Source organism: Streptomyces orinoci (genome assembly GCF_003121295.1).
Taxonomy (GTDB): Bacteria; Actinomycetota; Actinomycetes; order Streptomycetales; family Streptomycetaceae; genus Streptomyces; species Streptomyces orinoci.
In genome coordinates, this window is sequence record NZ_PHNC01000008.1 from 57,672 (window position 1) to 173,014 (window position 115,343).

The 115,343-nt window shown below is 70.1% G+C and carries 97 protein-coding genes and 3 pseudogenes (2 of these 100 cut by a window edge); 44 read left to right on the plus strand and 56 right to left on the minus strand.

Translation table 11 applies throughout. The annotated features are described in order from the left end of the window. The 6 genes and pseudogenes from CV755_RS05725 to CV755_RS05745 all read right to left on the minus strand — a co-directional run. On the minus strand, positions 1-4,588 hold the 5' portion of the coding sequence (locus tag CV755_RS05725; RefSeq protein WP_109279064.1) for a type I polyketide synthase. Its footprint begins 467 nt before the window's first position; 4,588 of the gene's 5,055 nt are visible here — the first part of the coding sequence; its start codon is at positions 4,586-4,588; the stop codon falls past the left edge of the window. Next, the gene (locus tag CV755_RS37335) at positions 4,585-7,374 is read right to left on the minus strand and encodes a type I polyketide synthase (protein ID WP_479681632.1); all 2,790 of its coding nucleotides are present in this window, start codon (positions 7,372-7,374) and stop codon (positions 4,585-4,587) included. The genes CV755_RS05725 and CV755_RS37335 overlap by 4 nt, the downstream gene beginning before the upstream one ends. Next, positions 7,375-10,029 (minus strand): annotated as a pseudogene (locus tag CV755_RS37340) (type I polyketide synthase); the annotation flags it as partial. After that, positions 9,972-11,141, minus strand: a complete 1,170-nt coding sequence (locus tag CV755_RS05735; protein WP_109279066.1) for a cytochrome P450 — start codon at positions 11,139-11,141, stop codon at positions 9,972-9,974. The gene CV755_RS05735 and the pseudogene CV755_RS37340, both read right to left, overlap by 58 nt. A gap of 13 nt (positions 11,142-11,154) precedes the next feature. Beyond that, a complete protein-coding gene (locus tag CV755_RS05740) occupies positions 11,155-12,222 on the minus strand; it encodes a pyridoxal phosphate-dependent aminotransferase (protein ID WP_241560994.1) in 1,068 nt (355 codons plus the stop codon). A gap of 88 nt (positions 12,223-12,310) precedes the next feature. Then, positions 12,311-13,009: an FMN-binding negative transcriptional regulator gene (locus CV755_RS05745; protein WP_109279068.1), complete on the minus strand. Its 699-nt coding sequence runs from the start codon at positions 13,007-13,009 to the stop codon at positions 12,311-12,313. A gap of 349 nt (positions 13,010-13,358) precedes the next feature. Between CV755_RS05745 and CV755_RS05750 the strand changes: the two genes are divergently transcribed. From CV755_RS05750 to CV755_RS05770, 7 genes and pseudogenes are all read left to right on the plus strand, one after another. Then, positions 13,359-14,693, plus strand: coding sequence for a lysine N(6)-hydroxylase/L-ornithine N(5)-oxygenase family protein (locus tag CV755_RS05750; protein ID WP_109279069.1), 1,335 nt, complete (start codon positions 13,359-13,361; stop codon positions 14,691-14,693). A gap of 13 nt (positions 14,694-14,706) precedes the next feature. Next, positions 14,707-15,000 (plus strand): annotated as a pseudogene (locus tag CV755_RS35835) (Gfo/Idh/MocA family oxidoreductase); the annotation flags it as partial. 58 nt (positions 15,001-15,058) lie between these two features. After that, positions 15,059-15,274, plus strand: coding sequence for a Gfo/Idh/MocA family protein (locus CV755_RS35840; RefSeq protein ID WP_241561020.1), 216 nt, complete (start codon positions 15,059-15,061; stop codon positions 15,272-15,274). A gap of 33 nt (positions 15,275-15,307) precedes the next feature. Then, positions 15,308-15,550 carry a hypothetical protein gene (locus CV755_RS35845; protein WP_241561021.1) on the plus strand — a complete coding sequence of 81 codons (243 nt, stop codon included), beginning with the start codon at positions 15,308-15,310 and terminating at the stop codon, positions 15,548-15,550. 99 nt (positions 15,551-15,649) lie between these two features. Further along, the gene (locus CV755_RS05760) at positions 15,650-16,657 is read left to right on the plus strand and encodes an NAD-dependent epimerase/dehydratase family protein (RefSeq protein ID WP_161968599.1); all 1,008 of its coding nucleotides are present in this window, start codon (positions 15,650-15,652) and stop codon (positions 16,655-16,657) included. Further along, a complete protein-coding gene (gene rfbH, locus CV755_RS05765; protein WP_109279071.1) occupies positions 16,657-17,970 on the plus strand; it encodes a lipopolysaccharide biosynthesis protein RfbH in 1,314 nt (437 codons plus the stop codon). Before CV755_RS05760 ends, rfbH begins: the two co-directional genes overlap by 1 nt. Before the next feature lie 58 nt (positions 17,971-18,028). Continuing rightward, entirely contained in the window at positions 18,029-19,264 is a 1,236-nt protein-coding gene (locus CV755_RS05770) for a class I SAM-dependent methyltransferase (RefSeq protein ID WP_109279072.1), read from the plus strand. Between the two features lie 424 nt (positions 19,265-19,688). Here CV755_RS05770 and CV755_RS05780 read toward each other — a convergent pair whose 3' ends face one another. Next, positions 19,689-21,218 (minus strand): helix-turn-helix domain-containing protein, encoded by a 1,530-nt coding sequence (locus CV755_RS05780; RefSeq protein ID WP_109279073.1) that lies wholly within the window; start codon positions 21,216-21,218, stop codon positions 19,689-19,691. A 94-nt stretch (positions 21,219-21,312) separates the two neighbouring features. Between CV755_RS05780 and CV755_RS05785 the strand changes: the two genes are divergently transcribed. Genes CV755_RS05785 through CV755_RS05795 form a run of 3 tightly spaced genes read left to right on the plus strand, consistent with a single transcriptional unit; the run spans position 21,313 to position 23,182 of the window. Next, complete coding sequence (locus tag CV755_RS05785; RefSeq protein WP_109279074.1) at positions 21,313-22,314, plus strand: SdpI family protein; 1,002 nt, start codon at positions 21,313-21,315, stop codon at positions 22,312-22,314. 1 nt (position 22,315) lies between these two features. After that, on the plus strand, positions 22,316-22,678 hold the full coding sequence (locus tag CV755_RS05790) for a GntR family transcriptional regulator (RefSeq protein WP_109279075.1): 363 nt from the start codon (positions 22,316-22,318) through the stop codon (positions 22,676-22,678). Positions 22,679-22,735: 57 nt separating this feature from the next. Next, entirely contained in the window at positions 22,736-23,182 is a 447-nt protein-coding gene (locus CV755_RS05795) for a DnaJ family domain-containing protein (protein ID WP_109279076.1), read from the plus strand. Here the strand turns inward: CV755_RS05795 and CV755_RS05800 are convergent. After that, the gene (locus tag CV755_RS05800) at positions 23,149-23,805 is read right to left on the minus strand and encodes a response regulator (protein ID WP_109279077.1); all 657 of its coding nucleotides are present in this window, start codon (positions 23,803-23,805) and stop codon (positions 23,149-23,151) included. The two genes, CV755_RS05795 and CV755_RS05800, sit on opposite strands and share 34 nt — an antisense overlap. Then, entirely contained in the window at positions 23,802-25,004 is a 1,203-nt protein-coding gene (locus CV755_RS05805; protein WP_109279078.1) for a sensor histidine kinase, read from the minus strand. Before CV755_RS05805 ends, CV755_RS05800 begins: the two co-directional genes overlap by 4 nt. A gap of 135 nt (positions 25,005-25,139) precedes the next feature. Here CV755_RS05805 and CV755_RS05810 point away from each other — a divergent pair, with 135 nt between their 5' ends. From CV755_RS05810 to CV755_RS05830, 5 genes are all read left to right on the plus strand, one after another. Beyond that, positions 25,140-26,051, plus strand: coding sequence for an ATP-binding cassette domain-containing protein (locus CV755_RS05810; RefSeq protein ID WP_193553358.1), 912 nt, complete (start codon positions 25,140-25,142; stop codon positions 26,049-26,051). Continuing rightward, positions 26,048-26,884, plus strand: a complete 837-nt coding sequence (locus tag CV755_RS05815; protein ID WP_109279080.1) for an ABC transporter permease — start codon at positions 26,048-26,050, stop codon at positions 26,882-26,884. The genes CV755_RS05810 and CV755_RS05815 overlap by 4 nt, the downstream gene beginning before the upstream one ends. Before the next feature lie 304 nt (positions 26,885-27,188). Continuing rightward, positions 27,189-28,037, plus strand: a complete 849-nt coding sequence (locus CV755_RS05820) for a hypothetical protein (RefSeq protein ID WP_241560996.1) — start codon at positions 27,189-27,191, stop codon at positions 28,035-28,037. Positions 28,038-28,174: 137 nt separating this feature from the next. Then, positions 28,175-30,130, plus strand: a complete 1,956-nt coding sequence (locus CV755_RS05825; protein WP_241560997.1) for a trypsin-like serine peptidase — start codon at positions 28,175-28,177, stop codon at positions 30,128-30,130. A 383-nt stretch (positions 30,131-30,513) separates the two neighbouring features. Then, positions 30,514-33,318: an aconitate hydratase gene (locus tag CV755_RS05830; protein WP_109279081.1), complete on the plus strand. Its 2,805-nt coding sequence runs from the start codon at positions 30,514-30,516 to the stop codon at positions 33,316-33,318. Between the two features lie 209 nt (positions 33,319-33,527). Here CV755_RS05830 and CV755_RS05835 read toward each other — a convergent pair whose 3' ends face one another. From CV755_RS05835 to CV755_RS05855, 5 genes are all read right to left on the minus strand, one after another. Continuing rightward, positions 33,528-34,325, minus strand: a complete 798-nt coding sequence (locus tag CV755_RS05835) for an alpha/beta fold hydrolase (protein WP_109279082.1) — start codon at positions 34,323-34,325, stop codon at positions 33,528-33,530. 83 nt (positions 34,326-34,408) lie between these two features. After that, complete coding sequence (locus CV755_RS36635; RefSeq protein WP_277751783.1) at positions 34,409-34,540, minus strand: hypothetical protein; 132 nt, start codon at positions 34,538-34,540, stop codon at positions 34,409-34,411. After that, positions 34,537-35,403, minus strand: coding sequence for a helix-turn-helix domain-containing protein (locus CV755_RS05845; protein WP_109279248.1), 867 nt, complete (start codon positions 35,401-35,403; stop codon positions 34,537-34,539). Before CV755_RS05845 ends, CV755_RS36635 begins: the two co-directional genes overlap by 4 nt. Before the next feature lie 179 nt (positions 35,404-35,582). Next, the gene (locus tag CV755_RS05850) at positions 35,583-36,566 is read right to left on the minus strand and encodes a serine hydrolase (RefSeq protein ID WP_109279083.1); all 984 of its coding nucleotides are present in this window, start codon (positions 36,564-36,566) and stop codon (positions 35,583-35,585) included. A 50-nt stretch (positions 36,567-36,616) separates the two neighbouring features. Next, on the minus strand, positions 36,617-37,225 hold the full coding sequence (locus CV755_RS05855; protein ID WP_193553359.1) for a helix-turn-helix domain-containing protein: 609 nt from the start codon (positions 37,223-37,225) through the stop codon (positions 36,617-36,619). A gap of 115 nt (positions 37,226-37,340) precedes the next feature. Between CV755_RS05855 and CV755_RS05860 the strand changes: the two genes are divergently transcribed. Next, the gene (locus CV755_RS05860; RefSeq protein ID WP_109279085.1) at positions 37,341-38,159 is read left to right on the plus strand and encodes an MBL fold metallo-hydrolase; all 819 of its coding nucleotides are present in this window, start codon (positions 37,341-37,343) and stop codon (positions 38,157-38,159) included. Between the two features lie 80 nt (positions 38,160-38,239). Here the strand turns inward: CV755_RS05860 and CV755_RS34520 are convergent, their stop codons facing one another. Next, on the minus strand, positions 38,240-38,398 hold the full coding sequence (locus tag CV755_RS34520; RefSeq protein WP_161968601.1) for a hypothetical protein: 159 nt from the start codon (positions 38,396-38,398) through the stop codon (positions 38,240-38,242). Between the two features lie 57 nt (positions 38,399-38,455). On the opposite strand from CV755_RS34520, the gene CV755_RS36640 reads away from it, so the two are divergent. Beyond that, positions 38,456-38,584: a hypothetical protein gene (locus CV755_RS36640; protein WP_277751785.1), complete on the plus strand. Its 129-nt coding sequence runs from the start codon at positions 38,456-38,458 to the stop codon at positions 38,582-38,584. A 556-nt stretch (positions 38,585-39,140) separates the two neighbouring features. Here CV755_RS36640 and CV755_RS05870 read toward each other — a convergent pair. Further along, a complete protein-coding gene (locus tag CV755_RS05870) occupies positions 39,141-39,560 on the minus strand; it encodes a hypothetical protein (RefSeq protein WP_109279087.1) in 420 nt (139 codons plus the stop codon). 154 nt (positions 39,561-39,714) lie between these two features. Between CV755_RS05870 and CV755_RS05875 the strand changes: the two genes are divergently transcribed. After that, on the plus strand, positions 39,715-40,179 hold the full coding sequence (locus CV755_RS05875) for a hypothetical protein (RefSeq protein ID WP_241560998.1): 465 nt from the start codon (positions 39,715-39,717) through the stop codon (positions 40,177-40,179). 601 nt (positions 40,180-40,780) lie between these two features. Here the strand turns inward: CV755_RS05875 and CV755_RS05880 are convergent. The 7 genes from CV755_RS05880 to CV755_RS05910 form a co-directional block, all read right to left on the minus strand. After that, positions 40,781-41,407 carry a S1 RNA-binding domain-containing protein gene (locus CV755_RS05880; protein WP_241560999.1) on the minus strand — a complete coding sequence of 209 codons (627 nt, stop codon included), beginning with the start codon at positions 41,405-41,407 and terminating at the stop codon, positions 40,781-40,783. A 103-nt stretch (positions 41,408-41,510) separates the two neighbouring features. Continuing rightward, the gene (locus CV755_RS05885) at positions 41,511-42,431 is read right to left on the minus strand and encodes an FG-GAP repeat domain-containing protein (protein WP_241561000.1); all 921 of its coding nucleotides are present in this window, start codon (positions 42,429-42,431) and stop codon (positions 41,511-41,513) included. A gap of 133 nt (positions 42,432-42,564) precedes the next feature. Beyond that, on the minus strand, positions 42,565-42,771 hold the full coding sequence (locus CV755_RS05890; protein ID WP_109279090.1) for a hypothetical protein: 207 nt from the start codon (positions 42,769-42,771) through the stop codon (positions 42,565-42,567). A gap of 141 nt (positions 42,772-42,912) precedes the next feature. Beyond that, positions 42,913-43,446, minus strand: a complete 534-nt coding sequence (locus CV755_RS05895) for a hypothetical protein (protein WP_109279091.1) — start codon at positions 43,444-43,446, stop codon at positions 42,913-42,915. 640 nt (positions 43,447-44,086) lie between these two features. Beyond that, positions 44,087-44,743, minus strand: a complete 657-nt coding sequence (locus tag CV755_RS05900) for a hypothetical protein (protein ID WP_109279092.1) — start codon at positions 44,741-44,743, stop codon at positions 44,087-44,089. Positions 44,744-44,966: 223 nt separating this feature from the next. Next, entirely contained in the window at positions 44,967-46,646 is a 1,680-nt protein-coding gene (locus CV755_RS05905; RefSeq protein WP_109279093.1) for a trypsin-like serine peptidase, read from the minus strand. Positions 46,647-47,092: 446 nt separating this feature from the next. Further along, on the minus strand, positions 47,093-47,929 hold the full coding sequence (locus CV755_RS05910) for a hypothetical protein (protein ID WP_153068585.1): 837 nt from the start codon (positions 47,927-47,929) through the stop codon (positions 47,093-47,095). A 149-nt stretch (positions 47,930-48,078) separates the two neighbouring features. On the opposite strand from CV755_RS05910, the gene CV755_RS05915 reads away from it, so the two are divergent. From CV755_RS05915 to CV755_RS05925, 3 genes are all read left to right on the plus strand, one after another. Further along, positions 48,079-49,203 carry a transcriptional regulator gene (locus tag CV755_RS05915; protein WP_241561001.1) on the plus strand — a complete coding sequence of 375 codons (1,125 nt, stop codon included), beginning with the start codon at positions 48,079-48,081 and terminating at the stop codon, positions 49,201-49,203. Between the two features lie 69 nt (positions 49,204-49,272). Continuing rightward, positions 49,273-49,470: a hypothetical protein gene (locus CV755_RS05920; protein WP_109279251.1), complete on the plus strand. Its 198-nt coding sequence runs from the start codon at positions 49,273-49,275 to the stop codon at positions 49,468-49,470. After that, positions 49,467-49,688, plus strand: a complete 222-nt coding sequence (locus CV755_RS05925) for a DUF7848 domain-containing protein (protein WP_109279095.1) — start codon at positions 49,467-49,469, stop codon at positions 49,686-49,688. The genes CV755_RS05920 and CV755_RS05925 overlap by 4 nt, the downstream gene beginning before the upstream one ends. 317 nt (positions 49,689-50,005) lie before the next feature. On the opposite strand, the gene CV755_RS05930 is transcribed toward CV755_RS05925, so the two are convergent. From CV755_RS05930 to CV755_RS05950, 5 genes are all read right to left on the minus strand, one after another. Further along, complete coding sequence (locus CV755_RS05930) at positions 50,006-50,560, minus strand: hypothetical protein (protein ID WP_422070510.1); 555 nt, start codon at positions 50,558-50,560, stop codon at positions 50,006-50,008. A gap of 241 nt (positions 50,561-50,801) precedes the next feature. Continuing rightward, on the minus strand, positions 50,802-51,197 hold the full coding sequence (locus CV755_RS05935) for a nuclear transport factor 2 family protein (protein ID WP_109279097.1): 396 nt from the start codon (positions 51,195-51,197) through the stop codon (positions 50,802-50,804). 92 nt (positions 51,198-51,289) lie between these two features. Beyond that, positions 51,290-51,508 carry a DUF397 domain-containing protein gene (locus tag CV755_RS05940; protein ID WP_109279098.1) on the minus strand — a complete coding sequence of 73 codons (219 nt, stop codon included), beginning with the start codon at positions 51,506-51,508 and terminating at the stop codon, positions 51,290-51,292. Then, a complete protein-coding gene (locus CV755_RS05945; RefSeq protein WP_241561002.1) occupies positions 51,492-52,241 on the minus strand; it encodes a DUF5753 domain-containing protein in 750 nt (249 codons plus the stop codon). Before CV755_RS05945 ends, CV755_RS05940 begins: the two co-directional genes overlap by 17 nt. A gap of 324 nt (positions 52,242-52,565) precedes the next feature. After that, entirely contained in the window at positions 52,566-53,975 is a 1,410-nt protein-coding gene (locus CV755_RS05950; protein WP_153068586.1) for a serine/threonine-protein kinase, read from the minus strand. Between the two features lie 446 nt (positions 53,976-54,421). Between CV755_RS05950 and CV755_RS05955 the strand changes: the two genes are divergently transcribed. After that, positions 54,422-54,655, plus strand: a complete 234-nt coding sequence (locus CV755_RS05955) for a hypothetical protein (RefSeq protein WP_153068587.1) — start codon at positions 54,422-54,424, stop codon at positions 54,653-54,655. Between the two features lie 32 nt (positions 54,656-54,687). On the opposite strand, the gene CV755_RS05960 is transcribed toward CV755_RS05955, so the two are convergent. The 3 genes from CV755_RS05960 to CV755_RS05970 all read right to left on the minus strand — a co-directional run bounded on the left by CV755_RS05960 (position 54,688) and on the right by CV755_RS05970 (position 60,224). Then, positions 54,688-55,029 carry a hypothetical protein gene (locus tag CV755_RS05960; protein WP_153068588.1) on the minus strand — a complete coding sequence of 114 codons (342 nt, stop codon included), beginning with the start codon at positions 55,027-55,029 and terminating at the stop codon, positions 54,688-54,690. A 571-nt stretch (positions 55,030-55,600) separates the two neighbouring features. Further along, a complete protein-coding gene (locus CV755_RS36645) occupies positions 55,601-59,701 on the minus strand; it encodes a tetratricopeptide repeat protein (RefSeq protein ID WP_109279103.1) in 4,101 nt (1,366 codons plus the stop codon). Positions 59,702-59,804: 103 nt separating this feature from the next. Further along, a complete protein-coding gene (locus CV755_RS05970; protein ID WP_109279104.1) occupies positions 59,805-60,224 on the minus strand; it encodes a nuclear transport factor 2 family protein in 420 nt (139 codons plus the stop codon). A 75-nt stretch (positions 60,225-60,299) separates the two neighbouring features. Between CV755_RS05970 and CV755_RS35855 the strand changes: the two genes are divergently transcribed. Beyond that, positions 60,300-61,349, plus strand: a complete 1,050-nt coding sequence (locus CV755_RS35855; RefSeq protein WP_109279105.1) for a helix-turn-helix transcriptional regulator — start codon at positions 60,300-60,302, stop codon at positions 61,347-61,349. Between the two features lie 52 nt (positions 61,350-61,401). Here CV755_RS35855 and CV755_RS05980 read toward each other — a convergent pair whose 3' ends face one another. Next, positions 61,402-62,553 (minus strand): alpha/beta hydrolase family protein, encoded by a 1,152-nt coding sequence (locus tag CV755_RS05980; RefSeq protein ID WP_164503273.1) that lies wholly within the window; start codon positions 62,551-62,553, stop codon positions 61,402-61,404. A gap of 513 nt (positions 62,554-63,066) precedes the next feature. Between CV755_RS05980 and CV755_RS05985 the strand changes: the two genes are divergently transcribed. Beyond that, positions 63,067-63,624, plus strand: coding sequence for a hypothetical protein (locus CV755_RS05985; protein WP_109279107.1), 558 nt, complete (start codon positions 63,067-63,069; stop codon positions 63,622-63,624). Positions 63,625-63,629: 5 nt separating this feature from the next. Here CV755_RS05985 and CV755_RS05990 read toward each other — a convergent pair whose 3' ends face one another. Beyond that, positions 63,630-67,559, minus strand: coding sequence for a GH92 family glycosyl hydrolase (locus CV755_RS05990; protein ID WP_109279108.1), 3,930 nt, complete (start codon positions 67,557-67,559; stop codon positions 63,630-63,632). A 420-nt stretch (positions 67,560-67,979) separates the two neighbouring features. Here CV755_RS05990 and ngcE point away from each other — a divergent pair, with 420 nt between their 5' ends. The 7 genes from ngcE to CV755_RS06025 all read left to right on the plus strand — a co-directional run bounded on the left by ngcE (position 67,980) and on the right by CV755_RS06025 (position 75,962). Next, positions 67,980-69,416 (plus strand): N-acetylglucosamine/diacetylchitobiose ABC transporter substrate-binding protein, encoded by a 1,437-nt coding sequence (gene ngcE, locus CV755_RS05995; RefSeq protein WP_109279109.1) that lies wholly within the window; start codon positions 67,980-67,982, stop codon positions 69,414-69,416. A 7-nt stretch (positions 69,417-69,423) separates the two neighbouring features. After that, positions 69,424-70,341, plus strand: a complete 918-nt coding sequence (locus CV755_RS06000) for a carbohydrate ABC transporter permease (protein WP_109279110.1) — start codon at positions 69,424-69,426, stop codon at positions 70,339-70,341. Positions 70,342-70,360: 19 nt separating this feature from the next. Further along, positions 70,361-71,266 carry a carbohydrate ABC transporter permease gene (locus tag CV755_RS06005; protein ID WP_109279111.1) on the plus strand — a complete coding sequence of 302 codons (906 nt, stop codon included), beginning with the start codon at positions 70,361-70,363 and terminating at the stop codon, positions 71,264-71,266. 188 nt (positions 71,267-71,454) lie between these two features. Further along, positions 71,455-72,636 (plus strand): ROK family transcriptional regulator, encoded by a 1,182-nt coding sequence (locus tag CV755_RS06010; RefSeq protein ID WP_338323623.1) that lies wholly within the window; start codon positions 71,455-71,457, stop codon positions 72,634-72,636. A 164-nt stretch (positions 72,637-72,800) separates the two neighbouring features. After that, positions 72,801-73,907, plus strand: coding sequence for a substrate-binding domain-containing protein (locus CV755_RS06015; RefSeq protein ID WP_193553360.1), 1,107 nt, complete (start codon positions 72,801-72,803; stop codon positions 73,905-73,907). A 22-nt stretch (positions 73,908-73,929) separates the two neighbouring features. After that, positions 73,930-74,709 carry an ATP-binding cassette domain-containing protein gene (locus CV755_RS06020; RefSeq protein ID WP_109279113.1) on the plus strand — a complete coding sequence of 260 codons (780 nt, stop codon included), beginning with the start codon at positions 73,930-73,932 and terminating at the stop codon, positions 74,707-74,709. Beyond that, positions 74,706-75,962 (plus strand): sugar ABC transporter permease, encoded by a 1,257-nt coding sequence (locus CV755_RS06025; RefSeq protein WP_109279114.1) that lies wholly within the window; start codon positions 74,706-74,708, stop codon positions 75,960-75,962. Before CV755_RS06020 ends, CV755_RS06025 begins: the two co-directional genes overlap by 4 nt. Positions 75,963-76,231: 269 nt before the next feature. On the opposite strand, the gene CV755_RS06030 is transcribed toward CV755_RS06025, so the two are convergent. Then, entirely contained in the window at positions 76,232-78,031 is a 1,800-nt protein-coding gene (locus CV755_RS06030) for a putative Ig domain-containing protein (protein ID WP_435881530.1), read from the minus strand. A 462-nt stretch (positions 78,032-78,493) separates the two neighbouring features. Here CV755_RS06030 and dxs point away from each other — a divergent pair, with 462 nt between their 5' ends. The 3 genes from dxs (at position 78,494) to CV755_RS06045 (ending at position 83,366) form a co-directional block, all read left to right on the plus strand. Continuing rightward, the gene (dxs, locus tag CV755_RS06035; protein WP_109279116.1) at positions 78,494-80,419 is read left to right on the plus strand and encodes a 1-deoxy-D-xylulose-5-phosphate synthase; all 1,926 of its coding nucleotides are present in this window, start codon (positions 78,494-78,496) and stop codon (positions 80,417-80,419) included. 208 nt (positions 80,420-80,627) lie between these two features. Further along, positions 80,628-82,139 carry an amino acid permease gene (locus CV755_RS06040; protein ID WP_109279253.1) on the plus strand — a complete coding sequence of 504 codons (1,512 nt, stop codon included), beginning with the start codon at positions 80,628-80,630 and terminating at the stop codon, positions 82,137-82,139. 135 nt (positions 82,140-82,274) lie between these two features. Continuing rightward, the gene (locus CV755_RS06045; protein ID WP_109279117.1) at positions 82,275-83,366 is read left to right on the plus strand and encodes a PLL family lectin; all 1,092 of its coding nucleotides are present in this window, start codon (positions 82,275-82,277) and stop codon (positions 83,364-83,366) included. 281 nt (positions 83,367-83,647) lie between these two features. On the opposite strand, the gene CV755_RS06055 is transcribed toward CV755_RS06045, so the two are convergent. The 5 genes from CV755_RS06055 to CV755_RS06075 form a co-directional block, all read right to left on the minus strand. Next, the gene (locus CV755_RS06055) at positions 83,648-85,780 is read right to left on the minus strand and encodes a 3-hydroxyacyl-CoA dehydrogenase NAD-binding domain-containing protein (protein ID WP_109279119.1); all 2,133 of its coding nucleotides are present in this window, start codon (positions 85,778-85,780) and stop codon (positions 83,648-83,650) included. Beyond that, on the minus strand, positions 85,777-86,997 hold the full coding sequence (locus CV755_RS06060; RefSeq protein ID WP_109279120.1) for a thiolase family protein: 1,221 nt from the start codon (positions 86,995-86,997) through the stop codon (positions 85,777-85,779). Before CV755_RS06060 ends, CV755_RS06055 begins: the two co-directional genes overlap by 4 nt. Positions 86,998-87,192: 195 nt before the next feature. Continuing rightward, entirely contained in the window at positions 87,193-88,467 is a 1,275-nt protein-coding gene (locus tag CV755_RS06065) for an HRDC domain-containing protein (protein ID WP_109279121.1), read from the minus strand. 85 nt (positions 88,468-88,552) lie between these two features. Continuing rightward, a complete protein-coding gene (locus tag CV755_RS06070) occupies positions 88,553-89,212 on the minus strand; it encodes a response regulator transcription factor (RefSeq protein WP_109279122.1) in 660 nt (219 codons plus the stop codon). Between the two features lie 202 nt (positions 89,213-89,414). Next, positions 89,415-90,071, minus strand: coding sequence for a DUF3000 domain-containing protein (locus CV755_RS06075; RefSeq protein ID WP_109279123.1), 657 nt, complete (start codon positions 90,069-90,071; stop codon positions 89,415-89,417). An 89-nt stretch (positions 90,072-90,160) separates the two neighbouring features. Between CV755_RS06075 and hemE the strand changes: the two genes are divergently transcribed. After that, positions 90,161-91,225: a uroporphyrinogen decarboxylase gene (gene hemE, locus CV755_RS06080; protein WP_109279124.1), complete on the plus strand. Its 1,065-nt coding sequence runs from the start codon at positions 90,161-90,163 to the stop codon at positions 91,223-91,225. 151 nt (positions 91,226-91,376) lie between these two features. On the opposite strand, the gene CV755_RS06085 is transcribed toward hemE, so the two are convergent. Then, positions 91,377-92,573: a thiolase family protein gene (locus tag CV755_RS06085; protein ID WP_109279125.1), complete on the minus strand. Its 1,197-nt coding sequence runs from the start codon at positions 92,571-92,573 to the stop codon at positions 91,377-91,379. 118 nt (positions 92,574-92,691) lie between these two features. On the opposite strand from CV755_RS06085, the gene hemG reads away from it, so the two are divergent. Both hemG and hemQ read left to right on the plus strand, forming a co-directional pair. Beyond that, complete coding sequence (gene hemG, locus CV755_RS06090) at positions 92,692-94,116, plus strand: protoporphyrinogen oxidase (RefSeq protein WP_109279126.1); 1,425 nt, start codon at positions 92,692-92,694, stop codon at positions 94,114-94,116. A gap of 5 nt (positions 94,117-94,121) precedes the next feature. Beyond that, complete coding sequence (hemQ, locus tag CV755_RS06095) at positions 94,122-94,835, plus strand: hydrogen peroxide-dependent heme synthase (RefSeq protein ID WP_109279127.1); 714 nt, start codon at positions 94,122-94,124, stop codon at positions 94,833-94,835. 79 nt (positions 94,836-94,914) lie between these two features. Here the strand turns inward: hemQ and CV755_RS06100 are convergent, their stop codons facing one another. From CV755_RS06100 to CV755_RS06110, 3 genes are all read right to left on the minus strand, one after another. Then, a complete protein-coding gene (locus CV755_RS06100; RefSeq protein ID WP_109279128.1) occupies positions 94,915-96,486 on the minus strand; it encodes an alpha/beta hydrolase in 1,572 nt (523 codons plus the stop codon). 159 nt (positions 96,487-96,645) lie between these two features. Continuing rightward, a complete protein-coding gene (locus CV755_RS06105; protein ID WP_109279129.1) occupies positions 96,646-97,437 on the minus strand; it encodes a TIGR04222 domain-containing membrane protein in 792 nt (263 codons plus the stop codon). A gap of 166 nt (positions 97,438-97,603) precedes the next feature. Next, a complete protein-coding gene (locus CV755_RS06110; protein WP_109279130.1) occupies positions 97,604-98,197 on the minus strand; it encodes a DUF4142 domain-containing protein in 594 nt (197 codons plus the stop codon). A gap of 194 nt (positions 98,198-98,391) precedes the next feature. Here CV755_RS06110 and CV755_RS06115 point away from each other — a divergent pair, with 194 nt between their 5' ends. The 4 genes from CV755_RS06115 to CV755_RS06130 all read left to right on the plus strand — a co-directional run bounded on the left by CV755_RS06115 (position 98,392) and on the right by CV755_RS06130 (position 103,615). Beyond that, positions 98,392-99,081: a nuclease-related domain-containing protein gene (locus CV755_RS06115; RefSeq protein WP_161968602.1), complete on the plus strand. Its 690-nt coding sequence runs from the start codon at positions 98,392-98,394 to the stop codon at positions 99,079-99,081. 310 nt (positions 99,082-99,391) lie between these two features. Next, positions 99,392-100,597, plus strand: coding sequence for an EfeM/EfeO family lipoprotein (locus CV755_RS06120; protein WP_241561003.1), 1,206 nt, complete (start codon positions 99,392-99,394; stop codon positions 100,595-100,597). After that, positions 100,594-101,820, plus strand: a complete 1,227-nt coding sequence (gene efeB / locus CV755_RS06125; protein ID WP_109279133.1) for an iron uptake transporter deferrochelatase/peroxidase subunit — start codon at positions 100,594-100,596, stop codon at positions 101,818-101,820. Before CV755_RS06120 ends, efeB begins: the two co-directional genes overlap by 4 nt. A gap of 28 nt (positions 101,821-101,848) precedes the next feature. Next, positions 101,849-103,615 (plus strand): phospholipase C, encoded by a 1,767-nt coding sequence (locus CV755_RS06130; RefSeq protein ID WP_109279134.1) that lies wholly within the window; start codon positions 101,849-101,851, stop codon positions 103,613-103,615. Here CV755_RS06130 and CV755_RS37075 read toward each other — a convergent pair. The 9 genes and pseudogenes from CV755_RS37075 to paaA form a co-directional block, all read right to left on the minus strand. Then, a pseudogene (locus CV755_RS37075) lies at positions 103,575-103,757 on the minus strand (BlaI/MecI/CopY family transcriptional regulator); the annotation flags it as partial. The gene CV755_RS06130 and the pseudogene CV755_RS37075 overlap by 41 nt on opposite strands. Positions 103,758-103,857: 100 nt before the next feature. Then, positions 103,858-105,108: a kynureninase gene (locus tag CV755_RS06140; protein WP_109279136.1), complete on the minus strand. Its 1,251-nt coding sequence runs from the start codon at positions 105,106-105,108 to the stop codon at positions 103,858-103,860. 2 nt (positions 105,109-105,110) lie between these two features. Beyond that, a complete protein-coding gene (locus CV755_RS06145; protein WP_109279137.1) occupies positions 105,111-105,935 on the minus strand; it encodes an alpha/beta hydrolase family protein in 825 nt (274 codons plus the stop codon). Then, entirely contained in the window at positions 105,928-106,740 is an 813-nt protein-coding gene (locus tag CV755_RS06150; protein ID WP_109279138.1) for a tryptophan 2,3-dioxygenase, read from the minus strand. The genes CV755_RS06145 and CV755_RS06150 overlap by 8 nt, the downstream gene beginning before the upstream one ends. A gap of 110 nt (positions 106,741-106,850) precedes the next feature. Next, a complete protein-coding gene (locus tag CV755_RS06155) occupies positions 106,851-107,951 on the minus strand; it encodes a 2Fe-2S iron-sulfur cluster-binding protein (RefSeq protein WP_109279139.1) in 1,101 nt (366 codons plus the stop codon). A gap of 7 nt (positions 107,952-107,958) precedes the next feature. After that, positions 107,959-108,456 carry a 1,2-phenylacetyl-CoA epoxidase subunit PaaD gene (paaD, locus tag CV755_RS06160; RefSeq protein ID WP_193553361.1) on the minus strand — a complete coding sequence of 166 codons (498 nt, stop codon included), beginning with the start codon at positions 108,454-108,456 and terminating at the stop codon, positions 107,959-107,961. Beyond that, positions 108,453-109,208: a 1,2-phenylacetyl-CoA epoxidase subunit PaaC gene (gene paaC, locus CV755_RS06165; RefSeq protein ID WP_241561004.1), complete on the minus strand. Its 756-nt coding sequence runs from the start codon at positions 109,206-109,208 to the stop codon at positions 108,453-108,455. The genes paaD and paaC overlap by 4 nt, the downstream gene beginning before the upstream one ends. Then, positions 109,195-109,488, minus strand: a complete 294-nt coding sequence (gene paaB / locus CV755_RS06170) for a 1,2-phenylacetyl-CoA epoxidase subunit PaaB (protein ID WP_109279141.1) — start codon at positions 109,486-109,488, stop codon at positions 109,195-109,197. The genes paaC and paaB overlap by 14 nt, the downstream gene beginning before the upstream one ends. Continuing rightward, entirely contained in the window at positions 109,485-110,501 is a 1,017-nt protein-coding gene (paaA, locus tag CV755_RS06175) for a 1,2-phenylacetyl-CoA epoxidase subunit PaaA (protein ID WP_109279142.1), read from the minus strand. The genes paaB and paaA overlap by 4 nt, the downstream gene beginning before the upstream one ends. A gap of 214 nt (positions 110,502-110,715) precedes the next feature. Between paaA and CV755_RS06180 the strand changes: the two genes are divergently transcribed. The 3 genes from CV755_RS06180 to CV755_RS06190 are packed head-to-tail and all read left to right on the plus strand — an operon-like array spanning position 110,716 to position 113,142. Continuing rightward, positions 110,716-110,955 (plus strand): acyl carrier protein, encoded by a 240-nt coding sequence (locus CV755_RS06180; RefSeq protein ID WP_109279143.1) that lies wholly within the window; start codon positions 110,716-110,718, stop codon positions 110,953-110,955. Then, positions 110,955-112,442 carry a class I adenylate-forming enzyme family protein gene (locus CV755_RS06185; protein WP_109279144.1) on the plus strand — a complete coding sequence of 496 codons (1,488 nt, stop codon included), beginning with the start codon at positions 110,955-110,957 and terminating at the stop codon, positions 112,440-112,442. Before CV755_RS06180 ends, CV755_RS06185 begins: the two co-directional genes overlap by 1 nt. Beyond that, positions 112,435-113,142, plus strand: coding sequence for a 4'-phosphopantetheinyl transferase superfamily protein (locus tag CV755_RS06190; RefSeq protein WP_241561005.1), 708 nt, complete (start codon positions 112,435-112,437; stop codon positions 113,140-113,142). The genes CV755_RS06185 and CV755_RS06190 overlap by 8 nt, the downstream gene beginning before the upstream one ends. Here the strand turns inward: CV755_RS06190 and CV755_RS06195 are convergent. The 4 genes in view from CV755_RS06195 to CV755_RS06210 are tightly spaced (each overlapping or abutting the next) and all read right to left on the minus strand, a layout consistent with a single transcriptional unit that may run on beyond the window. Next, a complete protein-coding gene (locus CV755_RS06195; protein ID WP_241561006.1) occupies positions 113,105-113,872 on the minus strand; it encodes a thioesterase II family protein in 768 nt (255 codons plus the stop codon). The genes CV755_RS06190 and CV755_RS06195 overlap by 38 nt on opposite strands. Next, positions 113,869-114,897, minus strand: coding sequence for an NAD-dependent epimerase/dehydratase family protein (locus tag CV755_RS06200; RefSeq protein ID WP_109279146.1), 1,029 nt, complete (start codon positions 114,895-114,897; stop codon positions 113,869-113,871). The genes CV755_RS06195 and CV755_RS06200 overlap by 4 nt, the downstream gene beginning before the upstream one ends. Beyond that, positions 114,894-115,091 (minus strand): MbtH family protein, encoded by a 198-nt coding sequence (locus CV755_RS34065; RefSeq protein ID WP_153068590.1) that lies wholly within the window; start codon positions 115,089-115,091, stop codon positions 114,894-114,896. The genes CV755_RS06200 and CV755_RS34065 overlap by 4 nt, the downstream gene beginning before the upstream one ends. Beyond that, positions 115,088-115,343, minus strand: the 3' end of a protein-coding gene (locus CV755_RS06210; RefSeq protein WP_109279147.1) for an SDR family NAD(P)-dependent oxidoreductase. 6,956 nt of this gene lie beyond the right edge of the window; 256 of the gene's 7,212 nt are visible here — the last part of the coding sequence; the start codon falls outside the window, past its right edge; the stop codon is at positions 115,088-115,090. The genes CV755_RS34065 and CV755_RS06210 overlap by 4 nt, the downstream gene beginning before the upstream one ends.

A 115,343-nucleotide genomic window follows, 5' to 3' on the forward strand; every position in this document is an offset into this window, starting at 1 on the left:
GGTTCCCGTGCACCGCCGCGTCGAGGAAACGCAGGCCCTGTTCGATGGGTATCAGCAGAATGCCGGCCCGGGCCATGCGGTCGATCTGGGCGTTCGTGAGGGTGCTGCCCATGCCTCCCGACACGTCCCACTGACCCCATACGATGGCCACGCCGGGGTCGCCGGCGGCGTGCCGCTGCTCCATCAGGCCTTCCAGGTACGCGTTCGCGGCGGCATAGGCGCCTTGCCCCGCCGAGTTGAGCGTGCCGGCGACCGAGGAGTAGACGACGAACGCGGACAGACCCAGGCCGGCGGTCAGCTCGTGCAGATTGAACACCGCATCGACCTTGGGACGCAGCGACCGTTCGAGGTCGTCGGCCGTCAAGTCGGTCAGCAGACGGCCTTCGAGGAAACCCGCGGCATGGACGACACCGCCGATGCGGACACCGGCGCGGGCAAGCCCGTCGAGAACGCCGGCCAGTGACTCGCGGTCGGCGGCGTCACAGGCCACCGTGCGGACCCGGGCGCCCAGATCCCGCAGGTCCGCGATGACGCGCTCCGCGTCGGGGCCGGGGGCGCCACGCCCCATCAGGATCAGCTGTCGCACGCCGTGCTGCTCCACCAGGTGCCGGGCAGTGATCCGGCCGAGCCAGCCCAGGCCACCGGTGATCAGCACCGCTCTTGCGGCATCCCAGGAGCCCCCGGGGATCGGAGCGTCGGCGCCGCTGCCGAGGGCCGGCCGGTACGCGGACCCGCCACGCAGTGCGAGTTGGCTCTCGCCGGTGGCCAGCGCGGCGGCGAACGCCTCGCGGGAGGCGGCGATACCGTCCTCGTCGAGCAGGATGAACCGGCCCGGGTGCTCGGCCTGCGCGGACCGGACCAGTCCCCACACGGCACGGTGGGCGGGCCGGGTGCCGGGGTTCTGCTTGTCCTCCACGGCAATGGCGCCGCGGGTGACCACCACCAGCCGGGAGTCCTCCAACCGCTCGTCACCCAGGAAACCTTGGGCCGCGTTCAGTACCTCCAGCAGGGTCTCCCGGACGGCTGCCGGGGTCTCGTCCGTGTCGGTCCGGCACCGCAGCACGACCGTTCGCGGGACTGCTCCGGCCGCGGCGAGCGCTTTGGTGAGGTCTGTCCACGGCTCGTCCGCTGCGGCATCGGCAGGCTCGGAAACCGGTGTCCAGTGCGGCACCAAGAGGCCGTCGGCCTCCTGCGCGCCGGAAGGACCGGCGTCCGCGGCCGGGATCGGCCGCAGGACGAGAGAGCCGATCGAGGCCAGCGGCCTGCCGTCGGGGTCGGTGAGATCGGCAGAGACCACGTCGGGGCCCACGGGTGTCAGGTGGACCCGCACCCGGGCCGCGGCGGTGGCGGCGGCCCGGACCCGCACGTCCCGCCAGATGTGCGGGAGCATGCCGGGGCCCGTGGCACCCTCGGCGGCGAGCGGGTGCAGGGCGGCGTCGAGGAGCGCGGGGTGCAGGGCGTATGTGCCGGGCCGGACCCCGCCGGGGAGGGCCACATCGGCGACGGCCTCCGGGCCGGAGCTCCACATCGCGCCGACGCCGCGGAACGCCGGTCCGTAGGCCAACTCCCGGTCCGCAAGGGCACGGTAGAGCTCGTGGGGCGGCATATCGAGCGGCGCGGCCTCCACGGGGAGGCCGCGCCGCGGCTCGGTGCCGGGCTCCACGCCGTGCCGGACGATGGTGCCGTGGGCGCACTGGGTCCAGGCCGACTTCTCGGTGTCCGCCCGGCGGGCGTGCACGGTGACGGCGCTCCTGCCGTCGGCGTCGGCCGCCGCGATGAAGATCCGCAGGTCGAACTCCGCGTTGTCCGGCACGGCCAGAGGGTCCCCGTGGACGAGCTCTTCGACCGTGTCGCCGCCCGTCACGCGGGCGGCGCTCACCACTGCGTCGAGCAGGGCGGTGCCGGGCAGCAGCGTCCTGCCGGCGACCTGGTAGTCGGCCAGCCAGGGGAGCGTGGCGTGCGAGAGCCGTCCGGTGAACATGACTCCGTCCGGAGCCGGTACCTCCGCAGCGGCAGCCAGGATCGGGTGGTCGAGGTCGGTGATCCCGGCCGACCGGGCAGTTGTGCGTTGCGGCGCGTCGATCCAGTAGCGGCGCCGCTGGAAGGCATAGGTCGGCAGCGGGATCCGACGGGCGCCGCGACCTGCGAACACGGCAGCCCAACCGACGTCGGCGCCGACCGCGTGCAGCCGGGCGAGCGCGGTCACCAGCATGGTGGTCTCCGGCTCCTGGTCGCGCTGCGCCGCGATCGCCGTAGGTGCGGCCTGGCCGGCGAAGCAGTCGGCGACCATGTCCGTGAGTTCGTCCGACGGGCCGACCTCCACCAGCCGGTTGCAGCCCAGGCCGCTCAGGGAGTGCACGCCGTCCTCGAAGCGGAACGTCTCGACCGCCTGGCGGGCCCAGTAGTCGGGGTCGGCGAACTCGCTCTCCCTCATCGCCTGTCCGGTGAGGCCCGAAACCACTGTGACTTCCGGCTCACGGAAGCTCAGGTGCTTGACGACCGCGGCTCCGCTTCCGGGAAGTCCCTTCGCCGACCGGCTGTGGGCCACTGCCAGTTCGGCCGCGTCGGCAAGGGAGAGCACGCCGGCGGCATGAACGGCAGCGATCGCGCCGACGGAGTGGCCGATGACGGCCGCGGGCGCGACGCCGCAGGACTCGAGCAGGCGGAACAGGGCGACTTGGTGGGCGAAGAGCGCGAGCTGGGAGTATTCCGAGCGGTCGAGCAGTGCGGCCTCGGAGTCGAAGAGGACCGTGCGCAGGGGCTGGTCCAGGTGGGCGTCGAGTACGCGGCAGACGGCGTCGAACGCGGAGGCGAAGGCCGGGAAGGTCAGGTACAGCTCCCGGCCCGTGCCGGGCCGCTGGATGCCGTGCCCGGAGAACAGGAGGGCGGTGCGCCCCTCGGTGGCCCGGCCGCGCACCGCTGCGGCCGCATCCGGATCCGCCGCCAGGGCGTGCAGGCCGTCTAGCAGGCCGCCCTCCTCGCGGGGCAGCAGGACCGCGCGGTGCGTGAGGTGGCTGCGGGTGGTGGCAAGGGAAAAGCCGAGGTCGAGAAGGTCCGTGGGAGCAGCCGACGCCGCGGTCAGCGAGTCGAGGACCCGGCGGGCCTGGGCCTGCAGCGCGGCCGGATTGTGCCCGGACAGGAGGACGGGGACGACGGAAAGCGGTGCCGCGTCCTTGCCCTTGTCAGTGGTGGTGGGGGTGGGTTGGGGTGGTTGTTCGAGGATGAGGTGGGCGTTGGTGCCGCTGAGGCCGAAGGAGGAGATGGCGGCTCGGCGGGGGCGGGTGTGGTGGGGCCAGGGTTGTGTGTGGGTGAGGAGTGCGAGGTGTCCTTGGGACCAGTCGATGCGGGGTGATGGTTGGTCGGTGTGGAGGGTTTTGGGGAGTAGGCCGTGGTGGATGGCCATGGTCATTTTGATGATGCCGGCGACTCCGGCTGCTGCCTGGGTGTGGCCGATGTTGGATTTTATGGTTCCCAGGTGGAGGGGGTGTTGGGGGGTGCGGTTGGTGCCGTAGGTGGCGAGGAGGGCGTGTGCTTCGATGGGGTCGCCGAGGGCGGTGCCGGTGCCGTGGGCTTCGATGGCGTCGATGGTGTCGGGGGTGAGGTGGGCGTCGGTGAGTGCGGCGCGGATGACGGCTTGTTGGGAGGGGCCGTTGGGGGCGGTGAGGCCGCTGCCGGCGCCGTCGTGGTTGAGGGCTGAGCCTCGGATGACGGCGAGGATGGGGTGGTTGTGGCGGTGGGCGTCGGAGAGGCGTTCCAGGAGGAGCATGCCGACGCCTTCGGACCAGGCGGTGCCGTCCGCGGAGGCGGCGAATGCTTTGCAGCGGCCGTCGGGGGCCAGGCCGTGCTGACGGCTGAACTCGACGAACGACACGGGCGTCGCCATGGTCGTGGCACCTCCCGCCAGGGCCAGGGAGCATTCGCCCCGGCGCAGTGCCTGGGCGGCCAGATGGATGGCGACCAGCGAGGAGGAGCAGGCCGTGTCCACGGTCATGGCCGGCCCTTCGAATCCGAAGCTGTGGGCGATACGCCCGGAGGCGAAGCCACTCGCGCTGCCGAGGGCCATATAGCCCTCGTACTCGACCGGCGAAGGCAGGACACGGTAGCCGTAGTCGTCGTACATGGTGCCGACGAAGACGCCCGTGCGGCTGCCGTGCAGTGCCGCCGGAACGATTCCCGCGTTCTCGAACGCTTCCCACGCGGTCTCCAGCAGCAGTCGATGCTGAGGGTCCATCGCATGCGCCTCGCGTGGCGAGATCTGGAAGAACTCGGCATCGAAGCCCGTGGCGTTGTCGAGGAATCCGCCCTCCTTGACATACGACGTCCACGGCCGTTGCGAGTCCGGGTCGTACAGCGAGGACAGGTCCCAGCCGCGGTCCTCGGGGAACGGCCCGATCACGTCGCGCTCGTCCGCCACCAGCTGCCACAAGTCCTGCGGGGACTCGACCCCGCCGGGGTAGCGGCAGGCCATCCCAACGATGGCGATCGGGCCGGAATCGTGCTCCGCCTCTGCGGCCGCGGCACGAAGCCGCTGATTGTCCTTCAAGGCCGCCCGCAGTGCGTCGACCAGTTCGTCATGCGATGCCGTCATCGGGACTCTCCGTCGATCTCTGTCAGGGTGCGTTCACCGCGGTCCGTCCCCAAAGCCAGGCGGACCAGCTCCTCGGCGCTCATCGTGTCCAGTGAGGTGTCCTCGGACGGAGGTTCAGGGTCGGGCTCCGCCGGGCCGTGCGCCTCGCCGTTCTCGGTGGTGAGCTCCACGAGCAGGCGATCCGCGAGGGCAGCGAGGCTGCGGTGGTCGAAGACGGCTGTCGAGGTCAGTCGAACACCCGTCGCCGAGGTGATCCGGTGCTGCAGTTCGAGCGCGGTCAGGGAGTCGACGCCCAGGTCCTGGAAGCGTGCGGCGGCTGGGACCTGATCCGGGGCGGAGAGTTCGAGGACGGCGGCCACTTCGGCGCGTACCGCCTCGAGGACGAGGTGCTGCCGCGCCGTACGGGGCGCATCCGCCAGCCGGCGGCGCAACGCGGCGGCCGTGCCCGGGGCCGATGGAGCGGGCACCGAGCGGCGGGCCTTCGCGGCGGCGGGAACGAGCGCGCGCAGGAGGGGCGGGACCGACTCCGCCGTCAGTTCCCGCGTGTCGAGGCGAGTGGGCAGCAGAACGGTCGCGGTGTCCGCGACAGCGGTGTCGAAGAGGGCAAGGCCGTCCTCGACCGACAGCGCGGCAGCTCCGTGGCGGGCCAGGCGCCGCAGCTCCGTCGTACCCAGCCCGCCGCCGAGGCCGTCTCCGACGGCCCACAGCCCCCAGGCGAGTGACGTGGCCGTCAGCCCTTCGGCACGGCGCTTCAGCGCCAGTGCGTCGAGGTAGGCGTTGGCCGCCGCGTAGTTGCCCTGGCCCGGCAGGCCGAGCGTGCCGGAGAAGGAAGAGAACAGGATGAAGGCGGACAGGTCCAGATGCCGGGTCAGTTCGTGAAGATGGACGGCCGCATCGGCCTTCGGCCGCAGGACGGCATCCAGGCGCTCGGGGGTCAGCCGCTGCACGACGGTGTCGTCGAGGACGCCGGCCGCGTGCACCACCGCGGTCGGCGGCTGGTCGAGATCGTCCAGGATGGCGGCCAGGGCGGCGCGGTCCCCGGCATCACCTGCCGCGACCGTCACTCGGACGCCGGCGGTCTCGAGGTCGGAGGCGAACTCTGCTGCGCCGGGTGTGCGCGGGCCGCGCCGCCCCACGAGCACCAGCCGCCGGACTCCGTACCGGTCCACCAGATGACGGGCGACCAGTCGTCCCAAGGCGCCCAGGCCGCCGGTGACCAGGACACGGCTGTGCCTGTCGAACGGAGCGCGGCCGGAGGGGAACGGCCGGTGAGGGCGCAAGCGGGGTGAGAGAATCCGGCCGCCCCGGACGGCGAGTTGGGGTTCCTCCGAGGCGGCGGCCTTGAGAAGGCCGCGGACGGATTGCGGGGCGCCGTCGCTGTCGATCAGAGTGAATCGCCCGGGATGTTCCGACTGCGCGGCGCGGACCAGGCCCCACACTGCGGCGTGTGCCGGGTCCGAACGGGTGTCGCCGGGCGTGGACACCGCATCCCGGGTGATCAGGGCGAGCCTGCTGGTGGCCGATCGACTGTCGGAGAGCCACTGCTGGAGGAGACCGAGGACCTCCTGGGCGCCGGCCCCGGTGGTCCTGGTCGGCTCGGGACCGCCGGGCGGGGCAGCCGTGACGAAGGCAAGGACGACCTCGGGAACCGCGGCACCGTCATCGATGGAGCGGAGCAGGCCGTCGAGGTCGCTGTGGACGCGTGCCGCTGTTCCGTCCGACTGCACGAGGCCGGGCATCGCCTCGGCGCCCGGGCCCACCGCGGCCCAGGTGCCGCTCAGGAGCGGTGCGCCGGAAGCGAGATCGGTCCAGTCCAGGGCGAGCAGCGCGGAGCCGTCCGCCGGTGAAGGGGCGGGTGGCTTGAGCTCGCGCAGGACGAGCTTGTCCGCACTGAGTACGGGGGCACCCGTTTCGTCGGCGACAAGCAGGGAGCAGGAGTCGGCCGCACCACGCCGCAGATGGACGCGGAGCGGGCCATTGCCGGGCCCGTGGAGAGTCAAGCCGCGCCATGCGAAGGGCACGAGGAGCCTGGACTCGCTCCTGTCGGCGGCGGCCAGCGCGTGCAGGGCCGAGTCCAGGGCGGCGGGATGCAGCTGGAAGCCGTCACGGCTCGCCTTGGCACGCGGCCCCACGACCGCATAGAGATCGCTGCCGTCGCGCCAGAGCTCGCGCAATCCCCGGAAGGTGTAGCCGTAGGTGTAACCGCGCTCCGCAAGCTGGGAGTACAGGTCGTCGACCGGTACCGGTGAGGCCCCGCGCGGTGGCCATGACGGGAGTCCGGCCACCTCTGCGGGTACCGCGGCCGACAGCGTCCCGGTGGCATGCCGGGTCCACGCGGCACCGCGGGTGTCCGCCGGACGGGAGTAGACCGCGAGCGAACGGCTGCCCTCCTCGTCGGGAGCGCCGACGATCAGCTGTATGTCGGTGGGCTGGGCGACCGGCAGGACCTGTTCCAGGGTGAGTTCGGCCACGTGCCCCGCACCGGCCCGGTGGGCGGCACTCAGCGCAAGCTCCGCGATGCCCGCGGCGGGCAGTACCGGGGTCCCGGCGACCGTGTGGTCGGCCAGCCACGGCATGTCCTCGGCGTCGAGACGCCCCGTGAACACCAGCCCGCTTCCGTCGGCCGGTTCCAAGCCCTCATCGAGTACCGGGTGGGACCGGGCGGTGGCATCGCCCGCGGCCGGTGTGCTCAGCCAGTAGTGCTGACGCTGGAAGGGATAGGTGGGCAGCGGGATCCGGCGGCCGCCGGGGAAGGACTCTCCCGGATCCAGACGGGCGCCGTTCAGGGCGAGCCGGGCGAGGGCGGTGGTGACGGTGGCGACAGGGTCATGACCGCGGCGCATCAGGGGTGTCACGATGCCCGGCGAGCCGGGGTCCTGGCTGCGGCGCGCCAGGATGGCCAGGCCCCCGTGACCCATCTCCAGGTACTCGGTGACACCTCGGGATTCGAGGAAGCGCATGCCGTCGTGGAAGCGGACGGTGCCGCGCAGTTGGCGCACCCAGTAGTCCGGGTCCATCAGCATCGCCGCGGTGGCGAGGCGGCCGGTGAGATTGGAGACGACCGATATGCGGGGTTCGGAGTAGGTCAACCGGGCGGCGACATCCCGGAAGTCCTCCAGCAGGCCGTCCATGTGGGGGGAGTGGAAGGCATGGCTGACCTTCAGCTCGGTGGTCCTTCGTCCTCTGGTGCGCCATGCCTGCGCGAGTTCCGCGGCGGCTTCGGCGTCGCCCGTCACGACCACGTCCCTCGGCCCGTTGACGGCAGCGAGATCCAGCCGGCCGGAGTAGGGGGCGAGAGCCTGGCGGATCTCCTCCTCGGTCGCTTCGACGGCCACCATGCGGCCGCCCGCCGGGGCGCACTGCATCAGGCGGCCCCGGTGGGCGACGAGGGTGCAGGCGTCCGCCAGATCGAGGACACCCGCAACATGGGCGGCCGCTATCTCGCCGATGGAGTGGCCGAGCAGCAGGTCGGGGGCGGCCCCGTGGTGCTCGAGGAGCCGGAAGAGCGCGACTTCGAGGGCGAAGAGGGCGGGTTGGGTGTAGGCGGTCTGATCGAGCAGCGCGGATTCGGGAGTGCCGGGCCCGGCGAACATGACGTCCCGGAGGGTGTGCTCGAGGTGGGGGTCGAGATGGGCGCAGGCCTCGTCGAGGGCGTGGGCGAAGGCGGGGAAGCGGGCGTGGAGGTCACGGCCGGAACCTGGGTACTGGCTGCCCTGGCCAGGGAAGAGGTAGGCGGTCGTGTCGGCTGCCGTGGTGCTCGTACGGGTGATGACCTGTGGTGTTGCTTCCCCCCGGGCCAGGGCTTGGAGGCTGCGCAGGGCCTCGGTGCGCCCGGTGGCAAGGATGGCGGCGCGGTGGGTGTGTGTGGTGGTGCGGGTGGTGGCCAAGGAGAGGCCGATGTCGGCGATGGCCAGGTCCTGGTGGGCGGTGAGGTGGTTGTGCAGTTGTGCGGCTCGGGAACGCAGCGCCTGTTCGGTCTGACCGGACAGCAGCCAGGGAAAGGAGCCGTCCTCGTCGGTGGGGGTGATGGTGGTGGTGGGGGTGGGTTGGGGTGGTTGTTCGAGGATGAGGTGGGCGTTGGTGCCGCTGAGGCCGAAGGAGGAGATGGCGGCTCGGCGGGGGCGGGTGTGGTGGGGCCAGGGTTGTGTGTGGGTGAGGAGTGCGAGGTGTCCTTGGGACCAGTCGATGCGGGGTGATGGTTGGTCGGTGTGGAGGGTTTTGGGGAGTAGGCCGTGGTGGATGGCCATGGTCATTTTGATGATGCCGGCGACTCCGGCTGCTGCCTGGGTGTGGCCGATGTTGGATTTTATGGTTCCCAGGTGGAGGGGGTGTTGGGGGGTGCGGTTGGTGCCGTAGGTGGCGAGGAGGGCGTGTGCTTCGATGGGGTCGCCGAGGGCGGTGCCGGTGCCGTGGGCTTCGATGGCGTCGATGGTGTCGGGGGTGAGGTGGGCGTCGGTGAGTGCGGCGCGGATGACGGCTTGTTGGGAGGGGCCGTTGGGGGCGGTGAGGCCGCTGCCGGCGCCGTCGTGGTTGAGGGCTGAGCCTCGGATGACGGCGAGGATGGGGTGGTTGTGGCGGTGGGCGTCGGAGAGGCGTTCCAGGAGGAGCATGCCGACGCCTTCGGACCAGGCGGTGCCGTCCGCGGAGGCGGCGAATGCTTTGCAGCGGCCGTCGGGGGCCAGGCCGTGCTGACGGCTGAACTCGACGAAGGGCGCGGGGTTGACCATGACAGTGGCGCCGCCGGACAGGGCCAGTTCGCAGTCGCCGTTGCGCAGTGCCTGGGCGGCCAGGTGGATGGCGACCAGCGAGGAGGAGCAGGCCGTGTCCACGGTGATGGCAGGACCCACGAGGCCCAGTGCGTGGGCGACGCGGCCGGACAGCACGCTCGGCAGTCTGCCGGTGATTGCGAACGCTTCCTTCTTGTGGGTCCCGTACTCGGCGTACATGAGGCCGCAGTAGGTGCCGGTCCGGGTATCGCGCAGCACGGTGGGGTCGATGCCGGCGCGCTCGATGGCCTCCCAGCAGGTTTCGAGAACCAGGCGCTGCTGGGGATCCATTCTGATGGCTTCGCGGGGGCTGATTCCGAAGAGGGAGGGGTCGAACTCGGCGGCGTCGTAAAGGAATCCGCCCTCGCGTGTGCTGGAGGTACCGGGGTGGTCGGGGTCGGGGTGGAAGAGGTGATCGAGATCCCAGCCGCGGTCGCGCGGGAACGGGCCGATGGCGTCGATACCGTCGGCGACCAGCTGCCACAGGTCGTCCGGAGAGGTCACACCTCCGGGAAAGCGGCAGGCCATCCCGACGATCGCGATCGGTTCGCGCCGCTTGTCGCTCATCGGGTCCGGTCCGGGGACGCCGCGAGTGTCCGTGACTGACATGTCTTCCCTCATTCGGAGTCGACCAGCAGCCGTGACAGGCCGCGTATGCCCAGGCCGTCCTTCCAGACAACCGGTTCCGGAACGTCAGCGAGCCGCAGCGCGGGGAAGCGCTGCGGGAGCCGTGCGAGGACGATGCGCAGCTGGAGCCTCGCCAGTGGTGCGCCCAGACAGCGGTGCACGCCGTGCCCAAAGGTGAGAGGCGGGGAAGCGTGGCCGGAGCCGAGGTTCATGGATGCCGGCTCGGGGAACACCCCGGCGTCGCGGTTGCCGTGGAGCAGGGCCACCACGACGCCCTCGCCCTTCTGTACGGTGACGTCGCCCAGCCGCACCGGTTCGGTGGCGATGCGGACAAAGGTCAGCGGCGTGGCAGGGGTCAACCGGATCAGCTCCTCCGTCGCGCTCCCGACGTATTCGGGGTGTGCGAGGAGCTCTTCGTAGGCGCTGCGATCGGTCAGCAGCGCCAGCAGCGAGAGGCCGATCTGGCCGGTGGTGGTCTCGTAGCCCGCCATCAGCAGTGTGAGCCCCAGGGTGAGCAGTTCGTTCGTGGACAGCTCGCCCTGGTCCTGCGCGATGGTCAGGTCACTGAGCAGGTCATCGCGTGGATCGCGGCGCTTGCGGTTCAGCAACTCCGTGATGTACTCGATGAGTTCTATGCGGCGTCGGGCCTTTTCGCGAGGGCTGGTGACCTCCAGGTCGAAGAGTACGTCCACCCATCCGCGGAAGCGGGGGGTGTCCTCCTCGGGAATGCCGAGCATGGTGGTGAGTACGGACAGCGGCAGCGGCCGGGCGAGGTTCTCGATCAGGTCCGCACCGTTGCCGATCTCGGCGATCACGTCCAGCCGACGGTCTGTCAGGTCCGTCACGAAGGCGCTCATCCTGGCCATCCGGCCGGTGGAGAACGCGCCGCTGACCAGGCGCCGCAGCCGGGCGTGCCGATTGCCGTCCATGCTCATCATGGAATCCGCCGCCGGCTGGGCGTCATTGAACGTCGGGGCGCCGGGCCGGAGCGCGGCGGCCCGGCTGAATCTCTTGTCCGCAAGGACCGACCGTCCCAGCGTGTAGCCGCGCACGAGCCAGAACGGGTGGCCTGTGGCGGCGACCACACGCACGACATCCTCGGGGCCAGGACGCAGGATGCCGGGAAGCGGGCCCAACTGGTCGATCGTGGATTCGGTCATCGAGAACACCTCGTCACTGGCCGGACGGCCGGAAGCCGCGGACTCGGCGCTCCACCTCGTGCAGCAGCTCGAATTGCCGGTTGAACGCGATGCGCACGTACGATGCACCGCGGACGGGGTCGGCGAAGGAGGGGGCCGCTGGGACGACCACGACCCCGGTCGCGTCGAGGAGTTCGAGGGTGAAGGCACGGCCGTCCGCGCGTCCCCCGGTGAGCGGGCCGATGTCCGCCAGCAGGAAGCATCCCCCTTCCGGGGGAGAGATCTTCATGCCCATGCCCGTGAAGATCTCCAGGGCGAAGTCGCGGCGGCGGCTCATCTCTTCGGATGCCGTCCTCAGGTCCGCGGTGCCGGCCGCGAGGCCGACGGCCAGCTGAAGCGGGCCCGGGGCGCCGTTGGTGGTGAGTTCCTGCACGCGCCGCATCGCCGTGGTGCGCGTGGCGGACGCACGCAGGAAGCCGAGTCGCCACCCGCTGATCGCGTAGCTCTTGGAGAGCGAACCGACCAGCACGCTGCGCTCCGCGAGGCCGGGCACCTCGGCGATCGAGATGTGGTCCCGGCCGTCGAAGACAAAGCTGCTGTATACCTCGTCACAGATGACCGTTGCGTCCCATTGCTCGGCCAGTTCGGCGATCCAGTTGAGCTCCTGGCGGGTCAGCACTCGGCCCGTCGGGTTGCCGGGCGAGTTCAGGAGGACCACGCGGGTACGGGAGTTGAAGGCTGATGCCAGTTCGTCGGGGTCGAACCGCCAATCGGGCGCGTGCAGCGGGACATGCCGGGGCACGCCGCCCGCGAAGGCGATCGTCGACCTGAACTGCTCGTAGCCGGGATCAAGCAGGACGACCTCGTCGCCGGGATCGATGAGCGCGTGCAGGGCCAGGAAGAGAGCCTCGGTGCCTCCGACGGTGACGGTCAGCTCGGTCTCCGGGTCGGTCGGCACCGGGAGGGTGCCGGCGATGTGCTCCCGCAGCTGCAGATCACCCGGGGGGAAGACGTACTGATTTTTCCCTGTACGTATCGCGTCGTTGGCTGCCCCGATGATGTCGACAGCGGTCTCGGGAAATCCGGGGGTGCCGAGCGCCATATCGATTCCTTGGCGTTCGCGCGCCATGAGGAAGATTTCCCCCAAGGTATTACCCTGCAGCGCCGAAACCCTCGCCGATATCCGCGGACTATGGTTTGTGGGACGCGTCATGCCACTCCTCCGCCTGCCCTTTTGTCTGCCCCTTTTGGGGAAGTCGCCCCATGAGCTCCGCAGTTTCCCGATGTCGACTGCAAGCGCGTTGGCTGAATGACCGCTTTACCCGCTCGCGAACCTCAGGGGGCTGCTCCTGACTGAGTTTGAACATGCCTTCGGCACCTGTCACGGTGACGCGGAACGCCCCGACACCGGAAACGATACTGCGGAAGTAGTCGACTGATTCTGACTGATCCCATCCGGAACCGAAACTGCTTTCGAAGGTCCGGGCTGTGGCCCGCACGACTTCGAGAGTCTCCTCGAGCGAGTCAACCTTCTCTATCACACCGTGCACATGCACCGAAGTGAAGTTCCATGTCGGCGCGGCCGGCGTCACGTCGTACACCGCAGGCGATACGTACCCGTGCGGACCAGTGAACACCAGGAGGATGACCTCGCCGGTTCGGAGCGCATGCCAGTGGGGATTGGCCCGGTTCAAGTGCCCGAGCAGGACGGTGCCATTCGGGCTGTCCGACCAATCGATCACCGTGCCGTGAGCCGGGATAATCGGGAGATGGGTGGCAAACGGCCCATCGTCGCCACCATTGGTCACTGCCAGTGCCAATGGATTGTCCTGGATCAGATCGCTCATCCAAGAACCATCGGGTTCACGGTAGTGGCGGGGAACGAACATGTGGATGTGTCACCCTTCGAAGTCGAGTAGCGGTGGCATCGGAATAGCCGGATTCCTGTCCCGTCGGCAGGACAACCGATGGGCTTACGGGCCCTCTCGCTTGCGCCCTCGACGCTGTCAACCTTGACGCGTCGCAGGTCTTCAATGCAACGTGATTACGAAGCATGCGGGGTCGAAGTCAAACACGAAAGACCTACGTGGAACAGCCCGTCGCAGCGTGACCGTTCAGAAGCCTGATTGAGTGTGAGCGGCGGACAGGGCAACGAATGAGCCACTCCCAGATCGCACAGGGATCTGAGCAGTATCTGAGCAGTCACGTCGCAGCCACGCTAGCGGAAGAAGTGTTTCCATGGATGTCAATGCAGCTGATATATACGACGTCGTGGGCGTTGGATTCGGGCCGTCCAACCTGGCGTTCGCCATCGCTTTGGAAGAGAACGGAGCCGATTCCCCCGCCGGCCCGGTCACCTCCGCGTTCTTCGAGCGGCAGTCCTCGTTCGGCTGGCATCGCAATATGCTGCTGCCGTCGGCGACGATGCAGGTGTCGTTCCTGAAGGATCTGGCCACCCTCCGCAATCCGGTCTCGCGGTTCGGATTCATCTCCTTTCTCCATGCCTCCGGCCGGCTTGAACAGTTCATCAACACCCAGACATTCTTCCCGACCCGGGAGGAGTTCCATCAGTACCTCGACTGGGCGCAGGGGCTGTTTTCCGACCGGGTCTCGTACGGATCGGAAGTCACGGGAATTCAATTGCCCACGGAAACCACTTCCGCGACTGCCCAGTACCTCCAGGTCAATGTGCGTGACTGCGGCACGGGCGATACCAGGACCGTCGCCGCCCGCAATATCGTGATCTCCACGGGTCTCGTCCCCCAGGTGCCGGACGGCGTGGCATCCGACGAACGGGTCTGGCACAGCTCCGAATTCCTGGAGAGGTTCAAGCAGGCCTCACCCGACACCCTGAAGAAGGTGGCAGTCGTGGGGGCCGGTCAGAGCGGGGCCGAGATCGCCAGGTTTCTGTACGACAGCCTTCCGCAGGCGCAGATCTACGCGATCATTCCGTCCTACGGATATTCGATCGCGGACGACACCCCGTTCGCCAACCGGGTGTTCGACTCAGCGGCGGTCGATGACTACTACTTCGGTACCGAGCGCGGTCGGGAAGCCTTCTGGCGCTACCACAAGAACACGAACTACTCGGTTGCCGACGACGAAGTCATCCGGGACCTGTATCAGCGTATGTACATGGAGGAACTGCGCGGGACCAAGCGCCTGCACCTCCTCAACCTGGCTCGGGTCACAAACGTGAAGCGAATGGGGAACGAGTCGCGCGTCTCCATGGAGTCGCTGCTCGACGGCGGTTCCCAGGACCTCGATGTGGATGCGCTCGTCTTCGCCACCGGCTACGACTCCATGGACCCGAGCGGCGTACTCGGCGTACTCGACGACTACTGCCTGCGTGACGGTGCGGGAAGGCACCGGGTCGGTCGCGACTACCGGCTCGTGACCACACCGGATGTTTCGTGCGGCATCTACCTCCAGGGCGGCACCGAACACACCCACGGACTGACCTCGTCCCTTCTGTCGAACATCGCCGTGCGCGGCGGCGAGATCGCGGATTCCATACTGCAGCGGCGGTCCGTCGATGGGCCGGCGGCATCCGGACTGACCGCCCCCGCCTGATGAGGAATGGTTGATGGCCGCAGCACAAGGTCCCTTGCGCGTCGGCGTTCTCGGCTGCGCGGACATCGCCTGGCGCCGCACTGTGCCGGCGATAGCCGCCTGCCCCGACATCGAGGTCGCCGCCGTCGCCGGCCGCGACGAGGCGAAGGCGAGACGTTTCGCGGCGGCCTTCGACGCCCGCCGGGCGCTGGGCCACGAGGAGCTTCTCGCCGCACGTGACATCGACGCGGTCTGCATACCGCTGTCGGCGATGATGCATGCCGACTGGGTCGCGAAGGCGCTGCGGATGGGCAAGCACGTGCTCGCCGGGAAGCCGCTGACGGGGGATGCGAAGAGCGCGGAAGAGCTGTTGACGCTTTGCAAACATGCGCTATCGCCCGGATATCGGCGGCGCCCTGCTGGACATGGGTATCTATCCGATCCGCGCCGCGCTGTACTACCTTGGCCCCGCTCTCGAAGTGCTCCACGTCGTGCTGCGGGTCCGTGCCCGCACGGGTGCCGTGGTCTCCGGACGCATTCTCGCGTGCACGCCCGGGGGAGTGACGGCCGACCTGGCCTTCGGAATGGAGCACTCCTATTGAACCGGCTGCGCCTTCGCAGGCAGCAGCGGCCTGATGCAGCTCGACCGGGCGTTCACGCCGCCGCCGTCATTGCAGCCGGTGCTGCGCATCGAGCGGCAGGATCACTGTGAGGAGACAACGCTCCCAGTGGATGACCAGTTCGGCAGTATCGCGCGCTACTTCGCTAATGCGGTGCTGACGGGATCGAACATGCTCGATCAATCAGAGATGAGTCGGCGTCAGGCTCAACTGATTGACGACGTGGAACGCGTCGCAGTACGGATCGAGGTCCCTTAGGACGGTCAGCACAATGACCGGAGTTGCCGGTGGGAGTGCCTCATTGTGTCAGCCGTTCTCAGCGGCGCCACGTCAAGTCGAAAAAGGATGGAGAAGGTGATGACCCAGGAGTGCCTCGACGGGACCCTGCGCACCAAAGTCCTTCTGATCGGTGGCACCGGATTCCTCGGTCGGCATGTCCTCGACAGGCTGTCCACGGCGGGTATGGAGGTCACCGTGGTGACCAGGCGTCCGGCCGCCGTGCCCGCGGGGCACGGGGTGGCCGAGCTGCACGACAGGGCTCCGCGACGGGCTCAATTCGCCTCGATGATCAACCGGCTCGCCCCGGACTCCGTGGTCAACGCCGCCGGTGAGATCTGGCGGAACGACGCTTCCCTGCTGCGGGCAGCCAACACCGAGCTGCCGGAGCAACTGGCGCTGGCGATGGCCGACATCGGCAGCACCGCCCGGCTGGTGCACCTCGGCTCGTCATTGGAGTACGGGCCCTTGCCTCACCCGCAGGCGACCGACGAGAGCTGCCCGGAGGAGCCGCGGTCGGAGTACGGGCGGACCAAGCTGCGGGGCACCCGGAGGATCTTCGAGATCGCCCGGAAGGCGTCGCTGGACGTCGTGGTCCTCCGCATCTTCAACGCCATCGGATCGAACATGTCGCCTGCGAACCTGCTCGGCAGGACCGTGCAGACACTCGACCGGGCACGGCGGGACGGACGCCCGGCGCGGCTCACCCTGTTCGACCTGAGACAGCACCGCGACTACGCCGATGCCCGTGATCTGGCGGAGGCGGTCCTGCGCTCGACCGTGTCGCGGCGGCTCGCGGGCGTACCGGTGCTCAATCTCGGCACCGGGCGGGCCGGCAGCGCCTACGACTTGGTCCGCGGGCTCGCGTTGGCCAGCGGAGTGGAGTTCGCGATCGACGTGCTCCCGGCGCCCGAGGGCGGCGGGCGGTCTCTGGCCGCCGGCTGGCAGATCGCCGATCCGACACTGGCTCGGCGTCACCTGGACTGGTCGGCTGCTCGAACGCTACCGGAGACCCTGAGCTGGATCTGGCAGACCGCCGGAGAGGGCCAGGCCCAACCCGTTGCCGGCTGCCCCGCGGAAGGTACCTGATGAATGCCAATCTCAAGGACGAGATCCTCTCACTGGTCAACGAGTACCACGACGCGGTCGGGTCGGAGGCATCCCCATGGGTGCCCGGCGAGGACCGGGTGCTGGCATCGGGCGCCGTACTGACGGCGGCGGACCGGATGGCACTGGTGGAAGCGGCGCTGAACCTACGGATCGCATCCGGCCGCTATACGATCCGGTTCGAGCGGGCGCTGGCCGGCTATTTCGGACTGCGCAAGGCCCATCTGACCAACTCCGGGTCCTCGGCCAACCTGCTGGCGCTGTCAGCGCTGACCGCACCGGAGTTGGGCGCCCGCGCGCTGCGCCGCGGCGACGAAGTGATCACGGTGGCGGCGGGGTTCCCGACCACGGTCAACCCGATTATCCAGAACGGACTGGTGCCGGTCTTCGTCGATATCGACCTGAGCACCTACAACACCACCGCGGAGCTGGTGGAGGCGGCGATCGGCCCGAGAACGAAGGCCATCATGATCGCGCATGCGCTGGGCAACCCCTTCGAGGCCGCCGAGATCCGGGAGCTGGCCGACCGGCACAGGCTGTGGTTCGTGGAGGACAACTGCGACGCCGTCGGTTCCACCTATCGCGGCAAGAAGACGGGAACCTTCGGGCACCTCAGCACCGTCAGCTTCTACCCGGCTCACCATCTCACGACGGGAGAGGGCGGCTGCGTTCTGACGGGCAGCATGGAACTCGCGCGCCTTGTCGAGTCCTTTCGGGACTGGGGGCGGGACTGCTGGTGCGAACCGGGGGAGGACGATCGATGCAATAAGCGTTTCGGCTGGCAGCTCGGCACGCTTCCCTCTGGTTACGACCACAAATACATATTCTCCCATGTGGGATACAACCTGAAGGCGACCGATCTGCAAGCGGCCCTCGGTCTGTCTCAGCTGGAACGGCTTTCCGAGTTCTGTGAAAGTCGACGCAAGAATTGGCTCCGCATGAGATCGGGGCTGCAGAATGTGCCAGGTCTTACGCTGCCCGAACCTGCCCCGAACAGTGATCCGAGCTGGTTTGGGTTCACGCTGACGGTTCAGGATTCAGCACCGTACTCCCGCCGGGACCTGCAACTCCATCTGGAGTCAAAACGCATCAGCACCCGACTGTTGTTCAGCGGCAACCTCACCCGTCATCCCGCCTATGAACACGTCGAGTACCGAGTGTCCGGTAGCTTGTCCAGCAGTGACAAGGTCGCCAAAGACACGCTATGGATCGGGATTTACCCCGGCGTGACCGAGGAAATGATCGACTATGTGATTCGCGAAATCTGGTCGTTTGCGAAGAGGTCACCGCGCTGAATCCGGACCTGCCCCTCCGGGCCTGTTCCACGAACAAAGGTTAGAGAGGTAAGTACTCATGACCATCGCGGAGTGCCGTGTGTGCGGCAATCGGACACTGCTTCAGGTGCTGGATCTGGGAGAGCAGGCGCTGACCGGCGTATTCCCTCGCAGTCGCACGGAGGTCGTGCCAACCGCCCCACTAGAGCTGGTCAAGTGTTCGCCGGACGGATGCGGTCTCGTCCAGCTCCGGCACACCGCCGACCTCGGCCTGATGTACGGCGATCAATACGGTTACCGCTCGGGTATCCGCCCATTCATGATCAACCATCTCCGCGGCAAGGTGGACGAGCTCACCAAGCTTGTTGACATCGGACCCGACGACCTGGTCCTGGACATCGGGAGCAACGACGGGACCTTGCTGTCCGGGTATCCGGCGGACGGCCGGACTCTCGTCGGAGTGGACCCGACCGGCGAGAAATGGCGAGAGTTCTATCCCGAACACATCGACCTGATCGCGGACTTCTTCTCCCGGGAAGTCTTCGTCGCGCACTACGGCTCCCGCCGGGCCAAGGTCATCACCTCGATCGCGATGTTCTACGACCTGCCCGACCCGCTCGGGTTCATGGAGGACGTGAAGGCGACGCTGGCCGACGACGGTGTGTGGATGCTGGAAATGAGCTATCTCCCGTCCATGCTCGAGGCGACCGCCTATGACGTGATATGCCACGAGCACCTGGAGTACTACGCACTCGCTCAGATCGAGTGGATGGCCGAGCGCGCCGGCCTCGACGTCGTGAAAGCTGAGATCACCGACGTCTACGGCGGCAGCCTCTGCGTCACGCTCGCCAAGCAGGGCTCCGGGCACCGGTGTGACGAGGCGGCGCTGAACCGCTTGCGCGCCCGGGAGGCCGGACTGGGGCTCGACATCATGGCGCCCTTCGAGTCGTTCGGTGAGCGTGTTCGCGAACACCGCGACCACCTGCGTGACTTCCTCGACACCTCGCGCAAGGACGGCAAGCTGACCCTGGGCTATGGCGCATCCACCAAGGGGAACGTGATTCTCCAGTACTGCGACATCGGAGAGGAGAGCCTGCCGTGCATCGGAGAGGCCAGCCCGGAGAAGGCCGGCCGATTCACCCCCGGCACCCAGATCCCCATCGTCTCCGAGAAGGAGGCCCTCGCACAACGGCCTGACCAGCTGCTGGTGCTCCCCTGGGTCTACCGGGACGGATTCATCGAGCGGGAAGGCGAATTCCTTCTCCGCGGCGGCAAGTTGATCTTCCCGCTGCCCGCGCCACTGAGGATGGTGTAGCGGCGGCTGTCCCTCGGCATCGCGCGGGGCTGTCCGGCATCGCCCCGGGCGGCTGCCGGCGGCGGCAGCGGTCTCGCCACCGCTCTACTCCTTCGCGCGGGGTGCGCAACCGGCGGGGCGGCAAGCCGCGTACCGCCGACGGGAGTTGCCGGATGGTCTGCTGGACCCGAGCATCCGGGTCAGGGATCACGCAGTCGGCGTGGTCGTGGACCAGGCCGACCGGCAGCGGCTGGATGAGCTCGCCGCGTCTCGCCTTGGACAGCGATCCGCCCGCAGACGGGCCTTGAACAGGTACAGCTCTCCTCTGACATGGCGCCTTTGAGTCAGAACCACTCTGCCGGGCAGACCCTTTCCCGGAGTTGCCGCCGCACCCCTCCTTGGTCCGCTGAGTAGGAGGTCAGACGGATGGGGCGGCATTCGCATATTAAATATCCCGGAACGTCTCGATCTGTGCCCCGACCGAGTTCAGCCGCTCCGCCAGGTCCTCGTAACCCCGGTTGATGACATAGACATTGCGCAGCACCGAGGTGCCCTCCGCCGCCATCATCGCCAGCAGCACCACCACCGCCGGCCGCAGCGCGGGCGGGCACATCATCTCCGCCGAGCGCCAGCGGGTGGGGCCCTCGACCAACACCCGGTGCGGGTCGAGGAGTTTGACGTCCGCGCCCAGCCGGTTGAGGTCGGTGAGGTAGATGGCGCGGTTGTCATAGACCCAGTCGTGGATCAGGGTCTGCCCCTGGGCGAAGGCGGCGATGGCCGCGAAGAACGGCACATTGTCGATATTGAGGCCGGGGAACGGCATTGGATGGATCTTGTCGATCGGCGCCCGCAGCTTGGACGGCCGTACGGTCAGATCCAGCAGCCGGGTACGGCCGTTGTTCGCCCGGTACTCGGGGCTGCGCTCGTGGTCCAGCCCCATCTCCTCCAGCACCGCCAGTTCGACCTCCATGAACTCGATCGGCACCCGGCGGATGGTGAGTTCGGACTCGGTGATCACGGCGGCGGCGAGCAGGCTCATCGCCTCGACCGGGTCCTCGGAGGGGGAGTAGTCCACATCCCGGTCGATGGTGGCCACGCCATGCACGGTGAGGGTGGTGGTGCCCACGCCCTCCACCTTCACGCCCAGCTCCTCCAGGAAGAAACACAGGTCCTGGACCATGTAGTTGGAGCTGGCGTTGCGGATCACGGTCACCCCGTCATGCCGGGCGGCGGCCAGCAGGGCGTTCTCGGTGACGGTGTCCCCGCGCTCGGTGAGCACAATGGCGCGGGTGGGGCGGACCGAGCGGTCCACCGTGGCGTGGTAGGTGCCGTCGGTGGCGGCGATCTCCAGTCCGAAGTGCCGCAGCGCGGTCATATGCGGCTGTACGGTCCGGGTGCCCAGGTCGCAGCCGCCGGCATAGGGGATGCCGAACTGGTCCATACGGTGCAGCAGCGGGCCCAGGAACATGATGACGCTCCGGGTGCGGCGGGCCGCCTCGGTGTCCATGGCGGCCAGGTCCAGCTCGGCCGGCGGCACGATCTCCAGGTCGTTGCCGTCGTTGATCCAGCGGGCCCGGACGCCGATGCTGCCGAGCACCTCCAGGATCCGGTAGACCTCCTCGATCCTGGCCACCCGGCGCAGGGTGGTCCGCCCGGCGTTGAGGAGGGTGGCGCACAGCAGGGCCACGCAGGCGTTCTTGCTGGTCTTGACGTCGATGGAGCCGGAGAGACGGCGGCCGCCCACCACCCGCAGATGCATGGGCCCGGCATAGCCGAGGGAGACGATCTCGCTGTCCAGCGCTTCCCCGATACGGGCAATCATATCAAGGCTGATGTTCTGATTTCCCCGCTCAATGCGGTTGACCGCGCTCTGGCTGGTACCGAGGGCCTCGGCAAGCTGGGACTGCGTCCATCCGCGGTGCTGCCGGGCGTCACGGATGAGCTTGCCGATGCGGGCGAGGTAGGCGTCTGTCATGGGTCAGACGGTATCTCAGATATGAGATCTTGTCGCCGTGAGAACCTGATCTACAGTTGTTCTATTGCTATACGAACAATTGGAGGTGGGGGACATGGGCGTGCCTGTGCTCACGGCGGGCCGCCATTGGCGGACGGGGCTGGTCGTGACGCCCTTTCTGCTGAGTTGTGCGGTGTTCTGGGCGGTGTACTCCGCCCATCGGGACTGCCTGCCCGACCGGCTGGCCACCCACTTCTCCGGCTCCGGGCACGCGGATGGCTTCAGTTCGGCGGGCTCGCTGCCGGTGGTGGCCCTCACCCTGCTCCTGGTGGCCGGACTGCTGTTCGGTGTCTGGGCCTACGCCATTGAGGTGACCCCCAAGGGCTGGCGCGGGCAGCTGGTCTTCGCCTATGTGCTGGCCGCCTTCCTCGGCTATGTCCATATATCGGTGGTACTCGTCAACTCCGGGCATGAGAATTCCGCCGATCAAGTGAGCTTGTCCCTGTGGGAGTTGCCAAAAGCCCTGGGGGCGGCCGCCCTGGCCGCTGCCCTGGGACTGCTGCTGGCCACCCTGGTGGCCCCGGCCCAGCGGAAGGCCGCCGCCCCGGCGGCCCCCGGCCCCCGGCTGGACCTCGGCCGGGACGAGAGCGCCGTATGGACCCGAACGGTGGGCTCTCCCGTCCTGCGGCTCACCGGATTCGCCGAGACGGTGGCGGGCCTGGCGCTGTGCGCGGCCGGCCTGCCCTTCGCGGGCGTGAGCCTCGTGCTCGTCGGCGCGCTGTCCGCGGTGGGCGGCTCAGGCGCCCGGATCACCGTGGACCGGCACGGCCTGACCGCCGTACCCGCCTGGCTGCCCTTCCCCCGCCTGCACATCCCGCTGGAGCGCATCACCTCCGCCGCCAGCCGGCGGGTCCGGCTGCTGAAGGACATAGGCGGCTGGGGCTACCGGGTACGGCCCGGCCAGAGCGCGCTGGCCATGCGCTCCGGCGACGCCCTGGTCGCCACCCTGAGCACCGGCAGCGAGTTCCTGATCACCGTCGATGACGCGGCCACCGCCGCCCGGCTGCTGAACGCCCTGATCGTCCGCGACGGCCGCCCCGCCGACCAGGGAGGCTGAGATGCTCGTCCGCCTCGACACAACCTCCCCGGTACCGCTGGGGGACCAGATAGCCGCCTGTGTCCGCGGCGCCATCGCCGAAGGCTCGGTACGCCCCGGCGAACGGCTCCCCGCCGCCCGGGCGCTGGCCCGCTCGCTCGGCGTCAATGTGCACACCGTGCTGCGCGGCTACCAGCGGCTGCGCGAGGAGGGGCTGATCGAACTCCGGCGCGGCCGGGGCGCCGTGGTCACCACCGAGGACACCGGCCCGGCCCGGGCCCGGCTGCTGGCCGGCGCCGCCCGTCTGGTCTCCGAGGCCCGCTCCTTCGGCCTGGGCGACGAGGAGATCCTGGACCTGGTCCGTACCGGCCTGAGCGGAGGCTGATGCTGATGACGCACACTGGAGGAAGGAGGCCGGGAGCGCCGAGAGGAGCCGTCTTCGATGACCGAACGCAAGCCGCCCGGAATGGACTTCGAGACCTGGGCCGACCGCCAGATCCGCGAGGCCGAGCAGCGGGGTGACTTCAAGGACCTGCCCGGCTTCGGCAAGCCGCTGCGCAGCCTCGCCGCCCCCTACTCCGATGACTGGTGGGTCAGGGAGAAGATGCGCCGGGAGCAACTCTCCTTCCTGCCGCCCGTCCTCGCCCTGCGCAAGGAGGCCGAGGACGCGCTGGAGGCCGCGTACCGGGCCCCCTCGGAACGGGCGGTGCGCGCGATCCTCGACGGGATCAATCCCAAGATAGCGGCGGCCCTGCGGATGCCGCCCGCCGGACCGCCGCTGGGCCTGAAGCCCTTTGACCCCGAAGAGGTCCTCAAGGTCTGGCGCGAACGCCGGCGCGAGCGCCCGGGCGAAGCTCAGGGCGAGGGCGTCACCAGCCCCGACTCATAGGCCAGGATGACCAGTTGCACCCGGTCCCGGGCGTTCAGCTTGGTCAGCAGCCGGCTCACATAGGTCTTGACGGTACCCACGGTGATGAACAGCGCTTCGGCTATCTCGGCGTTGGTCATCCCCCGCCCCACCAGCACCAGCACCTCCCGCTCCCGCTGGGTGACCCCGGTGAGCGCCGGGCAGTCGGGGGCGGGCCCGGGCCGGGCGGCGAACTCCGCGATCAGCCGCGCGGTCACCCCGGGGGCGATCAGCCCGTCCCCGGCGGCGACCACCCGCACCCCGTCCAGAATGGCCTCCAGGGCCATGTCCTTGACCAGGAACCCGCTGGCCCCCGCCCGCAGCGCCGCATACACATAGTCGTCATCGTCGAAGGTGGTCAGCATCAACACCTTCGCCCCACCCGGCCCTTGGGTGATCAGCCGGGTGGCCTCGATGCCGTCCATGCCCGGCATCCGGATGTCCATCACCACCACATCCGGCTCGGCGGTACGGGCCAGCCGCACCGCCTCCGCGCCGTCCGCGGCCTCCCCGGCCACCTCCAGGTCCTCGGTGTCCGTGATCACCATCTGCAGCGCGGTGCGCACCAGCGCCTGGTCGTCGGCGAGCAGCACCCGGGTGGTCATCGCACCCCCGCCGGAACCGGCAGCCGGGCCGCCACCCGGAAACCGCCCCCGGGACGCGGCGCGGCGGTGAACTCGCCATGCAGCAGGGCCACTCGCTCCCGCATCCCGGTCAGCCCGTACCCCTGGCCGCCGCCGTTCTGCGCCCGGCCCCCGGCGTCCACCACCTCGATGGCGACCTCCTCGGGCCGGCAGTCGATGGACACCCGGCAGGAACCGGAACCCGCGTGCCGCACCACATTGGTCACCGACTCCTGGACGATCCGGAACGCCGACAGATCGATCTCCGGTGGCAGCGGCCGCCGTTCGCCCCGCCACCGCACCTCCACCCTGACCCCGGCGGCCGTGGTGGCCTCGGCCAGCCGCTCCACATCCGCCAGCCCGGGCATCGACTGCCCCAAGGCCCCGTCCTCCCGCCCCGGTTCGGCCTGACGGAGCGCGCCCAGCATCCGGCGCAGCCCGGACAGGGTCTCCCGGCCGGTCAGTTCCACCTCGCGCAGCGCCTGCCGGGCGCGGGCCGGCTGGGTCTCGATGACCCGGCCCGCGGCCCCCGCCTGGAGGGCGATGATGCCGATGCTGTGCGCCACCATGTCATGCAACTCCCGGGCGATGCGCAGGCGTTCGGCAGTCACGGCCTGGGCCGCGGTGCGCTCGGCCAGCTGCCGGGCGTGCTCCTGGGACTGGCGCAGCGAGTTGCCGATCAGCCACGCCACCACCGTGCACAGCACCACCACCAGCTCGGCCGAGAGGGCGATGGGCCAGCCGCACAGCACCCGCAGCACCAGATAGGCGGCTGGCATGCCGAGGGCCGTGGCGGCGGCGATGTTCCCGGTCCGGCGTGGCTGGACCGCGGTGAGGAAGCACAGCGCCACATCGACTGGCAGGGACTGCAGCAGCGGGATCCCGCCGACGGCCAGGTTGCCGGTCACCAGGATGGCGGCGAGGAGCAGCAGCCACAGGGCCGCCAGCGGCCGTCGTCCCAGCAGGATCGAGGCCCACAGCGTCGTGCCGGCGGCCAGTGCCAGGAACAGCAGACCGTCCCAGCGGTAGAGCTGGAAGGCGGGGAAGGCTTCCGGACCCCACTCCCCGGGCAGCCTGACCCTCGCCAGATAGGTCAAAGCGGTACAGGCGCACCAGGCGAGAGCCGTCCAGGCGCCTGGCGGCACCCGTTTGATCAGGGGAAGGGGCGGTGTGACGTGCATGCGGCGGATGGTAGCCAGCTGATCGGTGACCGGTCATCGGCCCGGGGACCTACCTCCAGGGATGACATCCGGCCGCTGCGATTGCCCACGCTGGTGTGATGCCGGACCGGCCCCGCGCCGGACACCGTGGACGCCGTGATCGAAGTCCATGAACTGACCAAACGCTATGGCCGTACCACCGCCGTCAACGGCCTGACCTTCACCGTGCGCCCCGGGCATGTCACCGGGTTCCTCGGTCCCAATGGCGCCGGCAAGTCCACCACCCTGCGCATGATCCTCGGTCTGAACGCGCCCACCAGCGGCACCGTCACCGTGGGCGGCCAGGTGTTCCGGGACCGCCCGCGCGGACTGCGTCAGGTCGGCGCGCTGCTGGACGCCCACGATGTCCACGGCGGGCGGAGCGCCGCCGCCCACCTCTCGGCGCTGGCCCACAGCAACCGCATCCCGGCCGCCCGGGTGGCCCGGGTGCTGGAGGAGGTGGGCCTCACCGCCGCGGCCCGCCGCCGGATCGGCGGATTCTCACTGGGCATGAAGCAGCGGCTGGGCATCGCCACCGCGCTGCTCGGCGACCCGCCGGTGCTGCTCTTCGACGAGCCGCTCAACGGCCTCGATCCGGAAGGGGTGTTGTGGGTGCGCGGCCTGTTCCAGCGGCTGGCCGCCGAGGGGCGCACCGTGTTTGTCTCCAGCCATCTGATGAGCGAGATGGAGAACACCGCGGACCATCTGGTGGTCATCGGCCGGGGTGAACTGATCGCCGATGAGAGCCTGGCGGCGTTCTCCGCCCGGGGCAACCGGCTGAGCGTGACGGTACGCACTCCCGACGCCGAGCGGCTGGCCCCGCTGCTGACCGCAGAGGGCGCGGCGGTGCGCCACGAGGACGAGCGCACCCTCTCCGTCACCGGGCTGCCCGCCGACCGCATCGGCGAACTCGCCTTTCAGCACCGGGTGCTGCTGCAAGAACTGGCCACCCAGGCCGCCTCCCTGGAGCGCGCCTTTATGGAACTCACCGCCGACCGCGCCGAATTCCTCGCCGGAGACCCCCGATGACCCTGACCGCCGTACCCGCCGCCGCCACCGAGCCGTCCGCCCGTTTCCGGGATCTGCTGCACAGCGAGTGGATCAAGCTCTGGTCGCTGCGCTCCATCCGCTGGGCCTTTCTGCTGGGCGGGCTGGCCATCATCGGGATCAACGCCAGCGCCGCCATGGCCGACTACAACAACTGGCCGCACTACTCCCCGGCGATGCAGGCCGACCCCTGGATGTGGGGGCTGCGGGACTCCTTCACCAACGAGGGCGGCATGGTGCTGATGCTGGTCGCCGGCAGCATGGGGGCCATCACCCTGGTCGGGGAGTACGGCACCGGGCTGATCCGGACCACCTTCGGGGCCGTCCCCGACCGCCGTTCGGTGGTACTGGCCAAGACCGCCGTGGTCACCGTGGTGTTCACCGGGTTCGGTCTGGCGGTCGTCATCGCCTCCTACCTGGCCGGCAATTCCATCCTCGCCGGGCGGCATGCCGACGCCTCGCTCAGCTCGCCCGGCGCGGTCCGGGTGCTGGCGGCGTCGGTGCTGCTCTCCCCGCTGGCTGCGCTGGCCGGTCTGGGCCTTGGCGCGATCATCCGGCACAGCGCCACCACCATGGTCACCACCGCCTTCGTCCTGTTGCTGCTGCCCAACTTGTTCACCGAGCGCCGTTGGTGGTCGGCCGCCGTCAACCACGCCATGCTGTACTCGGCCTGGCGGCGGCTGGTTGACAGCAACCCCCAGTATCCGGCGGTGTTGCACCGGGCCTCCGTCGGCGGGTCCTGGACGGTGTTCGCGGTGTGGTCGCTGCTGGCGGTCGTGGTCGCGGTGGTGCTGGTGGACCGGCGCGATGTCTGAATACCTCCGTGACCTTGTTCACTTCCCTCACCGCGGAGTGAGCGAACTACGCACAACTCGACCGCAATTGCCGCGATCGATACTGCGCTGAGTGCATCCGGATCTATTGATTCCGCTCCTACTTCTTGTCATGCTCGCCACTTCGCGCTTCCGTCCGCTACGGTTCCAACCGCCTCGGCGGTGCCGTGGCGCAACGGGGCCGATGGCTTGACCAGCCATCACAAGACGGGGAGAGCCAATGAGGGGGAGAGGACAACCGGGGCGCCGGTGGGCCAGATGTCTGGCCGCGTCCGCCGGAGCCCTGATGCTGATCACGGGCACCGGCGGAGTCGCCATGGGCGCCGCCCGGCAGGCGGCCGACGGCCCCACGCCCTCCGCCTCCGCCTCTTCCTCCGCCCCGCACCTGACGTACTTCGGCCCCATGCCCAGGATCGAGGTGGGCGGAAAGGTCTGGTTCACCCTCGACGGCGCACCGGCCGGTACCGACGAGGTGACCGTCAGCTCACCCGCCCTGGTCAAGCCGATCGCGCTCACCTTGGAGAAAAAGGACGGCACCCGGTTCGTCCAGAACGGCGGGTCGGCCGACGACCACCAGGTCCGCGACGATGTGAGTCCTGGAACGTACCCGGTCACCGCCACCAGCCATGGCCACACCCTGGCCACCGCCTCGCTCGCCCTGGCCGCCAAGGGCTCGGCGGACATCGGCCGCTTTGTCATCGGCCCAAGGGGCGCGTTCCCGGGCAGTGACACCTCCGCCGCCGTACATCCCGGCGCCGAGGTCACCGTGGTGCTCACCGACCACCAGCCCGACCCGGACGAGGACTCCCTCACCGTCAAGTCTCCTGCCTTCGAGCACCCGTTGACCCTGAAGCAGGGCGCGGACGATCCCGGCTGCAAATGCGATGACGGGTCCACGCTCTATGGCGGACACACCAGGCTCCGCGATGACCTCAAGTCCGGCCGGTATCCCATGACCGTGGTCAGCCACCACGGCAAACAGACCACCACCCGGCAGTTCCAGGTGACCGGCGAGCCCGTCGCCGATGACGGCCCCGGCCCCTGGACGATCGGCGGCATCGTGGCCGCCGTGCTGGTGGTACTCGCGGCGGCCGGACTGGCCGTACGCCGGCGGCGTAAGGCCGCCGCCTCCTGACACCCACGTCCCCCACGGCGTGGTTCCCCGGCGCGGCACGCCCCCACGGTTTCCCGTGCGCCCCGCCCGGTTGTTCTCCCTCTCCCTCGGCCGGTCCCGGCCGGAGGGACAACCCCTCATGGCGAAGAAGGTTTTCCTTGCGAACCTCACGCACACGAATACGCCGGATCGCCGTCTCGGCGATCGGCGCCGCGGTGTTCCTGACCAGCGGGGCCACCCTGGCACACGCCGATGGCGGCAAGCCCGGACCCGCCCCGACGCACACCGCCGCCGCGCCGAACGGCACCAGACCCGGCGGCAAACCCGGTACCGCTCCGGCGCCGAAGAAGCCCGCGCCCACCGCGAGCAGCACCACGGCCGCCAACTCCGGCCCGGTGGACAAGGGCTTCACCGACGCGGACGCTCTCCGGTTCTGGACCCCTGAGCGGATGGCCTCGGCGGTGGACCCCGCCCGCCCCGCGGCGCCCCCCAAGGGCAAGGCCCGGCGGCCGGCGCCCAGCCGCAGTGGGGTGGCCGCCGATATGCCGACCGCCGAGCACATCCTGGGCCTGAAGTCCGTTGGCGCGCTCTTCAGTTACAAGCAGGACCCGACCACCGGCCAGATGCATGCCCACAACTGCTCCGCCAGCGTGGTGGAGAGCCCCGGGCGCGACCTGATCCTCACCGCGGGGCACTGCGCCGGCGGCAAGGCGGTCATCTTTGTTCCCTGGTACGCCACCGAAAAGCCGTTGGACCAGCAGCAGTTCGGCTTTTTCCGGGTCGCCGACTGGTTCACCGACAGCCGGTTTTCCCAGGGTCACCAGATCAAGACCAAGGAATCGGACCTGGACTTCTCCTTCGGCCGGCTGGAGCCCTCGGCGAGCGGCCAGAAGGTCCAGGACGTGGTGGGCGCCAACACCCTGGCCCGTACGCCCAGTTTCAACAACAATGTGACCATGGTCGGCTACCCGATGGCCAAGTACGAGCCCGAGGACCATCCGGTACGCTGCCCCACCCAGACCTGGGCGCTGCCCGGCTATTACCAGATCCAGGCCCTGTGCCACGGGATGTACAGCGGCACCTCCGGCGGCCCCTGGTACTCCAAGGTGGACTGGGCCAAGGGCACCGGCGAGATCATCGGCAATGTCGGCGGCTACAACGGCGGCGGCAATGACGCCAATGTGGACTGGCTGACCTACAGCCCCGTGCACGGCGACTGGTTCTTCCGCCTCTATGAGGAGGCCAAGGCCAACCAGCATGTCGGTCACGGCAGTTCCTATGAGCAGCCCCCGCTGCCGTACTCCATGGGCGGCGGCGACACCTGGAAGCACGCCAAGCTGATGGCCTCCGGCGACTTCAACGGCAACGGCCACAGCGACATGATCGTGGTGTGGACCGACGGCGAGGTCACCATGTACTACAGCGATGGCAAGGGCCACTTCACCAGTGAGCGCCAGCTGGTGGCGAAGGACTCCATCTGGAAGGACGCCGAGACCATCACCGCGGGCGACTTCACCGGCTCCAACCAGTTCGACCTGATGGTGCGCTGGGTGGACGGGGAGGTCACGCTCTATGGCGATGTGGGCTCCAACGGCCTCAACTGGGCCGGCAAGCAGCTGGTCGATCCCAAGAAGACCGACCTGTGGAAGCACGCCACCCAGATCGCCGCGGGCCGCTTCGGTTCCTCCCAGTACGTCACCGACCTGATGGTGCGCTGGTCCGACGGCGAGCTCACCCTCTACACCAATGTGGGCGCCGGCGGCTTCGGCCAGGAGCACAAGCTCAAGGACAAGAACGAGACCTGGACCCATGCCACCCTGCTCACCAGCGGTGAGTTCTCCGGCAGCGCCCGGTGGGACCTGATGGTCCAGTGGTCCGACGGTGAGCTCGACAACTACGTCAACACCAACCCCTCCGGCCTGGGCAACGAGGCCCGCATCCAGGACCCCAACGGTCTGTGGACCCACAACACGGTGATGACCACCGGCAACTTCACTGCCAATGGCCGCACCGACGATGTCGTGGTCCGCTGGTCCGACGGTGAGACCACCATGTACATGGACTCCACCACCAACCACATGGGCATCGAGGAAAACCTCGTCCCCCACGCGTAACACCCCCAGCACAGCCCGCTGCCGCCCCCGCCCTTGTCCATATGCGGGGGCGGCAGCGGCCGTCTCGGAACCCCGAGGCGTCCAGCTCCAGCTCGACCGTGCCCACGGCGCAGTCCAGCCCGGCCGCCGCCGCGAAACGGCCGTCCCCCGAACGGACCACCCATCCCGGTGAACCCCCCAACCACCGTCTCGGCCCATCGGGGCATGACCAGACCGCCCCCATGTACTAGAGTTATCTCGACATCGAGATATCTGCCGAGAGGGCGTACCGGCGTCGCGTCACTAAGGCGTACCTAAGTTAGGTGAACCTTATCGCATGGGCGTGACCATGGAACGGCAGCATTGCCGCGGTACGCGCATTCATGCACATGAAGGAGACTGTCGTGTCGGCGAACAGCTTCGACGCTCGCAGCACGCTGCAAGTAGGCGACGAGTCGTACGAAATCTTCCGGCTGGACAAGGTCGAGGGCTCCGCGCGCCTTCCCTACAGCCTCAAGGTGCTGCTGGAGAACCTGCTCCGCACCGAGGACGGCGCCAACATCACCGCCGACCACATCCGCGCCCTGGGCAACTGGGACTCCCAGGCCCAGCCCAGCCAGGAGATCCAGTTCACGCCGGCCCGCGTGATCATGCAGGACTTCACCGGCGTCCCCTGTGTCGTGGACCTCGCCACCATGCGCGAGGCCGTCAAGGAGCTCGGCGGCGACCCGGCGAAGATCAACCCGCTGGCCCCGGCCGAGCTGGTCATCGACCACTCGGTGATCGCCGACAAGTTCGGCACCCCGGACGCCTTCGCGCAGAACGTGGAGCTGGAGTACGGCCGCAACAAGGAGCGCTACCAGTTCCTGCGCTGGGGCCAGACCGCCTTTGACGAGTTCAAGGTCGTCCCGCCGGGCACCGGCATCGTCCACCAGGTGAACATCGAGCACCTGGCCCGTACCGTCATGGTCCGTAACGGCCAGGCGTACCCGGACACCCTGGTCGGCACCGACTCGCACACCACCATGGTCAACGGCCTGGGCGTGCTCGGCTGGGGCGTCGGCGGCATCGAGGCCGAGGCCGCCATGCTCGGCCAGCCGGTCTCCATGCTGATCCCGCGCGTGGTGGGCTTCAAGCTCACCGGCGAGCTGCCCACCGGCACCACCGCCACCGACCTGGTGCTCACCATCACCGAGATGCTGCGCAAGCACGGCGTCGTCGGCAAGTTCGTCGAGTTCTACGGTGAGGGCGTCGCCGCCACCTCGCTGGCCAACCGCGCCACCATCGGCAATATGTCGCCGGAGTTCGGCTCCACCGCCGCGATCTTCCCGATCGACGGTGAGACCCTCAACTACCTGCGCCTGACCGGCCGCAGCGAGCAGCAGGTCGCGCTGGTCGAGGCCTACGCCAAGGAGCAGGGCCTGTGGCTGGACCCGGCCGCCGAGCCGGACTTCTCCGAGAAGCTGGAGCTGGACCTCTCCACGGTCGTCCCCTCCATCGCCGGTCCCAAGCGCCCGCAGGACCGCATTGTGCTGGCCGACGCCGCCAAGCAGTTCGCGGCCGATGTCCTCAACTACGTTGACGCCACGGCCCAGGAGCCGGCCGCCGCCTCCGCCGCCTCCTCCGTGGTGGACGAGGCGAGCGCCGAGTCCTTCCCGGCCAGCGACGCCCCCGCCTACGGCCACGAGGACAACGGCGCCGGTGCCCCGCAGCACTCCGCCGTGGTGCCCGGCCCCGGCCCGTCCAACCCGGTGACCGTCACCGCCCCCGACGGCACCACCTACACCATCGACCACGGCGCCGTCACCGTCGCCGCGATCACCTCCTGCACCAACACCTCCAACCCCTATGTCATGGTCGCCGCCGCGCTGGTGGCCAAGAAGGCGGTGGAGAAGGGCCTGACCCGCAAGCCGTGGGTCAAGACCACCCTGGCCCCGGGCTCCAAGGTCGTCACCGACTACTTCGACAAGGCGGGCCTGACCCCCTACCTCGACAAGGTCGGCTTCAACCTGGTCGGTTACGGCTGCACCACCTGCATCGGCAACTCCGGCCCGCTGCCGGAGGAGGTCTCCAAGGCCGTCAACGACCATGACCTGGCCGTGACTTCGGTGCTCTCCGGCAACCGCAACTTCGAGGGCCGGATCAACCCCGACGTCAAGATGAACTACCTGGCCTCCCCGCCGCTGGTTGTCGCCTACGCCATCGCGGGCTCCATGAAGGTGGACATCACCCGCGACGCCCTGGGCACGGACCAGAACGGCAACCCGGTCTTCCTCAAGGACATCTGGCCCTCCGAGGCCGAGGTCAACGAGGTCGTCGCCTCCGCCATCGGCCAGGACATGTTCTCCTCGTCCTACCAGGACGTCTTCGCGGGCGACGCCCAGTGGCAGGCGCTGCCGATCCCGACCGGCAACACCTTCGAGTGGGACGCCGAGTCCACCTATGTCCGTAAGCCCCCGTACTTCGAGGGCATGACGATGGAGACCACTCCCGTCACGGACATCACCGGCGCCCGCGTCCTGGCCAAGCTGGGCGACTCGGTCACCACCGACCACATCTCCCCGGCCGGTGCGATCAAGGCCGACACCCCGGCTGGCAAGTACCTCACCGAGCACGGCGTCGAGCGCCGTGACTTCAACAGCTACGGCTCGCGCCGCGGCAACCACGAGGTCATGATCCGCGGCACCTTCGCCAACATCCGCCTGCGCAACCAGATCGCGCCGGGCACGGAGGGCGGCTTCACCCGCGACTTCACCCAGGACGGCGCCCCGGTGTCGTTCATCTACGACGCCTCCCAGAACTACCAGGCCGCCGGCATCCCGCTGGTCGTCCTGGCCGGCAAGGAGTACGGCTCCGGCTCCTCCCGCGACTGGGCCGCCAAGGGCACCGCGCTGCTCGGCGTCAAGGCCGTCATCGCCGAGTCCTACGAGCGCATCCACCGCTCCAACCTGATCGGCATGGGCGTCCTCCCCCTGCAGTTCCCCGAGGGCGCCTCGGCCGAGTCCCTTGGCCTGACCGGCGAGGAGACCTTCTCCATCGCGGGCGTCACCGAGCTCAATGAGGGCCGTACGCCGCGCACGGTGAAGGTCACCACCGACACCGGTGTGGAGTTCGACGCGGTGGTCCGCATCGACACCCCCGGTGAGGCGGACTACTACCGCAACGGCGGCATCATGCAGTACGTGCTGCGCTCGCTGATCCGCAAGTAGCCGGACCGCGCCGCGCGTTGTGCGCGGCGCCCCCGACACGACGGCGGCCCCTCGGGACCTGGTGAGGTCCGGTGGGGCCGCCGTTTGTCGTCGTTCTCGCCGTGAGGCGCTGCTATGTGGCGGGCGCCCAGCCCTCGCCGAGCCGGGCATCGATCCGGTCCAGCCGCTCCAGGACCGCGCGCCGGCCGATGACGAGCCGGCTCGTGGTTCTACCTCTGCGCGGGCGACGACTGCTGCGGGAGGCGGCGGACGAAGTCCAGCAGCAGGGTGCAGAACGCCGCGGGCCGTTCCAGCGGCGCGAGATGTCCGGCACCGGGGATGACGGTGGTCCGACCCACATCGAGGTCGCGGACCAGGCCCTCGCCGCCCTCGTGGAAGTCGGGCATGTCGTGCTCGCCGACGCCGACCAGAGCGGGCACGCCCCTGAGCGTGCGCAGCGCCGCCGGGCCCGTGCCGAGGGGATCCGCCGCCTGCGGCGGTTCGCCGTGGGTGAGCTGTTCGGTCAGCCGGCGGTGGAGCATGCGGGCGGCGTGGGCGCGTACCTCCTCGGTGGCCCCGGCCGAGGTCCACGCCTCGACGCCGGCCTTCACCGCGGCGTCCAGGTCGCCGGCGGCCAGCGCCGTCCGTTCGGCCTCCCAGGCGGCGTCCAGACGTGGGGAGGCGGGCTGGTCGTGGGGCCGGTACCCGACCAGTACCAGGCCCTCCACCCGCTCGGGTGCCGTGACGGCGGCCTGGAGTGCCACCAAGGCGCCCAGTGAATTCCCGGCGAGCACAAAGCGGTCGGCCCCGAGGTGGTCGAGCGTGTCGAGCACATCCGACCAGGGGGCCACCTCGCGGCGGTCGGGCACGGTCGCGTCGCCGTGACCGGGCAGGTCCAGGGCGATGGCCCGCACGCCCGCCTCGGCGAGCAGCGGGAGGTGGGCATCCCACATGGTGCGGTCGGTGGGCCGGGCGTGCAGCAGGACGACGGGCCGTCCCCGGCCTGCCTCGGTGGAGGGAAGCAGCATGGCTTGAGGTGCCTTCTTCGGTGAGTGGGTGGGCGAGGTCCGGCCGGCGTGGAGGGAAGCGGCCGCTGCCGCGGGGATGCGGGTCATGCAGCCTCGGTGAGTTCGCCGAGTTCCGTGCCGGTCAGGTGCAGCCTCGCCGCGGCCAGGTTCTCCTCCAGGTGCGCGACCTTGGAGGTGCCGGCGGTGCCGGCGGTGCCGGACAGGGCGGCGGTCATGAGCGGACGTCTTCTTCCTCTGCGGGGGTGTCCTGAATGGTGGGAGCCGAGCCCTGCCCGGCCAGTCGGCGGAGCAGGACCAGGGCATCGGCGCCGGCGCTGCCGGGTTCCGCGCTGTAGACGGACAGGTGCTGGCCCGGGGCGCTGGTGACGGCCAGTGCCTCGAAGTGCAGCCGCACCTCACCCACGCGGGAGTGCCGGAAGTGCTTGTCCTCCTGCGTACGGGGACGGACCTCGTAACGTGCCCACAGGCCGGTGAAGGCGGGGCTGCGCACGCTGAGTTCGCCGACGATCCGCTCGATCCGCTCGTCCCCGGGGAACTGCGAGGAGGACGCCCGCAGGTTGCCCACTGCGGTGTGCGCCGCTTTGCCCCAGTCGATGTAGAACTCGCGTGCGAACGGGTCGAGGAAGATCATTCGCAGCAGGTTGTCGTACCGGGCGAACCCGCGGTACAGCTCGCGCGCCATCGCATTGGCGGCCAGCACGTCCTGCGCCGCGCCGACCACGAAGGCCGGCACGTCGCGCATGCCGTCCATCAGCCGCACCAGCTCCGGGGCGACGGCGGGTGCGGCGGCGGCCGTGGCGAAGACGGGCAGGCCGAGCCGGAACAGGTGACCCGCCGCGGCACCGTCCAGCCGCAGTGCCGCAGCGATCGCCCGGAGCACCTGCTCGGACGGGTTCCGCTCACGGCCCTGCTCCAGGCGGATGTAGTAGTCCGTGCTCACCCCGGCCAGCAGCGCCACCTCGTCCCGCCGCAGCCCCGGCACCCGCCGGTCCCCGCCGTCGAGCAGCCCGACGTCCCGCGGCGCGATCATCGCGCGGCGAGCACGCAGATACTCACCGAGCTCGTTGTTGCTTTCCATGTCCGCCACGCTAGACCGGCCCCATGGGCCGGGGCGTGGGTGCGTTGCACCCACCCGGGACTGCGGCCACCCGGCATCCCGCATGGCACTCGACCATGCTCAACGCCCGCTTGTCCTGCGGATATCAGAAGCTGGTGCGGAGTTGACGGGCCATGGAATGACCCGTCGGTACCGAGGTCTCAGGCGGCGAAGTCGTTGACCGCCTTGGCAATGTCGTCCCCGGTCAGGGGCTGCTGGATGTGGCTGAGCAGTCGTGCCAAAGCGGGTAGGGCAGTCTCCTGGTTGGCGAGGGCCACGCTCACATGGTCCCGGTCCGGGATCACGGCCATGGCGGCCCGGTAACCGGGTAGCCGTCCATTGAGATACATCTGTCCCGAGGGGCCCAGCGCCCACCCCAACCCGTAGGCCATGGGGTCGTCGGACCGGGTGCGTGGACGACGGATCTCCTCCAGGAGAGCCCGGTCGGCGAGCAGTTCCTCGCCGGCGGCCAGGAGCTCCGACACCGACGACCACAGGCCCCCGCTGGGCCGACGGGTGCGCGGATAACCGAGCAGTGGGAGTTCGGTGCTGCCCTTCCACCCGGCGACGGACGCCGCCGGGGTCTTGAAACCTGTCCGTTCAAGGCCCCAGCGGTCGAGGAGGGCCCCCTCCAGCGCGCTCTCGAACGTCGTGCCGCTCAGGGCCGCAAGGATCGAGCCGGCCAGGAAGTAGTTGCCGTTGTAGTAGGACCACCGCTCGCCGGGCTCCCGCTCGTTCCCGGCGCGGACCACGAGCCGGGCGGCTTCCAGCAGCGCGCCGTCCCCCTCGCCCAAAGCCTTCACGGTTGCCGCGTCCACCGATTCACGCAGGCCGGAGACCTGCCCCAGGATCTGCTCGATGGTGAGGCTCTTGTCGGCCCGCCAGTCCGGCGCAAGGCCGGGAAGCAGTTCGATGACCGGTACGCCCAGCGGAACACCGTTGTCCCGCAGCACGCGGACCAGCGCCGCGGAGGTGAAGACCTTCGTCAGCGAGGCTATACGGAAACACGATTCCGCCGTCACCTCGGCTGTTCCCCGAGTCGCCGTCGTGCGTGCACCCGCCACCGATGAACCCACCGCCACCGCCGGGACATCGTGAAGACTCTTCTGTTCTTCCATGAGCTCTTGAAGATTCACAGTGGGCATCGTATTGACGGCCTTCCGGACGCTTGTCCAGGCCCGCAAGCCGCGGCCGATCAGGTTCTGCGCGAGATGACCATGATGTATTCGCAGGGAGCGTTCGTCCGGTTGGCGAAGCCGTGGTCCGCGTCGGCCTGGAAGAACAGGGAGTCGCCTGGGTGCAGGGTCTCGCTGATCCCGCCGATCGCGACGGTGAGGGCGCCTTTGAGCACCACGAGTTGTTTCTCCGTACCGGGCGGATACGCGGGCAGCAGCCCGGTGGAGACCTGCGCGGGGAGGTGGTGGAAGACCAGCTCGGCTCCTCCCGCGCCCGGGGCCGCTGACACGATGTGCCGTTCGAAGCCGGTTTCCGGGTCACGGAAAACGGGGCGTTCGTTCTTGCGCATGACAACGGCCACACCGGGCGGGGCAGCAGCGGGCGCACCCATCAGGTCCGAGAGCGACGCGTCGAGTGCGTGGGCGATCCTGGACGCGACGCCGATCGTCGGGCTCTTCTCACCGCGTTCGACCTTGGACAGCATGGCCCGGCTGACCGACGACTGTGCGGACAGCTGCTCCAGCGTCAGGCCCGCCTCCTCGCGGCGTCGCCGCACGTTACCGCCGAACGCGCCGGCCAGGTCGTCAACCTTCTGTGGTTCGGCCGCAGTTCCGTCTTGCTCGACCACCGTGCTCCTCGATCGATGGGTATCTCGCCGCCCACAGTGTAGTGTGCTTCTCCCAAAGAAGATCTGCTCTTCTATCGGAGAACTCACGATGTGCGCCCGACGACGGAGGGGTTCCATGCGTTTGATCTCAAGTGGCCGGCACCATGCCACGTTCGAATTCGGCGATCTGCAGGTGACCTCGTTGCGAGACGGGTACATCGACATGCCGCCGACACGGCTCCGCGACGAGGACGGGCGTACGCTCGATGAGCTGCCGGCTGCCGTCCCGCTGGCCGGCGACAACTTGCGGCTGTCGGTCAACGCCTTCTTCGTCACCGACGGCACGCGGTCGGTTCTCATCGACACCGGCGCGTCCAACGCCTGGCACGACCCCACCATGGGACTGATCTATGACGCGCTCGACGAAGCGGGAATCGACCGCGCGCATATCACCGATGTGGCCATCACCCACAAGCACGGAGACCATGTGAGCGGCCTGATCGCGCCGGACGGTTCAGAGGCGTTCGGCAAGCTCGAGCGCGTGTGGATCGGCGAAGGTGACACCTCGGTGTTCACGGGGCGGCTGGAGCCGATCCGCGACCGGGTCGTACCCGTTTCGGAGAAGGCCGCGATCAACGACTGGACCACCGCGATCCCGGCACCGGGTCATACGCCCGGTCACACCGTCTACGAGGTCAGGAGCGGCACCGGCCGCCTTCTCGCCTGGGGCGACACCGTTCACGTTCCCACGCTCCAATTCGGTCAGCCGAATGTGTCCTGGGAACTCGACGGCAACCAGTCCCAGGCCCGCGCCATGCGGGCGACCCTCCTCGAGCAACTGACCAGACCAGACCACTTCGTGGCCGGCGCCCACCTCGACTCACCCGGCATCGCCCGCGTAACCCCCTCCGGCGACGGCTATGCGCTGGAATACCTCGCACCACCGATCGGCTGACCGAAAGCGAACGCACGGCGGACGCGGTTCGCCCCGCCGCACAGGCGACGGGGCGAACCAAGTGCGGTTACACAGCCGGATCAGAAGATGTACTTGTACTGGTTCCAGCCCGAGCTGCCCACCTTCACACGGGACTTGAAGAGGGACGACGCCTTGCCGGTGCCCTTGTAAAGCCAGGCGGCGCCGTTCTTGTCCACGGCCAGCAGCGCATTGTGGCCGTCACCGGCGATGTTGCCCACGCCGGCGTAGCCATAGGACTTGGCGTTGGCGGCCTTGAGGGCCGTACGCCGCGCACGGTGAAGGTCACCACCGACACCGGTGTGGAGTTCGACGCGGTGGTCCGTATCGACACCCCTGGTGAGGCGGACTACTACCGCAACGGCGGCATCATGCAGTACGTGCTGCGCTCGCTGATCCGCAAGTAAGGCCTGACCCAGACCAGTTGGAGGGCCGCACCCGTTGACCGGGTCGCGGCCCGCCGCCATGTGCGGGCTGCTTCCCTTGAGGGTGACCATGTGCGGAGTCTCCAACGCCCCTGTGTCCGGTGCTGGTTGACCGGCCCGGTCGGCCCGCCGACAAGGGCATTGCGTCGGTCATGTGCGGGTGGCCCAATGGCCGGCACCAGGCCGCAGAGCGGGGCTTCTCCACGAGAAAGCTCTGTGAGGCCGAGCATCCGCCCTGGGTGACCACGACCTTCACGACAAGGGGGAGCAGGCCGGATGAGCAGCGGATACCGCACCAGCCGACAGGTGCCGCCCGGGCATCGGGAAGATCCCGAGTACCGGGCTGCCGGTCGCCCATCGAGCGGCTGGCCACGGCGCTGGAAGCCGGTGCGCGCATTGATCCAGGGGCGACGCCCGAGTTCCGCTTCGAGGGCCGGGCCGCCTGAGGCGGCCGGTGGCGTCCGCTCACACGACGGCGGCCCCTCGGGACCTGTTGCAGGTCCTGTGGGGCCGCCGTTCGTCGTGTGGCTACTCGTGGCTACTCGGCAGCGGTGCCGCTCCCGCTCGCGCAGAGCCGGGTGTCGATCCGGTCGAGCCGCTCCAGGACGGCCGTCTGGCCGGTGAGCAGCTGACTCAGCGGCTCACTGCGCTGGTTGCCGTCCCGTACCAGCTTGCCCACCGCTTCGGCCACGTTCTGCAGCGTATGACTCTGTGCGTCCAGGACCCTGGACTGCTCGGCCAGCACCAAGCCATGCTCGAACTGCCGCTCGCGCACCGAGATAAGCGCCTGGGCGGGCCCGCGCATGGCGGTACGCATCTCCGAGAACCCCCGGTCGGCCAGGGCGGCCAGGGACCGGGTGGTCGCCAGCTCCTCCCTCAGCCGCGTCATCTCCCCTTCCAGCTGATCGCAACGGAGATCCAACTCCTCTGCCATTCGCCGCAGTTCGTCGTCGCTCATCTGCACTCCTCCTTCGTTCGGTTCCAACGGACCGGTCCCGGACAGCGGTTCGCCCCGGGCCCAGCACGCACCGTAGGGCCCGACCGGCCGTTCCCGCCTTGTGCGCCGCAAACTGATCAGCGGCGCCCAGGTCTTACCGGTATATGCGAATGCCATGACGCTCTCCGTTCATTCGGGCGCCGCAAACGACGAGGTCTTGTCTTTGCGCGATTTGGTGCGCCACGGCTTGATCGGCGATTGTGTGCCCATGCTGCTGCCCCTGGCCCACGAGAAGGCCGAGTTGATCGAGGTCATCCGTATCACCGACCCCGCACGGCACCTGAACTCGGCGGACCTGATCGGTGAGCATGTCGCCATCTGGGAGGGCGAACAGGCACAATACGCTTTGGCGTTGATCAACGATCTGCCGGGCAGCGAGCCGTATCGCTGTTTCCTCCCCGGGTGGGGCATCCGCGTACACAGCGCCACGGAGCTGCTCTTTCAAGTGGCTTTCTGCTTCCGCTGTCATGGAGCCCGATTGTGGGGACCGGTCGTCCCCGTAGAGCGGACAGGGATCCATGACTTCGACCCCGACAGTGCTGCCGCCCGTGAACTGCTGCGGCGCTTCCGGGACGGATAGCCTCCATACTCCCCGGGTCATCGATCCGTGCGGACGTGGACCGGACCCGAGTGCAGTGCCCGAACGCCGCAGGGGAGCCGGCGCGGCCGGTGCCAAACCCGGGCCCAGGTGGGTTTGTCAGCCAGCCCATGGCCGATCCATGTCAGTGGAGCGCCCAACCCCCTGGAGACGCTCAGGAATTTTTATGGCCGGCGGAGGGCGGGCCCAGCCCGGGCGCGGGTCCGGATCGAGCGGGGAGACAGGGCCCTTCCCCGCTCATGTTCCCACCGCCGCTGCCACCAAGGCGCGGTGGCGCACACAAGTGCGCTGGGATCCCGTTCTGTTGGCGTCCTCACCCATGCCCAGGGTGCTCTCGGCTCACGGGGCCATGGACAGCACGCGAGTCTTCATCAACACCCAATGCTGCGCTGGCCTTCCTGGGGGGGGCTGCCCAACTCGTCATCGCGAGCTGCTGATCCGCCGCCGGGGACTGTCCGCCGACCGCCTCGCCCGGTGGCGTGCGCCTCTCCACCGTGCACTCAAGGATCTGACGCCGGCCCGCGGCTGCGTTCACCGGCTACCGGTCGGGGGAACCGTCTCCGCCGGGCCGGTTCCCAGGGGATCAGACGCCGATGCCCTGCCTCCGGGAGAGAGTGACGGTGCGTCGCTCACGGTCGATTCCGGTGACGGTCACCGTGATGTGGTCACCGACCTGAACAGCCTCGTCCGGAGAACTCACAGGCGCCGCCGTGAGCTCCCGGAGATGTACCAGCCCCTCGATTCCGTCGGCGACCCGGACGAAGACGCCGAACGGGAGCAGCTTGGTGACCCGCCCACGCAGCGTCCGACCTACAGAGACACCGTCGGCGAATGCCTGGAAGGGGTCCGGCCGTGTCGCCCGCAACGACAGCCTGGCTTCGCCGTTCCAAGTGTCGAACTGGAGAAATACGCACGAGACCTGGTCACCGACCCGAACGACATCAGCAGCCGATTCGAAGCGACACCAGGACAGTTCGGGGAAGGCGATGAAGCCGACACCGGGGAAGACCGGATGAGCGGGGCCGTGGTCCAACGCCACGAATACACCGAACGATTCGATCGCCGCGATGGCACCGGAGAGCGTCTGGCCGTAGCGAAGAGACTTCAGATACGCCCACAGTTCCGGGTGCTCGTCGGCGCTCATGGACAAGCGGGTGCGGCCCTCGACGGTGATGTGCCTGCCGACCTCATCGCCCGGTGCGCTGTCCACGCCGGTCAGCTTCTCACAAGGATTGGTCGGCGCTCAGGGAGCGGCAGCGCCGGCCCCGAGACCCGGCGGGTCTCAAGAGCCGGCGTGCCGGAGGTGAAGCGGATCAGAAGACCAGACGGTACTTGTCCCAGCCCGAGTTGGCGACCTTCACACGGGACTTGAACGGCGAGGACGCCTTGCCCGTGCCCTTGTACAGCCAGAGGGCGCCCTTCTTGTCCACGGCGAGCAGGTCGCTGCGGCCGTCGCCGTCGATGTCGCCAGTGGTGATCAGCTTGGTGTACTGGTTCCAGCCACCGCCGATCTTCGTGCGGCCCGCGAAGGGCTTGTCGGCCTTGCCGGTGCCCTTGTAGAGCCAGAGCACACCCTGCTTGTCGCGGGCGACGATGTCGGCCTTGCCATCGCCGGTCAGGTCGCCGCGGCCGACGATCTCCGTGTACTGACCCCAGCCACCGCCAACCCGCTTGCGGGCCTTGACCGAACCGTCATACTTGCCCTGGTAGTACCACATGACGCCGGACTTGTCGCGGGCGAGCAGCCCGGAGTTCTCGGAGCCGCCAAGGTCTCCGGGGGACAGCATGAGGTCGTAGTCCATGTGCGACCCGACGTTGACATAGCCGTACTTGTCGGCGAAGACGAGCAGGCCGTCCTTCCAAAGGAAGAAAAAGCCGAAGTTCCCGCCCGAGCTGGAGTGCACCTGAGCGACGGCCTTGTAGTCGTTCCAGCCGTCGTTCTTCTTGCCCTTCTTCAGGGCCTTGATGCCACCCTTGCCATTGGGGCCGTAAACATCGAGAGCGCCCTTGTAGTCGGCCGCGTTGATGGGGAGCACCGGGGCGGAGCCGGTGCGAACGGCGGCCGTGGCCGGCCCACCGGCGACCGCTGCGGCTTTGGCACTTCGCTGTGCGGCCGACGGGCCATCGGCAGCCACAGCGGTACCGGCAGTGGCGCCGAGCAGAGTGACGGCGATCGCCGAAGTGGCGAGGCGCGACAACGCGCGTCCGTGCCGACCGGCGAAATTGTTGCTCACGTAGAACTCCATACGATTCAGGGACAGAACGTACGGGGCACTCATGACAGGCGACGTGCCCCGTACGTATGTGTTGGACTCTCCGGCATGCCCGATGGTTGCAATCTCTGCCGCATATTTACGCCAGGAGGCGCTACCCGTGGTTCAGCCAGAAAAGGACGCCGGAGACAGCCAGGAGGCTGAAGGCGAATACACCACCGACACCGGGTTTGCTCCGCTTGATGCCGCACCAGCCGAGCATCGCCAGTGCTGGCACCCAGCCGCAGATGTAAAGGGACCAGCCCACTTTGGTGGCGACCGGACCGCCTATCACAACGAAGCTGCAGAAGGCGGCTGCCATGAACAGGGCAGGAGACCCCCAAAGGTTGTCGGCGACAGCCTGTTCTCGCGTTTTTTTCAACGTCCAAACTCCCAACTACCCGCACAGTGGCCCGCCCTGCTGGGAGGGGCGCCACGGAGCCAGAGAATCGAGGAAACGGTCCTACATGCCGGAGAGGTAGCGGACGAGCTCCCAGAAGATGTATTCGGGCGCACCCTTGATGGCCCACTTCACAGGGTTCCAGTCGGAGAGGGAGTTGACCCAGTGCCGGAAGGAACTGCCGCCCTTCTTGGCTGCTTTCACCGCCGACTTGTACATACCGGGGGACCGCTTCAGAAGACTGATGATCTTCTGCACCGCCTTGGCACGCCCGGCGGCCGCACCGGGCTCGTCGCCTGCGGACGGTGTGGCGGCATCTGCGGCAGCCTGAGCATCGGCGATGGCGTACATCTCGCTCAACTCAGCCTGGCTGAGGGAAGCTTCTCCGTTTTCCTCGGAGAGGCTGCCGGCGGCCTTCAGTGCCTGGAAGTCGGCCTCCGAGATCGCTGTCTCGGCGGCGGCAGCGGCATCGGCGGCCGCGTTTGCAGCAGAAGCCGTGCGCTTCGCCTCCACCGCGGTGGCCGCGGGGGTGGCCACACCAAAGGCAACCGCGACCAGAGCGGTAACGGCAGCGGTTTTCAAGTACTTGTGGTTCATGTAGTCTTCCCGTGGTTGATGGCACTCACGTCCTTGCAGGGCTCGCCAAAACCAGTCAAGGCGTGAGAGATTCAATCGCTTGAGAAGGCGGCGGTTCATAGTGAACTGTCGCCTTCTCTTCGTATGCAGGGAGGAAGAGGTCCAGTCGTCAGCAGGCAGTGCTGTCTTTGCCCGGCTTGCTGGAAAAGCCGCTCAGCGGACTTGTTGTTGGTACCCCCACCCCTGGAGCGAACGGCCTTCTCGATGACCGCTCGATCTGCGGGGTTGAATCTACGTCAGCTTCCGTAAAAGGGCAAGCAAAGCGCTGCTTTCCTCCTGTGACCTTTGGCACGTCGGCGATGGTGCACTGTGGTCGCGGTACCGAAACTTCCGGAGGTGATTGCCCGGGCAAGGGCCGGCTGCAACTTGTGCCTGGTGCCGGTGCTATGAGGGCGCCAGTACGCCGGCTCGTTCAAGCCCCAAAAGGACCGGTCGTGCGGATCGAGTGGGAACGCTAACACCCCGGCGCCGGCCAGGACGTACATCGGTCGTGTACGGCCGAAAAGAACCCCCTCGGTTACTCATCATCACCGAGGAGGTGTTGTCGGCATCGCCAGCAAGAAACATCAAGCTGCCGAAGAACCAATAACGTTGTGGACGGTCAGCGGATGCCCAGCCGCGTCAGGGCCGTGGTCCAGTCGGTGGCGATGGCCACCTGGGCCGGGCGGAGCTGGACCTGGCCGGAGCAGATGGCGGCGTGCAGCTTGTTCTCCACCACGTCCTTGGGGTTGTTGGCCCCGCTACCGGGCCGGTGGCCGGGGGACGGCGGCTCCACCCAGAGGTTGCGGGGGTCATTGGGGTCGCCGCCGAGTTCCAGGCTGACCAGGTGGTCGTACTCGGCGTCGTGCAGGGACCCGTTGTACCCATAGGACTTGGCGTTGGCGGCCTTTTCCGGCCCGGTGATGTAGACGGGCGGCCGGATGCCCTTGGTGTAGCCGGACGGCCGGCAGATGGTCGAGGTCAGGGTGGCCGGGGTGACATCCGGATTGAGCGCGCCCGGCGTGCACTTGGGGTCGGGCAGCGGCTGCTTGTCGCGGGTGTAGTGGACGTGGCAGCTGCCCGGCGCGGGCTGCTGCTGGACGGTGTAGTGGCGCTGGGGTCGGGGGCCGGTGGGCAGCGAGACCGCCTTGGCGACCGGCCGGGTGCCCAAGTCCTGCGAAGCAGCCGAGTGCTGGGTCGCGGCACCGGCGCACCCGGACATGGAGAGGGTCAGGATCGCGGCGGCGACGGTGGTTATTCGGGCATGGCGGATGTGCATGTGCTCCCCCGGTGGTCTTGTGGCGATGTGTACCTGGGGAAGCTAGTGGGGCGGAAGTGCAAGTTGGCTCTGGCCAAGGGTTGTTCAATCAGAGCTTGGGGGGCTCTTGGGGTAGCTTGGGCTGCGGTTCCGTTTCGCTAACTGAGCGCCGAAGGCTCAGAGCGCTCTGCGCTCGAAGGTGCGGATGGGCCCGCCGCCCACAGCGCGTGCGGCGGGCTCTGAGTTATGCCGCGGGTACGAGGTTCTCTTCTGTACCGAGGCCCTCGGCCTGAGTGTCGATATACATCGTCGTCTCGCCGTCGGACCAGCGGATGACGAGGTCGTCGGTGCGGCCGTTGCCGGTGAAGTTGCCGGTGGTCATCACGGTGCTGTGAGTCCAGGTGCTGAAGTTGCCCCCGTGGACGGTGTGCGTGGCGCCCAGGCCGTTGACGGTGGTGCCCACATAGCTGTTGATGGAGCCGTCCTTCCAGCGCACCAGCAGGTCCCACTTGCTGCTTCCGCTGTACTCACCGGCGGTCAGCAAAGTCGCGTCCTCCCAGGCCTTGTTGGGGTCCTTGAGCTTGTGCTCCTCCGAGAACTTCTTCTCTGCGCCGACGTTGGTATAGAGGGTCAGCTCACCGTCGGACCAGCGCACCATCAAGTCGGTGACGTATTTGTCGGCGTTGAAGCGGCCCGCGGTGATCTGGGTGGCGTGCTTCCAGGTGCTGGTCTTCTTGGGGTCGATCATTTGAGTGCCGCCCCAGTTCAGGCCATTGGAGCCGACGTCGCCGTAGAGCGTGACCTCGCCGTCGGACCAGGTCACGATCAGGTCGAACTGCGAGGATCCGGTGAAGTCACCAGCGGTGATCCCTTCCGCGTGCGTCCATACGCTGTCCTTGGGAGCCACCAGCTGCCGTTCGCCGGTGAAGTGGCCTTTGCCGTCGCTGTAGTACATGGTGACTTCGCCATCGGTCCACACCACGATCAGGTCGCTGTGCCCATTGCCGTTGAAGTCACCGGAAGCCATCAACCTGGCGTGCTGCCAAGTCTCGCCGCCATACTTGCCGCCCATGGAATAGGGAACGGCGGGCTGCTGGTAGGGATCGGGGCGCTCAACCTTGCGGTCGCTCTTGGCGTCGTCGTAGAGCCGGAAGAACTGGTCGCCGTGCATGGGGCTGTAGGTCAGCCAGTCCACATCGTCGTCATTGCCACCACCGTTGTAGCCGCCGACGTTTCCAATGATCTCGCCGGTGCCGTTGCTCCAGTCGATCTTCGAGAACCACGGGCCGCCCGAAACCCCGCCATACATGCCGTTGCACAGGGCCTGTATTTGGTAGTAGCCGGGCAGGGCCCACGTCTGGGTGGGGCAACGCACGGCTTCGTCTGCCGAGTCGTGTGAGGCCTTGGGATAGCCGACCATGGTGACGTCGTTGTTGTACTTCGGCGTGCGGGCCAGGGAGTTAGCCCCCACTACGTCCTGCACGTTCCTACCGTTCGACGACTTCGCAAGCCGGGCGAAGGCGAAGTCCAGATCCGAGGTCTTGTCCTTGGTGTTGGGCTTGTCGTATCTGGGGTCGACAAACCACTTGTCGACCCGGTAGAACCCGTACTCCTGCTTGTCCAGCGATGCCCCGGTGCGGTACCAGGGAACGAAGACCGATTTGCCGCCCGTGCAATGTGCTGCGGTGAGGATCACATTCCGGCTGGGGCTTTGCACAACACTGGCCGAGCAAGAGTGCGCTCGCATCTCACCGGTGGTCGGGTCCTGCTTGTAAGTGAAGAGGACACCAACGGACTTTGCGCCGAGGATGTGCTCCGCGGTCGGTCTGCTGGCCGCGGCTCCCGTCCCCTTGGGGGCTGCTTTCCGCGCCTTGTCCTTGCCGGGAGGCGCCACGGGGCGAGCGGGGTCCGTGGCGGTAGCCATACGCTCGGGCGTCCAGAAACGTAGGACGTCCGCATTGCTCCAGTCGCTGTCCTCAACCCCCGAGCGGAGACCGGTAGGCGGCGGAGCCGGCGTAGTCGTTGCCGGGCCGTGCGTTGAAGGCGTGCTGGGTTTCGCGCCAATGTGCAGGCCGTCTACACGTTTATGAGCTGCGCCGGTTGGCCGTGAGATGTGTTCGCTCGGGCCTTCGGCATAGGCAAGGGAGCCTGCGCTGCCCAGGAACAACGCGGTACCAACGGCAGATAAGGCGATATTCCGTATTCGTCTACATGAAGTGGGCAAGGAAATGTTTCCTTCTCGTACAGTGATTACTCCGGCCAACACGGACCAGAGGGGCATGTGAAAAGCCGCGAGCGCAGGAAGAGGTGTGCCGCGTACCGCTCAGCGGTGATCCGCCCCGGCGCACGTCGCGGCGCCTGATTTGGCGGTCAGGAAGAAGTATCGGCCGCGCGTCGCTTGTGTCGCACGATGAAGCCACCGACTGCGGCAAGGGTGATGACCCCGGTGGCGATAGCTGCGCCGATTAGCCAGGGATGCTCGTGTTGAGATACCGGCTTGCCGGCCAACGTCACCTGCTGGGTGATGCCCTGGCGCCGGTGGCGGCCGACTACCGTCATCGGGTACTGCCCGGCGGGAATGTCCTGGGCCAGTGTGGCGTGTCCCCCATAAACGGTCGCCCCGTCGTCACCCTTGCAACCGGGGTCGTCCGCGCCCTTCTTGACTGTCAACGGATGCTTGAACACCGGTGATTCGATGGTCAGCGTGTCGTCGTCCAGCCCCAGCCGACGGTCGGCGATAAGGACTTTGACACTGCTCCCCGGACGAACGGGCGCGGGGATATTGCTGCATGGCCCCGCGCTCTTGGGATGGATGACGAACCGGTCCACCGCGGCCATCCCTCTGGCGACGACGGTGAGGCGCGCGGTGGCGATGGTGTGGCCCTGGCTGGCCGCGGTGACGGGATAAGTTCCCGGCGAGACATCGTCGCGGATCGCGTACGGGGGCCTCCCCGGCCTGTCCGTCTGCACAAAGGTAGTTGAGCCCTTTTCCATCGGGCTGAGCGGAACCGGCTCGGTCAGGGCTGGTGAGGTGACGATCACCTTCTCCGCCCCCGTAGGCACGTTCCATGCGTTGAAGGCGACTTCCCCTCCCACATCGAGTTTGGGCAGCGAACCAAAATACGTCAGGCGAGGAGCGTCGGTTGCTGCGGCAGGTGATGCGACAGCCGTCAAGCCGAATAACCCAACGATCAGACAGACGCCCAAGGCCCGGTGCGGTCCTGGCATGCCCGGCTTGCCCCTACGCACAGCTCTCCCCCCAACTCACCTGCTCGGCTTTACGTGAGCAGTGAATGGATCATGCCACGTACATGCTCATCCGTACACCTCTGGTAACCGCAGGCAAGCCATGAGTGATGTTGGTTGAACCGTGCACGTCCGCGCGGACCTGCCGGACCGCCGGCATAGCGCCGTTCCGCCAGCAGGGCATCCTCCCCGCCAGCCCCTCCGTCGTCGGTGCCTTGGCTCGTGCGCTCTCGGTTTCCGTTGCCGAACTGAATGGCCGGCCTTACCTTGACGAGCTGAGGAAAGACCAGCTCGATGCGCTGATCCAGCCAATCCGGGAAGCGCTGAACGTCTACGATGTCGGCCCTGACCCCGATGTGTCCCCCCGGCCGGTCAATGAACTTGAGGCACCGGGGGATTCCCTCTGCGCTCTGGTCCGTGCGGCCAACATCAAAAGGGTTGCCTCGGAGCTTCCGGTTCTGATCCATGAGGCAACGACAACGGCCCATAGCCACCCGGACGGCCGGAACTGGCGACTCCTTGCCGGCGCCTACCGAACCGCCTTTGACGTGACTACCAAGCTCGGTTTCCCGGACCTGTGCACAGTGGCCCTCGATCGAATGGACTGGGCCGCTCAGCGTGCCTCGGACCCCATTCTCGGTGGCCTGCGGCAGTACCACCGCGCGCTGGCCTGCCTGCGGGCCGGTGATTACCGGACGGGCAAACGGCTGGTGCGCATGGGTATTTCCCTTGTCGAGCAGGCCGACTCCGGTCGTGTACGTGATGTCGTCACCGGACAGCTCCATCTGGGCGCCGCGGTGCTGGCGGGGAGAGACAAGGACAAGGACACCGCCGAGGAACATCTTGGCGTGGCAGGCCGGATCGCGGAACGCACCGGCCCAGCCGAGAGGATCCACTGGCTGTCGTTCGGTCCGACCAATGTCGGCGCACATGGCGTGAGCGTTCTCGCGGAACTGGATCAGTATCCGGAATCCGTTCAAGCCGCCAAGGAAACAGTAATTCCCGGTGGTTGGCCGCCATCTCGGATGGCGCACCACTATGCCGAGGTGGCCAGGGCGCAAATGTGGACAGGGCATACGGACGCGGCCTTCAAGAACTTGCAGCTTGCGCGGAAGCTCGCACCGCAGCAGACGCGATACCACCCCACGGTCCGCGAGACCTATGCCGGACTTGAGTCGGCAAAGCGCCGAATGCCGGACACCTTCAGCAACTTCGGGGCGTGGCTCGGCGGATAGCCGCGTAACCGCACGTGAACCACCGCGGGCGAGGGCGGTCTTCCGGCCACATGACGGGAGGGCGTGCTGATGAGTGCCGACCGTAGCGCGCTGCCCAAGAAGGGGGCGTTCGTAGTGGACACCGCCCGCGGCACGGTCGGCCAGGTCATGGACCACCTGGACGATCACATTCAACTACGGCCGTCCGGAGGCGCTTTGGAGTGGGATGCGAACCCGGCGGCGGTGCGCCCCGTGACCGCTACCGAGCTCAAGGGGGCGGAGAAGTGATCCAGCACGCCCAGTGGAGGATCGGCCCTGCCAAGGCGCCGGGCAATCCGCCCCTGGCACACGAGATGGTGTGCGTCGCCTGCACCGACAGCTCGGGTCCCCGCCGGGAGTTCGAGGCAGCCTGCGACTGGGCGTTCCGGCATTCCGGCGGTCACCTCTCCCACACCGCGTACCGCGAAGTCGTACACCGGTACTGGCGGACCGCACCGGTGGATTGACCACCGGTGAAGGGGCGTACCCGGAACCCGGTACGCCCCTTTGGGGGCCGTGCTTCCTGGAGGGTGCCTGAGAAGTCCCCTGCGGGCCAGCTGACTTGGTAGTTGCTCCTTCGGGAGCGACCAGGGCTACCGCGGCCGTGACTTCCTGGCGGGCATCCGCGAAACGCACGGGATCACCATCCAGACCGCCGGCTCGCCAAGGACTACGAGTACCGGCTCGGCATCTCCGAAAGCGCCGTCTACCTGGCCACCATCATGCTCCTGCTCCATCGGGCCTCAGCAAGAATGCACCCCTGAGCGGGACTCTCAGACACCCTCTACCGGATGCCCAGCCGCGTCAGGGCCGTGGTCCAGTCGGTGGCGATGGCCACCTGGGCCGGGCGGAGCTGGACCTGGCCGGAGCAGATGGCGGCGTGCAGCTTGTTCTCCACCACGTCCTTGGGGTTGTTGGCCCCGCTACCGGGCCGGTGGCCGGGGGACGGCGGCTCCACCCAGAGGTTGCGGGGGTCATTGGGGTCGCCGCCGAGTTCCAGGCTGACCAGGTGGTCGTACTCGGCGTCGTGCAGGGACCCGTTGTACCCATAGGACTTGGCGTTGGCGGCCTTTTCCGGCCCGGTGATGTAGACGGGCGGCCGGATGCCCTTGGTGTAGCCGGACGGCCGGCAGATGGTCGAGGTCAGGGTGGCCGGGGTGACGTCCGGGTTGAGGGCGCCCGGCGTGCACTTGGGGTCGGGCAGGGGCTGCTTGTCGCGGGTGTAGTGGACGTGGCAGCTGCCGGGCGCGGGCTGGCGCTGGACGGTGTAGTGGCGCTGAGGGCCGGGGCCGGTCGGCAGGGAGCCCGCCTTGGCGGCGGGGCGGGCCTGCGAGGCCATGGACGCGGCCGGGCCGTGGGTCGCGGCACCCGCGACGCCGGTCAGCGGCAGCGACAGGAGTGCTGCGGCGGCCGCGGTTATTCGGGCATGCCGGATGTGCATGTTCTCCCCCGTTGTTGGTGTTGTGATTGTTGTGACGGGGGGAGGCTAGTGGGGCAAGCGGCCAAGCCGACTCCAACTGAAGGAGCTTGGGGCGAGCTTGAATTGAACTTGGCGGGGGGTTGAATTCCGGTTCGGCGGCTCAGGCCGCGGTGAAGAAGGCGCCCATGCCGTCTACGTCCGACAGGTAGCTGTCGATCGCGGTGATACGGCCATGGCGGATGGTCAGCACGGTCGCCAGGTATTCGTCGAGCGTGCGGCCGTCGGGGGCGGTCGCGGTGTTGTGCAGCGAAAGGGCGGCACCATGCGCGCCGACGAGCAGGTGCAGCAACTCGGTGTGCAGCCCCCGGCCCACGATCTCCCGGGCCCGGCTCACGGCCGCGTCCGGGCCATGGATGATTCCGGAGATGGTGCCGGTTCCCGGCATGGTCCAGGTGATGTCATCCGCCAGCAGGCCGTGCAGGGCATCCCAGTCCCGTGCCCGGAACGCGGCGAGGAAGCGTTCGGCGATTGCGGCGTGGGTGTTGTTTGTGGACATGGGGGCTCCCGTTCCGAGCTGACTTCCGCCAATTCACCGGTGAGCCTAAAGGGTTGGGCCCGGCAGCACGCCCCGTCAGCCTGGTGCTCTCGCTACCCGGTTGTGCACAGCGCTTCGCGCTTGAGGGTGCGAATGAAAGAGGCCCAGCTGGTGGTGGGGAACACCAGGGCTGGGCCGGTCGGAGCCTTGCTGTCGCGGACGGGTATGGAGCCGGGGTGGTCTTCTGCCACTTCGACGCAGTTGCCGCCGTCTCCATTGGTGTAGGACGAGGTGCGCCATTCCATCGCGGCCAAGTCAGCTGTGCTGCCCATCTTTTGCCCAGTCCTTCGCCGCCGATTCGATTAGGTCCAGGGACGCCTCCGGCGACAACGCGGCAGCCCTGGCCAGATCGTAGGCCGACTGGTACCGGGCCACCACAGTCGGTTCGTCGATGACCCAGCCGTTGTACGCACTCTCGGTGTAGAGGACCGGCGGGGCGTCGCTGAACTGCATCAGCGAGACCAGGCAACCGAGGAAGGGATGTGGTCCGGCGGAGAACGGCATGACCTGGAGGACGATGTTGGGCCTGGACCGGAGCAGATGAGCGAGATGACCGAGCTGTTCCGCCATCACCGCGGCGCCGCCGGTCGGCAGGCGGAGGGCCGTCTCATGAATGATGGTCCAGTCGACCGGTGCGCTCGGTCCATCGAGCAGCTGGGTCCGCTCCATTCGGGCGCTGACGATGTCGTCGATTGTCTGCTGCGGATCAAATCGCCGCGCGGCTCGGATCAGCGCGCGTGCGTAAGCCTCCGTCTGCAGCAGACCCGGCACCAGCATCGGCGAGAACTCACTGAGCACGGTCGCCTGCCGTTCCAGATCCGCCGCATCCGCGAAGTAGTCCGCAACCTTCGACGCCCGGGCCAGCAGGCAGAGCCGCTGCAAGTGCTTCCCGCTGCCCAGGATCTCGTCGAACAGCTTCGACAACTCCAACTGCGGCCGCCGCACCGCCTTTTCGAACTGGCCGATGTAAGAGCCGGAGCAGAACGCGAGCTCGCCGAGCGCCACCTGCGTGAAGCCGGCCTCCTCACGCAGACGGCACAGCTCGGAACCGTAGAACGCTCGCGGATCCGCGTATGGGTCCTGTGTCAGGCTACTCAGCGTAGCGTCAACACCCCGCTTGGTAAGGGCGGTTGGAAGAGGTCGCGGTACTGGTTGGACCCAGTGCCGATCCGGACCCGGGACTTCGCCGGTGCGCGCGCCGACCGCACCCGTATGGGCGCCGGGAGTTGACTGTGAGGCCCATCCGGCCGGACCGTCGGCATAGGCGAGGTGTGGGTTGGGAGGGCGGTCTCGCGAGGAAGCCGCCCTGCGTCACCGGGGCGGGCGATCTCAGGCGGGGCGGCTGCCGGGGACTTTCCACCACAGGAGCCAGGCGCCGGTGGCGAGGATCAGGACATTGAAGATGAGGGGCAATGGCGCGAGGCTGAACCCGATTGTGACGTGTTCCGGTTGCATTCCGAGCAACTGGGCGACGAGCTGCTTGGTGAGGAAGAGCAGGGCCGTGTCGAGGACCACGACCGCCGCCCAGCAGGCCCCCGGGTGCCAGCCCGGTCGCGGCAAGGCGTGGAGGAGGGCGACCGCGAGCGTGAAGACGATGTCCAGCGAGAGATATCCGAACCGCACCGTGTCGGCCAGGTCGTTCCACGGCAGCGCGAGGCCCGTGATCCACAGGAGTGCCAGGCAGCCGACGAAACGCCAGGTTCGCGCCACGGCAGGGCCCGGAAGCGTTCGGGTGCCGGGCCCGACAGGAATGGCGCCCTGTGGGTAGGGGGACCCCGCCGGCGGCGGTGGGAAATGGCTGAGAGGCGGACTGCTGGGACGGGCAGGCGCGGTGATCGTGAAGGCGTCGGGCGTGGGGACGAAGGCCGGCGACGGCGCGGAATCAACCTGAGTGGGAATCGGAACGGGAACGGCCGCTCCTGTCCGTTCCGCCTGCTCCAGCGCGGCCTGCGCTTGCGCGGCCGTGGCACGTTGCGCCGGATCCTTTGTCAGCAGGGCCGCAAGCACCGGCCCCAGGCTCCCTGCACGCAGGGCAGGGCGCGGATCCTCGGTGACCACGGCGAGTACCAGTGCAGTGAAGGTCTCGGCAGTGAAGGGGGGTTGACCCTCGACCGCGCTGTAGAGCGTTGCGCCCAACGCCCACAGGTCGGTGGCGGCTGAAGGAGTCTTGCCCGCCAGCTGCTCGGGCGCCATATAGGCCGGTGTGCCGATGATCGTGCCTGTGTGGGTGAGGGCCATGGTCGAGTCCGCCATGTGCGCGATGCCGAAATCGGTGATGATGACCCGGTCGTCCATCAGCAGGACGTTGTCCGGTTTGAGGTCGCGATGGACGATGCCGGATGCGTGGGCGCGGTTCAACGCCTGCAGTATCTTCTTGCCGATCTCGGCGACGGTGCGGACCGGCAGCCCTCCGCTCTGCGCGATCAACGAGGCCAGGGAGATGCCGGTCACATATTCCATGACGATCACGGGCGCGCCCTGGTGTTCCACCACGTCGTGCACCGTGATGATCCCGGGATGGTTGAGCCGTGCTGCGGCGCGCGCCTCCCGTGTCACACGCTGGAGCAGGACCTCTCGCTGCTCGGCGGTGATGCCCTGCGGGAACGTCACTTCCTTGACCGCGACGTCCCGCCCGAGCGTCTCGTCCCGACCCCGCCAGACGCGGCCCATGCCGCCCTGGCCTATCAGCTCGATCCGTCGGTACCGGCCGCCGATCAATTCCCCGTTCACTTCTGTCACGTCGAACACCTTAGTGCTACACGTTAGTTCAAGGCAGAGCTTGCAGACGCCCCAGGGCGCCTGCTGGGGACCGTGTCAGTTGCTCCTCATGGCGGCGGCGATTCCGGACAGCAAGGCGACGTTCCGGTTCTTCCGTCCGATCCGCAGCACTGGCCTGTTCCAGAGGCCGCAAACGAGATATCCGGCGCCTTCCGGTCGGATGACCGAGGTCTCGGACCAGGGGTAGTAACGGGCAGAGGTCCGGCAGCCCTGATGGCTCCGCGCTCATCGGGGAGAGCGGCACGGGTCTGCCGTCTCGTAGACGTGCGACGGTCTCTGCCACGAGGCAATCCGCCGGCGCGAGAGGAAGAAGCGTCGGCCGCGCGTCGCTTGTGTCGCATGATGAAGCCGCCGACTGCGGCAAGGGTGATGACTCCGGCGGTGACGGTCCCGCCGATCAGTCACGAATGACCGTTCTGGGAGACCGGTTTACCGGCCACGGTCACCTGCTGGGTGCTGTCGTCCAGCCCCAACTGCCGGTCCGTGACGCCGACACGGCTCGCTGGCAGGAACTGCGACGGTACGCCGCATTCCCGGCGGCAGAAGACGCCGAGGCAGGCGGAGTGCCGGCCGAGGCCGCACTGCTGGACGCCTGCGCCCACGAAGTCCGGTGCACGGTCAGCGCCCCGGCCGGCCGGTGATCACCGGCTGAGCGGTCCGCGTGAGCCGGCTGTCAGCGAAGGACCTTGAAGCTTCCGATCGGCTGCTCGATCGTGGTGAAGGTGCCGGGAGCCAGCGTCTTGAAGGGGTCCAGGAACTTGACGCACTGGCTGTTGCTGTAGAGCTCGACACGGCTGTTCGTGGAGTTCTCAACGTAAATCGGGGGGCGCTGGTCGAACGTCTCCCACTGGTAGCACCCGGGGGCGGGATTCCTCCAGATGACGTGATGCACCACAGGAGTGGACGAGTCGGTGGCGGCGAGGACACCGGTAGCGGCTGAGGAAGGAACGGGCGTCACCACGGTGAGCAGTGTGGTCGTGGCCAGGGCGGCGAGTGCGACAGCAGTACGTGGCACGGGCATCTCCTGTGATGGCTGCTGGTCCTCCATTTGTCCTCCGCTGCGACCTGCCCGGCAATCACCTGATCGGCTGAGTCGGGGGACGCGCGGGATTGACGGCAACGCCCTGTACAGCGCTGGCGTCGTCAGCCCGCCTCGGCGACCCGAGGTGATCATCACCCCGTGAGCGGCGGGCCTGCCTCTCCGGGCACCCGGGGAGGCGGAACAGGGGCCGGTTGGGTTCGTCTGACGGACCACGCACGAAGCCACCGGCGTATGGCCGCAACGGTCACAGTGGCGTAGAAGATGTAGGCCCGCAAACCGGTGGCCGAAGAGAAGCCGGTCGCCGAGGTTGCCGGTCGCTGACCAGTTGGGGGTGCCGCCTGGGCCGGGGGAGACTTCGGTCTCTTCACGGGTGAGATGTGCCTGTTGTGCCGTTGTCCCCTCACGGCCCCTCCTCCGTGCCCCGAAGCAGCCGAGCGCCGGCGGCTGCCGGACGAAGGCACCTGGTATCCCTCCAACCTCCGGCGTTGCCGGGCCCGGTGAGTCACCGGGCCCGGCAACGGGGCAACGCGCTTGTACGGGCGGATCAGGCAGGCGATCCGCTCGGCAGGGAGTCGCGGAGCTGGCGCGCCTCCTTCAGGCGCTCGCCGTATACGGCCGGGTTGCCCTTGGCGAGCTGTTCGTAGAGGTCTACGGCCTGCTGCGCGGCCGGGCGGGCCTCGGCCCGGCGGTTGGCCTGGACGAGGAACCCGGCCAGCAGGAGGGCGGCGTTGGCCAGTTCCGGCCGGTGGGTGGCGGGGTCGGCCTGGGCGAGCCGGTCGTAGAGGTCGCGTGCTTCGCGTTCGGCGTCCACCGCGCCGGACGGCCGGCCCGCGGCCGAGCAGCGGTACGCCAGATTCTCCAGTGCCCAGGCCAGATGCGGTGTGTCGGCGAGTTGGCGGTAGAGGTCAACACCCGCGCTGCCTGCGGCAATTGCCTCGTCGTGGCGGCCCGCCTGCTGCAGGAAGGCGCCGAGGAAGACATCGGCGTTGGCCAGTTCGGGCCGGTAGGTGGTGGGGTCGGTCTGCGCGAGTTGGGCGTAGACGTCCCGGGATTCGCGTTGGGCGTCCACAGCGGCGGCCGACTGGCCGGCGGCGGAGCAGCGGTAGGCCAGATTGAACAGGGCCCAGGCCAGATGGGGTTGGTCGGCGAGCCGGCGGTAGACATCAACTCCGGCGCGGGTCGCGGTGATCGCCTCGTCGTGCCGGCCGGCTTGCGTCAGGAAGGCGCCGAGGAAGACATCGGCGTTGGCCAGCCTGGGCTGGTATGCGTGGGGGTCGGTCTGGGCCAGCCGGTCGTAGAGGTCCCGTGCCTCGCGCTCGGCGTCCACCGCGCCGGACGGCTGGTTGGCGGCGGAGAGGCGGAACGCCAGGTTCTCCAGCGCCCAGGCCAGATCCGGCCGGTCCGCCAGCCGGCGATAGAGGGCGACGGCCTCCTGGGTCACCGTCACCGCCTCGGTCATCAGCCCGGCGTTCTGCGCATAGCCCCCGAGGAAGACCGACGCGGAGGCCAGGGCGGTGGTGTAGGAGCCGTCCGCGTCGGCCAGTTTCCGGTAGGTGTCGCGCGCCTGGCGCGCCACGGCGAGGGTCTCCGCGGCGCGTCCCGCCTCCGAGAGCCGGGCGGCTCGCACCGCGCACGCCTGGGCGAACCGCGCCATTCCCGGATGGTCGGCGGGCACCGGCCGGTACGCCGGGTCCGCGTAAGGCCGGATGGTGCCCGGTCCGGAGGCCAGCGGCCGGGCGTACACCTTGCCGTTGGACGGCCGCCATACGGCCGGTTCGTCCTTGCCGTCGCCGTCGTAGTCGGCGGGCACCGGGAAGTCCCCGGCGCGTCCCCAGGGCACGGTGACCGTGGAGCCGGTGGACAGATGCACCGTCCAGTTGCCGTTGTCGGGGTGCCACTCCGCGGTGTCGGGGTGGCCGTTGCCCTCGAAGTCGGCCTGGACGGTCATGGGGGCCGGCGGCGGGCCGGTGACCGTTCCGGCGTCGTAGTGGCGGGTGAAGAGGGACACCTTCAGCGCGCTGAGGCCGGCCAGGCTGAGGCCGGTTCGCCTGGCGTCGTCCGGGTCGATGCTGATCTGCCAGGTCGTCGCGGGACTGCGGCCCCAGAAGGAGGGCCGGGACCCCACCGGGTAGTCGGGCTCGGAGTCGTCGAGTGTCGCGTCGTCCGTGCCGCGCCGGGCCGGGGCGTGGAGATGGATCAGGGAGCCGTCGCGCAGCCGGTTGACCGCCTCGCCGCCATGCCGGACGGAGACCGGGATGTGCTTGGCGTTCCCGGTGGCGCCGACCAGGCCGATGTGCACCCCGTCGGTCTTCAACTCGCTGAGGTGGGCGGGGAAGTCGTCCAGCGTCACCTCGAAGGTGGCGGTGCCCGTGGTCCGCAGGGCGTCCAGCACGGCGGGCGTGGTGATGGTCAGCCGCAGATTGTGGCTGTCGAGCTGGTTCTCATAGGTGTTGTAGGCGTCGCGGAGGAGGACCAGCTCGGGCATCCGGGACCAGGTGGTCAGATACTCGTTCAGCAGCCCCAGCACCCGGCTGTCGTCGCCCCGGGACAGCGGCTGGTAGGCGTTCTCGACATCGTCCGGCGGCAGATGGCCGATGTCGAAGCTGAACTTGGGCGCGTAGGCGCTGAAGGTCCACAGATCCAGGGCGCGGTTGGCCATGAAGGCGAACTTGATCAGTACGTCCATGAAGACCTGGGTCTGGGCGATCACCATGCGCGCGATGGCGCTCTCCTGCCCGATGTCGGCTTCCCAGCCCTCCTGGACGTTGTGCAGGGTGGTCCGGTCCTGCTCGTTGAGGGCGATCCTGGCCTGGGCCAGGTCCACGAGCGCGTTCTTCTGAGCGAGGTCCAGCTTGGCGAGGTTGAGGTCGGCGATCAGCTCCAACTGCCGCTGTACCAACTGTTTGTGCTGCGCCGCCGTCCCGGGACTCACCTCGGCGATCCGCAGATCGTTCAGGGTCTTCCCCAGGTCCACGATGTCCTTGCCGACTCCCAGGAGATCCTTGAGACCGCCCATGTCGTCCTTCTTGTCCGCCTTGGGCGTGGGGTTGCCGGGATCGCTCCAGTCCATCCACTCCACGAGGTACTGGCCCTGGTAGGTGCCGGTCGTCAGGTCGAACTGCTGCACCGCCTCGGCCCGGCCGAGGGCCAGATGGGCCGCGGCGGCATAGCGGGCGGCGGCCTCCACATCGGCGGACGAGGACGGCATGGCGGTGCGGGTCTCCGTCTCCGCGGCCAGCAAGGCGAAGAAGGCCACCAGTCCGGCCACGGCCGTCGCGGCCGCCCCCACCGTCGAGACGACCTGCCCGATCGGGAACTCCATGCGCTCCTTGTCCATTTGGTCCAGCACGGCGTCGATCGCCGCCTGGTTGACCCGGACCCGCCGGAGAGCCTCGTCGCGCCGTGCCGTGGCCTCGGCCACGCCCAGCACGGCGGCGTTCTTCTCGTCGGCCAGCACGGTGCGCATGCCGTCGATATGGCTGATGTCCGCCAGCAGCCGCTGCTTCTTCTCGCCGGCGTCCTTCGCCTTGAGCAGAAGATTCAGACCGTTGTCGAAAAGGCTCTTCACCATGGTGTCGTAGTCGGTGACCACCTTCTCGAACTGCGGGAAGTCCGGCCGGAGATCCAGGTCGTACGGCTGCCCGATCGGGGAGAGGTTGGCGGCGACATAGCGGGAGAGTTCCGCGGCCTGCGCCTGGCCCGGCCAGAGAACGAGGGCCCGGTCGAACTCGCGCCCGGCCAGGGGCCGGTGGCCGCTCTTCTGCGGATCGCCCGGCGCGAAACCGCGGAAGTGGTACTCGCCGACCCGGGTGCGGTAGTCCGCCCAGGCTCTGGCGTTGTCGCCCAGCCGGTCGCGCACCAGCGCCCACCAGTCGCCCTCGGCATGCGCGGTCAACAGCGGTGCGACGGCAGGACCCGCGGTGCCGGGCGAACCCGGGGCGCCGTGCGGGCCGTCGTCGCCGCGCCCGTTGTTGCCGCCGCCGCCCTTGCCGCCGGCGCCGCCCGGTCCGGCGGGCCCGGCGTCTCCGCCGCTGCCGTCGGCGGTCAGGCCGGACTGGGTGATGAATTCCGCGACGATGGCCGCCCCTGGGCCGCCGGTGCTGCCGTTGCCGCCGTGGCCTCCGGCGCCGCCGTCGCCGGGATCGGTGCCATCGATGCCGCCCTTGTTGGGCCGGTGGCCGTCGAGGCCGGCGCCGCCCCTGCCGCCCGTACCACCCGCGCCGCCCCGGCCGCCGCGTGCGATCAGCCGCAGCCCGGTTACCTGGCCGGCCAGCAGCGTGATCGGCGAACCGGGGCCGCCGGGACCGGCGTCGCTGCCGCCCGGACCGCCGGGGCCGCCGTTCTGGCCGTCGATGCGGTGCCCTCCGCGGTCCCCGGTGGTGCCGGTGGTCCCGCCGGGGCCCGGCCGCCCCGAGGTGTCGATGGCGCCGCCGTTGCCGCTGTAGGTCTCGGCCACCAGCAGCAGGGGGTGGTCCTGGACGCCGAGCACATACCCCTGGTCATGGGTGATCTCCCGGGCGACCAGGGCCAGTACGGCCCCGGGCGGCAGCTTGTGGAAGGCGGTCTCGGCCTCGATCTCCTGGCGCAGCTGGTCGTTCACCTTGATGGTGTCTCTGATGTAGAGCCATTGCACGGGCAGTGACATGACCGGGCCCCTCTCTCGGGACGTCAAGTGGTGGACGGTGTGGTGGAGTTGCGGCCCGGCACATCCCCCGCTCGCGCCGGGCGGAGATCCCTCGACCGCGGACTCAGCTGCTTGAGGCCGTGGCCTCGGCGGTGAAGTAGTCGCGCATCAGGGTGATGTGACCCTGACGCGTGCGGAAGATCTGGACCAGCGACATGACCGCCGCATCGTCGGGCCCGTCGCAGGGGCTGCCGAAGACGACATCGAGCTCGGCTATGAAGACCTCCGGATCCGAGGTGGTGTGCAGAATGCGCCGGCTGCGCTCCTTGTTCACCTCGCGCAAGACCGCCGTCGATCGCCGGTAGTGGTCGGTCAACGCCTTCCGGATCTCCTCGCGTCCGGCCACCCGCCGGGGAATGGCGCCCCCGGGCGGCACCAGCGGCGCCTCGAAGACGCCATCGAGGGCGAACAAGTCGGCGAACCGGTCGGCGTCGCGGGCCAGCATGGCCCCGAGGTATTCGGCGTGGATCTCCCGTGGCTCCATGGCCCTACTCTGTGCGGCCGACGGCCCGACCCGGTATCCCCGATATTGGGGGTTGATCCGGGCCATACTCCTGGTATGGCCACAGAGGTGGAATCCCTGCGCCGGGCCCTGGTGGCCGAAGGCCAAACCGTTCGCACCGTAGGGGAGTTGGGTGCGCTGGTCTCGCACCGCGTCGGGCTGTTCATCCCGCACGACGGGTATCTGCTGACCGGGCTCGACCCGCTGACGCGGGCCGCGGGCTTCTACGCCAAGGAGCACTTCTACGGCGCCCAGGCCGCCCAGCGCCTCTATGCCGAGCGCCCGGACATCGACCCCTTCCCCTGCCCGTTCGCGAGCCTGCTCGACGGCCCCCGCCGGGTCGGGGTGCTCAACGCGGACTCGCCGGAGCACCGGCGCAGCGAGCGGCTGCACGACGTCATGGCCGGTGAGGGCTTCGGCTGCGAGCTGCGGGTGGCCCTGACCCATGGCGGCCTGCCCTGGGGGCTGCTGACACTGCTGCGGACGACGGGCAGCCGCCCGTTCACGGCGGAGGAGGAGGCGCGCGCCGAGCGCCTGGCCGGTCCGCTGGCCACCGCCTTGAAGGTCTTCGGGCGCGGCCTGTGCGCGGGGCCGAACCGGCACGCCGCCGAGCCGGGTGTGGTCGTCGTCGGCCCGGACGACACCGTCAGGATGACCCCCACCGCGGTGGACTGGCTCGCGGAGTTGAACCCCCACCCGCTCGCCACCGCCCAGGCACTGGGGACCACCGTGTGGACGGTGGTCTGGATGGCGCGGTACTCCGGCGCCCCCGCCGTGAGCCGGATTCCCACCCCCGGCGGGTGGGTGGCGGTCCAGGCCCAACTCCTCGGCGCGGAGGGCGGCGACGAGGTGGTGGTGACGATCCGGCCCGCCTCGGGGGCGGGCCTGCTGCCCACGTTCGCCGCCTGGCATGACATCACCCGGCGGGAACGGGCCGTCGCGGCACTGCTGTTGGAAGGGCTGCCCGCGAAGCGGATCGCCCGTCGGCTGGGGATGTCACCGCACACCGTCAACGACCATCTCAAGGCGGTCTACCGCAAGACCGGGGTCTCCGGCCGGGACGAACTCGTCGCCGTGCTGCTCGCAGGAGTCGCGGGGGCGTGGTGACATCGTGGAGAGAGGGCTCGGGCTCCCGGTGCCGGGAGCCCGAGGCTCAGGATCAGCGGCCGTGGAAGGTCACTTCGGGGTAGGCGGGCGATGGCCCGTTCAGCAGGGGCTCCTGGACGCCCTTGAGGTGTTCGTCGAAGAAGGCGGTCACATAGGTCCGGGTGATCTGTTCCGCGCGTGGAGCGGAAATGGTGGCGCCGGGTACGGGAATGCCCGCCTGTTCGGCCAGTGCCTGTACATCGGTGAAGCTGCCATGGACCGTGCCGGCGACGGTGAGCCAGCGCTTCCAGCCGTCCAGCCGGGACCATGCCTCCGTCCAGGACGAGTCGGTGGCACCGCCGGGCAGTGGGTGGCTCACCATGAGGAACGGGCGCCCGCCGAGCCCGCTCGCGGGAACCGCGCCATCGAAGCTGCCGTCCAGGTTGGCGCCGGCCCGTACCCGCTTGTCGGCCGCCATCGTGGCGGCGCTGGCTGCGCCGCCCATGGAGTGGCCCGCCATGCCGATCCGCTTCTTGTCGATGAGGCGAGCATGGCGCCAGGCCGGATGGTGGCCGGTCAGCTCGTCCAGGAGGAACGAGACGTCCTTGGCCCGGCTCTGCGAGACGGTCAGGACTGCCGGGTGCTTGTCGCAGATGGCGCAGGGCAGGGTCCTGCCGTCGGGGAAGGTCTCGCCCAGGTTCTCGTAGGTGTGATCGACGAGTGCCACGACATACCCGTGGCTGGCGAGTTCCGCGGCGAGGCCGGTGAGGGTGGCGCGTTGCATGGTGAAGCCGGGGGAGAGCACGACCAGTGGGAACCGCCCGTGCTCCGGGCGGGCGTTGGCACGTGCCCAGGTGCGGGTGTGGCTCAACGCCTCGGGCGGGAGCTTGGCTTGCGGCGCCTTCGTCAGCAGGGCCTGGGCTTCGGCGGTGGTCATATAGGGGGCGGGCGTGCCGGTGTGGGGGACAGCCGGGTAGTACATCGACACCATGAGCCGGCGCGGCCCGGCCGACGGGACCCAGGGGTCCTGGCGGTTCTTGTCGACGAGGTGCAGTACGTCGCGGCCGACGGCATGGGGGCCGGTGGGGCGGGGCAGCGCGAGGTGTGCGGTGGTGGACGTGGCGGCGGCGGGGCGGGATGCGGCGGAGGCCGCCCCGGCGATGGGCAGTGGCAGGACGAGGGCCAGCATGGCTGCGGCTATGGCCGTGCGACGGTTTCTGGTCATGCCCGGGACACTAGGCCGGGGGTGCGGTGCCCGGCGTCACTCCGCGGATTGACACTTTCGTCAGCTCTGAGGACTACAACTGGCCTCTGCCGATCAGACTTTGGGTACGTGGCCATGAAGGGATGCCCAGCTTCGGTTGGGCGGGGAAGGCGAGTTGGGGGCCGGACTTGAATCGCGCCGGTTCCGCAGCCGGCACGGTAGTCCTCGTAACACGCCGTGCAACTGCGTCTGACGTCGCACGCGGTTGCGACGACCCATGACTCGATGGTCTCGTCGTCCACCGGCGGCCATTACTGGTGCATGGCGATTGCCTCGGCGAAGGCGGAACTCTACGCCGTGAATCAGCGTGCCGGTCGGGCTCGCCGTGCATCCCGCTGCTCCGGCTCGGCCGCGGCCTTGATCGCATCGGTCATATGGCCGGCATCGGTTGTCGCCGCGAACCCTGTCCATCCTGTCGCATGCATGCCAACATGGCCGCGATGTCAGCGGAGATCGATGACATAAGGAGGCACCATGAAGACCGTCACCACATGGTTAACGAGAACCCTCGCCGTCGCCGCGCTGCTTCTCGGCGGGGTCACGCTGGCCGCACCGGCGGCCCAGGCGGCGCCGGCGGCACAGCTGTCCACCTGCGCCAACTCGCCGGTCCCGGCTGGCTACGTCATCTCCGCGATAACGGTGACCAACAGGTGTAACGGCTTCCGCCTCTACACCCTGAACACGCCCTACGACAACGTGATGGCATGCGCCAACTCGCCCATCCCGGACGGATGGGCCATCACCACCGTGACCATGACCAACATGTGTGACGGCTACAAGGCCTTCTCGCTGCACACGCCGGCCAACAACCTGATGGTGTGCGCCAACTCGCCCATACCATCGGGCTACGTCATCACCGCCATAACCATGACGAACATGTGTGACGGCTTCAAGGGCTTCTGGCTGAGCCGGCCGTACAACAACGTTATGGCCTGCGCCAATTCGCCCATTCCCCCCGGCTGGGTCATCGCGGCCATGACGAACACCAATATGTGCGACGGCTATCAGGGGTGGTTCCTGCAGTCCGTGTAGCGGCCTCACCGCGGCGGGCGCCGCCTGACGCGTCGGTTCTCCTCATAACAGGTGCAGGCGTAACGCGGTGCCGTGCCCAGCAACTCCGTCTCTGCCAGGGCCGCTTCGCCGCCCAGGCAGCGCAGCCGGTAGTGCCGGTAGGCGGCTGGGGTGTGCAGGGCGAAGACCCTGGTCTGGTTGTCCCAGGTGAAGGTCTCGTGGGAGCGCTGGTCGGTCGGGGTCCAGTCGTGGCCGTTGTCCGAGCCCTCCAGTACCCAGTCGTGCGGGGCCTTGGTGCGGTCGGCGGGGGAGGTGAGGGTGTAGGAGGTGATCCGGGAGCCGGGTGCCACCTCCAGGGGGGCGGTGGTGAAGGAGGCCGCGGTGCGGGAGGAGCGGTCGGTGAGGGGGGAGCCGTCCGGGACCGTGACATCGGACAGCGGGTCGGGGGCGGAGTCACCGGTGGTGATGGAGGTGGGGCCGGCGTTTTTGCCGGTGGCCCAGGAGGAGGGGCGGGGGCCCATATCGAATTCCAGAGTGCCGCCGGCCGTCACCAGCGAATGCGGAAGTGCCGTGGAACCGAAGGGTTTTCCGTTCACTTTCAGGCCCTGGACATAGATATTGCGGGCGCTGTTGTGCGGGGCCTTGATGACCAGGCTGCGGCCGTTCTCCAGGTGGAGGGTGGCCTTGGTGAAGAGGGGGGAGCCGATGGCGTATTCGGGGCGTCCCATCACCAGCGGATAGAAGCCCAGTGCGCTGAAGACATACCAGGCGGACATCTCGCCGTTGTCCTCGTCGCCGGGGTAGCCCTGGCCGATCTCGCTGCCCAGATAGAGGCGGGAGAGCACCTCGCGGACCTTTTCCTGGGTCTTCCAGGGCTGTCCGGCCGCGTCATAGAGATAGGCGATGTGGTGCGAGGGCTGGTTGCTGTGGCCGTACATGCCCATCCGGACGTCCCGGGCCTCGGTCATCTCATGGATGACGCCGCCATAGGAGCCGGCCACATCGGGGGAGCCGGTCTCGGGGGTGGCGAAGAAGGTGTCCAGCTTTTTCGCCAGGGCGGCGGGCCCGCCGTAGAGGCCGGCCAGGCCATGGGTGTCCTGGGGCACGGTGAAGGCGAAGTTCCAGCCGTTGGTCTCGGTGTAGTCATAGCCCCAGACGCGGGGGTCGTAGTCGGCGGGGGACAGCCGCCAGCTGCCGTCCTCCTTGCGCCCCTGGAAGAAGCCGATGCGCCGGTCGAAGTGGTTGACGTAGTTCTGGGCCCGGTTGAGGAAGTAGTCGGACTCCTCGCGGTAGCGGGTCCGGTGTGTCTTGGCGTAGAGGGCGCGGCCCAGCTGGGCGATGCCGAAGTCGTTGATATAGCCGTCGATGGCCCAGGACATGCCCTCGGGTGTTTTGGTGCTGGTCCAGCCCTGGAAGACGGAGGTGTCCATGCCCTTGCGGCCGGTGCCGGGGTCGGTGGGGCGTACCGTCGCGTTCTTCAGCGCCGCCTGGTAGGCGGTTTCGGCGTCCAGCGGTACGCCCTTGACATAGGCGTCGGCGAAGGCGATGTCCGAACTGGTGCCGGTCATCAGGTCGGCATAGCCGGGGGAGGACCAACGGGCCGTCCAGCCACCGTCCTTGTACTGCTGGAGGAAGCCGTCCGCCATCCTGGCCGCCTGGCCGGGAGCCAGCAGGGAGTACGCGGGCCAGGCGGTGCGATAGGTGTCCCAGAAGCCGTTGTTGACATAGACCTGGCCGTCAACGACCTTGGCGCCGGTATGCGTTGGGGTGGATTCGCCGCGGGGCGGGGAGAAGGGGCTGGCGTACTGGTAGCGGGGCCGGGCGGTGGTACCGGTGTTCTCAAAGGCCGAGTTGGGATAGAGGAAGAGCCGGTAGAGGCTGGAGTAGAGGGTGGTGAGCTGGTCATGGGTGGCGCCCTCCACCTCGATCCGGCCGAGCAGGGCGTCCCAGGCCGCCCGGGCCCGGTCCTGGACCCGGCCGAAGGAGGTACCGGCCGGAATCTCCTGCTCCAGATTGGCCCTTGCCTGGTCGGCGCTGATCAGGGAGGTGGCGATGCGCAGGGTGACGGTGTGGTCCCGGCCGGGGTCGAAGCGCAGATAGCCGGTGACATCGTCACCGCCACCGCCGCGCAGCCGCCCGCCGGCCACCACCGGACGGTCGAAGACACCATGGACGAAGAGGCGTCCGGCGCCCTTGGAGAGATCGCTCCGGACATCGGACCAGCCGCTGAACTCGCCATGGGCCGGGTCCAGGGTCAGACCGCCCTGGTTCTTGACGTTGTCCAGGATGACCGAGGCATTGGCGCCGGGAAAGGTGAAGCGCATCATCGCGGCATGGTCGGTGGGGGTGATCTCCGCCTTGAGCCCGTTGTCGAAGGTGACGCCGTAGTAGTGCGGCCGGGCCGTCTCATGTTCATGGTGGAAGGGCAGGGCGCGGCCGGTGCGGGTGGCGTCCGGCACGCCGCCCGCCGCCGAGGGCATCACCTGGAAGGTCTGCCGGTCGCCCATCCAGGGACTGGGCTGATGGCTCGCGGCGAACGCCTGGATGGTGGGCAGGTTGTCCGCGTTGTTGGCGGCCGCGTACTGGTAGAGCCAGGTGAGTGAGCCGGCGTCGGTCACCGGCGTCCAGAAGTTGAAGCCATGGGGGACGGCGGTGGCGGGGAAGGTGTTGCCCCGGGAGAAGGAGGAGCTGGAGAGGGTGCCCCGGGTGGTCAGGGCGTAGTCCGCGAGGTGGGCCGGGTGCTCCTCGGGCGGGGCGGGGGCCAGCGAGATGTCGTCGATCCAGCCCCGGAAGCTGCCCGGACCGGCGGTGGAGTCATAGGCGACCAGCACCCGGGCCACCGTCTTGCCCGCGGCGACCCGGCCGATGGGCGACTGGCGGTTGTTCCACTGGTTGACATAGAGCGTCTTGGCGTCCGCCTGGCCCTGTGGGGTCAGCGGGGCGCCGTACTGGTCCCGGGCGCCCAGCCGGCTGAGATAGGTGCCATCGGTGAAGGCCAGGTCCACGGCCACATGGGTGGCCGGATAGTGGGGGTCGCGCTCGGGCATGGCCGGGAAGACCTTGTAGGACAGCAGGGTGGTCGCGGTCACCTTGGTGTGTACCGAGAACACCTTGTTGTACGCGTAGGCGTGCCCGCCGCCGGTCTGCCGGCCCGCGTAGCGCAGGGCGTGGGCGCCGGTGAAGCCCGCCCGGGCCTTGGCCGTGGGCGAGCCGGTGGGACCGTGGTCCACATAGGTGCGCATCCCCGCCTGCGGCGGCGGGCCGCTGTCGGCGGTGGCGAACTGCACCTCGGCGAGCTGGGTGAGCCCGTCGCCGTTGTTGTGAGTTATGTCCAGCCGGTACTGCCGGTAGGCGGTGCTGTTGGTGAAGCCGAACTCCCGGGTCTGCAGGCGCTTTGGGAAGTCCTCGCCGGTGCGGGTGTCCAGGGTGGTCCAGGTGTGGCCGTCCTGGGAGCCCTTGAGGGTCCAGTCCCGGGGGTCGCGGCCGGGGGCGTCATTGGCGGAGGTCAGGGCGTACCGTACGGCCGTGACCGGCTCGGAGAGCTCGAATTCCAGCCAGGCGGTCTTTTCGAAGGTCAGCCATTTGGTGCTGATCTCGCCGTCGATCAGGTTCTCCTTGACCTCCCCGCCCGCCCGGTTCTCCCCGCTGGCCCGGACCTCGGTGATCTTGTCATTGACCGAGCCGGGGATGCCGGTGGAGTCGCCGCCGTCGATGCCCCGGGAGAGCGGGCGGCCGTCCGGGCCGGTCTCGGCGGTGTTGCGCCAGTCGGGCCGCGGCTGGCCGGGCTCGAAGGAGGAGCTGAAGCGGTCGGTGGCGGACGGGGCCGGGGAGCGGCCGCCGGAGGCCGTCAGGGCCCCGCTGGGACCGATCTGAGTGACCGTCACCATCAGGGCGGCGGTCAGTAGCGCGGTGGGGCGGGCGAGCAGGCGGCAGCCAGTTCTGAGTCGGTGTCTCATCCCTTGCCTCCCAAGGAAGCTGACAACGTTGTCACCCGAGTTGCGCAATGCCGGAGGAGTGTTGGTGGCGCCCTAAGTAGCTCGTGTGCGGCCAGTGCTGTCAAGGCTCTCGGCGGTGGTGTCGCGGGGTGTCGGCGAGGTCTCAACTAGGGAAAGGCTGAAGGTCAATGGCGCCTCGATCTTGCCCAGTTGAGGCGCGGTGGACTATACCTGTCCCACGTCCGGGGCGACTTGGCACCGTCAGGCCGGACCGGGGGAAGAAGGCGGCGGGCCACCGGGTCCGGGCGCTTCGTCCCGGCGCACACCCAGCACACCAGGCTTCAACCGACCCGCGGTGTCGGGACCTTCGTCGTCGGCGAGTGCAGCACGGGGAGACCGCCACACCGCCTGAGTCCCTCGGGAGGCGAGGACTTGAGCAGCATGGGATCCACCCCGGAATTCGGCCGCCGTGAACTGATCAGGAGGGCCGCGGCGCTCGGTGTGGCCGCGGTGCCCGCGATGGGCCTGCTGAGCGCCTGTGCCAGCGGCGGAGGCGACGACAGCGACAACAAGCAGGTCTCCAAGGGGACCAAGAGCGCCAAGAACCCGCTGGCGGTCAATGAGAAGGCCGCACTGGACGTGGTCATCTTCGACGGCGGCTTCGGCCAGCAGTACGCCAAGGACGCCGAGGCCGAGTACAAGAGGGCCTACCCCTCCGCCGAGGTCAAGCACTCCGCCACCCAGGACATCGCCCCCCAGCTCCAGCCCCGTTTCAATGGCGGCACCCCGCCGGACCTCATTGACAACTCCGGTGCCAAGCAAATGGACATGGGCACCCTGGTCGGCCAGAACCAGCTGACCGATCTCAACGCCCTGCTGGACGCGCCCTCGGTGGACGACCCCGGCAAGAAGGTGCGCGACACCCTGCGTCCGGGTGTGGTGGAGATGGGGCAGTTCGACGGCGACCAGACCTGGATCCTCTATTACGCCTACACCGTCTACGGCGTCTGGTACTCCAAGACCAATCTGGCGAAGCTGGACGCCCAGTACCCCGAGACCTGGGACGAGATGCTCAAGGTCTGTGAGGCGGCCAAGAAGAAGGGCATCGCCGGCTGGACCTACGCGGGCAAGTATCCGTACTACATCCCGTTCAGCCTCTACCCGTTCATCGGCAAGATCGGCGGAGTGGAGGTGCTCAACCGCATCGACAACCTGGAGCCCAACGCCTGGAAGGACCCGGCGGTCAAGGCCGCCTTCGAGGCCTACTACGAGCTCTACCGGAAGGGCTATATCCTCCAGGGCACCCCGGGGCTGGACCACATCCAGTCGCAGACCGCCTGGAACGAGGGCAAGGCGCTGTTCATCCCCAATGGCTCCTGGGTGGAGAACGAGTCCAAGAAGACCACCCCCAAGGACTTCCGGATGGCGGTGGGCGCCCCGTCCAGTCTTGACAAGAACGACAAGCTGCCCTTCGGCACCCTGTGGGCCTCCGGCGGTGAGCCCTTTATCGTGCCCCGGCACGCCAAGAACCCGCAGGGCGGCATGGAGTTGCTGCGCATCATGCTGGGCAGGAAGTCCTCGCAGAACTTCATCAAGGCGGTGTCCTCGCTCACCTCGTTCAATGGCGGGACCGAGGGACTGGTGCTGCCGCCGGGCCTGGCTTCCTGCCAGGAGGCGCTGGACAAGGCGGGCAAGAACGTGCTCAACCCCCGTCTGCAGGACTGGTATGTGGCCCTGGAGAAGGAGAAGATCGGGGTGGGCGCGCTGGGCGAGATGATGGCCGGCCGGCTGACTCCGGACGAGGCCATCAAGAAGATCCAGAAGTTTGCGGACGACACCGCCAGGGACAGCTCGGTCAAGAAGTACAAGCACAAGTAGGGCGGCCATGCAGCACGGTAAGTACCGCTTTATCGCGGGGTTTCTGCTCGTCCCGCTGGCGGTCTACGGAATCTTTGTCATCTCGCCCTTCGTCCAGGCCATCTACTACTCGTTCACCAACTGGACCGGTCTGAGCGGCGACTTCCGGGTGACCGGGCTGGAGAACTACCAACGGCTGTGGCACGACGAGGTGTTCTGGAAGGCCGTGGGTCACAATGTGCTGCTGCTTCTGCTGCTGCCCCTGCTGACGCTGGGTTTGGGGCTGTTCTTCGCCTTTATGCTCAACGTCGGCGGGCGGCGGCGGAAGAACGCGGCGGTGGCCGGGGTCCGCGGCTCCGGCGTCTACAAAATCATCTACTTCTTCCCGCAGGTGCTCTCGCTGGCCATCGTCGCCCTGCTCTTCCAGTTCGCCTACAACCCCAACAGCGGTGCCATCAACTCCTTTCTGAGCGCCATCGGCCTGGACTCGGTGAAGCCCGACTGGCTGGGCGATCCCAAGCTGGCGCTGTGGTGTGTCACCGCGGTGATGGTGTGGAGCAATGTCGGCTTCTATGTGGTGCTGTTCTCGGCCGGCATGGCCTCCATTCCCAAGGACTTCTACGAGGCCGCGCTGCTGGACGGCGCCAACCGGCTGCAGACCTTCTTCCGCATCACCCTGCCGCTGCTGTGGGACACCGTGCAGACCGGCTGGGTCTATATGGGCATCATGGCGCTGGACGGCTTCGCCTTCATCCAGATCATGACCATGGGGCCGGGCGGTCCGGACTACTCCACCGAGCTGCTGTCCTACTACCTCTACACCAAGGCATTCCGTGACGGGCAGGCCGGATACGCCACCACGGTGGGCGTGGCCCTGCTGATCGTCACCATGATTTTCGCGGGCATCGTGATGAAGCTCGGGCGCCGCGAACGGCTGGAGTTCTGATGCCCGTACGGGAGTTGTGATGTCCGTATCCACCGAGACCGAGGCCCCGCAGACCGGACGACCGGTGATCGACTCCCCGCGGGGGCGGCTGGGCAGCGAGGGCCGGGTCCTCAATGTCTTCTCGCACGGCGTCCTGGTGATCTGGGGCCTGATGGTGACCATGCCGCTGCTGTGGGCGGTGATGAGCGCCTTCAAGACGGACAACGAGATCTTCACCTCGCCCTGGTCGCTGCCGAAGAGCCTGCGTTTCGACGCCTGGCGGCGGGCCTGGACCACGGCGCATATGAGCGAGTACTTTCTCAACTCGCTGATTGTGGTGGCCGGTTCACTGGCGGGCACCATGCTGCTGGGGGCGATGGCCGCCTATGTACTGGCCCGTTTCGACTTCCCCGGCAACCGCCTGATCTACTTCCTGTTCATCGGCGGCATGAGCTTTCCGGTCATCCTGGCACTGGTGCCGCTGTTCTTTGTGATGAAGAACATGGAGCTGCTCAACACCTATCCCGGGCTGATCCTGGTCTATATCGCCTATTCGCTGCCCTTCACGGTGTTCTTTCTCACCGGCTTCTTCAGGACGCTGCCCACCGAGGTCGCCGAGGCGGCGCTGATCGACGGGGCCTCGCACTCCCGCACCTTCTTCCAGGTGATGCTGCCCATGGCCAAGCCGGGGCTGATCAGCGTGGGGACCTTCAACTTCCTGGGCCAGTGGAACCAGTACCTGCTGCCCACCGTGCTCAACGTGGGCGACGAGCACAAACGGCTGCTGCCCCAGGGACTGGTGGCACTGGCGGCCAGTCAGCAGTACAAGGGCGACTGGTCCGGGCTGTTCGCCGGGCTGGTGATGGCCATGCTGCCGGTGCTGGGCGCCTATGTGGTCTTCCAGCGGCAGGTGCAGGCGGGGCTGACGGCGGGGTCGCTGAAGTAGCCGGGGATCCGCGCGGGACCGGGCCGTGGTCCGGCCCCCGGGCGGGCGCTCGTACGATGAGGGAACCGCGTAGTCGCCGGGACCGTGTCAGGGCCCTTGACGCGATCTACGCCATGCGGCTGAGCTTAGCTTCAGAGGTTGTAGCAACGACTGGCTCTGCCGTGCCGACGAGGTGGGAGTGAATGGGCGTGGAGACTCCGGGTTCGCAGTCCTCGCTGCACCGGGCCAACCTGGAGCGCGTGGTCCGGGCGGTACGCATGGCGGGCGCGCTCACCCAGGCGGAGATCGCCCGGTCCACCGGGCTGTCCGCGGCCACCGTCTCCAATATCGTGCGGGAGCTGAAGGACAACGGCACCGTCGAGGTGACGCCCACCTCCGCCGGCGGCCGGCGGGCCCGCAGCGTCTCGCTCTCCGGGGACGCCGGGATCGTGGTCGGAGTGGACTTCGGCCACACCCATCTGCGGGTGGCCATCGGCAACCTGGCCCACCGGGTGCTGGCCGAGGAGGCCGAGCCGCTGGATGTGGACGCCTCCGCCGCCCAGGGCCTGGACCGGGCGGAGTTCCTGGTCAAGAGCCTGATCTCGGGCTCGGGCATCAGCCCGCGCAAGATCGTCGGGGTGGGCCTGGGTGTGCCCGGCCCCATCGATGTGGCCTCCGGGGTGCTGGGCTCCACCGCGATCCTGCCGGGCTGGGCCGGCACCAACCCCCGCGACGACCTCGCCGCCCGCCTGGACGTCCCGGTCTACGTGGACAACGATGCCAACCTGGGCGCGCTGGGCGAGCTGGTCTGGGGAGCCGGACGGGGCGCCGCCGACCTGGCGTACATCAAGGTCGCCAGCGGTGTGGGCGCCGGACTGGTGATCAACGGCCAGATCTACCGGGGCCCGGGCGGCACCGCGGGTGAGATCGGGCACATCACCCTGGACGAGTCCGGCCCGGTCTGCCGCTGCGGCAACCGGGGCTGCCTGGAGACCTTCACCGCCAACCGCTATGTGCTGCCCCTGCTGCACTCGGCGCATGGCACCGATCTGACCGTGGCCCGGATGGTGCGCCTGGCCCAGGAGGGGGACGCGGGCTGCCGGCGGGTGATCGCCGACGTGGGACGGCACATCGGCAGCGGCGTGGCCAGCCTGTGCAACCTGCTCAACCCCAGCCGGGTGGTGCTCGGCGGCGATCTGGCGGAATCCGGCGAGCTGGTGCTGGCCCCCATCCGGGAATCGGTCTCCCGCTATGCCATCCCCAGTGCCGCACGGCAGTTGGAGGTGGTGCCCGGTGCGCTGGGCGGCCGCGCCGAGGTGCTGGGCGCGCTGGCCCTGGTGCTGAGCGAAATGGGTGATTCCTCACTGCTGGACGACAGCCTGCCGGCCTGAGACCCAAGGCCCCGACCTGCCCTGTCTCTTGAGTTCACTCAGATAACGAATGGCATCGTTGCCAACTCGAAATCGCTTCACTAGTTGACGCCTCGTTGACGTACGGCTTGACTTCCAGCCACCTCGGCCGCAAGGACGCGGCCTCGTCAGGGAGGTATCCGTAAGTGAACACCCAGTTGCGTCGTGCCCTGGTGGCCGTTGCCGCCGTATCCATGGCCACCTCTATCGCCGCCTGCGGAAAGGCCAAGGAGGCCGGCGGCGGGGAGAAGAAAACCGATGGCAAGGGCTCGCTGACCATCGGCCTGCTGCTGCCGGAGAACCAGACCGCCCGCTATGAGCGCTTCGACAAGCCGCTGATCGAAAAGAAGATCAAGGAACTGGCGGGCACCAGCACCACCGTCCTTTACGAGAACGCCAAGCAGGACGCCTCCGTCCAGCAGCAGCAGGTGGACACCATGATCACCAAGAAGGTCGATGCGCTGATCGTGGACGCGGTGGACGCCAAGTCGATAGCGAGCTCGGTGAAGAAGGCCGCCGACAAGAACATTCCGGTGATCGCCTATGACCGCCTCGCCGAGGGCCCGGTCAAGGCGTACACCTCGGTGGACAATGAGCGGGTCGGCAAGATCCAGGGCGAGGCGCTGCTCAAGGAGCTGGGCGACAACGCCGCCAAGGGCCAGATCGTGATGATGAACGGTTCCATCACCGACCCCAACGCCAAGATGTACAAGGACGGCGCCCACTCCGTGCTGGACGGCAAGGTGAAGATCGGCAAGGAGTACGACACCAAGGAGTGGAAGCCGGAGAACGCCAACGAGAACATGAAGGGCGCCATCTCCTCGCTGGGCAAGGACAACATCGTCGGCGTCTACTCCGCCAACGACGGCATGGCCGGCGGCATCATCACCGCGCTGCACGCGGCCGGCTATGACAAGCTCCCGCCGGTCACCGGCCAGGACGCCGAACTCTCCGCCGTCCAGCGGATCCTGGCGGGCGAGCAGTTCATGAGCGTCTACAAGCCGTACCAGCCGGAGGCCGACGCGGCCGCCACCATGGCCGTCGCCCTGGCCCAGGGCAAGAAGCTGGACTCCATCGCCACCTCCACCGTGGACAGCGGCTCCCAGAAGAAGATCCCCTCGATCATCGTCACCCCGCTCTCGCTGACCAAGGACGACATCGCCAAGTACGTGGGCAAGGAGGGCTTTTACCGCCTCGACGAGATCTGCACGCCCAAGTACAAGGCGCAGTGCGACCAGGCCGGGCTGAAGTAGCACCGGGAAGGAAGTGATCGACATGTCCGCTACGCCGGTACTGGCGTTGCGCGGGGTCTCCAAGCGGTTCGGTGCCGTACAGGCGCTCACCGATGTGGAGTTGGAGATCCATCCCGGTGAAGTCGTCGCCCTGGTCGGGGACAACGGCGCCGGCAAGTCCACCCTGGTCAAGACGATAGCGGGAGTGGGTCCCGCGGACGACGGCGTCATCGAGTGGGAGGGCCGCCCGGTCCGCATCGAACGGCCGCACACCGCCCAGGAGTTGGGCATCGCCACCGTCTACCAGGACCTGGCGCTGTGCGACAACCTCGATGTGGTCGGCAACCTCTTCCTGGGCCGCGAGATCGCACATGCCGGGGTGCTGGACGAGGTGGAGATGGAGCGGCGGGCCCGCGAGCTGCTGGCCACCCTCTCCATCCGGATCCCCAGTGTGCGCATCCCGGTGGCCGCGCTCTCCGGCGGCCAGCGGCAGACCGTGGCCATCGCCCGCTCGCTGCTGGGCGAGCCCAAGGTGGTCATCCTGGACGAGCCCACCGCCGCCCTGGGCGTGGAACAGACCGCCCAGGTGCTGGACCTGGTGGAGCGGCTGCGCGAGCGGGGCCTGGGGGTGATCCTCATCAGCCACAACATGGCCGACGTCAAGGCGGTCGCGGACCGGGTGGCGGTGCTGCGGCTGGGCCGTAACAACGGCACCTTCGAGGTGCGCAGCACCTCCCAGGAAGAGATCATCTCGGCCATCACCGGCGCCACCGACAACGCTGTCACCCGCCGTAAGGCCCGCACCGCGGAGGCGAGCAAGTGAGCACCGACCTGACCCCCGAGGACGCCGTGACGGTGCCCCCGGCCGACCCCCGGCTGCTGGTCCGCGAGGCCGGATTCGCCGGGTACTGGCAGGAGTTCGCCCGCAAGCTGCGCAGCGGCGAGCTGGGCTCGCTGCCGGTGGTTGTCGGGCTGATAGTGATCTGCCTGGTCTTCCAGCTCCAGGACAGTGCCTTCCTGGGCGCGGAGAACCTGTCGAATCTGTTTGTCACCGCGGCCGGCACCGGCCTGATCGCGGTCGGCATCGTCTTTGTGCTGATCCTGGGCGAGATCGACCTCTCGGTGGGCTCGGTGAGCGGGCTGGCCGCGGCGGTGTTCGCGGTGCTCAACATCAAACACGGCATGCCCGAGTGGTCGGCGCTGATCCTCGCCCTGCTCACCGGCACGGTGGCCGGCGCCCTGCACGGCTTCTTCTTCGCCCGCATCGGGGTGCCCGCCTTTGTGGTCACCCTGGCCGGCCTGCTGGGCTGGAACGGACTGATGCTCCAGGTGCTGGGCTCCAACGGCACCATCAACCTGGACGACTCCGGCCTGGTGGCGGACCTGACCAACTACTACTTCAGCGACGTCGCCGCCGCCTACGGCCTGGCCACCCTGGCCGTGCTCGGCTACTTCCTGGCCGCCCTGCGGGACGCCCGGCGGCGCGAGGCGGCCGGGGTGCCCAGCCGGGCCCCGAGCGAGCTGGCGGTGCGTACGGCGGCGCTGGCGGTGCCCGCCTATGCCGCGGCCTGGCTGTTCAACCAGTACAAGGGCCTGCCGCTGGCTGTGGTGATCTTCGTTGGTGTGGTGGTGGTCTTCGACCTGGTGCTGCGCCGCACGTCCTATGGCCGCAAGGTGTTCGCCCTGGGCGGCAGCGTGGAGGCGGCGCGCCGGGCGGGCATCAATGTCCCGCTGGTGCGGATGTCGGTGTTCGCGCTGTCGGGGACCATGGCGGCGCTCGGCGGGATGTTCCTGGCCTCGCAGATCAACGCGGCCAACCAGTCCTCGGGCGCGGGCAGCCTGCTGATGAACGCCATCGCGGCGGCGGTGATCGGCGGTACGAGCCTGTTCGGCGGCCGGGGCAAGACCTGGTCGGCGCTGCTGGGTGTGCTGGTGATCCAGTCGATCGCCTCCGGGATGGCGCTGCTGGGCATCGCCTCCGCGGTGCAGTACATGATCACGGGTGCGGTGCTGCTGGCGGCGGTGGTGATCGACTCGGTCTCGCGCCGCACGCAGAAGACGGCGGGGCGGGCGTAGCACCTCTCCGGCGGCTCGTGCCGCGCCGCCGGGTGCGTCCGGGTGGGGCGCCCCCGCGCCGCGGACACGTTTCATGTGCGGGCCGTCTTGGGCTGGTCGCGCCCACGCGGCGGAGCCGCAAATCTCATACGCCCCGCGCCCCTAAGTGGTGCGGCCCAAAAGGAAGTTGGGGCCCGGACCGTGTCAACGGTCCGGGCCCCAACCATAAGGGGCGCGGGGAACTGCGCGAACGGCCACGGACGGCCCGCAGCCGCCCAACTGCCTACCTGCTAACTCACCTTGAGCGCGGTGTCGTCGATGACAAAGCTCGTCGCACCGTTACCGTTCTCCGTGCCGGTGAACTTCAGGGTCACCTTCTGCCCCGCGTACGAGGACAGGTCCACGGTCTTCTGCACATAACCGCCGGCGTCCAGGTTGGACCAGGTGCCCGCAGAGCCGGAGTTCGCGGTGAGCTTGAGCGTGTCGTCCGCCGTGGCGGAGGACTTCTCCGTGTCCACCAGCAGCCAGAAGCTCAGCGTGGCGTGGCAGCCGGCCGGGATGGTGACGGTCTGCGCCAGGGTGTCGGTGTGCCGTGAGCCATAGCCGTCCAGCCATGCCTTCCAGCTGCCGGAGTGGGCGGGCTCCGAGGAGCTGTTGTCGATCACTCCGGAGGTGGCGGTCCAGGGGGCCGCGCTGCCGGTCTCGAAGCCGGGGTTGCCCAGCAGCTGGGCCGGGGTGCAGCCGCCGCCCTGGCCGGTGACGGTCCAGGTGAAGGACGCGCTGCCGCTGGCCTTGGTGGAGTCCTGGGCGGTCACCGTGACGTTGTAGCTGCCCGCCGTGGTGGGCTTGCCGCTGATCAGGCCGGAGGAGCTGATGGACAGCCCGGGCGGAAGCCCGGCGGCCGAGTAGGTCAGCGACTGGCCGGTGTCCGAGTCGGTGGCCTTGATCTGCAAGGACACCGTGGAGCCCACGGTGCTGGACTGGTTGCCGGGGCTGGTCACCTTGACCGTGTTGCCGCCGGTGGAGCCGCCGGCGGCGAAGGCGGCGGTGCCATTGGGGGTGCCCAGGCCGGTCGGGCCGTCATAGCCGGGGCCGGTGGTGCACAGATACGCCGGGGTGCAGCTGCCGTTGGCGCCGGTGGTGACGTCGTTGAGCGCCTCGGGGTGGGCGTAGGGGTACGAGGCCGGATAGCTGCCCGCGGCCGGGGTGCCGGCCAGGGCGTAGACGGCCGCGATGATCGGCGAGGAGGCGCTGGTACCGCCGTAGACGTTCCAGCCGCCGGACTGGTAGCTGTCGTAGACGGCCAGGCCGGTGGCCGGGTCGGCGACGGCCGAGACATCGGCGACGGTCCGCTTGGCGCAGCCGGTGTCCTTCTGCCAGGAGGGCTTGGAGTCGTACTGGGAGCAGCCGGAGCCCGCGCCCTGCCCGCCGGAGCTGGAGCCCCAGGCCGATTCGGTCCAGCCGCGGGCGTTGCTCGCCCTGCTGAGCGAGGTGCCGCCGACGGCGGTGACGTACTGCGAGGCGGCCGGGTACTCCACGCCATAGCCGCTGTCACCGGAGCTGACGGTGATGGCGACGCCGGGGTGGTCGAAGTAGCTGCTGTCCGAGGTGGGGTCGGTGGCGTCCTCGGGGCCGCCATAGCTGTTGGAGACGTACTTGGCGCCCATGGCCACCGCGCGGTTCACCGCGGCACCCAGGTCGTTCATGCTGTTGCTGTTGGCCTCGACCAGCAGGATGTGGCACTGCGGGCAGACCGCGCTGACCATGTCCACGTCCAGCGAGATCTCCCCGGCCCAGCCGGAGTCCGCGGTGGGGTAGCTGCTGCCGCCGTTCTGGTCGGCCTTGGTGAAGCAGCCGTTGGCCGTGGTGCAGGCGGGCAGGCCGTACTGGGACCGGTAGGTGGCCAGGTCCTGCTCGGCGCTGGGGTCGTCATAGGCGTCCACGATGGCGACCGTGGTGCCGGCTCCGGCTCCGGCCGGCAGCGCGTAGGCGCTCTGCAGGTCGGAGGGGCCGTAGCCGGAGGGCAGGATGTCGTGGCCCAGGCTCAGGTGCTGCCTGACGTCGGTACGGGCCAGGGCCAGGCAGGACATCCGGCGGGGCTGGGTGCTCTGGGAGCACAGGTGCCGGGCCTTGGCGCCGCCCGGGGTGGGGGCCGAGGCCGAGGCGGGGGAGGCGGCCAGCAGGCCGCCGGTCACCAGCGCGGCCAGCGACAGCAGTGCCGTCGTGGTGCCGGTGAGCCGTCTGGAGCCGAAGGATCTCTTCGTCTGCACGGAAGTGCCCTCCATGGGGGGTTGATGAAGCATGAGGGTGTCGTGCGCATGACAATCTTCGGTGGAGGAACGCCACCCCGGTGGGCGGTGGCTTTGCGTTGAACGTAGCGACGGCCGTTCCTGGCCGACAAGCGAAGGAACGGCAAAGGCTTGCTATCGCCCGGCACCGGGTGCCACTGGGCCGATCGCATGAGCCGGGCGGGCATCACCCGGACAACGGCGGGCCGGACGGAACATTAGACTCGACGGACCGGCCACGTCCGACAGCTAAAGGAGGCACGGGTGGCGCTGCTGACCCGCATCAGGGGACCGCGCGATCTCGACCGGCTGAGCCCCGAGCAGCTCGACCGGCTCGCCGCCGAGATCAGGTCCTTCCTTGTCGATGCAGTCTCCAAGACCGGCGGACACCTCGGGCCCAACCTCGGTGTGGTGGAGCTGACCATCGCGCTGCACCGGGTGTTCGACTCCCCCAAGGACAAGGTGCTCTTCGACACCGGGCACCAGGCATATGTCCACAAGCTGCTCACCGGCCGGCAGGACTTCTCCCGGCTGCGCGGCAAGGACGGCCTCTCCGGCTACCCCTCGCGCGCCGAGTCCGAGCACGACGTCATCGAGAACAGCCATGCCTCCACCGTGCTCAGCTGGGCCGACGGCCTGGCCAAGGCCAATCAGGTGCTGGGCCATGACGACCGTCATGTCGCCGCGGTGATCGGTGACGGAGCGCTCACCGGCGGCATGGCCTGGGAGGCGCTCAACAACATCGCGGTCGCCAAGGACCGTCCGCTGGTGATCGTGGTCAATGACAACGAGCGCTCCTACGCCCCCACCATCGGCGGGCTGGCCAACCATCTGGCCACCCTGCGCACCACCGACGGCTATGAGCGCTTCCTGGCCCGCGGCAAGGACCTGCTGGAGCGCACCCCGGTGGTCGGCAAGCCGCTCTATGAGACGCTGCACGGCGCCAAGAAGGGCCTCAAGGACTTCATCGCCCCCCAGGGCATGTTCGAGGATCTGGGCCTGAAGTACGTGGGCCCCATCGACGGCCATGACATCGAGGCCCTGGAGTCGGCGCTGCAGCGCGCCAAGCGCTTCAACGGCCCGGTCATCGTGCACTGCCTCACCCAGAAGGGCCGCGGCTACAAGCCCGCCGAGCAGCACGAGGGCGACCGCTTCCACGGCATCGGCGTCATCCACCCGGACACCGGCCTGCCGGTCTCGGCCGGCGGCGCCAGCTGGACCTCGGTCTTCGGCGAGGAGATGGTCAAGCTCGGGCACGAGCGCCCGGACATCGTGGCCATCACGGCCGCCATGATGCAGCCGGTAGGCCTGGGCCAGTTCGCCAAGGAGTTCCCCGACCGGGTCTATGACGTGGGCATCGCCGAGCAGCACGCGGCCACCTCGGCCGCCGGCCTGGCCACCGGCGGACTGCACCCGGTCTTCGCGGTCTACGCCACCTTCCTCAACCGTGCCTTCGACCAGGTGCTGATGGATGTCGCCCTGCACAAGTGCGGGGTGACCTTCGTCCTGGACCGGGCCGGGGTCACCGGTGACGACGGTGCCTCGCACAACGGCATGTGGGACATGTCCATCCTCCAGGTGGTGCCGGGCCTGCGGATCGCCGCCCCGCGCGACGCCGACCAGGTCCGCGCCCAGCTCCGCGAGGCCGTCGAGGTCAAGGACGCGCCCACCGTGGTGCGCTACTCCAAGGGCACCGTGGGCCCGGCGGTGGAGGCGGTCGGCCGGATCGGCGGCATGGACGTCCTGCGCCGCCCCGACGGGGAGGACGCGGACGTCCTGGTCGTCTCCGTCGGAGCCCTGGCCCCGATGTGCCTGGAGATCGCCGACCTGCTGGACAAGCAGGGCATCTCCACCACCGTGGTGGACCCGCGCTGGGTCAAGCCGGTCGATGAGGAGCTGCCGGGCCTGGCCCAGCGGCACCGGGTGGTGGTCACGGTCGAGGACAACGGCCGTACCGGAGGCGTCGGTTCGGCCATCGCCCAGGCGCTGCGCGACGCGGGCGTGGACGTCCCGCTGCGCGACTTCGGCATTCCGCAGCGTTTCCTGGACCACGCCTCCCGCAAGGAGGTCATGGCCGAGATCGGGCTCACCGCCCCCGACATCGCCCGCCAGGTCACCGGCCTGGTGGCCAGGCTGGACGGCCGCTTCGAGGAGGCCGACGAGGTGACGGCCGAGGCCGTCCGCGACTGACCCCTTACGCATCGGCCCGGGGCCGGCGGGAACACCCCTTATCAGGGTGGTCCGGCCGGCCCCTTGGCATGCGGCCGCCTGCCCTCCATCGGGTGAATCCCGCAGGGGGAGGCTGTGGCCGCCGTATCCCGGCCCGGATCATCGCGGACACTCGCTCAGTTCGGAACGAGGACCACACAGGCACGCCGAGCAGGTGGAGGTGACCCCGGTGAGCACAGAGCGATCCGCCCGGAGCGGCCGAGGCCGGAACGGGCTGTTCCGGACCAAGACGGTCGAGGAATCCATCCGTGACACCGAAGAGCCGGAACACGCGCTGAAGAAGTCCCTCTCCGCCCTCGATCTCACCGTCTTCGGGGTCGGAGTGGTCATCGGCACCGGCATCTTCGTGCTCACCGGCAAGGTGGCCAAGGAGAACGCCGGCCCCTCGGTGGCCCTGTCCTTCGTCCTGGCCGGCATTGTCTGCGCGCTGGCGGCGCTGTGCTACGCGGAGTTCGCCTCCACGGTGCCGGTGGCCGGGTCCGCCTACACCTTCTCCTATGCCTCACTGGGCGAACTGCCCGCCTGGATCATCGGCTGGGACCTGATCCTGGAACTCGCCCTGGGCTGTGCGGTGGTCTCGGTCGGCTGGTCCGGCTATATCCGCTCGCTGCTGGACACCGCGGGCTGGCATCTGCCCGCCGCGCTCAGCGGCGCGCACAACGGGAAGTTCGGCTTCGACCTGCTGGCCTGTGTGCTGGTGCTGCTGCTCACCGCCATCCTGGTGGCCGGGATGAAGCTCTCCTCCCGGGTGACCGCGGTGGTGGTCGGGGTGAAGGTCACCGTGGTGCTGATCGTGATCATCGCGGGGTCGTTCTTCATCAAGGGCGCCAACTACCATCCCTTTATTCCGCCTTCGAAGAGCAGCACCGGCGGCAATGGGCTCTCCGCACCGCTGATGCAGCTGATGTTCGGGTTCACCCCGTCCAACTTCGGGCTGATGGGCATCTTCGCGGCGGCCGCGGTGGTCTTCTTCGCCTTCATCGGTTTTGACATCGTGGCCACCGCCGCCGAGGAGACCCACAATCCCCAACGGGACGTCCCCCGCGGCATTCTGGGCTCGCTGGCCATCTGCACGGTGCTCTATGTGGCGGTGTCCATCGTGGTCACCGGCATGCAGAAGTACAGCATGCTCACCGTGGACGCCCCGCTGGCCGACGCCTTCAAGGCGGTCAACCACCCGTTCTGGGCCGGGCTGATCAGCTTTGGCGCGGTGGTCGGCCTGACCTCGGTGTGCATGATCCTGCTGCTCGGCCAGAGCCGGGTGTTCTTCGCCATGAGCCGGGACGGGCTGCTGCCCCGCTTCTTCTCCACCGTGCACCCCCGGTTCGGCACCCCCTACCGCTCCACCATCGCGCTGGGTGTGGTGGTCGCCGTGGTCGCCGGTTTCACCTCCATCGATGTACTGGCCGAACTGGTCAATATCGGCACGCTGTTCGCGTTTGTCGTGGTGGCGCTGGGGGTGGTCATCCTGCGCCGTACCCGGCCGGATCTGCCGCGGGCCTTCCGAACCCCGTTCGTTCCGGTGGTGCCGGTGCTCTCGGTGCTGGCCTCGTTCTGGCTCATGCTCAACCTGCCCGCGGAGACCTGGGTGCGGTTCGCGGTGTGGATGGTGCTGGGCGTGGTGGTCTACTTCCTCTACGGGCGGCGGCACAGCCGGGTGGGCGCCACGGATCTCCCGTAGCACAGCTCCCGTAGCGCGCAATTCGGCCGGAATTCCCGGGCGGGCGCGGAATGTTATCGTCGTGGGTCGGAAAATGTCGATGAAACGGCTCCGCGGAATGCGGAATTGGCCCGCGAGGAAGGCTGGCAGCGAGTCATGGCAGTGCGGACGGCCACCCCCACCACCGGCTGGTTGATGCGGGGAAAGGACGGCCGGCTGACGGCCTACGCGCCCGCCGAAGGCGGCCTGTTGCGCTGGACGGAGACCCGGCCCGGCGGCCCGGAATGGAGCGGGCCGGAGCAGCTGGTGGTGCCCGGCCTGGAGCCCTGTCTGTCCATATCGCAGACCTCCAAGGGCTATGTGTACCTCACCGGGGTGCGCACCCGGACCGCCGATGACGGGCGCACCATCACCGAGGTCGTCTACGCCACCCAGTTCCAGTCCGGCCGCGCGCCGACCCCCTGGCGGTCCATTGGCACCCCCTACGGCCAGGACTGGGACCGGGCCGCGAAGATCGGCGCACCCACCGCCGTGGTGGACGCCACCGGCCTGCGGGTCTTCATCCGCAACGCCGGCGGCGGGGTGTGCGGGCGGGCCCAGGACGCCAAGGGCGTCTGGGGGCCCTGGACCGATATGAAGGGCAGCAATGTCCTGGACACCCTCTCGGCGGCCGCCGATGAGAACGGCCGGGTGGAGCTGCTCGCCCTGACCGACGGCTTTGTCCAGAGCTGGCGGCAGGAGCAGCCGGGCGGGGAGCTGCGCCGGGTGCGCAATATCGCGGCCAAGCCGCTGGCTGGTTCATCGGCCGTGGCACCGGTGGGCGGCGGCCGCCTGGCGCACTTCTGGCGGGCGGCGGCGGATGGGCGGCTGTTTGTCCATACCCCCGACCCGGCGGCCGATCCGGACGCCGAGGCCCGGCCCGGCCCCGCGCCGCTGGGCTCCCTGGCACATGGCGGCACCGGGCCGGTGGCGGTGCTGCGCACCCCCATCGACGGCCAGGACTGCACCGTCCTCGCCCAGCGCGCCGCCTCCGGCCTGCCCGCTGTGGCCGCGTACCCGACCGGGGAGAGCCCGGCGCTGGCCGAGTGGTCCGAAACCGGCGAGGAGTGCGTGGGTGCTCCCGCTCTGGCCCTGGACGCGCAGGGCCTGATCGTGCTGGCGGCCCTGGGCGCCGACGGCGCCCTGCGGGTGGCCCGCCAGCGGGCGGGCGAGCGGGGGCTGTCCCTGGGGCACTGGGTACGCGCCTAGCGCCCCGGGCGCTGCCCTCGCCGGGCCGGGTGCGGGTTGTGTGTGGCTCGTCGCGCAGTTCCCCGCGCCCCTGAGAGGGCGCCACCGTCGTCTTCACAGTGCGGGCCGTGCGTGGCTGGTCGCGCAGTTCCCCGCGCCCCAACGGGGCGCCCCGTCCCTCCAGGGGCGCGAGGAACTGCGCGAGCGGCCACAGACGATCCGCACCCGGCAACGCAACGCCAAGGGCCGCTCGCCCGGGGTGCAACCCCATGGCGAGCGGCCCCGCAGAGCACTCGGCACCGTCAGGCGACCGGCACGCTCGCAACCCCCGGCTCAAGGAACCGCTTGCCGTTGACCCGCTCCGAGACACCCTCCCGATCCAGGTACGGCGTGATCCCGCCCAGGTGGAAGGGCCAGCCCGCACCCGTGATCAGGCAGAGGTCGATGTCCTGGGCCTCGGCGACGATGCCCTCGTCCAGCATCAGACCGATCTCCTGGGCCACCGCGTCCAGCACCCGGTCGCGCACCTGCTCCTCGGTGAGGACCACATCGCCCTGCTCCAGCAGCGCCAGCACCTCCGGGTCCACCTCCGGCTTGCCGGAGTCGTAGACATAGAAGCCGCGCTTGCCGGCCTTGACCACCGCCGCCAGGTTCGGCGAGACCTTGAAGCGGTCCGGGAAGGCCCCGTGCAGGGTCTCCGAGACATGCAGACCGATGGCCGGGCCGACCAGCTCCAGCAGCACCAGCGGGGACATCGGCAGACCGAGCGGCTCGATGGCCTTCTCCGCGGTCTCGATCGGCGTGCCCTCGTCGATGATGTTCTGGATCTCGCCCATGAAGCGGGTCAGGATCCGGTTGACCACAAACGCCGGGGCGTCCTTGACCAGCACCGCCGTCTTCTTCAGCGACTTGGCCACCGCGAAGGCCGTGGCCAGCGCCGCGTCATCGGTGCGCTCGCCGCGCACGATCTCCAGCAGCGGCAGCACCGCCACCGGGTTGAAGAAGTGGAAGCCCACCACCCGCTCGGGGTGCTTGAGCTTGGACGCCATCTCGGAGACCGACAGCGAGGAGGTGTTGGTGGCCAGGATGGTGTGCTCCGGCACCACCGCCTCGACCTCGGCGAACACCTGCTGCTTGACGCCCATCTCCTCGAAGACGGCCTCGATCACAAAGTCCGCGTCACCGAAGGCGGCGGCCTTGTCCAGGGAGCCGGAGACCGCGCCCTTGAGCCGGTTGGCCTTGTCCTGGTTGATCCGGCCCTTGGCCAGCAGCTTGTCGATCTCGCCGTGGACATAGCCCACGCCCTTGTCGATGCGCTCCTGGTCGATGTCGGTGAGCACCACCGGCACCTCCAGGCGGCGCAGGAACAGCAGCGCCAGCTGGGAGGCCATCAGACCGGCGCCCACCACGCCCACCTTGGTGACCGGACGGGCCAGCGACTTGTCCGGCGCCCCGGCCGGCCGCTTGGCGCGCTTCTGCACCAGGTTGAACGCATAGATGCCGCTGCGCAGTTCGCCGCCCATGATGAGGTCGGCCAGCGCCTGGTCCTCGGCGTCGAAGCCCTGGCGCAGGTCGCCGTTCTTCGCCGCGGAGATGATGTCCAGCGCGCGGTAGGCGGCGGGGGCCGCACCGTGCACCTTGGCGTCGGCGATGGCCCGGCCGCGCTCCACGGCCAGGTCCCAGGCCTCGCCGCGGTCCACCTCGGCCCGTACCACCTCGGTGTCGCCGCGGAGGACCGAGGCGGTCCAGTCCAGCGAGCGCTCCAGGAAGTCGGCGCCCTCGAACAGCGCGTCCGCGATGCCGAGTTCAAAGACCTGCTTGCCCTTGAGCTGGCGGTTCTGGTTGAGCGAGTTCTCGATGATCACGCTCACCGCGCGGTCCGCGCCGATCAGGTTGGGCAGCAGCGCACAGCCGCCCCAGCCCGGCACCAGGCCCAGGAAGACCTCGGGCAGCGAGAAGGCGGGCACCGCGGCCGAGACCGTGCGGTAGGTGCAGTGCAGACCGACCTCGACGCCGCCGCCCATGGCCGCGCCGTTGTAGTACGCGAAGGTGGGTACCGCCAGCGCGGAGAGCCGCTTGAAGACATCGTGGCCGCCCTTGCCGATGGCCAGCGCGTCCTCGTGGCGGGCCAGCAGCTCAACGCCCTTGAGGTCGGCGCCGACCGCGAAGATGAACGGCTTGCCGGTGATGCCCACACCGACGATCTCGCCGGCCTTGGCCTCCGCCTCGACCTGGTCGAGCGCGGTGTTCAGGTTGGCCAGCGACTGCGGGCCGAAGGTGGTCGGCTTGGTGTGGTCGAAGCCGTTGTCCAGCGTGATCAGCGCGAACCGGCCCGCGCCGTGCGGGAGTTCCAGGTGCCGGACATGCGCCTGGGTGACGACCTCGCCCGGGAACAGCTCGGCCGCACCCTTCAACAGCTCGGTGGTGGTGCTCACTTGGTGCCTCCGACGAAGTGGGGGTTCTCCCAGATGACCGTGCCGCCCATGCCGAAGCCGACACACATCGAGGTGATGCCATAGCGGACCTGCGGCTGCTCCTCGAACTGCCGGGCCAGCTGGGTCATCAGACGCACACCGGAGGAGGCCAGCGGGTGGCCGAAGGCGATGGCGCCGCCGTACTGGTTGACCCGGGGGTCGTCATCGGCGATCCCGTAGTGGTCCAGCAGCGAGAGCACCTGGACCGCGAAGGCCTCGTTGATCTCGAACAGGCCGATGTCCTCGATGGACAGCCCCGCCTTGGCCAGCGCCTTCTCTGTGGCCGGCACCGGGCCGATGCCCATGACCTCCGGCTCCACACCGGCGAAGGCGTACGACACCAGGCGCATCTTCACCGGCAGGCCCAGCTCGCGGGCCACGTCCTCGGCGGCGATCAGGGAGGCGGTGGCACCGTCGTTGAGACCGGCGGAGTTGCCCGCGGTGACCCGGCCGTGCGGACGGAAGGGGGTCTTCAGTGACTGCAGACCCTCCAGCGTGGTGCCCGGCCGCATCGGCTCGTCGGCGGTGGCCAGGCCCCAGCCGGTCTCCCCGCCCTCGGGGGAGGTACGGCGCACCGAGACCGGCACCAGGTCGGCCTGGATCTTGCCGTCGGCGTACGCCTTGGCGGCCTTCTCCTGGCTGCGCACCGCGTACTCGTCGGCGCGCCGCTTGGTGATGTGCGGCAGGCGGTCGTGCAGGTTCTCCGCGGTCATGCCCATGAACAGGGCCGACTCGTCCACCAGCTTCTCGGAGACAAAGCGCGGGTTGGGGTCCACGCCCTCGCCCATGGGGTGGCGGCCCATGTGCTCCACACCGCCGGCCAGCGCGATGTCGTACGCGCCCAGCGCCACCCCGCCGGAGACCGAGGTCACCGCGGTCATGGCGCCCGCGCACATACGGTCGATGGAGTAGCCGGGCACCGACTGCGGCAGGCCGGCCAGGATGCCCGCGGTACGGCCCAGGGTCAGGCCCTGGTCGCCGATCTGGGTGGTGGCGGCGATGGCGACCTCGTCGATCCGGGCCGGGTCCAGGTCCGGGTTGCGCCGCAGCAGCTCCCGGATGCACTTGACGACCAGGTCGTCGGCGCGGGTCTCGTGGTAGATGCCCTTCGGGCCCGCCTTGCCGAACGGGGTGCGGACGCCGTCGACAAAGACGACATCCCTAGCGGTACGAGGCACGTTGGCTCTCCTCCAGGTGCGGATCGCTGCGCGGGCATGCCGGAATCGGGGTACGCCACGGCGCGGGACTCACCGTCATGCTACTTACGAGTAACCATGCTGCACAGTCCCCCCGCCCCGCGGTGAAGGTCACATCCCCGGCGTACCCCCGGATACGCCGGACGCCCTGGCCGTCGCCAGGGCGTCCGGGCCGCGTCAGGCGGCCGTGGTCAGCGCTTTCACCAGTACCGGGGTCACCTGCTCCACCTGCCAGGGGCGGGCGCCATAGCCGGTGAGCGCCTCGGCCACCGTGTCGGCGGTGGGCGGGCCGGGCGGCTCCCAGCACAGCCGGCGCACCGTGTCCGGAGTGATCAGGTTCTCCTGGGGCATGGTCAGCCGCTCGGCCAGTTCGGTCACCGCGGCCCGCGCCGCGGCCAGCCGGGCGGCGGCGGCCGGGTCCTTGTCGGCCCAGGCGCGCGGCGGGGGCGGCCCGGTCAGCGGCTGGCCCGGCTGCGGCAGCTCCGACTCCGGCAGCGCCCGGGCCCGGTCGATGGCCGCCTGCCACTGCTCCAGCTGACGGCGGCCCATCCGGTGCCCGAAGCCCGGCAGCGCCGCCAGGGCGTTGACATTGGCGGGCAGGCCGAGCGCGGCCTCGATGATGGCGCCGTCCCCCAGCACCTTGCCGGGCGAGACATCCCGGCGCCGGGCGATCTGGTCCCGTACCGTCCACAGCTCGCGCACCACGGCCATCTGCCGGCGGCGGCGGACCTTGTGCATGCCGGAGGTGCGGCGCCAGGGGTCCTTGCGCGGCGGGGCGGGAGGCGCGGCGGCGATGGCCGCGAACTCCTGGCGGGCCCAGTCGAGTTTGCCCTGCCGGTCCAGCTCGGTCTCCAGCGCGTCCCGCAGGTCCACCAGCAGCTCCACGTCCAGCGCGGCATAGCGCAGCCAGGGCTCGGGCAGCGGGCGGGTGGACCAGTCCACGGCGGAGTGGCCCTTCTCCAGGGCGTAGCCCAGCACCTTCTCCACCATGGCGCCGAGCCCCACCCGGGCGAAACCGGCCAGCCGCCCGGCCAGCTCGGTGTCGAACAGCCGGGTGGGCGTCATCCCTATCTCCCGCAGACAGGGCAGATCCTGGGTGGCGGCGTGCAGCACCCACTCGGCGTCGGCGATGGCCTCGCCCAGCGTGGAGAGGTCGGGGCAGCCCACCGGGTCGATCAGGGCGGACCCGGCGCCGTCGCGGCGCAGCTGAACCAGATAGGCGCGCTGGCCGTAGCGGTAGCCGGAGGCGCGCTCGGCGTCCACGGCCACCGGGCCGGTGCCGGCCGAGAAGGCGGCCACGATATTGGCCAGGGCATTGGCGTCCGCCGCGACCGGCGGAATGCCCTCGCGTGGCTCCAGTAGCGGGATCGGCGCCGTTTCGACGTCGTCCGGGGGGCCGCCCCCGGGGGTTCGCAGTGATGGGTCTGCTGCGGTCTCTTGGGCGTCGGTCACCCGTCAAGGGTATCCGGGGATGCCGGACGCCCGCCGACGGAACGTTCCGTCGGCGGGCGTCGGGGGTGCGGCGGGCCCGGCGGGCTCAGTGGATGATGCCGGTGCGCAGGGCCACCGCCACCATGCCGGCCCGGTCGCCGGTGCCCAGCTTGCGGGCGATCCGGGCCAGGTGGCTCTTCACGGTGAGCGCGGACAGGCCCATGGAGACGCCGATGGCCTTGTTGGACTGGCCCTCCGCAACCAGCCGCAAGACCTCGACCTCCCGGCCGGACAGTTCCCGGTAGCCGCCGGGGTGGCCGGGTGCACCGGGCGGGCGGCGCTGCATCCGGGCCGCGGCGGCGCCGATGGGGGAGAGGCCGGGGCGGCCGGGGATGCCGAGGTTGGTGCGGGTGCCGGTGACGACATAGCCCTTGACGCCGCCGGCCAGGGCGTTGCGCACCGCGCCGATGTCATCGGCGGCGGACAGGGCCAGGCCGTTGGGCCAGCCCGCGGCGCGGGTCTCGGACAGCAGGGTCAGGCCGGAGCCGTCGGGGAGGTGGACATCGGCCACGCAGATGTCGCGGGGGCTGCCGATGCGGGGGCGGGCTTCGGCGATGGACGAGGCCTCGATCACATCGCGTACGCCGAGGGCCCAGAGATGGCGGGTGACGGTCGAGCGGACCCGCGGGTCGGCGACGACCACCATGGCGGTCGGTTTGGTCGGGCGGTAGGCGAGGCTCGCCGGTTGCTCGAGGAGAACGGACACCAGGCCTCCAGGGGGAGTGGCGGGGACGGGTGCCGACTTGTGGGTAAGCCGGGGCGATCCGTACAGGAAGGGTCACAAGCTCCTTCGGCAGTCAAACCGCCCGGCTTTAGGGAATGATCACGAATTAGTGAGTAACAATTCGGGCAATTCGGACCACTGTCCGGTCCGGGAGCCGGTCCCGGGTCCGGGGAAGACGCCCTGCTCAGCGGCTCTGTGGCCCCCGCCGCTGAGGGAGCGTCACAATCCCCGCCTCGGGGGCGCCGCCCGGCGGCAGCCCCGCGATCTGGCACAGCAGATCGCACCAGGCCGCCAGGTGCGCCGCGGTGTCCGGCGCGGGGTGCGTCTCGCCGATGCCCTTGGGCTCCACCGGCGACCAGGAGGCCCGGATCTCGATCTGGGTGGACGGCCGGCGCTCGCGCAGCCCGCCGAAGTAGTGCGAACCGGCCCGGGTCACCGTGCCGCTGGGCGCCGCATAGGGCACCCGGCGCGCCTCCAGCGCCCCGGTCAGCCAGGACCAGCACACCTCGGGCAGCAGCGGGTCGGCCGCCATCTCCTCCTCCAGATCGGCGTGGACCAGGGTCACCAGCCGGAAGGTCCCGCCCCAGGCCTCATGGCCGGCCGGATCGTGCAGCAGGATCAGCCGCCCGTCCGCCAGCTCCTGGTCGTCCACCACGACCGCCGCTTCCAGCGCGTAGGAGTACGGGGCGAGCCGCTGGGGCGGCGGGGTCGCGTCGAGCTCGATCTCCGGCCGCAGGAGCACACCCTGCAGACCGGCGACCGCCTGCCGGAAGACGGACGGGGAACCCTCCCCACCCACGTCGTCCGGACCGTCCGAGTGGTGTCCGTGCGCCGCAGCCATGCCCGGAAGACTAGGCGGAAGCGCCCGCGGTTCCAGGTAGGGACACCACACGGCGGGTCACTCGTTCGGCCCGTGCGAAGATTTGGGACATGAGTGAGCGCAGCCAGCAGCAGACGGGTCGCACCGCGGCACACGATTCGGCGTTTCTGAGGGCGTGCCGGCGCGAGCCCGTGCCGCACACACCGGTGTGGTTCATGCGCCAGGCCGGGCGCTCGCTGCCCGAGTTCCGCAAGGTGCGCGAGGGCATCGCGATGCTGGACTCCTGTATGCGGCCGGAGCTGGTCACCGAGATCACCCTGCAGCCGGTGCGCCGCCACAATGTGGACGCGGCGGTCTTCTACAGCGACATCGTGGTGCCGCTCAAGGCCATCGGGATCGAGCTGGACATCAAGCCGGGCGTCGGCCCGGTGGTGGAGCGGCCCTTCCGCAGCCGCGCCGACCTTGAGCGGCTGCGGCCGCTGGAGGCCGGGGATGTCTCCTATGTCACCGAGGCGGTGCGGATGCTCACCGCCGAGCTGGGGGCCACCCCGCTGATCGGCTTCGCGGGCGCGCCCTTCACGCTGGCCAGCTATCTGGTGGAGGGCGGCCCCTCGCGCAACCATGAGCACACCAAGGCGCTGATGTACGGCGATCCGGAGCTGTGGACCGAGCTGGTGGACCGGCTCGCGGACATCTCCGCCGCCTTCCTCAAGGTGCAGATCGAGGCGGGTGCCTCGGCGGTGCAGCTCTTCGACTCCTGGGCCGGGGCGCTGGCCCCCGCCGACTACCGGCGGCTGGTGATGCCCGCCTCGGCCAAGGTCTTCGACGCCGTGGCCGGGTATGACGTGCCGCGCATCCACTTCGGGGTGGGTACGGGCGAGCTGCTGGGGCTGCTGGGCGAGGCCGGCGCCGATGTGGTGGGCGTGGACTGGCGGGTTCCGCTGGACGAGGCCGCCCGGCGGGTGGGCCCGGGCAAGGCCTTGCAGGGGAACCTGGACCCGGCGGTGCTGTTCGCTCCGCGGGCCGCGGTGGAGGCCAAGACGGACGAGGTGCTCCGGGCCGCCCGCGGCCTGGAGGGGCATGTCTTCAACCTGGGGCATGGCGTACTGCCGGACACCGACCCGCAGGCGCTGACGCACCTGGTGGAGTACGTCCACGAGCGGACGGCGCGCTAGCGCGGGTCTTTTGGGGGCGCGGGGAACTGCGCGACCGGCCCCCACCGGGCCGCACCCGGCGATGAAACGGCGTCTGCCCACGACCCTTGGTGTTCGGCTGCGGGCTGTCGGTGGCTGGTCGCGCAGTTCGCCGCGCCCCTTAGGGGGCGGCCTAGTCGCGTTCCAGGATCAGGGCCTGGCCCTGGCCCACGCCGATGCAGAGGGCTGCCAGGCCGACGCCGGACCCGGCCGCGGCCAGCTGGTGGGCCAGGGCGCCCGCCAGCCGGGCGCCGGAGCAGCCCAGGGGGTGGCCGATGGCGATGGCCCCGCCGCGCTGGTTGACGATGCCGGGGTCCAGCTCCGGCCACTCGGCGAAGCAGCCCAGGGCCTGGGCGGCGAAGGCCTCGTTGAGCTCCACATGGGTCAGGTCGGAGAAGGAGCGGCCCGCCTTGGCCAGGGCGCGGCGGACCGCCTCGACCGGGCCGAGGCCGTACAGATCGGGCTCGATGCCGGTGGCCGCCGAGGCGCGGATCCGGGCCAGGGGCTCCCGGCCGGTGGCCCTCAGCCCCTCCTCGTCACAGAGCAGCAGCGCGGCCGCACCGTCGTTGAGCGGGGAGGAGTTGCCCGCGGTGACCGTGCCCCCCTCGGTGCGGAAGGCGGGCTTCAGCTTGGCCAGGGCCTCGGCGGAAGTGCTGTCGCGGATGGTCTCGTCACGCGGCAGGTCCACCCCCGGCACCGGTACCACCTCGGCCGCGTAGACGCCCTCCCGCCAGGCCCGGGCCGCCTTCTGATGGCTCGCCAGGGCGAAGGCGTCCTGCCGCTCCCGGCTGATGCCATGCTTCTCGGCGATCAGTTCGGCGCCCTCGCCCAGCGAGACCGTCCAGCGCGGCGGCATCTTGGGGTTGGTCAGCCGCCAGCCCAGAGTGGTGGAGAACAACTGCTGGTGGCCCGCGGGGAAGCCGCGCTCCGGCTTGGCCAGCACATAGGGGGCGCGGCTCATCGACTCCACGCCCCCGGCGACCACCACCGAGGCGTCGCCCAGGGCGATGGCCCGGTACGCCTGGACCACCGCCTCCAGGCCGGAGGCGCACAGCCGGTTGACGGTGGCACCGGGCACCGACACCGGAAGCCCGGCCAGCAGCACCGCCATCCGCGCCACATTGCGGTTCTCCTCGCCCGCCCCATTGGCATTGCCCAGCACCACATCGTCGATCCGGGCCGGGTCCAGCGCGGGCGACCGGCCGACCAGGGCGCCCAGGACATGCGCGGCCAGGTCGTCGGGCCGTACCGAGGCCAGCGCGCCGCCGTACTTGCCGACCGGGGTACGGACGGCATCGACGATGTACACATCCCGGATGCGGTCGTTCATGGGGTCTCCGTAAACGCTCGGGGCCGTTGATCGCGCTGGCGGCGAGTCTTTGCGCCCGGCGAGGGGCTGTCAATGGGGTGCCGACGGCCGGTTTCCGGCGGTCTGAGACAGTGGGGCCATGAACGCAGCGCACCCTCACCGGCCCCGGGTGGCCGTCATCGGCGGTGGCATCTCGGGCCTGGCGGCGGCGTACCGCCTGGTGACGGGCGGCGCCGAGGTCACCGTGCTGGAGAGCGAGACCCGCCTGGGCGGCAAGCTGCTGGCCGGCGAGATCGCGGGTGTGCCGGTGGACCTGGGCGCCGAGGCCATGCTGGCCCGCCGCCCGGAGGCGGTGGAGCTGGCCCGCGCGGTGGGCCTGGCGGACAGCCTCCAGCCGCCCGCCGCCGCCGGGGCCCGGGTGTGGACCCGGGGCGGGCTGCGGCCGCTGCCCCAGGGCCATCTGATGGGCGTCCCCGGCGACCTGGCCCCGCTGGCCGCCTCCGGAGTGATCTCCGAGGCGGGCCTGGCGCGGATGGCCCGGGAGACCGAGCTGCCGGGCACCGAGCTGGGCGAGGACGTGGCCATTGGCGCCCTGGTCGCCGAGCGGTTCGGCCGCGAGGTGGTGGACCGCCTGGTGGAGCCGCTGCTGGGCGGGGTGTACGCGGGCGACGCCTACCGGATCTCCATGCGGGCGGCGGTGCCCGCCCTGTTCGCGGCCGCCCGCCGCCACCCCTCGCTGACCGAGGCGGTACGCGCGGTGCAGGCCGCCGCGCCCGCCCGCGGCGGCCCGGTGTTCATGGGCATCGACGGCGGCGTCGGCCGGCTGCCGCTGGCGGTCGCCGAGGCGGTGCGCCGGGCGGGCGGCGAGATCCGTACCGGTGCCCCGGTACGCGCCCTCACCCGGCTCCCCGGGGGCTGGCGGCTGGACCTGGGCGACGCGTATCTGACCGCCGACGCGGTGGTGCTGGCCACCCCGGCCGGGGCCGCCGCCCGGCTGCTGGACACAACGGCCCCGGCCGCCGCCGGGGAGCTGGCCGCCGTGGAGTACGCCTCCATGGCGCTGGTCACCCTGGCCTTCCGCCGCTCCGAGGTGGCCCATCTGCTGGACGGCAGCGGCTTCCTGGTGCCCCCGGTGGACGGCCGGAAGATCAAGGCGTCCACCTTCGCCGCCAACAAGTGGGGCTGGATCGCCTCGGCCGACCCGGATGTCTTTGTGCTGCGCACTTCGCTGGGCCGCTACGGGGACGAGGCCGACCTGGAGCGGGAGGACGCCGAGCTGGTGGACCTGTCGCTGAAGGACCTGGGCGAGGCGGTGGGGCTGGCCGCCCGGCCGCTGCGCAGCCGGGTCACCCGCTGGTACGGCGGGCTGCCCCAGTACCCGGTGGGCCATCTGCGGCGGGTCGCCCGGATCCGGGACGCCGTCGCCGCACTGCCCGGCCTGCGGGTGTGCGGCGCCCACTACGACGGCGTGGGCATCCCGGCCTGTATCGCCGCCGCCCACCGTGCCGCCGATGAGCTGCTCGCCACCCTGGCGGAGGGCACCGCCGGCGAGGGAGGAGAATAGAGACCATGACTGACGCCCACAAGATCCCGAATGCCGGCAAGAAGGCCAAGGACCTCAATGAGGTCATCCGCTACACCCTCTGGTCGGTGTTCAAGCTGCGCGAGGTCCTGCCCGAGAACCGCTCGGGTTACGCCGAGGAGGTCGAGGAGCTCTTCGCGCAGCTCGCCAAGGAGGACGTCACGGTGCGCGGCACCTATGACCTCTCCGGGCTGCGGGCCGACGCCGACATCATGATCTGGTGGCACTCGGAGACCTCGGACGCGCTGCAGGAGGCGTACAACCGCTTCCGCCGCACCCGCTTCGGACGGGCGCTCGAGCCGGTGTGGTCCAACATGGCGCTGCACCGTCCGGCCGAGTTCAACAAGTCGCACATCCCGGCCTTCCTGGCCGACGAGACGCCCCGCGACTATGTCTCGGTCTATCCCTTCGTCCGCTCCTACGACTGGTACCTGCTGCCCGACGAGGACCGGCGCCGGATGCTGGCCGACCACGGCAAGATGGCCCGCGGCTACCCCGATGTGCGGGCCAACACGGTGGCCTCGTTCTCGCTGGGCGACTATGAGTGGATCCTGGCCTTCGAGGCCGATGAGCTGTACCGGATCGTGGACCTGATGCGCCATCTGCGGGCGTCGGAGGCGCGGATGCATGTCCGCGAGGAGGTGCCGTTCTTCACCGGCCGCCGCAAGCCGGTGGCCGAGCTGGTGGACTCGCTGGCCTGAGGCTTCCGAGAGGCCGACGGCAGCGCGAAGGGGCCGGTGGAAACCGGCCCCTTCGCGCTGTCTTGGCGCTGTCCGGCGCTCAGGTCGCCTTGGGCTCCGGACGGCCCGCGCAGCTCGCCCGGCGTCCGGGGAGCCTGCCATTGAGCAGGTAGTCCTCGAAGTAGCGGTTCACACAGGTGTTGGGGCCGCCGCCGATGCCATGGGTGCCCGCGTTCCGCTCGGTGACCAGTGACGATCCGGACAGCCGGCGGTGCAGTTCCAGCGCGCCCTGGTAGGGCGTGGCCGCGTCCCGTTCGGCGGCCAGCAGCAGGGTGGGCGGCAGGGCCCGGCCCGCCCTGATGTCCAGCGGGCGCTGCCGGGGCTCCTGCCAGAAGGCGCAGGGCAGGTTCATAAAGGCGTTGTTCCAGGTCTCGAAGGGCGCCCGGCGGGCGAGCCGGTCATTGTCCCGGTCCCAGACCTTCCAGGACCGCGGCCAGGGGGCGTCATTGCACTCCACGGCGGTGTAGACGGCGTTGCCGTTCTCCGCCGAGCGGGCCCCCGCCGGGTCCGGCGCGGCGGCCGCCACCAGCGCCCGGTCGTCCCCGCGCAGATAGGCGCCCAGCATCCGGGCCGCCGGGGCCCAGCCGCTGTCGGTGTAGCCGGCCCGCAGCAGGACCGACTGCAGCTGGGCCGGTCCCACCCTGCCCCCCGCCGCCCTGCGGCCCAGCCGCTCGATGGCCTTCTCATAGGACTCCAGCACCTGCCGCTCATTGCCGCCCAGGTGGTAGAGGGAGTCGTGCTTGGCCGCCCAGCGGCGCCAGTCGGCGAAGCGCCGCTCGAAGGCGGCGGACTGGTCGAGGTTGTTCTGGTACCAGATCTTGCGCGGGTCCGGGTTGACCACGCTGTCGAAGACCATCCGGCGTACGTGCCCGGGGAAGAGGGTGGCGTAGACGGCCCCGAAGTAGGTGCCGTAGGAGGCCCCGACAAAGTTCAGCTGCCGCTCGCCCAGCGCGGCCCGCAGGACGTCCAAGTCCCGGGCGTTGTTGAGGCTGTTGAAGAACCGCAGATCGTTCCCGGCCTTGCGGAGGCAGCCCCGGGCGTAGTCCCGGGCCTGGTCGCGCCGGTGCTTTTTGTAGGCGGCCGAGGGGTGTTCGGGGGAGTCGCTCGGCGCCTTGTCGATGGTGCCGGGCTCGGCGCAGTAGAGGGGGGCGGAGCGGCCGACGCCGCGCGGGGCGTAGCCGATGAAGTCATAGGCCTCGGCCAGCTTGCGCCAGGAGGAGAGCCCGGCCAGCAGTGGGAAGATCATGCCGGAGCCGCCGGGGCCGCCGGGGTTGAAGAACAGCGCGCCCTGATACTCCGAGCGGCCGCCGGTGGCCCGGCCGCGGCTGACGGTGAGGGAGATCTGCTTGCCATTGGGGCGGCTGTAGTCCAGGGGTACGGAGACGGTGCCGCACCGGACGGAGGCGGGCAGCCCCTCGGCGGCGGGGCAGGAGCGGAAGTCCACGCCCCGTTCGGCGGCCCGCTCGGCGGCCACGGCCACGCCACGGGCCTCGGCGGGGCTGTCCGGGGACAGAAAGCCGGGTTGGGTGCTGTGCACGGGAGGGGCGGTGAGGGCGGTGAGCCCGGTGAGGATCAAGGATCCGACGGTTCCGTACAGGGCTGCTGCTCTCACTGAGGGTGTCCCTTCCTGTCCGATGCGACAAAAGGGATATTTGATCGGGGGGTTGGTGAAGTAAAGCACCGCCTCGCCGGATCGGCCGCAATGGTCCGCTAACGGACACTTGCGGGTGACCGATCCGGAAACGGGTTGCGGAGCGGGCCGGGAAGCGGCTCAAATCCGTTGCCGGTGAGGCCGGGTGGCGAGTGCGGCGCGCAGTCCCGGGTCGGCTACGGCCCGGTGGCCGCGTATCGCGAGGAGGATGAGCACGTCCTGCTCGGCGTCGGTGGTACGGGGCCGGGTGGCCGCCTCGGCCAGCAGCCGCTGCCCGGCGGGGGAGGCCCAGCGGGTGTGCGGAGGGGCGTCGAACAGCGCCAGCGCCAGACAGCCGGCGGTCAGCACCAGCGGCAGTGCGAACCAGCCGGCCGCCTGGCCGCGTGCCTCGCCCGGCGGCAGGGTCAGCACCGCCGCCGCGCCGGTGGCCAGGACAAGGGCGCAGGCGCCACGCATCTGGCCGACCGCCGCGGCCTGTTCCCGGCGGTGCTGGGCGGGCACCGCGAGACCGGCCGCGGTCAGCCGGTCCGCGAGCGCCGTCATCGCCGCGGTGCGCCGGTGCTCGGCCCGTACCCGGGACACGGGGGACTGGCCGTCCGGGCCGATCGCGCGGATCAGTGAGCGCTCCAGGTCGTCCAGGTCGTCCTGGCCGTCCGGGTCGATCACGGTCGCCCAGCCGGTGTGGGCCAGCAGCAGCCGGCGCCGGCGGGACATGGCGGTCAGCAGGAGGTCGGTGACTCGTTGCGGGCCGCCGGCGAGGTATGCCGTCTCATACAGGGTCAGCGGCGGGGCGGGGGCGCGGTCGCCCGCGGTGGTTCCGGTTATGGCTGCGGCGGCGGCAGCCGCTCGGCACAGGCGTCCGCAGGAGGGCAGGACTGCCGCCCAGGCGGCCAGCAGAAGGACGACCCACATAGGGGTGTTCTACGCCGCCGGACCCGCCGGCGCAGCGGGTTCCCTCCGAATGGCGCGGCCCAACTGCCGCCGGACCGCCGGGGGTTGCGTTTCCGGGAGCGTGGTGTGGGTGGCTGGTCGTGCCCGTGCGGCGGGCCGGTTTTGCGCCTCGCGGAGGCCGGGCCCCTCAAGGGGTGCTGGTGGAATCCAGGGTGCGCAGGTTGTCCAGGAGGGTCTGGTTCGCGTCTTCGGAGAGTTCGCGGATGGCCGTGTTGTGGGTGGCGGCGCGGATGCGGCCGGTCAGGGTGAACAGCTCGCCCTGGGACCGGCGCAGGGAGGTCAGGAACTCGTGGTCGAAGGCGGCCCCGTGCGCTCCGGCCAGCCGGGCCAGGGTGGCGCGCCGGGCGGCGGAGGGACGGTCGGGAAGGGGCAGGCCCAGGCGGTCAGCGGTGCGGTCGGTGTGCCGGTCCAGGGCGTCGCCGGCCTCGGCCAGCCGCTCCCCGGCCCGCCGCACCGCGGCCGTGCCGCCCTGCCGTCCGGCCCGCCGCTCGGCGGGCAGCTGCCAGCGGCCGTCCTGGCGCAGCCGGATGACGAAGTACCGGTCGGCGGCGGACAGCGGGCCATAGCGGGTGGCCGCCGTCCGCGCGGTGAGGCCGGCGGCCGGATCGGTGCCGGTGCGGTCCCGGTAGGACCAGACGGGGAACAGCAGCGCGGCCGCGGTGGCCAGCAGGGCGATGGCGATCAGCCCGGTGCCGGCGCCGGTACGTATGCCAGAGCGCATGGGGCCTCCTAGTGCGCACCGCACGCTAGCCGCCCCGCACCGCTCCCCGGGCGGCTTTGGCGCAGCCGGCCCGGGACCGGCTCTGGTGAGGCCCCGCGATCGGGGGGACGTCGCGGGGCCTCGTACGGTGAACGGACGGCGGGCCGGGTTGGTTCCCGCTCCACTGCGGCAAGATGGCGCATGGGGGTGATGGCGTGCGAGAGCGGCCGAAGGGGAAGAGCGGCGCCAACGGCAAGGGGTACGACCCGGAACGGCTCTTCCTGCCTCCGGACGACGATCTGGCCCCCAACCGCCCCGGCGAGACCCTGCGCGTCCGGCTGGACGCCGACCCGCGCTCCCGGCCCGCCCTGGCCCTGGCCCGGCTGCTGGGCCACCGGCCGGTACAGGACCACTGGCGCCGCCTGCTGGCCGCCGAACAGCAGGTGGGTACGGCCCTGGAGGAGCTCACTCCCGGCGGCTGGGAGGTGCTGCACTCCATCGCGCTCCCCGGCGACGCGCGCATCGCCCATCTGCTGATCGGCCCCGGCGGTGTCTTCGGCATCGGCGCCGAGCCGGTGCGCCGGGCCCGGGTGAGCGTGGACGCCGAGCTGCTGTACGTCCCCGGTGAACGGGACCCACGCCCCAGCCTGCGCCGCGCCCGGCAGAACGCGGCCCGCGCGGCCCAGGTGCTCTCCCAGGGCTGCGGGTTCCCGGTGCCGGTACGGGCGGTGGTGGTGCTGGTCGGCACCGCCCGCCCGGATGTGTCGGCCGCGCCGGAGGACGTCCGGGTGCTCACCCGCCACCAGTTGCCCGCCCTGGGCACGCTGGGCGGGGTGCTGCGCCCGGAACGGGTGGACCGCATCCACACGGTGGCCCGCAACCGCCGGGTGTGGCTGTGGGGGTGACGGGCCGGGGCGGGTCGTTTGTGGCAGCCCCTCGCCCCTGAAAGCGCCCTTTGGGCGTGGGGTGCGTGGTAGTCCGCGGGGCGACGGTGGTTGCTCGCGCAGTTCCCCGCGCCCTGGGGCGCGGGGCGTACACATGGTGCGGCTCCGCCGCGGGGGCGCGACCAGCCCATGACGGCCCGGGCGTGAAGACGATGCCCGGCCCGGCCGAACGGGTGACATACCGTCAGATGAGCTGTCGGACCCCCTAGCATGACGGCCGGATCGGGCCGTCGAAAGCGGGAGGCCGGCTATGCGAGCGGGTGCCGGGAGGGTGCCGGGGTCGCCCGGGCGCCGGGCGGGCCGTCGCCGCGCCCTGGCCCTCGCCCTGCTGGCGCTCGCCACCTGCGCCGCCCCGGCCCGTCCGCCGGGCAAGCCCCCAGCCACCACGGCGGCCACGGCAGACACGACGGCCACGACAGGCACCGCACCCACGGTGGACGCCAAAGACACTGTGGACGCCCAAGACACCGTGGACATCACCCCCGGCACCTGCGGCACCGGCTGGCAGCACCCCCGCCCCGGCCCCCAGCGGTTCGCCCTGCGCAATGGCGCCGCCGTCCCGGTGGACGCCCGGCTCACCGACCCCCGCACCGGAGCGGTCTATGGCGAGGTGGAGGGCGTCGCCCCCGGCACCACCCGCCCGCTGCGCGTCCGGCTGGGGGCCGGAAGTTATGCCTTCGCCTGCCTGCCGGAGGACGGCGATGCCGTCACCGGCCCCGTGGTGCGCCTCGGCGGTCATGCCGCACCGGGCCCCGCCGCCCGCCCCGTCACCCGGGCCGAGCTCATTCCGGCCACCCTGGACTACCAGCGCTGGACCGCCCGGCAACTGGCCGGGCTCGCCCGGGCCACCGCCGCCCTGCGCACCGCGATCGACCATGGCGACCGGGCCGCCGCCCGCCGCGCCTGGCTCACCGCCCACCTCGGCTATGCCCGCCTGGGCGGCGCCTATGGCGCCTTCGGCGCGGCCGGGCGGGCCGTGGACGGCACCACGGCGGGCCTGCCCGGCGGCGTCCATGACCCCCGCTTCACCGGCTTCCACCGCCTGGAGTACGGGCTGTGGCACGGCGAGGACGGCCCTGCCCTGCGCCGCTGTGCCGCCCGGCTGGACGCCGACGTCCGGGCCCTGGGCCGGACCTGGGACCAGACCCGGCCTGCCCCGGAAGCCCTGGTGCGCCGCGTCCAGGAAATCCCGGAGGACACCCTGCACCTGGAGCTCGCCGGCCGCACCGACTACGGCAGCGGCACCGGACGGGCCACCGCTGGCGCCCAACTCGACGCCACCGAGCGGGTATTGGAGCCACTGGTGCCGCTGTTGCGCACCCGCTACCCGGGCCTTGCGGAGCTCCGGCGCCGTCTGGCCCGTACCCGCCGGGACCTGGAGCACGCCCAACACCGGCGGCTGGACGCCGACTTCGGGGATCTGGTGGAGCGGCTGGCCGAGGTCGCCGCAGTGTGCGCGGTACGGAGGGCGGCATGAGCCCGGTACCCCGCCGCGGCTTCCTCCACGGGGTGGCCGCCGCCGCGCTCCCCGCCGCGCTCCCTGACCCGGTTCCCGCCCCGCTGCCCGCCCCGCTCGCCGGGCGGCCGCCCGGCCCGCCGCCGTTCCATGGGCGGCACCAGGCGGCCGTACTCACCCCGCCCGCCCGCTGCACCGCCTTCACCGCCCTGGATGTCACCGCCGGCAACCGGGCCGAACTTGCCGAACTGCTGCGCACCTTGACCGAACGGGCCCGGCTGCTGACCGCCGGCCGGGCCCCGGACCCGGCCGGTATCACCGCCCCGCCCGCCGACTCCGGGCTGCTCGGCCCGGACCTGGCGCCGCGGACCCCGGTGTCCCTCACCCTGTCCCTGGGCGCCTCGCTGTTCGACCACCGCTTCGGACTGGCCGCCCGCGCCCCGCGCCGGCTGCGCGCCATGCCGGTCTTCCCCGATGACGATCTCGATCCCGCCTGGTGCCATGGCGACCTGGGCCTGCAACTGTGCGCCGACAGCCCGGACATCGTGCTGCACGCCCTGCGCGACCTCACCCGCCACACCCGGGGCGCCATGCAGATCCGCTGGCGCCTGGACGGCTTCACCGCCCCGCCCCGCCCCAGCGGCACCCCCCGCAACCTCTTCGGCTTCAAGGACGGCATCGCCAACCCCGAGGTGCGCGACGCCCGGCTGATGGACCGGCTGGTATGGGCCGGACCGCACTCCGGCGAGCCCGCCTGGGCGGATGGCGGCAGCTATCTGGTGGTACGGCTGATCCGGATGCGCCTGGAGTTCTGGGACCGTATCCCGCTCGCCGAACAGGAACGGATCCTGGGCCGCCAGCGGGACTCCGGCGCCCCGCTGGACGGTGACCGGGAGGACGATCCGCCGCACTACGCCCGGGACCCCAAGGGCGAGGTGATCGCGCTGGACAGCCATATCCGGCTGGCCAACCCGCGCACCCCGGCCGGCGGCGACCAGCGGCTGCTGCGCCGCTCCTACAACTACGACCGGGGCGTGGACGCGGCGGGCGAACTGGACGCGGGCATGCTCTTCTGCTGCTACCAGCAGGACCCCGAGCGGCAGTTCGCGGCCGTCCAACGCCGCCTGGCGGGCGAGCCGTTGACCGACTACATCACCCCCTTCGGCGGCGGCTACTTCTTCGCGCTGCCCGGAGTGCGGGACGGCGCCGACTGGTTCGGACGCGGCCTTGTCCACCCCACCTGACCCAGCGTCAAAGAGAGCGAGAGGGCGCATGAACGGCAGCAGAACCGGCGCGGTGCTCGCCGCCCTGGCCGTACTGGGAGCGACCGCGCTGGCCCCGGCCGACGCCCCGGCCGAGATCCCGGCCCGGACCACGACCCCGGTGAAGCACCTGGTGGTGATCTTCGGGGAGAATGTCTCCTTCGACCACTACTTCGCCACCTACCCCCGCGCCGCCAACACCGACGGCACCCCGTTCGTCCCCCGGGCCACCACCCCTGTGGAGATCGACAATCTGCGCACCGCCGGGCTGCTGGTCCGCAACCCCAACCAGTACCCGCCCCGGCGGCTGGGCGCCGGGCAGGCCATGACCTGTGACCAGAACCACTCCTACGGCCCCGAGCAGTACGCCGCGCACGGCGGGGCCGCCGACCGCTATGTGCAGAACACCGGCTCCGGCCGGTGCTCGGCCCCGCTCTTCGGCGAACCGGGGCTGGTGATGGACTACTACGACGGCAACACCGTCACCGCGCTGTGGAACTACGCCCAGCACTACGCCCTCAACGACCGTTCCTTCGGCACCACTTACGGTCCCTCCACCCCCGGCGCCGTCAACCTGGTCTCCGGCCGGACCCATGGGGTGGTCTCCACCGACCCGCGCTCGGGCACCGAACACCCCCGGCAGACCCGCCTGCCGGACCCCTCGGTGGTGGCCGCCCCCGACGCCAAGGGCACCGGCACCCTGCTGGGCGACCCCGACCCCGCCTATGACGACTGCTCCGGCGGCGACCACACCGGCCGTGGCGCGCTGGCCGCCCTGCGCGGCCGCAATATCGGAGACCTGCTCAACTCCCATGGCATCAGCTGGGGTTGGTTCCAGGGCGGGTTCCGGCCCAGCAGCCCCTGGGACGGGCGGGCCGGACATTACGCCCGCTGTTCGGGCCGTACCCACACCAACCTCGGCGGGGCCGAGGTGATCGACTACATTCCGCACCACGCGCCCTTCCAGTACTACCGCTCCACCGCCAACCCGCACCATCTGCCCCCGGCCTCCCCGGCCGAGATCGGCCACTCCGGGCCCGCCAACCACGCCTACGACCTGGCCGACTTCGACACCGCGCTGCGCGGCGGGCGGCTGCCCGCGGTGAGCTTCCTCAAGGCCGCCGCGTACCAGGACGGGCACGCGGGCTACTCGGACCCCATCGACGAACAGCACTTCCTGGTCGAGTGGCTCAACCGGATCCAGCGCTCGCCGCAGTGGCGGGACACCGCCGTGGTGATCGCCTATGACGACTCCGACGGCTGGTACGACCACGCCTATGCGCGGCCGCTGAACGGCTCCCGGATCACTTCCCGGGGGCCGGGCGGCCGGGCGCTGGACGCCCCCGCCTGCCGGACGGGTCCGGCACCGGCCGGCGGACAGCAGGGCCGCTGCGGGCCCGGGCCCCGGCTGCCGCTGCTGGTCATCTCGCCCTACAGCCGGGCCGGTGCGGTGGATCACACGCCGACCGAGCAGACCTCGGTCCTGCGCTTTATCGAGGACAACTGGGGGCTGGGGCGCCTCGGCGGGGAGTCCTTCGACGCGAGGGCCGGCACGCTGGCGAACCTCTTCGACTTCACCCGCCCCAGGGCGGGGCGGCTGTTCCTCAACCCTGACGGTTCGGTGGCCCACCAGGGGCGCGGGGCGCCCGGAACCGCTACCCGGTGCGCTCCGGCGTGCGCTCCGGCGCATACGCGTAGGACCGCCCCCGCGGCACCCGGCGCAGCACCCGCTTGCCGTGCAGGCGGGACAGGATCCGCAGCACCGTGCAGTAGGTGAGCTCCCCCGTCAGCTCGCTCTGCACCTCGCGCGGGGTGAGCGGCACCCCGGCCCGCTGCAGAGTCGCCAGCACCTCGCACTCCAGCGATCCGCTGGCGCGCCGCCGAAGCCGTGTCACCACACCGGTCGTGCCCGATCGCATCTCGTCTGGGTCCTTAGCTGTCCGGGGCGGGAAAAGTCGGTACCCGAGTGTACGGGCAGAGCGTCCCTTACCGCCGTGAGCGCAGCGCCGGGGGTGCCGCTCAGGTCACCGGGGAGCGGCGGCGGAAACGTTCCTGGCGGTGCTCCCCCTCCCGTGCCACGTCCCGCAGGGCGCACATCGCCGCCAGCACCTCGCGGTGCGAGAGGTACAGCGCGTTGATCCCGAACCGCAGCAGGTCCGGGGCGCGCATATCGCCGAGGACGCCCCGCTCGGCCAGCGCCCGCACCAGTGCGTACGCCTCCGGGTGCCGCAGCACCGCCTGGCTGCCGCGCCGCTCCGGTTCCCGGGGGGTCACCGCGGTGAAGCCCAGTCCGGCCAGCAGCGCCTCGGCGCAGTCCAGCAGGAAGCCCGTCAGGGACAGGCTCTTGGCCCGCACCCGCGCCAGGTCCACACCGTCGAAGGCGGTCAGCGCGGCTTCCAGGGCGAGCAGCGAGAGGATGGGCGGGGTGCCGATACGGGCGCGGGCGATGCCCGCCGCCGGGGTGTAGTCGCCGCCCAGGCCGAAGGGGTCGGCATGGCCGTTCCAGCCGGTCAGCGGATGGTCGAAGGCCGCCTGGTGGCGGGCGGCGACATAGAGGAACGCCGGGGCGCCGGGGCCGCCGGAGAGGAATTTGTAGCCGCAGCCCACGGCGAGGTCCACGCCCAGCCGGTCCACCTCCAGCGGCAGCGCGCCCGCCGCATGGCACAGGTCCCACACCATCAGCGCGCCCGCCTCCTGGACGGCCCCGGTGATGGCGGCCATGTCATGGAGCTCGCCGGTGCGGTAGTCCACCGGCGCGTACCCGGCCACCGCCACCCGGGAGCCTTCCGCGGCCAGAAAGCCGGGGAGTTCGCCGGGGGCGACCCGGTGGACCCGAAGGCCCAGCAGCCGGGCCACCGCGTCCGCGATGTACTGGTCGGTGGGGAAGTGTCCCGGGTCCGTCACCAGCAGCGGGCGGTCCGGACGCATCCGGGCCGCCGCCGCCAGCGCGTTGAACAGCTGGACGCTGGTGGAGTCCCCGGCCAGCGTCTGGCCGGGGGCGGCGCCGATCAGCCGGCCGATGGCGTCACCCACCCGCTGGGGCGCCTGCCACCAGGCGTTGTCGTTCCAGGACCGGATCAGACCGGTGCCCCACTGCCGGTGGACGGCGTCCGTCATCGCCTCGGGCACCGCCGCCGGCAGCGCGCCCAGCGAGTTGCCGTCCAGATAGATGACGCCCTCGGGGAGCAGAAAGCGGTCCCGCAGCGGAGCGAGGGCGTCGGCCGCGTCCAGGGCCGCCGCGCGGGCGGTGAGGGAAGTCTCGGCGGTCATGCTCACTCCTGCCAGGTCCGGGTCAGCCGGGCCAGGACCTCGATCACCGAGCGGCTCGCCTCGGAGCCCGGCTCGATCAGGGTGTAGTGGCCCGTGCCGGGCAGCACCACCGGCTCCGCGTCCCGGTGGACGGCCAGATAGTCGGCGAACTGGCCCAGCGGGACCTCCTCGTCCGCCGCGCCGTGCAGCACCACCGTGGGCACCCCGGTGGTGCCCGCGCCGCGCAGCAGGGTCAGCGGGTCCACCAGCGGCAGCCGCTCGGCCACCAGGCCCTGGCCGCCGAGGAGTTGCAGGGCGGCGTCCTCGCTCAGCCCGTCCCGGATGGTCGCGGTCAGATCGGTGAGCGGGGCCAGGGCCAGGACGGCGGACGGCAGTTGCTTGGTGAACCAGGGCGAGTCGGCCGGCAGCAGCCGGCGTGCCGCCGCCCACAGCGCCAGATGGCCGCCCGAGCAGTGGCCGGCCAGCACAAAGGGCCGGCCCTCGGGGATGGTGTCCACGGCCAGCGCAATGTCGTCAAAGGTCATCGGATAGCCGCCCGCGCCGCCGGAGCGGCGGAAACCGGGCAGCACGGTGGTGAACCCGTGCTTCGCCAAGTACGCGGCGAACGGCGTCAGATGCATCCGGTCATAGCGCCAGTAGCCGCCGTGCAGCAGCATCACCAGCGGTGCGGGCGACCCGTCGGCGTTCTCGGCCGGCCAGAGGTCGTACACCTGGTGCGGATGGTCGCCGTATTTGCCGTGCACCGGCGCCAGCACCGGCTTCAGGCTCAGCACCCGGCGCTCCTCCTCCGCCGCGAACTCCGAAATGGTGCGGGTGGTCTCAGACATGACTACGGGCCGTCCAGAGCTCGGGGAACACGGAACGCGCGGCGCGCTTCTCCAGCCACGCTACGCCGGGGGAGCCGCCGCTGCCGGACTTGGCGCCCATGGCGCGGCGGGTGGCCAGCAGGTGGTCGCTGCGCCAGCGCAGCACCGACTCGGCGATATCGGTGAGGAGTTCGGCCAGCGCCACCAGCGGATCGTGCTGCGGACCGGCGTAGATCCGCCGCCAGGCCTCCTCCACCCCGGGGTCCGGCGTATACGCCTCGGTCACATCCCGCTCAAGGACATGCTCGGGCACCGGAAGCCCGCGCCGGTGCAGATAGCGCAGCACCTCGTCATAGAGCGAGGGCTCGGCCAGGGTCTCCTCCAGGGCCTCGCGGACCGCCGTATGCCCCCGGTGCGGCTGCACCATGGAGCGGGACTTCTCCCCGAGCAGGAACTCCATCTGCCGGTACTGCGCCGACTGAAAGCCCGAGGCATGGCCGAACGCGGCCCGGAAGCCGTTGAATTGGGCGGGCGTCAGCTTCGCCAGCGGGCGCCAGGAGTCATTGAGGGCCTGGTGCGCGCTGAGGCTGCGCCGCAGGGCGTCCATGGCCGCCTCATGGTCGTCCTTGGCCAGGGCGTCCCGGGCGGCGCGCCACTCATGGACGAGCAGCCGGAGCCATAGCTCCATCACCTGGGTGGTGACCAGGAACGACATCTCATTGGGGTCATTGGTCAGCGGCTGCTGGAGCGAGGCCAGCACCGAGGCGTGGACGTACTCCTCATAGGGCGTCTTTCCCTCGAACCGCAGGTCGGGTATGTCGGTCATCGGGCCTCCGGATATCGGGGGCGCCCCTTGACTGGGGCGCGGGGCGTATGCGTCATGCGGCTCCGCCGCGTGGGCGCGGGCCGGCCCGGACCGGCCCGCGGCCACGTCACTTACACATCGAAGTCGAGGCCGATCTCGTCCGACTCCGGCCGGGCCCGGCATGCCAGCGTGTAGCCCGCCGCCAGCTCCGCCTCGCCCAGCGCGTACTGCCGGTCCAGGACGACCGAACCGCGCACCACCTTGGCGCGACAGCTGCCGCACAGCCCGTCACGGCAGGAGTAGGGGGTCTCCGGCCGGGCCCGCAGCACCGCGTCCAGCACCACCCGGTCGCCGGGTGCCATGGCCGCCACGGTGGTCCGGCCGCCCAGGCGCGCCGTGATCCGTCCCGGCCGTACCCCGGACTCCCTTGGTACGGGCGGCAGTTGGGCGTCGGCGGCGGAGAAGAGCTCAAAGCGGATATGGGCGGGGTCCGCGCCCCAGCGGGCCAGCGCCGTGCGTACCGACTCCACCAGGGCGAAGGGCCCGCAGAGATAGAAGTGGGTGTCCTCCTCCGGCTCGGCGTCGAGCAGGGCCAGCAGCCGGGGCAGCCGGTCCTCGTCGATCCGCCCGGAGAGCAGCTCGGCCTCGCGGGTCTCCCGGCTGAGGATGTGCAGCGGGAAGAATCTGCCGGTAAAGGCGTCCTTGAGGTCGGCCACCTCGTCGGCCAGCAGGGCCGAGCCGGAGGTCCGGCCGGCGTGCACCAGGGAGACCCGGCATGCGGGGTCGTCCTCCAGGGCCGCCGCCGCCATGCTCAGCAGCGGGGTGATGCCACTGCCCGCGGCGATCATCACATGGTGCGCGCCCGGCCGGTTCGCCAGCCGGAACTCGCCGATGGGCGGCGCCAGTTCAAGGGTGTCGCCGACGGCCAGCCGGGTGGTGGCGTACTCGGCGAAGCCGCCCGGACCCAGCCGTTTGACCACCAGCCGCAGCCCGGCACGGTCCCCCGGGCGCGGGCACACCGAGTAACTGCGGCGCAGTTTCCGGCCGTTGACCTGGTGCCGTACGGTGATGTGCTGCCCGGCCCGGTGGGCGAAGACCCCGGCCAGCGGCGCGGGAACCTCCAGGGTGACGGCCACGGCGTCCTCGGTGAGGTGCGCCAGCCCCGCCACCCGCAGCCGGTGCCAGCCGGTGGGGCGCCGGGTGCCGTGCTCGATACCGGCAACAGTCGTCATCGCGAACTCACATCGCCTTCAGATGCGCAAAGGTCTCCTGGCAGGCGGTGCACACCAGCACCGCCTGGCAGCGGGTGGCGCCGAACGGGCTCTGCGGCCAGGTGGCGACCGAGCCGCAGTGCGGGCAGGGCAGTCCCAGGCCGAGCCGGACGGGCAGCGGGGCGGAGGCCGGGCCCGGGGGCACGATGCCATGCCCGGCGAGCTTGCGGCGGCCCTCGGCGCTGATCCAGTCCGAGGTCCAGGCGGGCGCCAGCACCTGGCGGACGCGCCCCTGGGGATGGCCGCAGGCGGCCAGCACCTCGCGCAGCGCCCGCTCGATCGCCGGCATCGCCGGACAGCCCAGGAAGGTCGGGGTGATGACCACCTCCAGGGCGCCGTCCGCCGCCCGCTCCACCGCGCGGACCACCCCCAGATCGGCCAGGGTGACCATGGGCAGCTCCGGGTCGGGCACGGTGCTCACCCGGGCCAGGACCTCCTCGGGCGGCAGCGGGGCCGGGGCGGTCACCAGGTGCCCCCGGGGAACTGCCGGTGCACCGACTGGAGTTCGGCCACCAGGGCCCCGAAGGCCTCGGTGTGCAGCCCCTCCCGGCCGCCGGACGCCTGCCAGGACGGGGCGGGCACGGCCAGTTCGGCGTCCGCCAGCACAGCCGTCACCGCCTTCTCCCAGCTCTCCCGGATACCGGCGGGGTTGACCCCGGTGCCGGCCGCGGCCAGCCGCCGGGTCAGGGCGTCCTCCTCGAACAGCTCGCCGGTGTAGGGCCAGACCGTCTCCAGCCCGGCCCGCATCCGGCGGCGGCTCTCCGCGGTGCCCCGGGCCAGCCGCACCGTCCACCCGGTGGCGTGCATCGCGTGGTACTCCACCTCCTTGGCCGCCCGGACGGCGAAGCCGGCCAGTACCTCGTCGGCCGACGCTGCCAACTCCCCGTACAGCAGCCGGGCGTAGAGCGAGTACGCCAGCTGCCGGGCGAGGGTCACCGCGAAGTCGCCATTGGGCAGCTCCAGCAGCAGCGCATTGCGGAACTCCCGCTCGGTGCGCAGATAGGCCAGCTGGTCCTCGGTGCGCCCGGTGCCGTCCAGGGCACCGCTGTGCGCCAGCAGGGTACGGGCGTGCCCGATGAGGTCCAGGGCGATATTGGACAGCGCCAGGTCCTCCTCGATGGTGGGCGCCCGGGTCACCCAGGCACACAGCCGCTGGGCGAGCACCAGCGCGTCATCGCCCAGCCGCAGGGCGTAGGCGGCGGTGTCAGTGCTGCTCATCGCCGTCCTCATGGAGGGTCACAAAGAACTCCGGATAGCGGTAGGGCTTGTCGGCCGCGTTGGCGAACAGCGGGTCCTTCTCGGCGGGGGAGGAGGCGCGGACCGCCTCCGAGGGCACCACCCAGATGGACACCGGGTCGCCGCGCCGGGCGTACAGATCCCGGGCGTTGGCCAGCGCCATCTCGGCGTCGGCGCCGTGCACCGAGCCCACATGCTGGTGGGACAGGCCGCGCCGGGGCCGGATGAAGACCTCCCAGGGCGTCCGGATCCGCCGGGTCATGCCGCCTCCCGCCAGTCGCCGCCGCCCGCCGCATGGGCGTCCACGGCCTCGCGCACCCAGGCGCCGTCCTCATGCGCCGCCACCCGGTGGGCCAGCCGCTGCCGGGCCACCAGCGAACCGTCGCCGAGGGAGTCCCGGAACACCCGCCAGTCGATGGGGCCGAAGTCATAGTGGCCCCGCTCCTCGTTCCAGCGGATCCCCGGGTCGGGCAGGGTCAGGCCCAGCCGCTCCGCCTGGGGCACCACCTGGTCCACAAAGCGCTGCCGCAGCTCGTCATTGGTGTGCCGCTTGATGCCCCAGGCCATGGACCGCCGGGTGACCGCCGCGCCCATCGCCGCAGTCCGGGCGTCCGCCCCGCCCGCCACGGTGTCCGGCGGCCCGAACATCAGGGCCACCGCCGGCAGCCACCACCGGTTGACGGCGTCCTGGGCCATCTCCTTCTGCTGGGGCGTGCCCTGGCAGAGCGCGTGGAGCATGTCATAGCCCTGGCGGACATGGAACGCCTCCTCCTGGCACACCCGCCGCATGGCGCGGGCGTACGGGCCGTAGGAGGTCTGGCACAGCGGCACCTGGTTGACCACCGCCGCGCCATCCGTCAGCCAGGCGATGGCCCCCGCGTCGGCCCAGGTCAGTGCCGGGTGGTTGAAGGTGGCCGCATAGCGCTGGTGGCCGCTGTGCAGGGCGTCCAGCAGCTCGGCCCGGCTGACGCCCAGGGTCTCGGCCGCCGCGTACAGATACAGCCCATGACCGGCCTCGTCCTGCACCTTGGCCAGCAGCACGGCCTTGCGGTGCAGGGTGGGGGCGCGGGTCAGCCAGGCGCCCTCCGGCTGCATCCCGATGATCTCGGAGTGGGCGTGCTGGGCGATCTGGCGCAGCAGCATCCGCCGGTAGCCCTCGGGCATCCAGTCCCGCGGCTCGATCCGCTCGCCGGCGGCCAGGAGCGCCTCGAAGTGTGCGCTGAGGCGCGCCTCGTCGTACTCGGCGTCCAACCGGACCACTCCCTCGTCATCCATCACGGGTTTTGTCCGCGGGTTTTGCCTGCGGGCTTCATGGAGGGAGGAGTGCCGGGGCTGCGCCCGCAATCCCTCCGGACGGCGGCCGCCCCTGTGACGAAGGCCACGCCGGGGGCGGGGAGTGCGGGGCGGAACAGGTGTCTCTGTACGGGGTGGGCGGCGCACATCCAAGGGCGTCCGCCCTCCCACCGCAGTCGAAGGGCAAGGGCAACGCATGAGTACCGTACGGGAGATGCTCGTCGAACTGACCGGAACGCCGGAGTTCGCCGACAGCATCGGGGACGACGCCGACCTCAGCGCCAGCGGCATCGACTCCGGCGACCTGGTGCGCCTGGTCCTGCTCATCGAGCAGCGCACCGGGGTGGAGGTCACCGCCGAGGACATGGAGCAGCTGACCACCATCGCCGACTATGAGCGCTTTGTGGCGGGCCGCGGCGGCGCGGGCGGTGCCTGATGTGGCTGACCCAGCTGGCGGACCGCAACCGCCAGTGCTTTCCCGGCCGAACGGCCCTGGTGGACGAGCACCGCTCGGTCACCTGGGCGGAGTTCCACCGGCGGACCGTGGCGCTGGCCCGGGGCCTCGCCGGGCTGGGCATCCGCCGGGGTGACCGGGTGGCCGTCCTTTCCCTGGACCGGGTGGAGGTCATGGAGACGTACTTCGCGCTGGCCCGGCTGGGCGCGCTGTTCGTCCCGCTCAACCACAGCCTCACCCCGGCCGAGGTGACCGGGATCGTCTCCCGCACCGGCGCCGCTGCGGTGCTCGGCGAGACGGCCCTGCTGGCCCGCCACCCGGACCTGCCGGTACGGCTCCAAGTCGCCCTGGACGGCCCGGAGTTCGCCGCCCTCGGCGAGAATGCCGCCGAGGACCTCCCGGTCCTGCCGGATCTCCCCGACGACACCCCGGCCGCCATCCTGCACACCTCGGCGACCACCGGCCGGGCCAAGGGCGTCACCGTGGACCATGCCTCCTTCCGGGCCATCGCCCTGGGCTGGCTGGCGGTGGCCCGGCCCGCCGACGGCATGGTGCTGGTCAACTGCTGCCCGCTGTACCACGGCAGCATGGTGGTCTCGCTGACCTATATGGCCGCCGGGGCCACCGTTGTGCTGATGCCCGGCTTCAAGCCGCAGACCGCGCTGTCCGCGATCGAGACCCACCGGGCCACCCACATCTGGCTGGTCCCGCAGATGCTGCGCTTTATGCTCCAGGCCAAGTCCGCGGCGAGCACCGACCTTTCGTCCCTGCGCGAGGTGCTCTACGGCGCCGCGCCCATGCCGGCCGCCCTCTACACCGAGGCCGCCCAGCGGCTGGGCTGCGGCTTCCGCCAGGTGTACGGGATGACGGAGGTCGGCGGCCCCTTTGTCACCCTGGGCCCCGAGGAGCACCCGGCGCCCGGGGAGGTGCCGGAGGTGATTCCCAGCGGCCGGGTCATCCCCGGGATGTCCGTCCGGGTCCTGGACGCCCGCAACCAGGAGGCGGAGCCCGGAGCCGTGGGCGAGGTGTGTGTCCGGGGGCCGGGGGTGATGCGCGGCTACTGGAACGATGAGCGGGCCACCGCGGAGATCACCGTGGACGGCTGGATACGCACCGGCGACCTGGGGTTCCTGGACCACGAGGGGCGCATCCACCTGGTGGACCGCAGCAAGGACCTGATCATCCGGGCCGGGCAGAATGTCTACCCCTCGGAGATCGAGCGGGTGTTGTGCGCGCACCCCGGGGTGAGCGACGCGGCCGTGATCGGGGTGCCGGACGCCGACTACGGCGAGGTCCCGCTGGCCTATGTGGTGGCCGCCGGGGAACCCCAGGAGCTCGGCCAGGCCGAGCTGCTGCGCCACCTGGCCGAGCATCTGGCGCCCTACAAACGGCCCCGGCGGGTGGAGTTCATCGACCGGGTGCCCCGCAACCCGGCCGGAAAGATCGTCAAAAAGCTGCTGCGTGCCTGAGAGCGTGGTGGCCGCGCTCGATGCCCTGCGTCCGCTGCTGGCGGAGCAGGGCATCGCGCTCGCCCACGCCACCACCGGGGAACCGGCGGGCCCGGGTGAACGGCGGCTGGCCCAGGCGATGTTGCCGTTCCGCCGCCGTGAATTCCTGGCCGGGCGGCGGGCGTTGCGCCAGGCGCTGGCCGCCGCTGGATGCCCGGCGGGCGAGATCCTCTATGCCACCGGGCGCCGCCCGCGACTGCCCGCCGGGGCGGCCGGTTCCCTCACCCACTCCGGCGGCCTGGCCGTCGCACTGGCCGCCGGCACCCGCCGCTTTCGCGCCCTGGGCTGCGATCTGGAGCTGCGCGGGCTGCCGTTGGCGGCCGCGCACCTGGTGCTGGGCGAGGACGAACGTGCCTGGGCGGAGGGGTCGGCGTCCGTTCTGCATGCCGCCTTCTCCGCCAAGGAGGCGGCGTTCAAGGCGTTCGGCGCCCTGCTGCCGGCGGGCCGGGCGCCCACCACGCTGCTGGGCCTGGCCGCCCGGCCCGTCCAGCACGGCTTTTTGGTGTGGCCCAGGGGACTGCCGGGGTCCGCGGTGCCGGTACGGGTGCACCGGGCCGGCGACCATGGGGTGTTCAGCTGGGTCGCCGTCGCCGCGGCGGGGCGCCCCGGCGACGGCCTGCCGGTCAGGGCAGCCGGGCGCCGGTCCGCTCCGCCTCGGTGACCGCCTCGACGATGCGCCCCACCAGCGCCGCCGGGTCCGCCAGGAAGTAGAAGTGGTCGCCCGGCAGGACATGGCAGCCCAGATAGCGTGTGGTGCAGGCCGCCCAGGTGGCCATCAGGTCCGCGGGCCCATTGGGGTCGGCGTCCGCGGCGAAGGCGGTCAGCGGCACCGGGAGCGGCCCGGTGCCGGAGCGGGGCCGCCAGCACTCGGCCAGGCGCAGATCGGAGCGGATGGCCGGCTCGATCATCGCCCAGAGCTCCGGGTCCTCCAGCACCTCCCGTGGGGTGCCGCCCATCGCCAGTACCGCCTCCCGCAGTTGGGCCGCGGGCAGGTCATGGCGGGTGGTGGCACGCGGATGGTGCTCCGGCGGGCTGATGGCGGAGACGCCCAGCCAGCGGGGCAGCGGCAGGCCGTGGTCGTTGAGGGCCTGGGTGAGCTCATAGGCGACGATGGCGCCCATGCTGTGCCCGAAGAGCGCGTAGGGCTCGTCGGTGTACGGGCGGAGGTCGTCGAGGAAGACCCGCGCCAGACCGGCGGCCGTCTCCGCCAGGGGGCCGGGCCGGGCGCCCCGCCCCGGGGCCTCGATCAGACAGAGCTCCCAGTCCGCGGGCAGCAGACTGGCCCAGGGGCGGAAGGGGATGTGCGAGCCGCCCGCGTGGTGCAGCACGAACAGCCGCAGGGCCGGGCGGGCAACGGGCCGGGGACGGATGATCAGGTCGGTGGTGCTCACTGCGGCTGCTTTCCCTCTTCCTTCGACCAGGCTTCCAGGACGCTCAGTTCGGCCTGTCTGGTCAGGGCCGGGGCGGGCTGGTCGGGCCGCTGGGGGACGTCCGCCAGGGGCTCCAGCCACCGCCAGGTGTCGGCGGCGGTCTCCCCGGCCGGCCGGCACACCAGCCCCGCCGCCCGGGCCCGCTCGGTGGAGAAGCCCCACACCGAGCGCTCCGGGCTCGCGCCCGGCGCCCACAACGGCAGGTCCAGCCACGGCCGTACGCCCCGGGCGAGCAGGAACTCGTCCGGAACCCACACCGGTTGGGGGCCGCCGGCCGCCGCCGCGCAGGCCGCCAGCCAGGCACCGTAGTCCAGGCCGCGCGGCCCGGCCACATTCCAGGCGCCGCCCTCGGTGCCCCGGGCCGCCAGCGCCAGGGCGAACCGGGCCAGATCCCGGGCGTCCACCAGCGGCAGCGGGGCATCGGGACGGCCGGGCGCCAGCACCGGCCCGCCCCCGGCGAACCGGCGCAGCCAGTAGGCGCTCAGCCCGGTGTCCTCGTACGGGCCGACGACCGCGCCGGGGCGCAGCAGGTGCACCCTGCCGGTGAAGAGCTCTTCGACGGCGCGCTCACAGCCCGCCTTGAGCATGCCGTAGTGCCCGGCGTCGGGGCCCGCGTCGGCGGGGCAGGGGTGCAGCGGCGCGGTCTCATCGCCGTCCAGCGGATCGAAGGGCCCCTTGCGCAGATAGGCGGCGACGCTGGAGACAAAGAGATAGGTGCCGGCGTGCCCGGACAGCGCGGCGGCCGAGGCGCCGACGACCCGGGGGACATAGCCGCAGGTGTCCACCACGGCGTCCCAGTGCCGGTCCGCGACCAGGGCGGCCAGATCGGCCGCCGCGGTGCGGTCACCGCGCACCGCCTCCACACCGGGGACATCCGCCCCGGTGCGGCCGCGGTTGAAGGTGGTGACGGTGTGTCCGGCGGCGAGCGCCTCGGTGGCGAGGGCACGGCCCACAAAGGCCGTACCGCCGATGATCAGGAGTTTCATGCCACGGCCTCCGGGGCGGGCTGGGAGTGGGATGCGATATGGCGCAGACACGCGGCACGCCCGGCCGGGCCGTGCACGGTGCGCCAGCCCGCCGGTACGGGGACGAAGTCCGGCCAAAGGCAGTGCTGGCCATGGTCGTTGACCAGAGCGCGGAAGCTCAGGTTCTCGTTGTCGAAGGGACTGGTGGATGTCACGCGGGGGTTCCTTCCAGGGGTTGCGTGCGTTCCATGGGGACGAGCCGGGCGTTGAGCGCCCGGGCGATCCGGGGGAGGTGCTCCGGGCGCAGGATCTCCTGGTGGACGCAGTCCAGGAGGTGATCGGTCACGGTGCCGGTCAGATACGGGCGCCAGCGCTCCGCCGGGGGCGGGGCGTCCGCGGGGTGGCTGCGGCGGGCCGTGAAGGTGAGCAGGTCTCCGTCGAAGCGGCCGGGCGTATGGCCCACCACC

Bases quoted from the DNA above. Each gene is read 5' to 3' on its own strand.
- CV755_RS05735 (WP_109279066.1), bottom strand. From the start codon at position 11,141: ATGACCGAATCCACGATCGACCAGTTGGGCCCGCTTCCCGGCATCCTG.
- CV755_RS05740 (WP_241560994.1), bottom strand. From the start codon at position 12,222: ATGGCGCTCGGCACCCCCGGATTTCCCGAGACCGCTGTCGACATCATC.
- CV755_RS05745 (WP_109279068.1), bottom strand. From the start codon at position 13,009: ATGTTCGTTCCCCGCCACTACCGTGAACCCGATGGTTCTTGGATGAGC.
- CV755_RS05750 (WP_109279069.1), top strand. From the start codon at position 13,359: ATGGATGTCAATGCAGCTGATATATACGACGTCGTGGGCGTTGGATTC.
- CV755_RS35840 (WP_241561020.1), top strand. From the start codon at position 15,059: ATGCGCTATCGCCCGGATATCGGCGGCGCCCTGCTGGACATGGGTATC.
- CV755_RS35845 (WP_241561021.1), top strand. From the start codon at position 15,308: ATGCAGCTCGACCGGGCGTTCACGCCGCCGCCGTCATTGCAGCCGGTG.
- CV755_RS05760 (WP_161968599.1), top strand. From the start codon at position 15,650: ATGACCCAGGAGTGCCTCGACGGGACCCTGCGCACCAAAGTCCTTCTG.
- rfbH (WP_109279071.1), top strand. From the start codon at position 16,657: ATGAATGCCAATCTCAAGGACGAGATCCTCTCACTGGTCAACGAGTAC.
- CV755_RS05770 (WP_109279072.1), top strand. From the start codon at position 18,029: ATGACCATCGCGGAGTGCCGTGTGTGCGGCAATCGGACACTGCTTCAG.
- CV755_RS05780 (WP_109279073.1), bottom strand. From the start codon at position 21,218: ATGACAGACGCCTACCTCGCCCGCATCGGCAAGCTCATCCGTGACGCC.
- CV755_RS05785 (WP_109279074.1), top strand. From the start codon at position 21,313: ATGGGCGTGCCTGTGCTCACGGCGGGCCGCCATTGGCGGACGGGGCTG.
- CV755_RS05790 (WP_109279075.1), top strand. From the start codon at position 22,316: ATGCTCGTCCGCCTCGACACAACCTCCCCGGTACCGCTGGGGGACCAG.
- CV755_RS05795 (WP_109279076.1), top strand. From the start codon at position 22,736: ATGACCGAACGCAAGCCGCCCGGAATGGACTTCGAGACCTGGGCCGAC.
- CV755_RS05800 (WP_109279077.1), bottom strand. From the start codon at position 23,805: ATGACCACCCGGGTGCTGCTCGCCGACGACCAGGCGCTGGTGCGCACC.
- CV755_RS05805 (WP_109279078.1), bottom strand. From the start codon at position 25,004: ATGCACGTCACACCGCCCCTTCCCCTGATCAAACGGGTGCCGCCAGGC.
- CV755_RS05815 (WP_109279080.1), top strand. From the start codon at position 26,048: ATGACCCTGACCGCCGTACCCGCCGCCGCCACCGAGCCGTCCGCCCGT.
- CV755_RS05820 (WP_241560996.1), top strand. From the start codon at position 27,189: ATGCTGATCACGGGCACCGGCGGAGTCGCCATGGGCGCCGCCCGGCAG.
- CV755_RS05835 (WP_109279082.1), bottom strand. From the start codon at position 34,325: ATGCTGCTTCCCTCCACCGAGGCAGGCCGGGGACGGCCCGTCGTCCTG.
- CV755_RS36635 (WP_277751783.1), bottom strand. From the start codon at position 34,540: ATGACCGCCGCCCTGTCCGGCACCGCCGGCACCGCCGGCACCTCCAAG.
- CV755_RS05845 (WP_109279248.1), bottom strand. From the start codon at position 35,403: ATGGAAAGCAACAACGAGCTCGGTGAGTATCTGCGTGCTCGCCGCGCG.
- CV755_RS05850 (WP_109279083.1), bottom strand. From the start codon at position 36,566: ATGCCCACTGTGAATCTTCAAGAGCTCATGGAAGAACAGAAGAGTCTT.
- CV755_RS05860 (WP_109279085.1), top strand. From the start codon at position 37,341: ATGCGTTTGATCTCAAGTGGCCGGCACCATGCCACGTTCGAATTCGGC.
- CV755_RS05870 (WP_109279087.1), bottom strand. From the start codon at position 39,560: ATGAGCGACGACGAACTGCGGCGAATGGCAGAGGAGTTGGATCTCCGT.
- CV755_RS05875 (WP_241560998.1), top strand. From the start codon at position 39,715: ATGACGCTCTCCGTTCATTCGGGCGCCGCAAACGACGAGGTCTTGTCT.
- CV755_RS05890 (WP_109279090.1), bottom strand. From the start codon at position 42,771: ATGGCAGCCGCCTTCTGCAGCTTCGTTGTGATAGGCGGTCCGGTCGCC.
- CV755_RS05895 (WP_109279091.1), bottom strand. From the start codon at position 43,446: ATGAACCACAAGTACTTGAAAACCGCTGCCGTTACCGCTCTGGTCGCG.
- CV755_RS05900 (WP_109279092.1), bottom strand. From the start codon at position 44,743: ATGCACATCCGCCATGCCCGAATAACCACCGTCGCCGCCGCGATCCTG.
- CV755_RS05905 (WP_109279093.1), bottom strand. From the start codon at position 46,646: ATGGCTACCGCCACGGACCCCGCTCGCCCCGTGGCGCCTCCCGGCAAG.
- CV755_RS05915 (WP_241561001.1), top strand. From the start codon at position 48,079: ATGTTGGTTGAACCGTGCACGTCCGCGCGGACCTGCCGGACCGCCGGC.
- CV755_RS05920 (WP_109279251.1), top strand. From the start codon at position 49,273: ATGAGTGCCGACCGTAGCGCGCTGCCCAAGAAGGGGGCGTTCGTAGTG.
- CV755_RS05930 (WP_422070510.1), bottom strand. From the start codon at position 50,560: ATGGCCTCGCAGGCCCGCCCCGCCGCCAAGGCGGGCTCCCTGCCGACC.
- CV755_RS05935 (WP_109279097.1), bottom strand. From the start codon at position 51,197: ATGTCCACAAACAACACCCACGCCGCAATCGCCGAACGCTTCCTCGCC.
- CV755_RS05940 (WP_109279098.1), bottom strand. From the start codon at position 51,508: ATGGGCAGCACAGCTGACTTGGCCGCGATGGAATGGCGCACCTCGTCC.
- CV755_RS05955 (WP_153068587.1), top strand. From the start codon at position 54,422: ATGACCGTTCTGGGAGACCGGTTTACCGGCCACGGTCACCTGCTGGGT.
- CV755_RS36645 (WP_109279103.1), bottom strand. From the start codon at position 59,701: ATGTCACTGCCCGTGCAATGGCTCTACATCAGAGACACCATCAAGGTG.
- CV755_RS05970 (WP_109279104.1), bottom strand. From the start codon at position 60,224: ATGGAGCCACGGGAGATCCACGCCGAATACCTCGGGGCCATGCTGGCC.
- CV755_RS35855 (WP_109279105.1), top strand. From the start codon at position 60,300: ATGGCCACAGAGGTGGAATCCCTGCGCCGGGCCCTGGTGGCCGAAGGC.
- CV755_RS05980 (WP_164503273.1), bottom strand. From the start codon at position 62,553: ATGACCAGAAACCGTCGCACGGCCATAGCCGCAGCCATGCTGGCCCTC.
- CV755_RS05985 (WP_109279107.1), top strand. From the start codon at position 63,067: ATGAAGACCGTCACCACATGGTTAACGAGAACCCTCGCCGTCGCCGCG.
- CV755_RS05990 (WP_109279108.1), bottom strand. From the start codon at position 67,559: ATGAGACACCGACTCAGAACTGGCTGCCGCCTGCTCGCCCGCCCCACC.
- ngcE (WP_109279109.1), top strand. From the start codon at position 67,980: ATGGGATCCACCCCGGAATTCGGCCGCCGTGAACTGATCAGGAGGGCC.
- CV755_RS06000 (WP_109279110.1), top strand. From the start codon at position 69,424: ATGCAGCACGGTAAGTACCGCTTTATCGCGGGGTTTCTGCTCGTCCCG.
- CV755_RS06005 (WP_109279111.1), top strand. From the start codon at position 70,361: ATGTCCGTATCCACCGAGACCGAGGCCCCGCAGACCGGACGACCGGTG.
- CV755_RS06020 (WP_109279113.1), top strand. From the start codon at position 73,930: ATGTCCGCTACGCCGGTACTGGCGTTGCGCGGGGTCTCCAAGCGGTTC.
- CV755_RS06030 (WP_435881530.1), bottom strand. From the start codon at position 78,031: ATGTCCTGCCTGGCCCTGGCCCGTACCGACGTCAGGCAGCACCTGAGC.
- CV755_RS06045 (WP_109279117.1), top strand. From the start codon at position 82,275: ATGGCAGTGCGGACGGCCACCCCCACCACCGGCTGGTTGATGCGGGGA.
- CV755_RS06075 (WP_109279123.1), bottom strand. From the start codon at position 90,071: ATGGCTGCGGCGCACGGACACCACTCGGACGGTCCGGACGACGTGGGT.
- hemE (WP_109279124.1), top strand. From the start codon at position 90,161: ATGAGTGAGCGCAGCCAGCAGCAGACGGGTCGCACCGCGGCACACGAT.
- CV755_RS06085 (WP_109279125.1), bottom strand. From the start codon at position 92,573: ATGAACGACCGCATCCGGGATGTGTACATCGTCGATGCCGTCCGTACC.
- hemG (WP_109279126.1), top strand. From the start codon at position 92,692: ATGAACGCAGCGCACCCTCACCGGCCCCGGGTGGCCGTCATCGGCGGT.
- hemQ (WP_109279127.1), top strand. From the start codon at position 94,122: ATGACTGACGCCCACAAGATCCCGAATGCCGGCAAGAAGGCCAAGGAC.
- CV755_RS06105 (WP_109279129.1), bottom strand. From the start codon at position 97,437: ATGTGGGTCGTCCTTCTGCTGGCCGCCTGGGCGGCAGTCCTGCCCTCC.
- CV755_RS06110 (WP_109279130.1), bottom strand. From the start codon at position 98,197: ATGCGCTCTGGCATACGTACCGGCGCCGGCACCGGGCTGATCGCCATC.
- efeB (WP_109279133.1), top strand. From the start codon at position 100,594: ATGAGCCCGGTACCCCGCCGCGGCTTCCTCCACGGGGTGGCCGCCGCC.
- CV755_RS06130 (WP_109279134.1), top strand. From the start codon at position 101,849: ATGAACGGCAGCAGAACCGGCGCGGTGCTCGCCGCCCTGGCCGTACTG.
- CV755_RS06140 (WP_109279136.1), bottom strand. From the start codon at position 105,108: ATGACCGCCGAGACTTCCCTCACCGCCCGCGCGGCGGCCCTGGACGCG.
- CV755_RS06145 (WP_109279137.1), bottom strand. From the start codon at position 105,935: ATGTCTGAGACCACCCGCACCATTTCGGAGTTCGCGGCGGAGGAGGAG.
- CV755_RS06150 (WP_109279138.1), bottom strand. From the start codon at position 106,740: ATGACCGACATACCCGACCTGCGGTTCGAGGGAAAGACGCCCTATGAG.
- CV755_RS06155 (WP_109279139.1), bottom strand. From the start codon at position 107,951: ATGACGACTGTTGCCGGTATCGAGCACGGCACCCGGCGCCCCACCGGC.
- paaC (WP_241561004.1), bottom strand. From the start codon at position 109,208: ATGAGCAGCACTGACACCGCCGCCTACGCCCTGCGGCTGGGCGATGAC.
- paaB (WP_109279141.1), bottom strand. From the start codon at position 109,488: ATGACCCGGCGGATCCGGACGCCCTGGGAGGTCTTCATCCGGCCCCGG.
- paaA (WP_109279142.1), bottom strand. From the start codon at position 110,501: ATGGATGACGAGGGAGTGGTCCGGTTGGACGCCGAGTACGACGAGGCG.
- CV755_RS06180 (WP_109279143.1), top strand. From the start codon at position 110,716: ATGAGTACCGTACGGGAGATGCTCGTCGAACTGACCGGAACGCCGGAG.
- CV755_RS06185 (WP_109279144.1), top strand. From the start codon at position 110,955: ATGTGGCTGACCCAGCTGGCGGACCGCAACCGCCAGTGCTTTCCCGGC.
- CV755_RS06200 (WP_109279146.1), bottom strand. From the start codon at position 114,897: ATGAAACTCCTGATCATCGGCGGTACGGCCTTTGTGGGCCGTGCCCTC.